119 protein-coding genes, 1 other RNA gene, 2 pseudogenes and 1 other annotated feature (1 of these 123 running past the window's edge) are annotated in these 111551 nt (G+C 54.4%); of the genes and pseudogenes, 50 read left to right on the top strand and 72 right to left on the bottom strand.

All coding sequences use genetic code 11. The features are described 5' to 3' along the window. Positions 1 to 245: 245 nt before the first annotated feature. The 3 genes from clpB to rluD all read right to left on the bottom strand — a co-directional run bounded on the left by clpB (position 246) and on the right by rluD (position 4657). Complete coding sequence (clpB, locus tag ACOTX2_RS12325; RefSeq protein WP_045308384.1) at positions 246 to 2819, bottom strand: ATP-dependent chaperone ClpB; 2574 nt, start codon at positions 2817 to 2819, stop codon at positions 246 to 248. Between the two features lie 129 nt (positions 2820 to 2948). Next, positions 2949 to 3680 (bottom strand): purine nucleoside phosphorylase YfiH, encoded by a 732-nt coding sequence (gene yfiH / locus ACOTX2_RS12330; RefSeq protein ID WP_063147485.1) that lies wholly within the window; start codon positions 3678 to 3680, stop codon positions 2949 to 2951. Continuing rightward, positions 3677 to 4657, bottom strand: coding sequence for a 23S rRNA pseudouridine(1911/1915/1917) synthase RluD (gene rluD, locus ACOTX2_RS12335; protein WP_022649057.1), 981 nt, complete (start codon positions 4655 to 4657; stop codon positions 3677 to 3679). The genes yfiH and rluD overlap by 4 nt, the downstream gene beginning before the upstream one ends. Before the next feature lie 131 nt (positions 4658 to 4788). On the opposite strand from rluD, the gene bamD reads away from it, so the two are divergent. From bamD to pheA, 4 genes are all read left to right on the top strand, one after another. Next, positions 4789 to 5526: an outer membrane protein assembly factor BamD gene (bamD, locus tag ACOTX2_RS12340; RefSeq protein WP_003863164.1), complete on the top strand. Its 738-nt coding sequence runs from the start codon at positions 4789 to 4791 to the stop codon at positions 5524 to 5526. A gap of 267 nt (positions 5527 to 5793) precedes the next feature. Further along, on the top strand, positions 5794 to 6135 hold the full coding sequence (gene raiA, locus ACOTX2_RS12345) for a ribosome-associated translation inhibitor RaiA (protein ID WP_006811628.1): 342 nt from the start codon (positions 5794 to 5796) through the stop codon (positions 6133 to 6135). A gap of 103 nt (positions 6136 to 6238) precedes the next feature. Next, positions 6239 to 6364 (top strand) — a sequence feature (Phe leader region). Next, positions 6240 to 6287 carry a pheA operon leader peptide PheL gene (gene pheL / locus ACOTX2_RS12350; RefSeq protein ID WP_100229775.1) on the top strand — a complete coding sequence of 16 codons (48 nt, stop codon included), beginning with the start codon at positions 6240 to 6242 and terminating at the stop codon, positions 6285 to 6287. Its footprint overlaps the feature before it by 48 nt. A 30-nt stretch (positions 6365 to 6394) precedes the next feature. Then, entirely contained in the window at positions 6395 to 7555 is a 1161-nt protein-coding gene (gene pheA / locus ACOTX2_RS12355; protein ID WP_023306733.1) for a bifunctional chorismate mutase/prephenate dehydratase, read from the top strand. Here pheA and ACOTX2_RS12360 read toward each other — a convergent pair. The 5 genes from ACOTX2_RS12360 to ACOTX2_RS12380 all read right to left on the bottom strand — a co-directional run bounded on the left by ACOTX2_RS12360 (position 7552) and on the right by ACOTX2_RS12380 (position 10383). Then, positions 7552 to 8424 (bottom strand): SMP-30/gluconolactonase/LRE family protein, encoded by an 873-nt coding sequence (locus ACOTX2_RS12360; RefSeq protein WP_058676703.1) that lies wholly within the window; start codon positions 8422 to 8424, stop codon positions 7552 to 7554. The two genes, pheA and ACOTX2_RS12360, sit on opposite strands and share 4 nt — an antisense overlap. Positions 8425 to 8568: 144 nt before the next feature. Further along, positions 8569 to 8772: an ogr/Delta-like zinc finger family protein gene (locus tag ACOTX2_RS12365; protein WP_071788728.1), complete on the bottom strand. Its 204-nt coding sequence runs from the start codon at positions 8770 to 8772 to the stop codon at positions 8569 to 8571. Positions 8773 to 8844: 72 nt separating this feature from the next. Further along, positions 8845 to 9273: a WapI family immunity protein gene (locus ACOTX2_RS12370; RefSeq protein ID WP_023298399.1), complete on the bottom strand. Its 429-nt coding sequence runs from the start codon at positions 9271 to 9273 to the stop codon at positions 8845 to 8847. A 10-nt stretch (positions 9274 to 9283) separates the two neighbouring features. Further along, positions 9284 to 9955: a hypothetical protein gene (locus ACOTX2_RS12375; RefSeq protein ID WP_023298400.1), complete on the bottom strand. Its 672-nt coding sequence runs from the start codon at positions 9953 to 9955 to the stop codon at positions 9284 to 9286. An 89-nt stretch (positions 9956 to 10044) separates the two neighbouring features. Then, complete coding sequence (locus tag ACOTX2_RS12380) at positions 10045 to 10383, bottom strand: DUF7415 domain-containing protein (protein ID WP_237764988.1); 339 nt, start codon at positions 10381 to 10383, stop codon at positions 10045 to 10047. Between the two features lie 73 nt (positions 10384 to 10456). Between ACOTX2_RS12380 and ACOTX2_RS12385 the strand changes: the two are divergent. Continuing rightward, positions 10457 to 11059: pseudogene (locus ACOTX2_RS12385) on the top strand (tyrosine-type recombinase/integrase); the annotation flags it as partial. Positions 11060 to 11244: 185 nt separating this feature from the next. Here ACOTX2_RS12385 and tyrA read toward each other — a convergent pair. Both tyrA and aroF read right to left on the bottom strand, forming a co-directional pair. Continuing rightward, positions 11245 to 12366, bottom strand: coding sequence for a bifunctional chorismate mutase/prephenate dehydrogenase (gene tyrA / locus ACOTX2_RS12390; protein WP_022649060.1), 1122 nt, complete (start codon positions 12364 to 12366; stop codon positions 11245 to 11247). A gap of 10 nt (positions 12367 to 12376) precedes the next feature. Then, positions 12377 to 13447, bottom strand: coding sequence for a 3-deoxy-7-phosphoheptulonate synthase AroF (aroF, locus tag ACOTX2_RS12395; protein ID WP_006811632.1), 1071 nt, complete (start codon positions 13445 to 13447; stop codon positions 12377 to 12379). A gap of 478 nt (positions 13448 to 13925) precedes the next feature. Between aroF and ACOTX2_RS12400 the strand changes: the two genes are divergently transcribed. The 3 genes from ACOTX2_RS12400 to ACOTX2_RS12410 are packed head-to-tail and all read left to right on the top strand — an operon-like array spanning position 13926 to position 16170. Further along, complete coding sequence (locus ACOTX2_RS12400; protein ID WP_063146946.1) at positions 13926 to 14462, top strand: YfiR family protein; 537 nt, start codon at positions 13926 to 13928, stop codon at positions 14460 to 14462. Further along, on the top strand, positions 14455 to 15675 hold the full coding sequence (gene dgcN, locus ACOTX2_RS12405; RefSeq protein ID WP_045308387.1) for a diguanylate cyclase DgcN: 1221 nt from the start codon (positions 14455 to 14457) through the stop codon (positions 15673 to 15675). The genes ACOTX2_RS12400 and dgcN overlap by 8 nt, the downstream gene beginning before the upstream one ends. Before the next feature lie 12 nt (positions 15676 to 15687). Beyond that, positions 15688 to 16170 carry an OmpA family protein gene (locus ACOTX2_RS12410; RefSeq protein ID WP_023298405.1) on the top strand — a complete coding sequence of 161 codons (483 nt, stop codon included), beginning with the start codon at positions 15688 to 15690 and terminating at the stop codon, positions 16168 to 16170. Positions 16171 to 16172: 2 nt separating this feature from the next. Here the strand turns inward: ACOTX2_RS12410 and ACOTX2_RS12415 are convergent, their stop codons facing one another. The 7 genes from ACOTX2_RS12415 to ffh form a co-directional block, all read right to left on the bottom strand. Continuing rightward, entirely contained in the window at positions 16173 to 17543 is a 1371-nt protein-coding gene (locus ACOTX2_RS12415) for a PepSY-associated TM helix domain-containing protein (protein WP_063147484.1), read from the bottom strand. A gap of 38 nt (positions 17544 to 17581) precedes the next feature. Further along, on the bottom strand, positions 17582 to 17986 hold the full coding sequence (locus ACOTX2_RS12420; protein WP_022649065.1) for a DUF2946 domain-containing protein: 405 nt from the start codon (positions 17984 to 17986) through the stop codon (positions 17582 to 17584). 132 nt (positions 17987 to 18118) lie between these two features. Next, the gene (rplS, locus tag ACOTX2_RS12425; RefSeq protein WP_002914145.1) at positions 18119 to 18466 is read right to left on the bottom strand and encodes a 50S ribosomal protein L19; all 348 of its coding nucleotides are present in this window, start codon (positions 18464 to 18466) and stop codon (positions 18119 to 18121) included. A gap of 43 nt (positions 18467 to 18509) precedes the next feature. Next, complete coding sequence (trmD, locus tag ACOTX2_RS12430) at positions 18510 to 19277, bottom strand: tRNA (guanosine(37)-N1)-methyltransferase TrmD (RefSeq protein ID WP_003863138.1); 768 nt, start codon at positions 19275 to 19277, stop codon at positions 18510 to 18512. Positions 19278 to 19308: 31 nt separating this feature from the next. Continuing rightward, a complete protein-coding gene (gene rimM, locus ACOTX2_RS12435) occupies positions 19309 to 19848 on the bottom strand; it encodes a ribosome maturation factor RimM (protein WP_003863136.1) in 540 nt (179 codons plus the stop codon). Between the two features lie 15 nt (positions 19849 to 19863). Continuing rightward, on the bottom strand, positions 19864 to 20112 hold the full coding sequence (rpsP, locus tag ACOTX2_RS12440) for a 30S ribosomal protein S16 (protein WP_022649067.1): 249 nt from the start codon (positions 20110 to 20112) through the stop codon (positions 19864 to 19866). 116 nt (positions 20113 to 20228) lie between these two features. Continuing rightward, positions 20229 to 21590: a signal recognition particle protein gene (gene ffh / locus ACOTX2_RS12445; RefSeq protein ID WP_003863132.1), complete on the bottom strand. Its 1362-nt coding sequence runs from the start codon at positions 21588 to 21590 to the stop codon at positions 20229 to 20231. 166 nt (positions 21591 to 21756) lie between these two features. On the opposite strand from ffh, the gene ACOTX2_RS12450 reads away from it, so the two are divergent. Next, entirely contained in the window at positions 21757 to 22548 is a 792-nt protein-coding gene (locus ACOTX2_RS12450; RefSeq protein WP_014832951.1) for a cytochrome C assembly family protein, read from the top strand. Positions 22549 to 22567: 19 nt separating this feature from the next. Continuing rightward, on the top strand, positions 22568 to 23854 hold the full coding sequence (locus tag ACOTX2_RS12455) for an HlyC/CorC family transporter (protein ID WP_026094274.1): 1287 nt from the start codon (positions 22568 to 22570) through the stop codon (positions 23852 to 23854). A 52-nt stretch (positions 23855 to 23906) separates the two neighbouring features. Here the strand turns inward: ACOTX2_RS12455 and grpE are convergent, their stop codons facing one another. Next, positions 23907 to 24500, bottom strand: a complete 594-nt coding sequence (gene grpE / locus ACOTX2_RS12460) for a nucleotide exchange factor GrpE (RefSeq protein ID WP_003863126.1) — start codon at positions 24498 to 24500, stop codon at positions 23907 to 23909. 122 nt (positions 24501 to 24622) lie between these two features. Between grpE and nadK the strand changes: the two genes are divergently transcribed. From nadK to bamE, 3 genes are all read left to right on the top strand, one after another. Beyond that, complete coding sequence (gene nadK / locus ACOTX2_RS12465) at positions 24623 to 25501, top strand: NAD(+) kinase (RefSeq protein ID WP_022649070.1); 879 nt, start codon at positions 24623 to 24625, stop codon at positions 25499 to 25501. 85 nt (positions 25502 to 25586) lie between these two features. After that, on the top strand, positions 25587 to 27248 hold the full coding sequence (gene recN, locus ACOTX2_RS12470; RefSeq protein WP_022649071.1) for a DNA repair protein RecN: 1662 nt from the start codon (positions 25587 to 25589) through the stop codon (positions 27246 to 27248). 138 nt (positions 27249 to 27386) lie between these two features. Next, positions 27387 to 27725, top strand: a complete 339-nt coding sequence (bamE, locus tag ACOTX2_RS12475; protein ID WP_003863121.1) for an outer membrane protein assembly factor BamE — start codon at positions 27387 to 27389, stop codon at positions 27723 to 27725. Between the two features lie 61 nt (positions 27726 to 27786). Here bamE and ACOTX2_RS12480 read toward each other — a convergent pair whose 3' ends face one another. Together ACOTX2_RS12480 and ACOTX2_RS12485 are read right to left on the bottom strand one after the other, a co-directional pair. After that, entirely contained in the window at positions 27787 to 28074 is a 288-nt protein-coding gene (locus tag ACOTX2_RS12480; protein ID WP_003863119.1) for an RnfH family protein, read from the bottom strand. After that, positions 28064 to 28501 carry a type II toxin-antitoxin system RatA family toxin gene (locus ACOTX2_RS12485; RefSeq protein ID WP_003863117.1) on the bottom strand — a complete coding sequence of 146 codons (438 nt, stop codon included), beginning with the start codon at positions 28499 to 28501 and terminating at the stop codon, positions 28064 to 28066. The genes ACOTX2_RS12480 and ACOTX2_RS12485 overlap by 11 nt, the downstream gene beginning before the upstream one ends. Positions 28502 to 28657: 156 nt before the next feature. Here ACOTX2_RS12485 and smpB point away from each other — a divergent pair, with 156 nt between their 5' ends. The 6 genes from smpB (at position 28658) to ACOTX2_RS12515 (ending at position 32913) form a co-directional block, all read left to right on the top strand. After that, positions 28658 to 29140 (top strand): SsrA-binding protein SmpB, encoded by a 483-nt coding sequence (gene smpB / locus ACOTX2_RS12490; RefSeq protein ID WP_003863115.1) that lies wholly within the window; start codon positions 28658 to 28660, stop codon positions 29138 to 29140. An 89-nt stretch (positions 29141 to 29229) separates the two neighbouring features. Continuing rightward, positions 29230 to 29593: a transfer-messenger RNA gene (gene ssrA, locus ACOTX2_RS12495) on the top strand. 270 nt (positions 29594 to 29863) lie between these two features. After that, entirely contained in the window at positions 29864 to 30103 is a 240-nt protein-coding gene (locus tag ACOTX2_RS12500; protein WP_100148719.1) for a DinI family protein, read from the top strand. A gap of 63 nt (positions 30104 to 30166) precedes the next feature. After that, positions 30167 to 30529, top strand: a complete 363-nt coding sequence (locus ACOTX2_RS12505; RefSeq protein ID WP_023295271.1) for a GtrA family protein — start codon at positions 30167 to 30169, stop codon at positions 30527 to 30529. Continuing rightward, entirely contained in the window at positions 30526 to 31440 is a 915-nt protein-coding gene (locus ACOTX2_RS12510; protein ID WP_023295272.1) for a glycosyltransferase family 2 protein, read from the top strand. The genes ACOTX2_RS12505 and ACOTX2_RS12510 overlap by 4 nt, the downstream gene beginning before the upstream one ends. Beyond that, on the top strand, positions 31441 to 32913 hold the full coding sequence (locus ACOTX2_RS12515; protein WP_100148720.1) for a glucosyltransferase domain-containing protein: 1473 nt from the start codon (positions 31441 to 31443) through the stop codon (positions 32911 to 32913). Between the two features lie 75 nt (positions 32914 to 32988). Here ACOTX2_RS12515 and ACOTX2_RS12520 read toward each other — a convergent pair whose 3' ends face one another. The 33 genes from ACOTX2_RS12520 to ACOTX2_RS12680 all read right to left on the bottom strand — a co-directional run bounded on the left by ACOTX2_RS12520 (position 32989) and on the right by ACOTX2_RS12680 (position 57374). Further along, the gene (locus tag ACOTX2_RS12520; RefSeq protein ID WP_400175305.1) at positions 32989 to 33390 is read right to left on the bottom strand and encodes a tail fiber assembly protein; all 402 of its coding nucleotides are present in this window, start codon (positions 33388 to 33390) and stop codon (positions 32989 to 32991) included. Beyond that, the gene (locus tag ACOTX2_RS12525; protein WP_100148721.1) at positions 33387 to 34343 is read right to left on the bottom strand and encodes a hypothetical protein; all 957 of its coding nucleotides are present in this window, start codon (positions 34341 to 34343) and stop codon (positions 33387 to 33389) included. The genes ACOTX2_RS12520 and ACOTX2_RS12525 overlap by 4 nt, the downstream gene beginning before the upstream one ends. Further along, complete coding sequence (locus ACOTX2_RS12530) at positions 34343 to 35023, bottom strand: DUF2612 domain-containing protein (RefSeq protein WP_100148722.1); 681 nt, start codon at positions 35021 to 35023, stop codon at positions 34343 to 34345. Before ACOTX2_RS12530 ends, ACOTX2_RS12525 begins: the two co-directional genes overlap by 1 nt. After that, on the bottom strand, positions 35020 to 36219 hold the full coding sequence (locus ACOTX2_RS12535) for a baseplate J/gp47 family protein (protein ID WP_100148723.1): 1200 nt from the start codon (positions 36217 to 36219) through the stop codon (positions 35020 to 35022). The genes ACOTX2_RS12530 and ACOTX2_RS12535 overlap by 4 nt, the downstream gene beginning before the upstream one ends. Further along, positions 36220 to 36573: a hypothetical protein gene (locus tag ACOTX2_RS12540; protein ID WP_100148724.1), complete on the bottom strand. Its 354-nt coding sequence runs from the start codon at positions 36571 to 36573 to the stop codon at positions 36220 to 36222. It abuts the gene before it with no gap. Positions 36574 to 36575: 2 nt separating this feature from the next. Then, positions 36576 to 37229, bottom strand: a complete 654-nt coding sequence (locus ACOTX2_RS12545) for a Gp138 family membrane-puncturing spike protein (protein ID WP_100148725.1) — start codon at positions 37227 to 37229, stop codon at positions 36576 to 36578. Between the two features lie 64 nt (positions 37230 to 37293). Next, a complete protein-coding gene (locus tag ACOTX2_RS12550; protein ID WP_001123212.1) occupies positions 37294 to 37689 on the bottom strand; it encodes a hypothetical protein in 396 nt (131 codons plus the stop codon). Continuing rightward, positions 37676 to 38446, bottom strand: coding sequence for a hypothetical protein (locus tag ACOTX2_RS12555; RefSeq protein WP_100148726.1), 771 nt, complete (start codon positions 38444 to 38446; stop codon positions 37676 to 37678). Before ACOTX2_RS12555 ends, ACOTX2_RS12550 begins: the two co-directional genes overlap by 14 nt. A 119-nt stretch (positions 38447 to 38565) precedes the next feature. Then, on the bottom strand, positions 38566 to 38913 hold the full coding sequence (locus ACOTX2_RS12560; protein ID WP_100148727.1) for a hypothetical protein: 348 nt from the start codon (positions 38911 to 38913) through the stop codon (positions 38566 to 38568). 2 nt (positions 38914 to 38915) lie between these two features. After that, entirely contained in the window at positions 38916 to 39980 is a 1065-nt protein-coding gene (locus tag ACOTX2_RS12565; RefSeq protein WP_100148728.1) for a hypothetical protein, read from the bottom strand. A gap of 2 nt (positions 39981 to 39982) precedes the next feature. After that, positions 39983 to 40285 carry a phage baseplate plug family protein gene (locus tag ACOTX2_RS12570; RefSeq protein WP_100148729.1) on the bottom strand — a complete coding sequence of 101 codons (303 nt, stop codon included), beginning with the start codon at positions 40283 to 40285 and terminating at the stop codon, positions 39983 to 39985. After that, on the bottom strand, positions 40285 to 40872 hold the full coding sequence (locus ACOTX2_RS12575) for a phage baseplate protein (RefSeq protein ID WP_016247449.1): 588 nt from the start codon (positions 40870 to 40872) through the stop codon (positions 40285 to 40287). Before ACOTX2_RS12575 ends, ACOTX2_RS12570 begins: the two co-directional genes overlap by 1 nt. Beyond that, positions 40872 to 42881 carry a transglycosylase SLT domain-containing protein gene (locus ACOTX2_RS12580; protein ID WP_100148730.1) on the bottom strand — a complete coding sequence of 670 codons (2010 nt, stop codon included), beginning with the start codon at positions 42879 to 42881 and terminating at the stop codon, positions 40872 to 40874. The genes ACOTX2_RS12575 and ACOTX2_RS12580 overlap by 1 nt, the downstream gene beginning before the upstream one ends. Further along, on the bottom strand, positions 42871 to 43035 hold the full coding sequence (locus ACOTX2_RS12585; RefSeq protein ID WP_023229521.1) for a DUF6889 family protein: 165 nt from the start codon (positions 43033 to 43035) through the stop codon (positions 42871 to 42873). The genes ACOTX2_RS12580 and ACOTX2_RS12585 overlap by 11 nt, the downstream gene beginning before the upstream one ends. A 23-nt stretch (positions 43036 to 43058) precedes the next feature. After that, positions 43059 to 43511 carry a phage tail assembly chaperone gene (locus ACOTX2_RS12590; protein ID WP_045269847.1) on the bottom strand — a complete coding sequence of 151 codons (453 nt, stop codon included), beginning with the start codon at positions 43509 to 43511 and terminating at the stop codon, positions 43059 to 43061. Positions 43512 to 43514: 3 nt separating this feature from the next. After that, positions 43515 to 43955, bottom strand: coding sequence for a DUF3277 family protein (locus ACOTX2_RS12595; RefSeq protein ID WP_000257260.1), 441 nt, complete (start codon positions 43953 to 43955; stop codon positions 43515 to 43517). An 11-nt stretch (positions 43956 to 43966) separates the two neighbouring features. Beyond that, positions 43967 to 45112: a DUF3383 family protein gene (locus ACOTX2_RS12600; RefSeq protein WP_100148731.1), complete on the bottom strand. Its 1146-nt coding sequence runs from the start codon at positions 45110 to 45112 to the stop codon at positions 43967 to 43969. A 3-nt stretch (positions 45113 to 45115) separates the two neighbouring features. Next, positions 45116 to 45661 carry a phage neck terminator protein gene (locus ACOTX2_RS12605; protein WP_032666023.1) on the bottom strand — a complete coding sequence of 182 codons (546 nt, stop codon included), beginning with the start codon at positions 45659 to 45661 and terminating at the stop codon, positions 45116 to 45118. Next, on the bottom strand, positions 45654 to 46058 hold the full coding sequence (locus ACOTX2_RS12610; RefSeq protein WP_100148732.1) for a head-tail adaptor: 405 nt from the start codon (positions 46056 to 46058) through the stop codon (positions 45654 to 45656). Before ACOTX2_RS12610 ends, ACOTX2_RS12605 begins: the two co-directional genes overlap by 8 nt. After that, positions 46058 to 46564 carry a hypothetical protein gene (locus tag ACOTX2_RS12615; RefSeq protein ID WP_100148733.1) on the bottom strand — a complete coding sequence of 169 codons (507 nt, stop codon included), beginning with the start codon at positions 46562 to 46564 and terminating at the stop codon, positions 46058 to 46060. The genes ACOTX2_RS12610 and ACOTX2_RS12615 overlap by 1 nt, the downstream gene beginning before the upstream one ends. Continuing rightward, a complete protein-coding gene (locus tag ACOTX2_RS12620) occupies positions 46564 to 46980 on the bottom strand; it encodes a DUF4054 domain-containing protein (protein WP_063927888.1) in 417 nt (138 codons plus the stop codon). The genes ACOTX2_RS12615 and ACOTX2_RS12620 overlap by 1 nt, the downstream gene beginning before the upstream one ends. Next, positions 46949 to 47230, bottom strand: coding sequence for an STY1053 family phage-associated protein (locus ACOTX2_RS12625; protein WP_100148734.1), 282 nt, complete (start codon positions 47228 to 47230; stop codon positions 46949 to 46951). The genes ACOTX2_RS12620 and ACOTX2_RS12625 overlap by 32 nt, the downstream gene beginning before the upstream one ends. 42 nt (positions 47231 to 47272) lie before the next feature. After that, positions 47273 to 48214 carry a DUF2184 domain-containing protein gene (locus tag ACOTX2_RS12630; RefSeq protein WP_058690847.1) on the bottom strand — a complete coding sequence of 314 codons (942 nt, stop codon included), beginning with the start codon at positions 48212 to 48214 and terminating at the stop codon, positions 47273 to 47275. 13 nt (positions 48215 to 48227) lie between these two features. After that, positions 48228 to 48722 (bottom strand): structural cement protein Gp24, encoded by a 495-nt coding sequence (locus ACOTX2_RS12635; RefSeq protein ID WP_058690846.1) that lies wholly within the window; start codon positions 48720 to 48722, stop codon positions 48228 to 48230. A gap of 3 nt (positions 48723 to 48725) precedes the next feature. Next, entirely contained in the window at positions 48726 to 49928 is a 1203-nt protein-coding gene (locus tag ACOTX2_RS12640) for a DUF2213 domain-containing protein (RefSeq protein WP_100148735.1), read from the bottom strand. A gap of 262 nt (positions 49929 to 50190) precedes the next feature. After that, complete coding sequence (locus ACOTX2_RS12645) at positions 50191 to 50724, bottom strand: phage minor head protein (RefSeq protein WP_032629703.1); 534 nt, start codon at positions 50722 to 50724, stop codon at positions 50191 to 50193. Positions 50725 to 50794: 70 nt separating this feature from the next. Then, positions 50795 to 52246 carry a DUF1073 domain-containing protein gene (locus ACOTX2_RS12650; protein WP_100148736.1) on the bottom strand — a complete coding sequence of 484 codons (1452 nt, stop codon included), beginning with the start codon at positions 52244 to 52246 and terminating at the stop codon, positions 50795 to 50797. A gap of 5 nt (positions 52247 to 52251) precedes the next feature. Then, complete coding sequence (locus tag ACOTX2_RS12655; RefSeq protein WP_100148737.1) at positions 52252 to 53865, bottom strand: TerL protein; 1614 nt, start codon at positions 53863 to 53865, stop codon at positions 52252 to 52254. Positions 53866 to 54063: 198 nt separating this feature from the next. Next, positions 54064 to 54666, bottom strand: a complete 603-nt coding sequence (locus ACOTX2_RS12660; protein WP_100148738.1) for a hypothetical protein — start codon at positions 54664 to 54666, stop codon at positions 54064 to 54066. A gap of 246 nt (positions 54667 to 54912) precedes the next feature. Continuing rightward, positions 54913 to 55920, bottom strand: coding sequence for a tyrosine-type recombinase/integrase (locus tag ACOTX2_RS12665; RefSeq protein WP_100148739.1), 1008 nt, complete (start codon positions 55918 to 55920; stop codon positions 54913 to 54915). Between the two features lie 76 nt (positions 55921 to 55996). Then, positions 55997 to 56542 carry a hypothetical protein gene (locus ACOTX2_RS12670; RefSeq protein ID WP_100148740.1) on the bottom strand — a complete coding sequence of 182 codons (546 nt, stop codon included), beginning with the start codon at positions 56540 to 56542 and terminating at the stop codon, positions 55997 to 55999. Further along, positions 56539 to 57069 (bottom strand): lysozyme, encoded by a 531-nt coding sequence (locus ACOTX2_RS12675; RefSeq protein WP_047345201.1) that lies wholly within the window; start codon positions 57067 to 57069, stop codon positions 56539 to 56541. The genes ACOTX2_RS12670 and ACOTX2_RS12675 overlap by 4 nt, the downstream gene beginning before the upstream one ends. Then, complete coding sequence (locus tag ACOTX2_RS12680; protein ID WP_052954575.1) at positions 57069 to 57374, bottom strand: hypothetical protein; 306 nt, start codon at positions 57372 to 57374, stop codon at positions 57069 to 57071. The genes ACOTX2_RS12675 and ACOTX2_RS12680 overlap by 1 nt, the downstream gene beginning before the upstream one ends. Before the next feature lie 53 nt (positions 57375 to 57427). Here ACOTX2_RS12680 and ACOTX2_RS12685 point away from each other — a divergent pair, with 53 nt between their 5' ends. Genes ACOTX2_RS12685 through ACOTX2_RS12695 form a run of 3 tightly spaced genes read left to right on the top strand, consistent with a single transcriptional unit; the run spans position 57428 to position 58354 of the window. Then, positions 57428 to 57613: a hypothetical protein gene (locus tag ACOTX2_RS12685; protein WP_047345200.1), complete on the top strand. Its 186-nt coding sequence runs from the start codon at positions 57428 to 57430 to the stop codon at positions 57611 to 57613. A 2-nt stretch (positions 57614 to 57615) separates the two neighbouring features. Next, positions 57616 to 58026: a hypothetical protein gene (locus ACOTX2_RS12690; RefSeq protein WP_047345199.1), complete on the top strand. Its 411-nt coding sequence runs from the start codon at positions 57616 to 57618 to the stop codon at positions 58024 to 58026. A 37-nt stretch (positions 58027 to 58063) separates the two neighbouring features. Continuing rightward, complete coding sequence (locus ACOTX2_RS12695) at positions 58064 to 58354, top strand: hypothetical protein (protein ID WP_047345198.1); 291 nt, start codon at positions 58064 to 58066, stop codon at positions 58352 to 58354. Positions 58355 to 58868: 514 nt separating this feature from the next. Here the strand turns inward: ACOTX2_RS12695 and ACOTX2_RS12700 are convergent. The 6 genes from ACOTX2_RS12700 to ACOTX2_RS12725 form a co-directional block, all read right to left on the bottom strand. Further along, positions 58869 to 59672 (bottom strand): antitermination protein, encoded by an 804-nt coding sequence (locus ACOTX2_RS12700; RefSeq protein WP_100148741.1) that lies wholly within the window; start codon positions 59670 to 59672, stop codon positions 58869 to 58871. Continuing rightward, positions 59669 to 60529, bottom strand: coding sequence for a helix-turn-helix domain containing protein (locus ACOTX2_RS12705; RefSeq protein ID WP_100148742.1), 861 nt, complete (start codon positions 60527 to 60529; stop codon positions 59669 to 59671). Before ACOTX2_RS12705 ends, ACOTX2_RS12700 begins: the two co-directional genes overlap by 4 nt. Continuing rightward, positions 60529 to 61503: a toprim domain-containing protein gene (locus tag ACOTX2_RS12710; RefSeq protein ID WP_032666054.1), complete on the bottom strand. Its 975-nt coding sequence runs from the start codon at positions 61501 to 61503 to the stop codon at positions 60529 to 60531. The genes ACOTX2_RS12705 and ACOTX2_RS12710 overlap by 1 nt, the downstream gene beginning before the upstream one ends. Beyond that, the gene (locus tag ACOTX2_RS12715) at positions 61500 to 63116 is read right to left on the bottom strand and encodes a DEAD/DEAH box helicase (RefSeq protein WP_100148743.1); all 1617 of its coding nucleotides are present in this window, start codon (positions 63114 to 63116) and stop codon (positions 61500 to 61502) included. Before ACOTX2_RS12715 ends, ACOTX2_RS12710 begins: the two co-directional genes overlap by 4 nt. A 413-nt stretch (positions 63117 to 63529) precedes the next feature. After that, positions 63530 to 63847, bottom strand: a complete 318-nt coding sequence (locus ACOTX2_RS12720; protein ID WP_100148744.1) for a hypothetical protein — start codon at positions 63845 to 63847, stop codon at positions 63530 to 63532. Then, on the bottom strand, positions 63819 to 64043 hold the full coding sequence (locus ACOTX2_RS12725; protein WP_100148745.1) for a helix-turn-helix transcriptional regulator: 225 nt from the start codon (positions 64041 to 64043) through the stop codon (positions 63819 to 63821). The genes ACOTX2_RS12720 and ACOTX2_RS12725 overlap by 29 nt, the downstream gene beginning before the upstream one ends. Positions 64044 to 64141: 98 nt before the next feature. On the opposite strand from ACOTX2_RS12725, the gene ACOTX2_RS12730 reads away from it, so the two are divergent. From ACOTX2_RS12730 to ACOTX2_RS12780, 11 genes are all read left to right on the top strand, one after another. Next, positions 64142 to 64810 (top strand): LexA family protein, encoded by a 669-nt coding sequence (locus ACOTX2_RS12730; protein ID WP_032625781.1) that lies wholly within the window; start codon positions 64142 to 64144, stop codon positions 64808 to 64810. A 171-nt stretch (positions 64811 to 64981) separates the two neighbouring features. Further along, positions 64982 to 65308, top strand: coding sequence for a hypothetical protein (locus ACOTX2_RS12735; RefSeq protein WP_100148746.1), 327 nt, complete (start codon positions 64982 to 64984; stop codon positions 65306 to 65308). Beyond that, on the top strand, positions 65301 to 65489 hold the full coding sequence (locus ACOTX2_RS12740; RefSeq protein ID WP_100148747.1) for a hypothetical protein: 189 nt from the start codon (positions 65301 to 65303) through the stop codon (positions 65487 to 65489). The genes ACOTX2_RS12735 and ACOTX2_RS12740 overlap by 8 nt, the downstream gene beginning before the upstream one ends. A gap of 161 nt (positions 65490 to 65650) precedes the next feature. After that, positions 65651 to 66016, top strand: coding sequence for a hypothetical protein (locus ACOTX2_RS12745; protein WP_100148748.1), 366 nt, complete (start codon positions 65651 to 65653; stop codon positions 66014 to 66016). After that, positions 66009 to 66209 carry a hypothetical protein gene (locus ACOTX2_RS12750; RefSeq protein ID WP_333021061.1) on the top strand — a complete coding sequence of 67 codons (201 nt, stop codon included), beginning with the start codon at positions 66009 to 66011 and terminating at the stop codon, positions 66207 to 66209. Before ACOTX2_RS12745 ends, ACOTX2_RS12750 begins: the two co-directional genes overlap by 8 nt. Before the next feature lie 13 nt (positions 66210 to 66222). Next, a complete protein-coding gene (locus ACOTX2_RS12755; protein WP_421625927.1) occupies positions 66223 to 66300 on the top strand; it encodes a hypothetical protein in 78 nt (25 codons plus the stop codon). A 99-nt stretch (positions 66301 to 66399) separates the two neighbouring features. Next, positions 66400 to 66738 carry a hypothetical protein gene (locus ACOTX2_RS12760; RefSeq protein WP_127341663.1) on the top strand — a complete coding sequence of 113 codons (339 nt, stop codon included), beginning with the start codon at positions 66400 to 66402 and terminating at the stop codon, positions 66736 to 66738. Positions 66739 to 66742: 4 nt separating this feature from the next. Beyond that, positions 66743 to 67057: a hypothetical protein gene (locus ACOTX2_RS12765; protein ID WP_127341664.1), complete on the top strand. Its 315-nt coding sequence runs from the start codon at positions 66743 to 66745 to the stop codon at positions 67055 to 67057. Then, positions 67047 to 67256 (top strand): excisionase, encoded by a 210-nt coding sequence (locus ACOTX2_RS12770; RefSeq protein WP_100148752.1) that lies wholly within the window; start codon positions 67047 to 67049, stop codon positions 67254 to 67256. Before ACOTX2_RS12765 ends, ACOTX2_RS12770 begins: the two co-directional genes overlap by 11 nt. After that, positions 67211 to 68383: an Arm DNA-binding domain-containing protein gene (locus ACOTX2_RS12775; RefSeq protein WP_100148753.1), complete on the top strand. Its 1173-nt coding sequence runs from the start codon at positions 67211 to 67213 to the stop codon at positions 68381 to 68383. The genes ACOTX2_RS12770 and ACOTX2_RS12775 overlap by 46 nt, the downstream gene beginning before the upstream one ends. A 440-nt stretch (positions 68384 to 68823) precedes the next feature. Then, the gene (locus tag ACOTX2_RS12780; RefSeq protein WP_023298414.1) at positions 68824 to 69117 is read left to right on the top strand and encodes a contact-dependent growth inhibition system immunity protein; all 294 of its coding nucleotides are present in this window, start codon (positions 68824 to 68826) and stop codon (positions 69115 to 69117) included. A 342-nt stretch (positions 69118 to 69459) separates the two neighbouring features. Here the strand turns inward: ACOTX2_RS12780 and ACOTX2_RS12785 are convergent, their stop codons facing one another. The 5 genes from ACOTX2_RS12785 to ACOTX2_RS12805 all read right to left on the bottom strand — a co-directional run bounded on the left by ACOTX2_RS12785 (position 69460) and on the right by ACOTX2_RS12805 (position 75414). Then, positions 69460 to 70776 (bottom strand): amidase, encoded by a 1317-nt coding sequence (locus ACOTX2_RS12785; RefSeq protein WP_045623179.1) that lies wholly within the window; start codon positions 70774 to 70776, stop codon positions 69460 to 69462. 54 nt (positions 70777 to 70830) lie between these two features. Beyond that, positions 70831 to 72126: a histidinol dehydrogenase gene (gene hisD / locus ACOTX2_RS12790; RefSeq protein WP_063147483.1), complete on the bottom strand. Its 1296-nt coding sequence runs from the start codon at positions 72124 to 72126 to the stop codon at positions 70831 to 70833. After that, the gene (locus tag ACOTX2_RS12795; RefSeq protein WP_015571629.1) at positions 72127 to 73269 is read right to left on the bottom strand and encodes an ester cyclase; all 1143 of its coding nucleotides are present in this window, start codon (positions 73267 to 73269) and stop codon (positions 72127 to 72129) included. Positions 73270 to 73375: 106 nt separating this feature from the next. After that, the gene (locus ACOTX2_RS12800) at positions 73376 to 74347 is read right to left on the bottom strand and encodes a nuclear transport factor 2 family protein (protein WP_063147482.1); all 972 of its coding nucleotides are present in this window, start codon (positions 74345 to 74347) and stop codon (positions 73376 to 73378) included. Further along, entirely contained in the window at positions 74344 to 75414 is a 1071-nt protein-coding gene (locus tag ACOTX2_RS12805; RefSeq protein WP_023298419.1) for a LacI family DNA-binding transcriptional regulator, read from the bottom strand. Before ACOTX2_RS12805 ends, ACOTX2_RS12800 begins: the two co-directional genes overlap by 4 nt. A 308-nt stretch (positions 75415 to 75722) precedes the next feature. On the opposite strand from ACOTX2_RS12805, the gene ACOTX2_RS12810 reads away from it, so the two are divergent. The 6 genes from ACOTX2_RS12810 (at position 75723) to ACOTX2_RS12835 (ending at position 81842) form a co-directional block, all read left to right on the top strand. Continuing rightward, positions 75723 to 76961 (top strand): MFS transporter, encoded by a 1239-nt coding sequence (locus ACOTX2_RS12810; RefSeq protein WP_022649095.1) that lies wholly within the window; start codon positions 75723 to 75725, stop codon positions 76959 to 76961. A gap of 75 nt (positions 76962 to 77036) precedes the next feature. Continuing rightward, complete coding sequence (gene hisD, locus ACOTX2_RS12815) at positions 77037 to 78359, top strand: histidinol dehydrogenase (protein ID WP_063147481.1); 1323 nt, start codon at positions 77037 to 77039, stop codon at positions 78357 to 78359. A gap of 3 nt (positions 78360 to 78362) precedes the next feature. Next, positions 78363 to 79127 (top strand): SDR family NAD(P)-dependent oxidoreductase, encoded by a 765-nt coding sequence (locus tag ACOTX2_RS12820; RefSeq protein ID WP_032625875.1) that lies wholly within the window; start codon positions 78363 to 78365, stop codon positions 79125 to 79127. 8 nt (positions 79128 to 79135) lie between these two features. Further along, entirely contained in the window at positions 79136 to 79879 is a 744-nt protein-coding gene (locus tag ACOTX2_RS12825) for an alpha/beta fold hydrolase (RefSeq protein WP_023298422.1), read from the top strand. Beyond that, positions 79861 to 80652, top strand: a complete 792-nt coding sequence (locus ACOTX2_RS12830) for an HpcH/HpaI aldolase family protein (RefSeq protein WP_063147480.1) — start codon at positions 79861 to 79863, stop codon at positions 80650 to 80652. The genes ACOTX2_RS12825 and ACOTX2_RS12830 overlap by 19 nt, the downstream gene beginning before the upstream one ends. An 11-nt stretch (positions 80653 to 80663) precedes the next feature. Next, positions 80664 to 81842, top strand: coding sequence for a cupin (locus tag ACOTX2_RS12835; RefSeq protein ID WP_100148754.1), 1179 nt, complete (start codon positions 80664 to 80666; stop codon positions 81840 to 81842). Positions 81843 to 81856: 14 nt separating this feature from the next. On the opposite strand, the gene ACOTX2_RS12840 is transcribed toward ACOTX2_RS12835, so the two are convergent. Then, positions 81857 to 82786, bottom strand: a complete 930-nt coding sequence (locus tag ACOTX2_RS12840; RefSeq protein WP_063147479.1) for a LysR family transcriptional regulator — start codon at positions 82784 to 82786, stop codon at positions 81857 to 81859. Positions 82787 to 82894: 108 nt separating this feature from the next. Between ACOTX2_RS12840 and ACOTX2_RS12845 the strand changes: the two genes are divergently transcribed. From ACOTX2_RS12845 to ACOTX2_RS12855, 3 genes are all read left to right on the top strand, one after another. Further along, positions 82895 to 83500: an NADPH-dependent F420 reductase gene (locus ACOTX2_RS12845; RefSeq protein ID WP_063147478.1), complete on the top strand. Its 606-nt coding sequence runs from the start codon at positions 82895 to 82897 to the stop codon at positions 83498 to 83500. Positions 83501 to 83518: 18 nt separating this feature from the next. Then, complete coding sequence (locus ACOTX2_RS12850; protein WP_063147477.1) at positions 83519 to 84400, top strand: helix-turn-helix domain-containing protein; 882 nt, start codon at positions 83519 to 83521, stop codon at positions 84398 to 84400. Between the two features lie 101 nt (positions 84401 to 84501). Next, a complete protein-coding gene (locus ACOTX2_RS12855; RefSeq protein ID WP_022649104.1) occupies positions 84502 to 85248 on the top strand; it encodes an SDR family oxidoreductase in 747 nt (248 codons plus the stop codon). A 39-nt stretch (positions 85249 to 85287) separates the two neighbouring features. Here ACOTX2_RS12855 and ACOTX2_RS12860 read toward each other — a convergent pair whose 3' ends face one another. Continuing rightward, positions 85288 to 86010, bottom strand: a complete 723-nt coding sequence (locus tag ACOTX2_RS12860; RefSeq protein ID WP_063147476.1) for an SDR family oxidoreductase — start codon at positions 86008 to 86010, stop codon at positions 85288 to 85290. Between the two features lie 98 nt (positions 86011 to 86108). Between ACOTX2_RS12860 and ACOTX2_RS12865 the strand changes: the two genes are divergently transcribed. The 6 genes and pseudogenes from ACOTX2_RS12865 to nudI all read left to right on the top strand — a co-directional run bounded on the left by ACOTX2_RS12865 (position 86109) and on the right by nudI (position 104758). Further along, a complete protein-coding gene (locus tag ACOTX2_RS12865) occupies positions 86109 to 87026 on the top strand; it encodes a LysR family transcriptional regulator (RefSeq protein WP_048965951.1) in 918 nt (305 codons plus the stop codon). Positions 87027 to 87920: 894 nt separating this feature from the next. After that, positions 87921 to 99344, top strand: a pseudogene (locus ACOTX2_RS12870) (BapA/Bap/LapF family large adhesin). Between the two features lie 82 nt (positions 99345 to 99426). Further along, positions 99427 to 100830: a TolC family outer membrane protein gene (locus ACOTX2_RS12875; protein ID WP_022649108.1), complete on the top strand. Its 1404-nt coding sequence runs from the start codon at positions 99427 to 99429 to the stop codon at positions 100828 to 100830. Beyond that, positions 100827 to 103019 (top strand): type I secretion system permease/ATPase, encoded by a 2193-nt coding sequence (locus ACOTX2_RS12880; protein ID WP_023306789.1) that lies wholly within the window; start codon positions 100827 to 100829, stop codon positions 103017 to 103019. The genes ACOTX2_RS12875 and ACOTX2_RS12880 overlap by 4 nt, the downstream gene beginning before the upstream one ends. Continuing rightward, a complete protein-coding gene (locus ACOTX2_RS12885; RefSeq protein WP_022649110.1) occupies positions 103000 to 104199 on the top strand; it encodes an HlyD family efflux transporter periplasmic adaptor subunit in 1200 nt (399 codons plus the stop codon). Before ACOTX2_RS12880 ends, ACOTX2_RS12885 begins: the two co-directional genes overlap by 20 nt. Before the next feature lie 133 nt (positions 104200 to 104332). Beyond that, positions 104333 to 104758, top strand: coding sequence for a nucleoside triphosphatase NudI (gene nudI, locus ACOTX2_RS12890; RefSeq protein WP_022649111.1), 426 nt, complete (start codon positions 104333 to 104335; stop codon positions 104756 to 104758). On the opposite strand, the gene ACOTX2_RS12895 is transcribed toward nudI, so the two are convergent. Continuing rightward, on the bottom strand, positions 104730 to 105461 hold the full coding sequence (locus ACOTX2_RS12895; protein WP_063147475.1) for a helix-turn-helix domain-containing protein: 732 nt from the start codon (positions 105459 to 105461) through the stop codon (positions 104730 to 104732). The genes nudI and ACOTX2_RS12895 overlap by 29 nt on opposite strands. A 95-nt stretch (positions 105462 to 105556) precedes the next feature. On the opposite strand from ACOTX2_RS12895, the gene ACOTX2_RS12900 reads away from it, so the two are divergent. Beyond that, a complete protein-coding gene (locus ACOTX2_RS12900) occupies positions 105557 to 105976 on the top strand; it encodes a nuclear transport factor 2 family protein (RefSeq protein WP_022649113.1) in 420 nt (139 codons plus the stop codon). Between the two features lie 54 nt (positions 105977 to 106030). Here ACOTX2_RS12900 and ACOTX2_RS12905 read toward each other — a convergent pair whose 3' ends face one another. Together ACOTX2_RS12905 and ACOTX2_RS12910 are read right to left on the bottom strand one after the other, a co-directional pair. Next, positions 106031 to 107212, bottom strand: a complete 1182-nt coding sequence (locus ACOTX2_RS12905) for a PLP-dependent aminotransferase family protein (RefSeq protein WP_022649114.1) — start codon at positions 107210 to 107212, stop codon at positions 106031 to 106033. A 20-nt stretch (positions 107213 to 107232) separates the two neighbouring features. Continuing rightward, complete coding sequence (locus ACOTX2_RS12910) at positions 107233 to 108120, bottom strand: LysR substrate-binding domain-containing protein (RefSeq protein WP_100148755.1); 888 nt, start codon at positions 108118 to 108120, stop codon at positions 107233 to 107235. Positions 108121 to 108217: 97 nt separating this feature from the next. On the opposite strand from ACOTX2_RS12910, the gene ACOTX2_RS12915 reads away from it, so the two are divergent. Further along, the gene (locus ACOTX2_RS12915) at positions 108218 to 108820 is read left to right on the top strand and encodes a short chain dehydrogenase (protein ID WP_063147474.1); all 603 of its coding nucleotides are present in this window, start codon (positions 108218 to 108220) and stop codon (positions 108818 to 108820) included. On the opposite strand, the gene ACOTX2_RS12920 is transcribed toward ACOTX2_RS12915, so the two are convergent. The 3 genes from ACOTX2_RS12920 to ACOTX2_RS12930 all read right to left on the bottom strand — a co-directional run. After that, positions 108817 to 109548 carry a class I SAM-dependent methyltransferase gene (locus ACOTX2_RS12920; RefSeq protein ID WP_063147487.1) on the bottom strand — a complete coding sequence of 244 codons (732 nt, stop codon included), beginning with the start codon at positions 109546 to 109548 and terminating at the stop codon, positions 108817 to 108819. The two genes, ACOTX2_RS12915 and ACOTX2_RS12920, sit on opposite strands and share 4 nt — an antisense overlap. 125 nt (positions 109549 to 109673) lie before the next feature. Next, entirely contained in the window at positions 109674 to 111053 is a 1380-nt protein-coding gene (locus ACOTX2_RS12925) for an amidohydrolase family protein (protein WP_063147473.1), read from the bottom strand. Between the two features lies 1 nt (position 111054). Next, positions 111055 to 111551: the 3' portion of a carbamate kinase family protein gene (locus ACOTX2_RS12930; RefSeq protein WP_058646221.1), read on the bottom strand. Its footprint extends 460 nt past the window's final position; only the last 497 of its 957 coding nucleotides appear in the window; its start codon lies beyond the right edge, outside the window; its stop codon occupies positions 111055 to 111057.

Raw genomic sequence — 111551 nt, forward strand, 5'->3', positions numbered from 1 at the left:
ATTACGCTTTCCCGCTTCAGAGTCAAGCGTTTATTTTGCTTTTCTCTGCTGACCCGGCGGCTTGCGTGCCGTTGTTCCGTGTCAGTGGAGGCGCATTATAGGGAGTTATTCTGAGGCTGCAAGTGCAAAGTGAAAATTATTTACTGACTGCTCACTTTCCAGGCAAAACACATCTCAGACCTTAATTCTTGCCTGGTTTTTAAACAAAAACGAGCCGCAAGCGGCCCGTTTTTGCGTTTTGTGACTTACTGCACTGCCACAATTCGGTCTTCGTTGGCTTCCAGACGGATAACTTTGCCCGGAACCAGTTCCCCGGAAAGGATTTGCTGCGCCAGCGGGTTTTCGATCTGCTGCTGGATTGCACGTTTTAACGGACGCGCGCCATAAACAGGATCGTAACCATTCTCGCTCAGCAGTTTCAGCGCATCATCCGAGATGTGGATTTCATACCCACGCTCTTCCAGACGCTTGTACAGACGCTGCAACTGGATCTGCGCAATCGACGCAATGTGTTTCTCACCCAGCGGATGGAACACGACTACTTCATCAATACGGTTGATGAACTCCGGACGGAAGTTTTGGCTGACCACACCCAGCACCAGATCTTTCATATGGCTGTAATCCAGCTCACCGAAGCGTTCCTGAATCAAATCGGAACCCAGGTTCGAGGTCATGATCACCACCGTGTTACGGAAATCGACCGTTCTTCCCTGCCCGTCCGTCAGGCGTCCATCATCCAGCACCTGCAACAGAATGTTAAACACGTCAGGATGAGCCTTTTCCACTTCATCCAGCAGGATGACGGAATAAGGACGACGACGAACCGCTTCCGTCAGGTAACCGCCCTCTTCATAACCGACATATCCCGGAGGCGCACCGACCAGACGCGAGACAGAGTGTTTCTCCATAAACTCGGACATATCGATACGCACCATCGCGTCATCGCTGTCGAACATAAAGTTAGCCAGCGCTTTACACAGCTCGGTTTTACCGACACCGGTTGGCCCCAGGAACAGGAACGAGCCGATGGGACGATTCGGATCGGACAGCCCCGCACGGCTACGACGAATGGCGTTAGATACCGCTTCGACCGCTTCGTTCTGGCCAATGACGCGCTGATGCAGATCCTGCTCCATACGCAGCAGTTTTTCGCGTTCACTTTCCATCATGCGAGCTACAGGAATCCCCGTCCAGCGCGCCAGCACTTCGGCAATCTCGGCGTCCGTCACTTTATTACGCAACAGACGCATGGTTTTGCCTTCCGACTGCGTGGCGATCTCAAGCTGTTTTTCCAGCTCAGGGATCTTGCCGTACTGTAGCTCGGACATCCGCGCCAGGTCCCCTACGCGACGCGCCTGCTCAATGGCAATTTTCGCCTGCTCCAGCTCCGCCTTGATTGTCTGGGTGCCAGAGAGGGAGGCTTTCTCTGCTTTCCACTCTTCTTCCAGCTCAGAATACTGACGCTCTTTCTCATCCAGCTCTTCGTTGAGCATATCGAGGCGTTTCTTACTCGCTTCATCAGACTCTTTGTTCAATGCCTGCTGTTCCAGCTTGAGCTGAATAATGCGGCGATCGAGTCGGTCCAGCTCTTCCGGTTTCGAGTCAATCTGCATACGGATGCTGGACGCCGCTTCATCGATAAGGTCGATGGCTTTATCCGGCAACTGACGGTCGGCAATGTAACGATGCGAAAGCGTCGCCGCCGCAACGATGGCCGGGTCAGTGATCTGCACATGATGGTGCAGCTCATAACGCTCTTTCAGACCACGCAAAATCGCGATGGTATCTTCAACGCTTGGTTCTGCGACAAACACCTTCTGGAAGCGTCGCTCCAGCGCGGCATCTTTTTCAATGTACTGACGATACTCGTCCAGCGTAGTGGCACCGACGCAGTGAAGTTCACCACGTGCCAGCGCAGGTTTCAGCATGTTCCCTGCATCCATTGCGCCGTCAGCTTTACCTGCCCCCACCATAGTGTGCAGTTCGTCAATAAACAGGATGACGTTGCCTTCCTGTTTCGCCAGATCGTTCAGCACGCCTTTCAGACGCTCTTCAAATTCACCGCGGTATTTCGCCCCGGCCACCAGCGCGCCCATATCCAGCGCCAGTACGCGACGGCCTTTCAGCCCTTCGGGCACTTCGCCATTAACGATACGCTGCGCCAGCCCTTCAACGATGGCGGTTTTACCGACGCCAGGCTCACCAATCAGCACCGGGTTGTTTTTGGTACGGCGTTGCAGTACCTGAATAGTCCGGCGAATTTCTTCGTCGCGACCGATTACCGGGTCAAGTTTGCCCTGCTCGGCACGTTCGGTCAGATCGACCGTAAATTTTTTCAAAGCCTGACGTTGGTCTTCGGCTCCCTGGTCGTTCACGCTTTCACCTCCGCGCATTTTCTCAATCGCCTGGGTCACATTAGCGGTGGTTGCACCGGCGGATTTCAGCAGGTCGGTTAAAGTACCGCGTGATTCAAGCGCCGCCAGAACAAACAGCTCTGACGAAATAAAGTTGTCCCCACGTTTTTGCGCCAGCTTGTCGCAAAGGTTCAGTACACGCACCAGATCCTGTGACGGCTGTACGTCGCCACCGGTACCTTCTACCTGCGGTAAACGACTCAGCGCCTGATCGATGGCGGTGCGTAACTGGCCGGCATTAATGCCAGCGGACGTTAACAAAGGACGTACCGATCCCCCTTCCTGATTCAGCAAGGCGCTCATTAAATGAAGAGGTTCGATAAATTGGTTGTCGTGCCCCAGTGCGAGGGACTGGGCATCGGCGAGAGCAAGCTGGAATTTATTAGTAAGACGATCCAGACGCATAACTCCTCCCATAACAGGTCAAATTTGCTACTGGAGATTAAATGAGGTCATCCCTCAATTATTCAAGGTTAATAACCTGAATTATGTGAAAAGAAAACGGCGCGTACCGGATCGTCTTGATTCTTTAGGTTATATCAGCCAAATGAAACTTGCCATACGGCCTGTCGTCTTGTCACGGCGATAGGAGAAAAAATCACCCTTTTCGGTGAATGTACAGCGATCTCCACCAAAGATCTGGGTCACGCCGACATTATTAAGGCGCTGGCGGGCAAGCTGATAAATATCGGCCAGATATTTATCGCCGGACGCCACAAACGCATTAACCGCCTGAGGATCTTTTTCCATAAAAGCTTGCCGAACCTCAGGCCCCACTTCAAATGCCTGCGGGCCAATCGCCGGGCCAAGCCAGGCGATGAGATTTGCAGAATCGTCCTGGAAGCAGGCAACGGTCTCTTCCAGCACGCCTTCACACAGGCCACGCCAGCCCGCATGCGCTGCTGCAATCTCCGTACCGGCACGGTTACAAAACAACACCGGCAGGCAATCAGCGGTCATCACCGCGCAAACCGTTCCCGGCGTATTGCTGTACGAAGCATCGGCGCGTTTAGACGCATAGGGCTCACCCGTAAGCTTCAGCACCGCTTTACCGTGCACCTGCTCAAGCCAGACCGGTTTTGAAGGAAGGTTTCCCGCAGCAAAGAGGCGTTTACGGTTCTCTTTGACGTGCTCCAGGTTATCGCCACAGTGCGCACCGAGGTTCAAAGACGCCCACGCACCCTGGCTCACGCCACCGATACGGGTCGAGCTAAAGGCGGCCACGCCTTCAGGCAGCGGCCACTCCGGGACAATCAGTTTGGTCATAACCAGTCCACGTGATCCTTATGTTCTTCGAAATCTGCGCGCATCGCGTCGATAAGTTCCACCATATCCTGTGGGATAGGCGCATGCCATTCCATCTGAATTCCGGTGATTGGGTGGTAAAGACGTAGCATCGTCGCATGCAGCGCCTGGCGATCGAATTTACGCAGCACGGAGATGAATTCATCCGATGCGCCCTTTGGTGGACGCGGACGACCGCCGTAAACAGGGTCACCCACCAGCGGATGGGTAATATGCGCCATGTGCACGCGGATCTGGTGAGTACGCCCGGTTTCCAGACGCAGACGCAGGCGCGTATGAATACGGAAATGTTCCATGATGCGGTAATGGGTTACCGCCGGTTTACCCATCGGGTGTACGGACATATGCGTACGCTTGGTTGGATGACGACTAATCGGCTCTTCCACCGTGCCGCCAGAGGTCATATGACCAATCGCCACCGCTTCATACTCACGGGTGATTTCGCGCAGCTGCAAAGATTCCACCAGTCGAGTCTGGGCGGGGATCGTCTTCGCCACCACCATCAGACCCGTGGTGTCTTTATCCAGACGGTGAACGATACCGGCACGCGGTACGTCAGCTATCGGCGGGTAATAATGAAGGAGTGCGTTAAGTACCGTACCGTCAGGATTACCCGCGCCCGGATGGACGACAAAGTCACGCGGTTTGTTGATGACCAGAATATCGTCATCTTCGTAGACGATATCCAGCGGGATATCCTGCGGCTCGAAGCGGACTTCCTCTTCGATTTCAGCATTGATGGCGACAGCTTCCCCACCAAACACTTTCTCTTTTGGTTTGTCCCAGATCTTGCCGTTTACCAGCACGCGCTGGTCAAGGATCCATTCTTTTATACGTGAACGCGAATAATCAGGGAACAATTCGGCCAAAGCCTGATCTAAGCGTTGACCGAGCTGATTTTCGGAGACTGTTGCGGTGAGTTCTACTCGTTGTGCCATAAACTGCTTCTTCGTTTAACGTTGGGTTTTACGGCTTTGCCGTTTAATATAGTGTGCTATTGTAGCTGGTCTTAATCGGGAGCAGGAACTGAGTTTCTCCCGGACAAACATTTGAGGAAAGTCAAAACGTCATGACGCGCATGAAATATCTGGTGGCAGCGGCCACGTTGAGCCTGGCTTTGGTGGGCTGCTCCGGTTCGAATGAACAGGTCCCTGACAATCCGCCGAATGAAATCTATGCGACTGCACAACAAAAGTTGCAGGACGGTAACTGGAAACAGGCGATAACGCAACTGGAAGCGTTGGATAATCGCTATCCGTTTGGTCCGTATTCACAGCAGGTACAGTTAGATCTGATCTACGCCTACTATAAAAATGCCGATCTGCCGCTGGCTCAGGCAACGATCGATCGTTTCATGCGTCTGAACCCTACCCATCCTAACATCGATTACGTGATGTACATGCGCGGCCTGACTAACATGGCGCTGGATGACAGTGCATTGCAGGGCTTCTTCGGGGTGGATCGTTCTGACCGTGACCCGCAACATGCGCGTGATGCTTTCAATGACTTCTCCAAACTGGTGCGTAGCTACCCGAACAGCCAGTACATTACCGATGCCACTAAGCGTCTGGTGTTCCTGAAAGATCGTCTGGCGAAATACGAGTACTCCGTCGCGGAATACTACACTCGCCGTGGCGCATGGGTTGCCGTGGTTAACCGTGTAGAAGGCATGCTGCGTGATTATCCGGATACCCAGGCCACGCGTGATGGCCTGAAGCTGATGGAGAATGCGTATCGCCAGATGCAGATGACGGCTCAGGCTGACAAAGTGGCGAAAATCATTGCCGCGAACAGCAGCAATACCTGATACCGCTACAACGCATAACGGCAGCCCGCAGGCTGCCGTTTTTTTATTCTTTCAGACTTACGCTGAAGCGGTTTAGCTTCAACACATCCAGTCAACTATGACCGCAATTGCTGGCTTCGACAAGGTAAATCTCACCTCTTCCTGCCCTGCCTCACAAAAAAGATTCCCTGACAAAAACCGACAAAATAACGTGATCTAAATCACACATTTTGACATTAGGTCGGGTATGCTGGAATCACCAAGACGGAAAGACAAGAGGTAAAATTTATGACAATGAACATTACCAGTAAACAAATGGAAATTACTCCGGCAATCCGCCAGCACGTCGCAGACCGTCTCGCCAAACTGGATAAATGGCAAACACATTTGATTAATCCACATATCATCCTGTCCAAGGAGCCGCAGGGTTTCGTCGCTGATGCAACTATCAATACTCCAAACGGCCATCTGGTCGCCAGCGCTAAACACGAGGATATGTACACCGCAATTAATGATTTGATCAACAAGCTGGAACGGCAGCTCAATAAAGTGCAACACAAAGGTGAAGCCCGTCGCGCCACAACATCGGTGAAAGACGCCAGCTTCGCGGAAGAAGTTGAAGAAGAGTAATCCTTTAAATTGAGTGTACCGACAACGCGCCTTCGGGCGCGTTTTTTATTGACAGGATCAAAACAGTACAGGTACTTTAACCTTATCAATTTCAGGATGACCTAATGAAACAGACGCCGTTTTTCTTCGCATTCTTTTTTACCTTCCCCTGACCGGGAGGCGTTTCGTCGTGTGATAAAGAATGCGAAGACGAACAACAAGGCCTCCCACACCGGGAGGCCTTTTTTATTGATAACGATAAAATGAGACAGACAACACTATGACACCGGAAAACCCGCTCCTGGATTTACGCGTAAAAATCAGTGCACTCGACGAAAAGTTACTGGCCCTGCTGGCAGAGCGCCGCGCGCTCGCCATTGAAGTGGGCAAAGCCAAGCTGGATTCTCATCGGCCGGTGCGCGATATCGATCGCGAGCGTGATTTACTGGAACGGTTGATACAGCTCGGCAAAGCGCATCATCTTGATGCCCACTACATCACCCGCCTGTTCCAGCTCATCATTGAAGATTCCGTTCTGACGCAACAGGCCCTGCTCCAGCAGCATCTGAACAAAACCAACCCGCACTCTGCTCGGATCGCTTTCCTCGGCCCGAAAGGTTCTTATTCTCACCTGGCGGCTCGCCAGTACGCAGCCCGTCATTTCGAAGAGTTCATTGAGAGCGGTTGTGCAAAATTTGCAGACATCTTCAACCAGGTCGAAACCGGCCAGGCAGATTACGCCGTGGTGCCTATTGAGAACACCAGTTCCGGCGCCATCAACGATGTTTACGATCTGCTCCAGCACACCAGCCTGTCGCTGGTCGGTGAGCTGACTATTCCTATCGATCACTGCGTGCTGGTCTCTGGCTCAACCGATCTGAGTCAGATTGAAACGGTGTACAGCCACCCGCAGCCGTTCCAGCAGTGCAGCCAGTTCCTGAACCGTTATCCGCACTGGAAAATTGAGTACACCGAAAGCACCTCGGCGGCGATGGAAAAAGTGGCGCAGGCAAACTCTCCTGCCGTCGCGGCACTCGGTAGCGAAGCGGGCGGCGCGCTGTATGGCTTACAGGTGCTGGAACGCAATCTGGCCAACCAGACGCAAAATATCACCCGTTTCGTGGTTCTTGCCCGCAAGGCCATCAACGTGTCCGACCAGGTCCCGGCGAAAACCACCCTGCTGATGGCGACCGGCCAGCAGGCGGGTGCGCTGGTTGAAGCGCTGCTGGTGCTGCGTAATCACAACCTGATCATGACGAAGCTGGAATCCCGCCCAATACATGGCAACCCGTGGGAAGAGATGTTCTATCTCGACGTTCAGGCCAACCTGGAGTCTGCATCCATGCAGAAAGCCCTGCGCGAACTGGGCGAGATCACACGCTCCATGAAAGTACTTGGCTGCTATCCGAGCGAAAACGTGGTCCCGGTCGATCCGGCTTAATGTTCGATAAAGCGGCTTTTCTTCATCCCTGCCACATTTACAGGCAGGGTGAAGATGGCACCGGAAAGCGGGTATTTCGCCAGCTCCTCCGCCTCCATATTTTCCCGCGTGGTGGTGATAAACAGCGTTTTCATATCGTCGCCGCCAAAGCAGACCATTGTCGGGCAGCGTACCGGCAGCCGGTATTCTTCCAGCTGTTCGCCTTGCGGTGAAAACCGTGCGATACGCCAGCCGTCAAACAGTGCGCTCCAGTAGCAGCCTTCCTCATCCATTGCCGCTCCGTCGGGTATACCCTCTCCCTCGCTAAAACGGCGAAACTCTTCGCGCTTACCGGGTTCCCCCTGCTCATCAAACGGCGTACGGTAAATCACACCGTTCGGCGTATCAGAAGTAAACATCCACCGTTTGTCAGGACTAAACGCTAAACCGTTATGCCCCTGAATATCGCACTGGATCACTTTCGGTGTCAGGTCGTTGTCGATACGCATCAACATGGCGCCGTTATAATCTCCCGGCCCCCAGAACGTGCCCGCATAAAACCGTCCCTGATGGTCGGTGCCTCCATCGTTAAAGCGTGCAAGCTGCGGGTTGGACGGGTTATCGCAAACCTTACGCTGGAGCAGGCCGTGTTTATCGGTCAGCCAGATGGCGTTTCGCATCGCGACGATAAATCCGCCGCGTTCACGCAGGGCAAAACACCCAACTTCTTCATGGAATGAGAGCACCGAGTGTTCCGCGGTGGGCAGATGGTACCGATGAATCTCCCCTTCCAGAATATCCGCCCAGTAGAGCGCCTTTTCTTCAGCACTCCACGTCGGGCATTCGGGCAGATGCCCGGTATAGTTCAACAGCAGCTGCGGTTCAGCCATGACAATTCCCCAAAATGAAAAAAGCCAGCATTGCTGTTTTAATTTTAGACGCAAAAGGCTGAAACAAAAGGATTTGTTTCTGACGATGTCCACACGTCGTCCACGCATCGAAAAAGCCCTGCCATGTGCAGGGCTTTCTTTTGGTCACATCCAGTGGATTTGTTGCTGGCCTGATTGCGTCGGGTGCGGCGGCGCTGGTACTACTTCACCCGGCGAAACGATAAAGCTCTCGACCGTCTCAGTGGTGATGAACGTGCAACTGCAAATGATGTTTGTGCACTGATGATACAGCTCCTTGCCTGTGCGGCGCGCATGGCCTGCGCCTTTGAGCCGCACCAGCGCTGTCACTGGCTGGCAAAAACTGGAATAAAAATTGAATGCAAACTCATCCACTGATGCATGCACATCTAAAATTGTGAATCAACTCGTCCAATTAATGATTTCGTCCAGCCCGGAAAGTATTGCAGGAAAATAACTTTCATCCATTCCAAGACTATCACTGACTACGACGCTTTCAGCAGGATTTTCCGGCCTTAGCGTTAATGTTAAAAGCACCCCACGCCCTGTTGATGATGGTGAAAACACAAGATTTAACTGATTTTCTGTGCTATCAAAAATCACCTCACGAGCCTTCGTGCCATCAACTAAACTTCTATGTAACTCCCTGAGTTTAGCTTTAAGAGCATTAAGCTCTCCGACATTAAAGGATGCCTGATATTGTGTTTTAAGCTCGGGTAGTTCGTACTCCACATAGGTATGTATCCAGTCATACTCTGGTATGTCAGGGGTATTATCACGCCCAAAGGGGGAAATCCGTAAAATTTTCCTGTCGCTAATTATCTCAATCATATTCCCCCCATCACTTGTATAAAAAATGAGTTATTGTCCAGTCTTTCTCACGCACCAATACTTCTATCATATATTTTTTATAATAATAGGTTCCTTTTTTCGCCCGATTCTCAACAAGTTTATATATCTCAGATTCGTAACGAAAAAGACCTTGAGCCTTTTGAGGATCTGGCGTTCTTTTGCCGTAGCGAATAACTTTTTCCTGAAGTTGCAAGGGCACATATCGCGCGGGATTAAGCATATGTTTAGCAGGAGTTGCGGTCATTTTAAGGGTTCGTGCAGATAACCCCATTTTCAGCCGACCACGTAAGAGACTGATAGTAGCCTCACTGAGCCTCACAGTTACAGCGGTTTTAACTCCACTCTCCAGTAACGCTTTACCAGCCCGAAAAAGACGAAATGCACCCAAGGCAATTAATACGATGTCTGTTGGGTCAATCAGGGGGGCTTCTAGTGGCGCTTCTTCCAGCCTGACAAACATGCCGTCGGTATCATAAATCTGCCATAAACCGGGAGCCTGAGAGACTGAATAGCCAATACACATCCCGGTTTCGTCATCAACAATGGGTTTTGAATTCAGTGGAGGATTGCGGGGGCGAAATTCGAAGTATTCACCGGCTGGTAATGTTGACTGGAAGGTGTAGAAACGTCCTGGCTCGTCCGTAATTAATCCAACGCTCATTGTCCTAATTTCCTTTTGGGCTAACCTTTGGGGTCATCATAATGGACGTTTTTACTTCAATCTACTTTCCTGACTCTGATTTTATCGACTTAGAGGCTAACGCCTCGCCGCGCTCGTTGTTCAACACCACCGGCACTGAAAGCAAATTTCAGCACCGGCGGTGCTGGCATTATTCGCGTATGGCTCATTTTAACCACCCATTTTTTTAGCATCATCAACAAGCTCGTCTGAATATTGCCAGACTCCGTTATAAGCCACGAAGCCCCAGCCGAAACACCGTTAGTCATTTCATATCCAACAGCCAGCCCTGGCGGGTGTAAAATTTCGTGATTAATTCTGAAAACCAGCCCCTTCTCGCTTAGTTCTTTCCAGTTCATGATTGTCATACCGCAGTCGGCGTCATCCAGCATCAACTGGAAACTCAACATTACATAATTTGCCACCCACTCAGTTAAATCGATAACATTCGTTACCCTCACTGACACGCGTTTTCGGTATACCCTCTTTCTTGTATCAGGCATGTTCACGAAGCTGATTCAACTTTAAGAGTTTGCTGGGGTGCACCCCGTTCATGGTTTGCCACCATTGGCAGAGGCTAACCCTGAAATGGCTTTCCTTAACAAAGCAGAAAGTGCGCTGCTGCTCAAGTCATTTACAGGTGAGGATCTGCTGGTTGCCCTGCTGGGGATTAGTACCGGCGGGCGGTGGTCAGAGCTGGCAACACTCAAACCGGCACAAATAGTAAACGGGCGCGTGACATTCCTGAAAATCAAAAACGCAAAAAAGCGCACTGTACCGATTTCTTCTGAGCTTGAATCGCTGATAAAGAAGAATACCAGCGGGAATCTGTTCAACGTCGATTACGTGAGTTTTTGCAAAGTGCTGAAGATGGTTAAACCTGATATTCCTGCAAATCAGGCAACGCATATTTTGCGTCATACCTTCGCAAGTCATTTCATGGTGAACGGGGGTAACATCATTTCATTACAGCAAATACAGGGTCATGCAAACATCCAGTAGACGATGACTTATGCGCATTTGTCACCGGAGTACCTGCAAAATGCCGTGGCATTGAATCCGCTTTCAGGAGGGATATCGCTGTAGGTTCTGCTCCCCCCGGAGTGTCCACATTGCGTCCACACTTCGGGGTATTAGAAACGGTTCCAGATGGTTACAGCTTTTTTAAATTACTGTTTTTATTAGTGATAATTTAAATGGTTGATAAACCACATCCACCCATTATATGAAAAAAGCCAGCATTGCTGGCTTTTAGTATATACATCATCAGATTACTGGCGACTGTCATTTGCCTGGCGCAACAGCGTGCGGCTTTCACTCTGGAATCGCGTGGCGTAATCACCGAACCAGTGCTCCACTTTACGGAAACTGTCGATAAACGCTTGTTTATCGCCGTGTTCCAGCAAGGTGATCGCTTCGCCAAAACGCTGATAGTAGCGCTTGATCAGCGCCAGGTTATTTTCAGACGACATGATGATGTCGGCGTAAAGCTGTGGATCCTGGGCAAACAGTCGCCCGACCATCGCCAGCTCCAGACGATAGATTGGCGAGGAAAGCGCCAGCAATTGTTCAAGCTGAACGTTCTCTTCCGCCAGGTGCAGACCATAGGCGAAGGTTGCAAAGTGGCGCAGCGCCTGAATAAACGCCATGTTCTGATCGTGCTCAACCGCACTGATACGGTGCAAACGTGCCCCCCAGACCTGAATCTGTTCCAGGAACCACTGATACGCTTCCGGCTGACGACCGTCGCAGTAAACCACTACCTGCTTCGCCAGGCTGCCGCTGTCCGGGCCAAACATCGGGTGTAACCCAAGCACGGGCCCGGTGTGCGCCGCCAGCATTGCCTGTAGAGGGCCATTTTTAACGGACGCCAGATCCACCAGAATGCAATCTTCCGGCAGCGGAGGAAGTTTCGCGATAATCTGCTCCGTCACATGAATCGGTACGCTGACGATAACCATTCCGGCATCCTTCATGAGTTCCGGCGCATGCGGCCAGTCCTCTTTTTCCAGGATGCGCACCTGATAGCCAGAAAGCGTCAGCATTTTTTCAAACAGACGCCCCATCTGGCCGCCGCCACCGACAATCACCACCGGACGCAGCGACGGACAGAGAGTTTTGAAGCCCTTGTCGTTTTCGCTGGAATAGGATTCCCGCATCACACGACGCAGGACATCTTCAATTAAGTCCGGTGAAACGCCCAGCGCCTGTGCCTCTTTACGGCGGGAGGCGAGCATAGAGGCCTCACGCTCCGGAACGTAAATTGGCAGGCCGTATTTGCTTTTAACTTCGCCGACCTCAGCAACCAGTGCCATGCGGCGCGCCAGCAGGTCCAGCAACGCCTTATCCACTTCATCAATTTGATCGCGTAATGCGGTCAATTCAGCAACCATAACTATCCTCTTATGCCAGACGCGTCGCCAGCTGGCCGTTCAAATCTTTGTGGATCTCACGCAGTAGCGCATCAGTGGTTTCCCAGCTGATGCAAGCATCCGTGACCGAGACGCCGGGCTTCATCGCGCTACGCGGCTGTTCCGATGACTGATTGCCTTCATGAATATTACTTTCAATCATCAGGCCGATAATTGAACGGTTACCATCTTTAATCTGTGCAATCACAGATTCTGCAACCGCAGGCTGGCGACGGTAATCTTTATTCGAATTACCATGACTGCAATCTACCATCAGCGCCGGACGCAGTCCCGCCTGTTCCATCTCTTTTTCACACTGCGCGACATCCGCCGGGCTGTAGTTTGGCGCTTTACCACCGCGCAGGATCACATGCCCGTCCGGATTGCCCTGCGTTTGCAGCAGGCATACCTGGCCCGCCTGGTTGATCCCGACAAAACGATGGGGCATAGCGGCGGCGCGCATGGCGTTAATCGCCGTGGCCAAGCTGCCGTCGGTACCGTTTTTAAAACCAACCGGCATAGACAGGCCAGACGCCATCTCGCGGTGGGTTTGTGACTCGGTGGTGCGCGCCCCAATCGCAGACCAGCTAAACAGATCGCCGAGGTACTGCGGGCTGTTCGGATCCAGCGCTTCGGTTGCCAGCGGCAGCCCCATGCTGACCAGCTCCACCAGCAGGCGACGCGCAATCTTCAGGCCCGCTTCCACATCAAACGAGCCATCCATGTGCGGATCGTTAATCAACCCTTTCCAGCCAACCGTTGTACGTGGCTTTTCAAAATAGACGCGCATCACCAGATAGAGGCTATCGCTGACCTCCTCCGCTAATGCTTTAAATCGACGAGCGTACTCAATGGCGGTTTCAGGATCGTGAATGGAGCAAGGACCACATACCACCAGCAGGCGCGGATCGCGGCCTGCGATAATGTCAGAAATGGTCTGGCGAGAGTGCTCAATCTGAGCTTCCTGCGCGACGCTCAGCGGGAATTCCGCCTTCAGTTGATCCGGGGTGATTAACACCTGTTCGTCAGTGATATGTACGTTGTTCAGCGCGTCTTTTTGCATGATTGCGATCCTGTAAAACTCGTTTGCGATAGTGGTTTTCCTCGAAGAGGTGACACAACGATAACATATCAAGTAAAGATTTCAATCCAAAATACGTACAGATTATTTTACAGTAGCCATTTAAATGCCAAATCACAGGTTAAAATCGTAAACATAAAATTACACATACGCTTTTAACGCCAGTCTACGCTCACACCAGGCACGCTATCCCGGCGCTGGCCGTTAGCTTAATTATCCTCGGGTGAATTGAGGGAAAGTTGCGTGGCTACATAAATCCTGGCAACAAAAAATGAATAAAAGTATGAATTCCAGCAGACTTAATTGAGCCTGCCTAAATTACTTTGAATATCGTGCTCTGTAAGATTTAGCTTAGGTCAAGACAGGGATATTTCTGACATAATGACGGCTTTGAGAAAGAATGGTATTCTGCCGGAAATTCATAAGGGCATCTATTTCCGGGGCGGTTTGGCGGATTCTGATGAGAAATACATTCTTGATCGCTTTGCTTCACCTCCCCCTGGCGCTAATGCTGTTCATTTTGGTGAGCCCTGCAAGGGCAGGCTCGCTCACGGAAACGGATAAATCGGTACGTTCGATTGTTTCTGGTATTGTGAGCTACACCCGATGGCCAGCACTTTTCGGCCAGCCTAAGCTCTGTATTTATGCCTCTTCCCGTTACAGACAGGCGCTCAGCAGTGAAGATGTAAATAACCCGTTGCCCTATAGTCCTGTCATTGTGCATAGCGATCGGGAAGCACTCACAGCAAGGTGCGATGCCCTCTATTTCGGGAGCGAATCACCGGCAAAACAACAGGAAATAATAAATCAATATCAGGGCCAGGCGTTGCTATTAATGTCAGAGCAAAATCCTGAATGCGTTATTGGCAGCGCATTTTGTCTGATAATAGAGCACAACAAGGTCAGGTTTTCCGTAAATCTGGATGCGCTGACGCGCAGTGGCGTAAGAGTCAATCCGGATGTATTAATGCTCGCACGGAATAAGAAGCATGAATAAGGAAGTCACACCAACACCGCGTCCGACGTTTAAAAGAACGTTGCGGCGAATCAGCATGATAAGCGTCATTATAACGATGACGTTTATATGGTTGCTGCTGTGTTTCGCTTCCGTGGTGACATTAAAGCAATACGCGCAAAAAAACCTCGAACTCACCGGCGCCACCATGAGCCACAGCCTTGAGGCCTCTCTGGTGTTCAACGATGCCGTGGCGGCAAATGAAACGCTGGCGACCCTCGGCAAGCAGGGGCAATTTGCCGTGGCGGAAGTGCTTAATGCACATCATAAACGGTTTGCCTGGTGGTCGTGGAACCCGGCGGATAATACCGACACGCTGGGCGCGCTGGTCAACCGGTGGTTGTTCCCTGTTCCTGTCGCACAGCCCATCATACATAACGGTAATGTGATTGGCGAAATTCGTCTGACCGCACGAGACAGCCTGATTAGCCACTTTATCTGGCTCTCATTTGCGGTCCTCACCGGCTGCATTCTTTTTGCCTCTGCCGTCGCATTGACCATCACCCGCTCGCTACATCATGGCATGGTTGTTGAAATGCAAAACATCACTGACGTTGTGCATGACGTCCGTACCAACCGCAACTTCTCTCGCCGGGTAACGGAAGGCCGCATTGAAGAGTTCCACCAGTTTGGTGAAGACTTCAACAGCCTGTTGGATGAAATGGAAGAGTGGCAGCTCAAGCTACAGGCGAAAAACGCTCAACTGTTGCGTACCGCCATGCACGATCCGCTCACGGGGCTTGCAAACCGCGCCGCGTTTCGCAACAACATTGCGGCCTTAATGAATGACGCTTCGGCAAAGACCAATTCTGCCCTGCTCTTCCTGGACGGTGATAACTTCAAGTTTATTAACGACACCTGGGGCCATGCCGCGGGCGACTGCGTACTGATCGAAGCCGCAAAAAGGATGGTCGAATTTGGCGAAAAACGTCATCAGTCTTACCGTCTTGGCGGCGACGAGTTTGCCATGATCCTTTATGGCGTCCACACCGCGCGTGAGGTCGAATATATTTGCGCTGCGCTGTCGCAGCAATTTATCCGTCCGTTTGATCTGCATAACGGACACACAGCATCAATGTCACTCAGCATTGGCTTTGCTCTGGCGTGGGAAAATGCCTCCGTCGAGGCATTGCTTGAGCAAGCCGATCGCAATATGTACCTGGTCAAAAACCAGCGTTCGAAAACAATACCCTGAAAGGAAGACGATATGTTGAAGCGATACTTCGCGCCGTTGTTACTGGCATCTCTGGTAATGTCCGGGTGCCAGACGCCGGAGGGTAAATTCACACCAGAGCAAATCGCGGCCATGAAGTCCTACGGCTTTAACGAACTGAATGGCGACTGGTCCCTGGGCCTGTCGGATAAGATCCTGTTTGATAAAAATGACGCCAGACTGCGTCCGGAAAGTGAAACGCAGATCCAGACTATGGCCTCACGTCTGGCGGCAACCGGTCTGAATCACGCCCGGATGGACGGCCATACGGATAACTATGGCGAAGAGAGCTACAACGAAGCGCTTTCGTTAAAACGTGCCAATGTTGTAGCGGATGCCTGGGCGAAGGGCGCGAACATCCCGCGCAGCAACCTCACTACGCGGGGTTTAGGCAAAAAATACCCTCTCAGCAGCAACCGTACTGCGCAAGGGCGCGCTGAAAACCGCCGTGTTGCGGTAGTTATCAGCACGCCTTAAGGCTATTTAGCGGATGTGCCGGCGAGCGACACGCCTGAAGCCGCTCGCCAGCGCAGCCAGTCAATCACGATAAATACCGCCAGACTGACGCCCATTACCGGCAACGCCAGCCCCAGCAGGAGGCTTATCATGAACGTCACTCCCCTTCCCCTCAGCGGCAATGCCAGCCAGCTTTGACAGAGCGTCTGTACCGGGTTCGCGGCTGACATCGCAGGACGACGCATCCACCACATCCGGTATCCCCAGATAATCAGCACGCACAGCGCAACGCCAAACGCGATGAGCAGCAGCTGATTTGCCAGACCAAACAGGATCCCCATATGGAAATCCACGCCCCAGCGGGTGAGTTTAGCCATCAGCGGGAAATCCCCAAAGCGAGTCCTGTCCAGCACCTTCAGAGAGTGGGGGTCCACGGCAACGGCATCAACCTGCGTCGGCCAGCGGCGATCGATTTCCGTCACCGTCCAGGCCTGGTCGACCCTGCTTGCCGGACGGATCTCAACGTTGTTAGCATCAATTCCTGACTGGCGGGCGGCCTGCAATACGCTGTCAAAAAGCGACAGTTCAACAGGCATTTCAGGCATCGACATTCCGCCGTGATGACCACGATGTTCGGCGTGTTCATCCATCATTTCCGGCGCACCGGAAAGGGTGGTGTTTACCTGCGGCGTCAGCCAGTTCATCTCTGCACGCAGCTTATCGATGTTGCCACCGGCCCATTGTGACCAGGTTAACCCGGTGACTGAGAACAGCAGCATTCCCGCCAGTAACGTCCAGCCTAAGATCACATGCAGGCGACGACGATTCTGGAAACGATTGTTGATACGGCGCTTCGGTCGGGTATAGAACCACAGCGCGATCCCGCCCAGGGCAGCAACCCACATCCACGAGGCGGCTAACTCGCTATAGAGGCGCCCGAGGTTGCCCAGCATCAGCGAGGTATGCAGATAATCGATAGTCTGACGCAGCGGTAAAATCCCGCTGGTGCCGTATACGGTCATATCCCCTCGAACCTCAAGGCGGGCGGGATCAATAAAAATAGCCCGATGCTCGGAGGGACCCAGCGCCGGGTCGGCAAACATCACGCGGGTCGTTTCGCCCTCTTCCAGCCCCGGACGAACGGCATGCAGACGCAGATCTGATTCTACGGCCTTTTCGGCCGCGGCAATTTGTGCAGCAAGAGGCTGCGCCTCACCCACGGCATCCGTGTGGAGTGCATGATGGTACAGCGCATTTTCAAGCTGCGGCGTGGCGACATACAGCGTTCCGGTCAACGCTGCGAAGAAAATAAACGGACCAACAAACAGCCCGATATAGAAATGGAGACGACGCAGCAGGTTTCCCCATGCCGCGCGCGGAGTGCAGGTAGTCATACTTTTCCTTTTTAAGGCAAAAAGTGAGTGATTTTGTTTTAAAGGGAGAAAGCAGACCGACGCGGCGGCGCGCGGGTATCGGGGTAAAGCCAGGGGAAAAAGTGCCAGTGGCTGACCGCCTGACGAGGCGGCTTCATGCGCAGCCGCTGCAACACCACGCTGAGCAGAACGATAAGCGCCAGCATCACGCCCGGCACATGCGCTAACAGCACGCAGTAGCCGCAGGCTTCCGCATGGTCAACTGGCATGGAATGCGGCATATCCCCATGATGCTCGTCCATCGACATCATGCTCATGTCATGGTGCATGCCCGGCATGGCGCTCATGGGATCTTTTTGCAGCGAGACGGAGATCAGCGGCGCCACGACGATCAGCAGGATCGCAAACAGCGCGGTCAATGCCGCTGCGCGTTTCCAGCTATGCTGATGCAGTACGTTATCCACTTACCCTCCCCCCAAGAGGCGAACATTGTAAATGATTTATGACGGAAGGGTTAACGCGAGAGGTGCGATGGGATAAAAAAAGGGCCAGCCTTTCGGCCAGCCCTTTCTGACAGGATGTCGCTTAAGCGAATCTTAGTTCAGACGCTCTTTAATACGAGCAGACTTACCAGTACGCTCACGCAGGTAGTACAGTTTAGCTTTACGTACAGCACCACGACGTTTAACAGCAATGCTGTCAACTACCGGAGAGTGAGTCTGGAAGACACGCTCAACGCCTTCGCCGTTGGAAATTTTACGAACAGTGAATGCAGAGTGCAGACCGCGGTTACGAATAGCGATAACCACGCCCTCGAATGCCTGCAGACGTTTTTTGGAACCTTCAACAACCCATACTTTCACTTCCACGGTGTCACCTGGACGGAAGGAAGGTACGTCCTGCTTCATCTGCTCTTGTTCAAGTTGCTTAATAATGTTGCTCATAATTTAATCTCTTATCCTGGGTAAACTGATATTCGGGAGCGTATTACGCTTTCCCATCATGTTCATGCTGCTGATGCGCGTGTTCAGTTTTGAACTCGGCCAGCAACTTTGCTTGCTCTTCAGTCAGAGCCAGGTTTTCCAGAAGTTCAGGTCTTCTAAGCCAGGTCCGGCCCAGCGACTGCTTCAAACGCCAGCGACGTATCTCGGCATGGTTTCCAGACAGTAACACTGCCGGGACTTCCATCCCTTCTAACACTTCAGGACGAGTATAGTGTGGACAGTCCAGCAATCCATCGGCAAAGGAATCTTCCGTTGCCGAAGCTTCATGGCCCAGAACCCCCGGAATAAACCGGGCGACGGAGTCAATCAGCGTCATTGCTGGTAGCTCACCACCGCTGAGAACGTAATCGCCGATAGACCATTCTTCGTCAATCTCGGTTTGAATTACGCGCTCATCTATCCCTTCGTAGCGACCACAGACCAGAATCAGCTTTTGATTCGTCGCCAGTTCGCTCACGCCCGCTTGATCAAGCTTGCGTCCCTGAGGTGACAGATAAATCACCTTCGCGCCTTCACCTGCCGCGGCTTTTGCTGTGTGAATGGCGTCCCGTAAGGGTTGCACCATCATCAACATCCCCGGTCCGCCGCCGTAAGGACGATCGTCCACGGTACGGTGCCGGTCATGCGTGAAGTCACGAGGACTCCAGCTCTGGATGCTCAGCAGGCCATTCTTTACTGCCCGGCCAGTTACCCCGTAATCGGTAATCGCGCGGAACATTTCAGGAAACAGGCTAATTATGCCAATCCACATAGCGCCGTCTTTTACCGTTTATCCGGAGAATTTAAAAACCAGGATCCCAATCTACTTCAATGGTTTGAGTAGTGAGATCGACTTTCTTGATAACCTGTCCATCGAGGAACGGGACCAACCGCTCCTTGATGCCAAATGCATCTTTCAGGTTTGCCTTAATGACGAGAACGTCATTTGACCCGGTTTCCATCATGTCGATGACTTTCCCCAGGCTGTAGCCTTCAGTGGTCACTACCTGGCAACCCATAAGGTCTTTCCAGTAGTAGTCACCCTCTTCCAGTTGCGGCAACTGCGACGAATCCACGACAATTTCACAATTAGTCAGCGCATTCGCGGCATCTCGATCGTCAATGCCTTTCAGCTTGATGATGATGTCCTGATTGTGGTGACGCCAGCTTTCCAGCTCGACCTCTTCCCACTTACCGGCTTTCTGGATAAACCAGGGCTGGTAATCAAAAATGCTATCAGCGTCTTCAGTGGAGGAAAACACTCTGAGCCAACCACGGATACCGTAGCAAGAACCCATTTTTCCCAATACGATCGGTTCAACAGGTGCTTTATTGCTCATCATGACCACCGTGACAGATTAAGCTGCTTTGTTTGCTGCTTTGATCAGCGTAGCAACGCGATCGGAAACAGTAGCGCCCTGGCCAACCCAGTGAGCGATACGATCCAGATCCAGACGAGTTTCTTCTTCTGCGCCAGAGGCCAGTGGGTTGAAGAAACCAACGCGCTCAATGAAGCGACCGTTGCGTGCATTACGGCTGTCAGTCACAACAACCTGGTAGAACGGACGCTTTTTAGCGCCGTGACGTGCTAAACGAATAGTTACCATAACATCCTCTTGTGTGAATAAAACAACCGGGCCCCATCGAGGAACGGAGCCCGGGTGTCATATTAAAAGCCCGAAAATTTTACTCATTTTCGGGCAAAAAGCAATCTCAAAAGCGATTATCGCCCAGGAAAACCGGGCGGCATCATGCCTTTCATGCCGCGCATCATCTTCGCCATGCCGCCTTTCTTCATTTTCTTCATCATGCGCTGCATGTCGTCGAACTGTTTCAGAAGGCGGTTAACGTCCTGGACCTGCATGCCGCAACCGGCTGCGATACGGCGCTTGCGGGAACCTTTGATGATTTCTGGCTTCGCGCGCTCTTTCAGCGTCATCGAGTTGATGATTGCCTCCATACGCACCAGCACTTTGTCATCCATCTGGGATTTGACGTTGTCCGGGATCTGCCCCATACCCGGCAGTTTCCCCATCAGGCTTGCCATACCCCCCATGTTTTTCATCTGACGCAGTTGCTCAAGGAAGTCGGTCAGATCGAAACCGTCACCTTTTTTCAGCTTGCTGGCGAGTTTTTCAGCCTGCGCGCGGTCAACCTTGCTTTCGATATCTTCGATCAGCGACAGCACGTCGCCCATGCCGAGGATACGGGAGGCAATACGATCCGGGTGGAACGGCTCCAGCGCTTCGGTTTTCTCGCCCACGCCGAGGAACTTAATTGGCTTACCAGTAATATGACGAATAGACAGCGCCGCACCGCCGCGAGCGTCACCGTCGACTTTGGTCAGCACCACGCCGGTTAACGGCAGGGCTTCGTTAAACGCTTTCGCGGTGTTCGCCGCATCCTGACCGGTCATGGCGTCGACAACAAACAGGGTCTCTACCGGATTGATAGAAGCATGAACCTGCTTGATTTCGTCCATCATCGCTTCGTCAACGTGCAGTCGCCCGGCGGTATCCACCAGCAGCACGTCGTAGAATTTCAGCTTCGCCTCTTTCAGCGCCGCGTTAACGATGTCAACAGGCTTCTGCGCCACGTCGGACGGGAAGAAGTCTACGCCAACCTGCTCGGCCAGCGTTTCCAGCTGTTTGATCGCCGCCGGGCGATACACGTCCGCCGAAACCACCAGCACTTTTTTCTTGTGCTTTTCGCGCAGGAATTTCCCCAGCTTACCGACGCTGGTGGTTTTACCCGCACCTTGCAGACCCGCCATCAGCACGACGGCCGGTGGCTGAGCCGCCAGGTTAAGCACCTGGTTCTCTTCGCCCATCGCCGAAACCAGCTCGTTACGGACGATTTTGACGAACTCCTGACCCGGAGTCAGGCTCTTGTTAACTTCATGACCAACCGCTTTCTCTTTCACGCGGTTGATAAAATCACGCACGACCGGCAACGCAACGTCTGCTTCCAGCAGCGCCATGCGCACTTCGCGCAGCGTTTCCTTGATGTTCTCTTCGGTGAGGCGTCCACGGCCGCTGATGTTGCGCAGCGTGCGCGACAAACGATCGGTTAAATTATCAAACATTGTCTCTCGCCTGGGGTAGAAACGTTAGGTCGCCTGGGCGACACATACACAGAATTTTGCCGGAGTATAACATGAAGGCGCCTTTGTTGTTATGCAACGGTTGGAGCAGGCGTCACGTAACGTTATACTGCTTCTCTTTCTTATTAAGACAACTGTCGACGCCTATATGCCTGTTTTCGCACTGATCGCCCTTGTTGCCTACTCTGTCAGCCTCGCGCTGATCATTCCTGGCCTGCTGCAAAAAAACAGCGGCTGGCGGCGCATGGCTATTCTTTCGGCAGTGATCGCACTGATTAGCCATGCGTTTGCGCTGGAATCACGCATCATTCCCGGCGACGGCAGCGTGCAAAATCTGAGCGTACTGAACGTCGGCTCGCTGGTCAGCCTGATGATCTGTACGGTCATGACCATTGTCGCGTCTAAAAATCGTGGCTGGCTGCTGCTGCCGATAGTCTACGCCTTTGCGCTGATCAACCTGGCGTTAGCCACGTTCATGCCCAATGAGTTTATTACCCATCTGGAAGCCACGCCGGGGATGCTGGTGCATATCGGCCTGTCTCTATTCTCCTACGCGACGCTGATCATCGCCGCCCTTTACGCCATGCAGCTCGCCTGGATCGACTACCAGCTGAAAAATAAAAAGCTGGCGTTTAACCATGAAATGCCGCCGCTGATGGTGATTGAGCGTAAGATGTTCCATATCACCCAGGTCGGCGTGGTTTTGCTGACGCTGACGCTGTGCACGGGCTTGTTTTATATGAAGAACCTGTTCAGCGTGGAGAATATCGATAAAGCGGTCCTCTCCATCATCGCGTGGTTTGTCTATATTGTCCTGTTATGGGGCCATTATCATGAAGGCTGGCGCGGACGTCGCGTGGTCTGGTTCAACGTTGCGGGTGCGGGCATTCTCACGCTTGCCTATTTTGGTAGCCGCTTCATACAGCAATTTGCTGGCTAAGTAACAAAAGGAGTTCCCCCTGGAACACATCTCTACCACCACGCTGATCGTCATTCTGGTCATCATGGTGGTCATCTCCGCTTATTTCTCTGGCTCTGAAACCGGCATGATGACGCTGAACCGCTACCGGTTACGTCATCGCGCCAAGCAGGGTAACCGTGCCGCGCGTCGTGTCGAAAAGCTTCTGCGTAAGCCGGACCGGCTGATTAGCCTGGTGCTTATCGGTAACAACCTGGTCAATATTCTCGCCTCTGCACTGGGCACCATCGTCGGGATGCGTCTGTACGGCAACGCAGGCGTGGCGATTGCCACAGGTGTGCTCACGTTTGTGGTGCTGGTGTTTGCGGAAGTGCTGCCCAAAACCATCGCGGCGCTTTACCCGGAAAAAGTCGCCTACCCGAGCAGTTTCCTGTTAGCACCGCTGCTTATTCTGATGATGCCGCTGGTCTGGCTGCTGAATATGGTGACACGGGTGCTGATGCGCATGGTTGGTATAAAGGCAGACGTCACCATCAGTAGCGCGCTCAGCAAAGACGAACTGCGTACCATCGTGAACGAATCCCGCTCGCAGATCTCCCGTCGCAATCAGGACATGCTCCTGTCGGTGCTGGATCTGGAAAAGGTCAGCGTTGACGACATCATGGTGCCGCGCAATGAAATCGTCGGGATTGATATTAACGACGACTGGAAGGCCATTGTCCGCCAGCTGACGCACTCCCCGCACGGGCGTATCGTCCTCTATCGCGATTCTCTCGACGATGCCATCAGCATGCTGCGTGTGCGCGAGGCCTATCGTCTGATGACTGAGAAAAACGAGTTCACCAAAGAAGTGATGCTGCGCGCCGCCGACGAAATTTACTACGTGCCGGAAGGCACCCCACTCAGCACGCAGCTGGTGAAGTTCCAGCGAAACAAGAAGAAAGTCGGTCTGGTGGTGGATGAATACGGCGACATACAGGGGCTGGTGACGGTCGAAGATATTCTGGAAGAGATTGTCGGGGACTTTACCACGTCAATGTCGCCTTCCCTTGCAGAAGAAGTCACCCCGCAAAACGACGGGTCAGTGCTTATCGACGGCAGCGCCAACATTCGTGAAATCAATAAAGCGTTTAACTGGCATTTGCCGGAAGACGAAGCGCGGACGATGAACGGAATGATCCTGGAAGCGCTGGAAGAGATCCCGGCGGCAGGCACGCGCGTGCGCATTGAGCAGTATGATATTGATATTCTGGACGTTCAGGACAATATGATTAAGCAGGTGAAGGTCCTGCCCGTTAAACCTTTACGCGAAAGTATCGCCGAGTAATGTTGTAGGCCGGGTAAGGCGAAACCGCCACCCGGCACTACGGGTCGGCAAATTACGCTTTCGCTTTCGCCACGGTCACCATCGCAGCGCGAATAGTACGACCGTTCAGGGTATACCCTTTCTGCATCACGCCCAGCACGTTACCCGCGGCAACGTCTTCGGATTCCACCATCGCAATGGCCTGGTGAACGTTTGGATCCAGCGGTACATCCGTATCGGCAATCACTTCAACACCGAACTTACGCACCACATCCAGCATGGATTTCAGCGTCAGCTCGATGCCTTCAATCATCGCCGCGTTATCCGGATTAGCTTTATCCGCCACTTCCAGCGCGCGATCCAGGCTGTCGATCACCGGAAGCAGTTCGTTGACGAATTTCTCCAGCGCAAATTTGTGCGCCTTTTCAACATCCAGCTCGGTACGACGGCGCAGGTTTTCCATTTCCGCTTTGATACGCAGTACGCCATCGCGTTCGCGATTCTGCGCTTCTACCAACTGAGCTTCCAGATTGGCAATTTTTTCATCGCGCGGGTCCACCTGCTCAGCAGACGTGTCTGGCTCTACTGCCTCAACTTCATCGTGCTGTTCCGTGATAATTTCTTCAGGGGCTTGCCCCTCAGGCGTTTTCTGTTCTTTACTACTCATGAATTTCTCCGCGTTTTTCTGCATTCATCTCGCTAACTTCGCTTATTATGGGGATCAGTTTCCTGGATTCAAGGGAACAAGGCAGATTGTCATCATTCATCAGGCACAAGGACCTCCAGAAAATGAATAATCATTTCAGGTGTATTGGGATCGTCGGCCATCCGCGTCACCCTACCGCATTGACGACACATGAAATGTTGTATCGCTGGCTGTGTGGTAAAGGCTATGAAGTGATGGTCGAGCAGCAGATCGCCCAGGAGTTGCAGCTTAAAAGCGTCAGAACCGGCACGCTGGCGGAAATTGGCCAGCAGGCGGATCTCGCCGTGGTGGTCGGCGGCGACGGCAATATGCTGGGCGCGGCGCGAACGCTGGCTCGCTATGATATTAAGGTTATTGGTATTAACCGTGGCAATCTTGGTTTCCTGACCGACCTCGACCCGGACAATGCGCAACAGCAGCTGGCGGACGTGCTGGAAGGTCACTATATCAGTGAAAAACGGTTTTTACTTGAAGCCCAGGTCTGCCAGCAGGATTGCCAGAAGCGCATCAGCACCGCTATTAACGAGGTGGTTCTCCACCCTGGTAAAGTGGCGCACATGATCGAGTTCGAAGTCTATATCGACGAAATCTTCGCTTTCTCGCAGCGCTCTGACGGGCTGATTATTTCAACCCCGACGGGGTCAACTGCCTACTCGCTTTCAGCCGGAGGCCCAATCCTGACGCCATCGCTGGATGCGATCACCCTGGTGCCGATGTTCCCGCATACGCTCTCGGCGCGTCCGCTGGTGATCAACGGCGACAGCACCATCCGCCTGCGTTTTTCACATCGCCGCAGCGACCTGGAGATCAGCTGCGACAGCCAGATCGCGCTTCCCATTCAGGAAGGAGAAGATGTCCTCATTCGCCGCTGCGATTATCACCTGAACCTTATCCATCCAAAAGATTACAGTTATTTCAATACATTAAGCTCAAAACTCGGCTGGTCAAAAAAATTGTTCTGATTTTACATCCAGCGCTTTACTGTATATAAAACCAGTTTATACTGTATACAAACACAGTTATGGTTTTTCATACAGGAAAACAATTATGCTGGCACAACTGACCATCAGCAACTTTGCCATTGTTCGTGAGCTTGAGATCGACTTCCATAGTGGAATGACGGCGATTACCGGTGAAACCGGTGCAGGTAAATCCATTGCCATTGATGCCCTCGGCTTGTGCCTCGGCGGTCGTGCAGAGGGTGATATGGTGCGCACAGGTGCGGCCCGTGCCGATCTCTGCGCCCGCTTCTCGTTAAAAGACACGCCTGCCGCCCTGCGCTGGCTGGAAGCGAACCAGCTGGAAGATGGACGTGAGTGTTTACTTCGTCGCGTCATCAGCAGTGACGGCCGCTCCCGCGGTTTTATCAATGGTACAGCGGTTCCCCTTTCCCAGCTTCGCGAGCTGGGCCAGCTGCTCATCCAGATCCATGGTCAGCACGCGCACCAGCAGCTAATCAAACCCGAACAGCAGAAAGCCCTGCTCGATGGCTACGCGGGTGAGTACGCGCTTACTCAACTCATGGCGGAGCACTATCGTCAGTGGCATCAAAGCTGCCGCGAACTTGCGCAGCATCAACAGCAAAGCCAGGAGCGTACCGCGCGCGCCGAGCTGCTGGAATATCAGTTGAAAGAGCTGAACGAATTTAACCCTCAGGCGGGTGAATTTGAGCAAATCGACGAGGAGTACAAGCGTCTGGCCAACAGCGGTCAGCTGCTTTCCATCAGCCAGAATGCCCTGAACATGCTGGCGGATGGCGAAGACGTGAATTTGCAGAGCCAGCTGTATACCGTGCGTCAGCTTGTGACCGAACTGACCGGCATGGACAATAAGCTTTCTGGCGTACTGGAAATGCTGGAAGAGGCCGCGATTCAGATTTCAGAAGCCGGGGATGAGCTGCGCCACTACTGTGAACGTCTGGATCTCGACCCGAACCGTCTGTTCGAGCTTGAGCAACGCATCTCCCGTCAGATTTCACTGGCGCGTAAGCATCACGTTACCCCGGAAGAGCTGCCGAATTACTATCAGTCTCTGCTGGAGGAACAGCAGCAGCTGGACGATCAGGCCGATTCCCTCGAAACCTTGTCTCTGGCGGTTAATCTGCATCATCAGCAGGCGCTGGAAACGGCGAAACGGCTGCACGACGTGCGACAGCACTATGCTCTGGAGCTTAGCCAGCATATTACCGACAGCATGCATACGCTGGCGATGCCGCATGGGGTGTTCACTATTGATGTTCGCTTTGAAGAGCATCACCTGACGGCGGAAGGAGCAGACCGCGTAGAATTCCGCGTCACCACCAACCCAGGCCAGCCTTTACAGGCGATTTCGAAAGTGGCTTCTGGCGGTGAACTGTCGCGTATCGCCCTGGCCATTCAGGTGATTACCGCCCGTAAAATGGAAACCCCGGCGTTGATTTTCGATGAAGTGGATGTGGGTATCAGCGGCCCGACCGCGGCCGTTGTCGGCAAACTGCTGCGTCAGTTGGGTGAATCGACGCAGGTTATGTGTGTGACTCACCTGCCGCAGGTCGCCGGCTGTGGTCATCACCACTTTATCGTTAGCAAGGAAACCGATGGCGAAATGACGGAAACGCACATGAAACCGCTGGATAAACGCTCACGCTTGCAGGAGCTGGCACGCCTGCTGGGGGGCAGTGAAGTCACCCGTAATACGCTCGCGAATGCGAAAGAACTGCTGGCGGCATAAACTTTTCCGGGATCTCAGGGTCATACAGAACAACAAAAACGCCGCCAGACCAGTTTCAAAGTGGGGCAAGGTCTATTATCATCGGCATATTACATATGAGCCGCGTACTGCTCGGGCCCGAAAAGGAATCAAATCACTATGCGCTGTAAAACGCTGACCGCTGCCGCAGCGGTTCTTCTGATGTTGACCGCAGGCTGTTCCACTCTGGAGAAAGTGGTTTACCGTCCTGATATCAACCAGGGGAACTACCTTACTCCTAACGATGTGTCCAAAATCCGCGTAGGTATGACACAACAGCAGGTCGCTTATGCCCTGGGAACCCCGATGATGTCCGATCCGTTCGGCACAAACACCTGGTTCTATGTATTCCGCCAGCAGCCTGGTCATGAAGATGTGACCCAGCAAACCCTGACGCTGACCTTCAGCAGTGCTGGCGTGCTGACCAACATCGACAACAAGCCTGCCCTGACCAAATAATCAGGTGCCAGCAACGCAAAAAGGTGCTCAATGAGCACCTTTTTTGTGTATGTTTATTTGGCTACTTACCGGATTTCTCTGCTCGCTGACGGCGCAACTCTTTCGGGTCGGCAATCAGCGGACGATAGATTTCAACCCTGTCGCCCTCTTTCAGCACATCACCGAGCTTAACCGGACGGCTATAAATGCCGACTTTATTCTTCGCCAGGTCAATATCACGGCGAAGTTCAAGGATGCCGGAGGCCCGGATAGCCGCCTCAACGGTGGCGCCCTCTTCAAGCGTCACGCGCTGCAAATACTGCTTCTCCGGCAGCGCATACACCACCTCAACAGCAATCTTATGCGACACTGTAAACCTCTTTGGCGCGCGTGGTGAACGCCTGAACCATATTCGAGGCCAGCTCTTTAAAGATTCGGCCAAACGCCAGTTCGATCAGCTTATTGGTAAATTCAAAATCCAGATGAAACTCAATGCGGCAGGCGTCAGCGCTCAGTGGCGTAAACTTCCACCCTCCCATCAGTTTTTTAAACGGACCATCCACCAGATGCATCAAAATACTCTGATTGCTCGTCAGGGTATTGCGCGTGGTGAACGTTTTGCTGATCCCCGCTTTGGAGACATCCACGGCCGCAGTCATCTGAGTCGGGCCGGATTCCAGCACCCGGCTACCGGTGCATCCTGGAATAAATTCCGGATAGGACTGAACGTCGTTCACTAACTGATACATTTGTTCCGCGCTGTAGGGAACAAGCGCAGTACGGCTAATCTGAGGCATAGCATTTTCCATGGTCACACAACAGACAAATAATAACATTTATCACCTGTTAAAAAAACGCTAAGCCTTATCTCGTGCTAAGATAGCGCGTTAGACCTCACAGGACGCAATGAGGTGACTTTTTAAAATCAGATTACCGACGGCTTTACGACACTTATGACGAAGAAAAAAGCACATAAACCTGGTTCGGCGACCATTGCGCTCAACAAGCGTGCTCGCCACGAGTATTTCATCGAAGAAGAATTCGAGGCCGGCCTTGCGTTGCAGGGCTGGGAAGTAAAATCGCTGCGTGCCGGGAAAGCCAACATCGGCGACAGCTACGTGATCCTGAAAGACGGTGAGGCCTTCCTGTTCGGCGCGAACTTTACGCCGCTGACCGTCGCCTCTTCACATTACGTCTGCGATCCAACCCGCACCCGTAAGCTGCTGCTGAACAAGCGCGAGCTGGAATCCCTCTACGGACGCATCAACCGCGAAGGCTTCACCGTAGTTGCGCTCTCTTTGTACTGGAAAAACGCCTGGTGCAAAGTGAAAATCGGCGTGGCAAAAGGTAAGAAACAGCACGACAAGCGTACTGACCTGAAAGCACGCGAGTGGCAGCTCGACAAAGCACGTATCATGAAAAACGCAGGACGTTGATTCTGCGCGCTTATTGTACTATTCAATAAGTTAGCGTTTCGGGCTGGTATCGAGGAAGTGAAATCTGGTATACTGAGTTCAACACTATTGGGGCTGATTCTGGATTCGACGGGATTTGCGAAACCCAAGGTGCATGCCGAGGGGCGGTTTGCCTCGTTAAAAGCCGCAAAAAAATAGTCGCAAACGACGAAAACTACGCTTTAGCAGCTTAATAACCTGCTAAGAGCCCTCTCTCCCTAGCTTCCGCTCTTAAGACGGGGATCAAAGAGAGGTCAAACCCAAAAGAGATCGCGTGGAAACCCTGCCTGGGGTTGAAGCGTTAAAACTAATCAGGCTAGTTCGTTAGTGGCGTGTTTGTCCGCAGCTGGCGTGCGAATGTAAAGACAAACTAAGCATGTAGTACCGAGGATGTAGAAATTTCGGACGCGGGTTCAACTCCCGCCAGCTCCACCACTTTTGATAGGACTGCAACCGGACAGCGGCAATTAAAACAACCACTTACGGACACTGACCAGACAGTGCGCAGACCGAGAAAAGACAAAAATATGCACGTGAAATGCACGTGCACTTTAAAAGAACCCCAGATCTCACGGTCTGGGGTTTTTCTATTTGTAACTAAGGGTAACAAAAAATCTCCCCCTTTCGCGCTCCGCTCGCCTTGACACTGTTTATTTTTACAGCAAAAATACTGTATACAATCACAGTGGTTTTCCGGAGGTTTTTATGTTTGTTGAACTGGTTTATGACAAGCGTAATGTTGATGGTTTGGCAGGCGCCAGAGAAATTATCCTGGCCGAGTTGACGAAACGGGTACACCAGATTTTCCCTGATGCCGAAGTGAGGGTGAAGCCAATGCAGGCGAACGGCTTGAATAGCGATGCCAGCAAAAGTGATCGGGAAAAACTGAACCGTATGCTGGAGGAAATGTTTGAAGAGGCCGATATGTGGCTTGTACAGGATTAAATCTAGAACACTCTCATACGCAATGCTAAACTTGTCATCTTTCAGAATTGACTGATTTTTCAGATGTTAAAGTTATTTAGTCGCTACATTTCAGTAGGCGTAATTAACACTGCTATGCACTGGGTATGCTTCGGCGCGCTTCTTCATTTCTTCGAAGCTACTCAGGCTGTTGCAAACGTCTCCGCATTCTTCATTGCGGTTACGTTTAGTTTCTTCGCTAACGCAAGATGGACGTTCAAATCACAGGCAACGTCAGGGCGTTATATCGCGTTCGTCGCATTCATGGGCATCATGGCTGGAATGACAGGGTACATCGCAGATGCGATTGGTGCGTCGCCTATTTTAACCCTCTTAGCGTTCTCAGGATTCAGTCTTGTTGCCGGGTTCATATACTCAAAATTCATTGTCTTTAGGGATGCGAAATGAAAATTTCTTTGGTCGTGCCGGTGTTCAATGAAGAGGAAGCCATTCCAATCTTCTATAAAACTGTACGGGAATTTGAAGGTCTGCAGCAGCATGATGTTGAAATCATCTTCATCAATGACGGCAGTAAAGACGCCACAGAATCAATCATAAACGCGCTTGCTGTAGCTGACCCTCTTGTAGTTCCGCTGTCATTCACTCGCAACTTCGGTAAAGAGCCAGCGCTGTTCGCCGGGCTTGACAATGCAACCGGTGACGCGATTATCCCGATTGATGTAGACCTGCAGGACCCAATTGAGGTCATTCCACACCTGATTGAGAAGTGGCAGGCTGGGGCAGATATGGTGCTGGCTAAACGCTCTGACCGATCCACCGATGGGCGACTCAAGCGTAAGACCGCAGAGTGGTTCTATAAGCTGCACAACAAAATCAGCAATCCGCAGATCGAGGAAAACGTTGGCGACTTCCGCCTGATGTCTCGAAATGTGGTTGAAAACATCAAGCTGATGCCAGAGCGCAACCTTTTCATGAAAGGAGTTTTGAGTTGGGTTGGCGGCCGCACTGATGTTGTTGAATATGCCCGCGCAGAACGTGTGGCCGGGGATTCTAAGTTCAATGGCTGGAAGCTGTGGAACCTTGCATTAGAGGGCATTACAAGTTTCTCAACTTTCCCACTGCGCATGTGGACGTATATCGGTTTGTTCGTTGCCGGCATGGCCTTTATGTACGGAGCGTGGATGATTATTGACACCATAGCATTCGGAAATCCAGTAAGAGGCTATCCTTCTATATTGGTATCAATTTTGTTCCTCGGCGGTGTGCAATTAATCGGTATTGGAGTTCTCGGCGAGTACATCGGCAGGATTTATATTGAGGTTAAAAACAGACCTCGTTATATTTTGAAGGGAAATTAAATGGTTAGCTTTCACAAAAAAGAATTTTCATTGTTCAGTGCGTGGATATTCTCGCTCATAATAATATCGATCGGATACTACCCACTGATCAATGACAGGCTCTATCTGGTTGATGATATCACTAGGTCAATTAAAGGATACTTTGGGTGGATTGAATTAGGCAGACCACTAACTGAATGGCTTGCTATGTTCTTGAGCACCAGTTCTGACCGCCTTGCCGACATTACACCTTTGCCTCAGTTATCGAGTATTATTGCGTTATCTTATTTAACAATTCTTTTACTTAAAAATACATTTCATAAAATCACCATTGGGAATGTTCTAACATGTATAACTGTAGCAGTAAATCCACTGTTACTTGGTAATATGTTGTTCAGGTTTGATTCATTATCAATGATATTGTCCATGTTGTTACCTGTTCTAGCGTGGGATTTGCTAAACAAAAACAGGACTATATATGCGCTAGCATCACTTATTGCATGTCTTTCTTTTTACCAACCAGCCATTGCAATATTCCCGATATTGGTAATAACTACATTTATTCAATCCCAAAAACACAACAACAAAAACATAGAGTACATAATAAAATCTGCTGGGCTAACCGTAGTGTCTTGCGTTTTATACTATTTCGTTGTTGTACTTAATACCATTAAATCCACTGAAAAGAGGGCAGACTTAACTACTGGATTAGCAAGTAACATTTACATAGGAATTAAGACCTCTATTTCAACAGCATTGCAATCTTATGGTCACGTCGCTGCTATATTAATAGCAGTAGCAACGTTAGCTTTTATCATTGTATACGCAAAACATATTATTGCAGTAGTTAAAGAGGGCGCGGGGAATTCAAGGTTTTTAAACCTTTCACTAATGGTATTTGCTCCAGTTGTAATATTAATTTGTTCTGCTGGAGTCAACCTGATTCTTAGTAATGGGTACTATCCAACGCGAGTTTTATTTCCAATAGCGTTTATAGTTTTCCTAGCCCTTGCCATCCCCGCCACATTCAATGATTTCTTTAATCGTATCGCAGCGTATTTATCTATCGCACTGATATTCTCATCAACATCAGTGATTTATGCCACTGCATCTTCACTTTATCATCAGCAACGCTACGATTCATATGTATTATTTTCCTTAAGCGAAAAGCTTTCACTTTTAAAATCAAACAAAAATACATACATATTCGGCGCAACAGACTATTCAGAGGCGTCAAAAACTTCAAATAGAGTATTCCCAATACTAGATTACATAAAGAACAACTACTATGACATGACATTGAGTCAGTCATTAGTTAACAATGGGATTAGGAACATAAAGTTCTCTGGCAAGGACAGGCAGATTTCCTATGAATTAGAGAAATTGGCTTGCAATGGTGAGATGAATCTTATTTACACCATGCCTCAATACTCCATTTTCGAGAATGATAAAAATTTACTAATTTATCTCGGCGGGAGCATCTGTAATAAATGAAGATCTTAGGATAGTTTAAACTATTAACAAACGCATGAAGACATCAAGGGCGTAAATTACCCTTGATGTCTTACTTTATATTGTAGGCCAGACTATTTCTTGTGCTTTTGATGGGTCTACCGATTCGAGCGCATCAAGATAATCAAGCCACTTATTAAATGAGGCCTTTTCATCATCTTTCAGGCGGCCGAGTGCCAGTTTCGACGGCCATTGCTTACTATCAATGTATTCATTCGCCTGGCTAATCAGGGTTTGCTTCTGAAGTTCGGCTTGCTGAACCAGTTCATCATGAGTCGGTTCTGGTTGTGGTGGTTCAACAGGGGCAGTAAATATTTTGCCGTCATATGTCCAGCCGATACCTACGCCAAGACCGTCAATTTTGAAAGTCTCATAGCCCTCGAAAATATCACCCTCGCCATCCCAAACGACAGTATTTACGACCTGCCCGTCCTTAATTAGTGCATAAGTAGACATCATGCATACTCCTCAATAATAACAATGCCTGAAGAACCCGCTCCACCGGCTACTGCCGAAGTGCCATTCACGTATGTGGTCGCCGCACCTGCTCCTCCGGCACCATACCCTGTTCCGGCACCCGGTACGGAATTAATTATGAGAGCATGCCCACCTCCACCGAGCACAGAATTCCCCCCGCGACCACCTTTTGCGGAGGAGGATGTTGTCGTTCCACCCGCCGTACCTGTAGCAAAGGACATTTGCCCCCAGCCTCCCTCGCCCGGAACATTCAACAGGACGCTGGAACCAGTACAGTCGCCTGTTTGATTTAGATCGGGTACCAGACTGAAAGTAGCTGTACCAGACGCGCCATATTTTCCACCATCACCACCAGGCGCGGAAATAAATGAACCGAATGATGATGCACCACCGGATGTACCGTTCCCGCCTACTGAGCTGGCTCCAGCTGATCCAACAGTAACCGCCACTGAAGATAAAGAACTGGCATCGATCAGGCCCGTTTCACCATAAGTTCCCGCTGAGCCGCCATGCCCCGCGGCTAATGTTCCGGATGAGGTAGAGGCGGCAGCACCACCACCCGCCCCTCCCCCACCTACGATGCGGACCCTTATTTTCTTGGTTCCGGTTGTTGGCGTATACGTTCCGCTCGCAGTGAAAGTTCGCACATTTAGCAGGCGCCCGTTTGTATTGGCTTTCAGGGCATTGATAAAATTAGTCAGAAGCACTGACGTGTTTCCGTTATCAAGAACGTCCTGGCCGGTACTGTCTGCGATGAACTGTCCGATAACGCTTGCCATCACTGTTCCCTGACGAAGGGCTTTATTCACCTGCGCACTCGCAGCTTTACCGGACTGAAATCCTGTAAGCAGTGCAGTTAAGGCTTCCCAGTCTGCTTGCGACATGACGTTAGCGCCCGCACCCGTAGCGAAAGGTTTAAAGTTATTTGTAGCCATTAAAGTAATTTCCCCCATGCTCCAACATCGAACCCGCCGATGTATTCGTTTTCCAAATCAAACCCAAAGAATTTTGAGCCCTCGGACGGTGTTTCAATCGAAGGCGTTTCAACATCCCCGGCCCAAACGCCGGCTGCTTTTACTGTCAAATAGCCCTGTTTAATCGCGGCGATCAGCTCGAGGGACACATCAGCAATATCTGTCTCGGGAAATACCCAAACCGAAATCGTCATGTCCTGGTTGTCGACGATCTGCATTTTCAGGCCAGAGTCTGCTGTCGCAGCGTCAAGAATGGGTGGCAGCGAGTCGTTGCGGCCGTCCCAGTTGTTGATAGCGATTTTTGCTTTCAGAATGATGCGGTAGGTGTCATCGCTCAGCGACGTATAGCCTGAATCCGGATCATACGGCCCTTGCCAGACGCCCTGGTCATATCCGAGCCCGTCGGTATCCCAGCTGAAATAGACACCCGTAATAGGCTGGCTGACTATACGGCTACGTCCGATCCAGAGTCCGAGGGTATCAAGCTGGACGCCTACCGCAGTATCAATGTCAAACGCGCTAACCAGCTCCCGTGAGGCTGATGTGATATCAATCAGCGGCCGGGTGCTCAGGTCGATGTGATCAAAGTATTTCGGTCTGGTGGCGTGGCAGTTGGTGATTAAGTCTGTGTACTTACTCATGACGTCACCGTTAGAACAATATTTTCCGGTTTACAGGACGCTGATTCGTTGTATGCGATATTGATATTCCCCGCCGCTACCGTTCCGGCAGATTTTCCAATCAGTAGCTCCTGAATGTCGTAATAGCGTGCACTACCACCACTCACCACGCCGAGGTTCGCTGGGGAGTAAATGCGGCTCAGCAGAACAGAATCACCGATCGCCAGCCCGTTGATGTAATCCGCGACGGCCTGCTGAATCTGCAAGCCAATTTGCGACGTGTAGCCCGTAAAGGCTTTCAGTGTGATATGCCCGTAAATCGGAACATCAGTCGAACGCGAAAAACTGATCACGTGTGGATTGCCGTAAGCGTCCGGTACCGTGACAGAGGTCGTACCGTAGGTCGCTGTTCCCTGCCCTTTATTACCCCGGATAGTCTGGGCAATGTCTGTCACGTCCCCGCCGTCCACGATGGCTGAGATAGAATGTGGCGGCAGCCCATTACTGTCGGTCGCGCCAGTATCATTTTCGTAGAGCTTGTGACGTGTCACGCCAGCAATGTTAGCAATCGCACCGTCAACGCCCTCAAACGGCGTGATAGAGGGTAGCGCGACGCTCTGCCCCTGCCTGATGCGCAGCTCTGCGTCGGTTTCTGCCGGCGCGCCTACGGTGGCCGCCGCCGGGTTGGTTACCGATGTCCAGCCTCGGGTCGGTGTGTTTATGGTCGTAATTGTCCCCGCCAGCGCGGCGACCGCGCCGCTGTTTGAGCAGGTGGCAGTGGCCGTCACCGTACCGTCAACGCCAATCACTACCGAGGCAGGAAGACGCCAGATCACGTTATTAGTGTCTTTAACGGTACCGTTCGTGATAGTTGTCCCTGCGGTGCCGGTGAGCAGCAGATCCACGGTGGAGTTCGTCGCCCCTTTGCGCGCGATACCGTTAATTTTTACGTTACTGGTCAGCGCTGCGCCGTAACCTGTAGCAGGTGAGAAGCAGTTATAAACGGAGATGGCCGTGTTGTTGGCATCGTGAATAGCCAGCGCCACCAGCGCCACCATCTGGCCGTCTTTGCTGTCTGGCTCCAGATAAGCGTCACTGCCATAAATCTGCTGGAAATAGCTCGTCAGGGTATCGAGTATCGTCTGGTAATCAGGCGCACTGATCCCCTCAGCGGTTACCGTTGCCGATAAGCCGAGTGTGTCCAAATTGAGGGCCATTTATGCCTCGCTGGTTACTGTCGTTGTTCCGTAGATGGTGTCGATTTCAGCGAAGAACTGGACGCGGCGCGTCGAAGTATTCACTGTCGTATTGAAAGAGAGGATGGATTTAACGCCCCGCGTTTCGAGGATGCGCTTACGGATCGCCAAGTTGTAGGATTCTGGCTTCTGCTTACCGAGTACGGACTGAATCCACGGTGTCCCCTCGGTGGTGTCGAGAAACCATTGCCCATACCACAATTCGAAGCGCGTTTTCACAGCCTGCGCCACGGCCTCCGGTGAGTTAATCAGCCAGGTATCATCGCCGCTGCCAAAGGTGTAATCACCGTCGGCGTCTTCACGTCTGTATCTCATAATTACCCTCCCAGAGGTTTTGTATTGCTGCCCCCGCTTTCAACGCCGCCATGCGTATGCTTATCAACGATTGATCCATCCACCAGCTGCAGGCGGCCGTCAGGCAGAATTTTCAGGCCGTTGAGGTTGAAACCTCCCGGCGCGGTACCGGCTATCGCCCCACTTGAAGGATTAAGGCTCAGTTTGGTTCCGCCATCGTCGCTACGTAACTCAACCGCGCTGGTGCTGATGCCGCTGATTTTCTGCGCCTGCGACTGCGGCCCGACGATACAGAACGCATCCGATAAATCATGCACCCGGTCGTCGACAGGTTCCTGTACCCCGCCGCTCTGCCACCAGAAATCTATGCAGCGATCGGCAAAAATCACCAGGCATTCATCGCCGGCTTTCACCGGGAAAGTTAACGTGCAGCCGCCGCCGCGCGGAAAAATCACCGGCACATCCACCAGCAGCGGGTAATTTTTGGTAATGCGGTTGCCGTCGTTATCGGTTTCAACTGAACGGATAGCTGGCTGCACAACCGCCGTAACAGAACCGGGATCGAATGACTGAACGATGCCAGGCAAAGCGACACGGATCTGGTTTTTAATCGTGTCCCGCTCAGATTTGAATGTTTCGGCAAGGTCGCCACTGCGGGTCTGGTCAGATACTGCCATTTGGTAGGCTCCAGAAAGCAAAAAACCCGCCGGATGGCGGGTTTTGTTAATACACTGAATCAGTTTAAACAGCTTCGTCAGTCTTCATTTTTTCCCACTGAGAAAAAATAGTCTTAACCTCTAAGAGAGATTGCTGTGCCATTGCTTTATCTATTGCACAGCTTGTGAGGTCATAATCAGCTTCATTTCGAGCCAATCTCTGTTGCTCAAGTTTGTAAGCCATGGATTTAAGACTTAATGGATCATATGGCTCCAGTTTGTTTTCACTCTTATTTTTAAGATAAGAGATAAGACTGGAATGGTGATCCTTCGTATAAGCAGGAAGGCTAGTCAGATTCTCTTTTATTTCATGATAAAGAGCATAATATGCCCGCGAAATAGTATTACGATAACCAACCTCAGAATCTTCCGCAAAGCAACGCTCCGCAGAAGATAAAAACTCAGAGCTAGTTATAGGCATATTTACACCCTTTCAGGCTATTTCTTTCAACGGAAAAACGTGCAATAAGATTGCAATCATCCAGTAAATCGATTGAACAAATCTCATCTGCAAGACGCATATTCATCGCAACAACCTGTTCAGGGGACGCATTGACTACCTCAACCAGATAAGACCCACCAGATGCACCGTTGATGTCAGCACGATATTCAGTTGGCGGGAATTCAGCCATAACTCTATGAACAGCAAGAGCAACTTGCATGTATTGTTCTGAAGAGCATCCTGACTTTTTGTATGCTTCATCCATATCGTGAATTACCTCCTGCAAGAAGGCTTCTGCGTCATCCCTATGTTCTTCTTGGGATAACATTCTGCAATGACGTCCAAAGTATTCTACGCATTTTGATAACTTCCCTACCAAATATGCAACGCCACCAGCTCTGTAAGTAAACCACTTGGTTGGATACTTATCAGCTAAAGAATAGATATAGTAGTCCGATTTTTCGAGTAAAGAAAAACGCTCAAGCAGTTTACAAAAAATCCGCGCAAAGTTTACGTCAGCATGTGGGAGGATTGTTTCAAGCATTTCAATTCCTACACTCACCTCACCTTTAGCAATGTGAGCCAAAGCTACAAGCGTGTCAGCAGACGGAGTACGCTTAGAGCCATACTCCGAGACCACCTCTCGAAAGGTCCAAATATCAAGAGGTTGATTACTATTGATTATCTTAACCAACTGGTCAAAACGCTCTTCCGCTTTCAGTTTTGGTCTTGCCACAGTACGCTCGCTACTTATCTTTTGGTTGAATTTTATGTTCGCGTATACAGTTTAGTCAATCCAAAGCTCGTGTTGCTGAGCCGTTTCGCACAAAATCATCATGCAAAATCAATAGGACATCACCCAGCGACTTTCTTACACGGGAAAGAACCGATGATTCTCGGCGCATCCATGCTGTTCTGCAGCAGTTGGACATTCAGGAAACGCGTTTCGGTACCAGGGCGATGGATATACTCAAACCCATAGTTGTTGCCATCTTTAGCAGGCATTAGACCCATTTTGATCTGCATGCCTGTACCGTCTTTGCCCAACATTTTAACCTTTTGGGATGTTACGGTTTCGCCATTGATTTTAAACAATGAGTCAGGGATCGCGTCCATACGAAAGTTACCACATTGCATCGTTATAGTGTTTGCACTTGCGCCAACAGACGCTAACGCCAGCAATGAAAAAATCCATCGTTTCATTTCTATAACCCCCTCTGCAATGCAGTGCTCGATGGCATATCCTGCGCGCCACGCGCTTCGCACATCATATCCATATACCACGCCTGGCCCCTTGTGTCGCCAGTGTACATAATCCCGCGCACAATATAAACGCCATCCGTTGCGATGCTGGCAGGCTGCGCCGTGGTACCGCTGAGCGTGATATTGCCGTCTGTATTCTGGTCGGTAATGCGGCCACCAGCCATCGTGATATCGTTGTTCGACAGTGCGGTGCGGAATACCGAAGCCTGACCCAGCTGAATGAGTCCGTTAACCCGGATGTTCGGATTTATCAGCGCGCGTACGTTAACGCCGTTGCCGATGGTCTGTTGCGGCATGCCGATAAGCCCGGTGGCGCTGTTAAGCACAATCGCGTCGTGAACATACTCGTTATTCGCCACCATCTGGCGCTGACCGTCCACGAACTGCCATGTTGCGCCACATTGTCCGGCCACGTTATCCATAAGATGCCGTGTCATGCCGAACAGCACCCGGCCCCGGGGGAAGACGGTAGCAGGCATTTCAGGCGTCAGACCTTCGGTCGCGCCTTTGGCCTCGAAGTCTTTCATCAGCGCGCGGTTCACGTCTGCGACCGTATAACCGGCTGCGAGGGTCTGCGAGGTTATGCTGGTGGCAAAAGCCAGATCCGTATCGGCTGCCTGAATCAGGACGTAGGAATCAATGGGGCTGTCTTTTCCTGTGACCGAGTAGCGAATTTCGCCGCTGAAAATCAGTCCATAGTTGCGGCCATCACTCTGGCCCACGTCCGCCGCGTCGACTTCCCGCACGGTCCCGACATCGCTGGCCGATACCTCCGGCGCGATACCGTCGTAACCGGCAATCAGCCGCACTTTCGAAAACTCCTGCCCGGTGATGCGGTTCACCGTATCCGCCGAGAGGTTGTAGATTTTGAACGTACCCACCCGCGACGCGCTGCTGATGTTGAACCAGTCAATCGTAAAGGTCACTTTAAAATCGCTGAGCTCAATACCCTGCCCGTTCTCGTCCACGAGCTGCAGCTCGAAATGTCTCATCCAGTTCTGTGACATGCTTACTCCGTTGATACCAGTAAATGACTGCGGCCGCCCAGATCGGTTTTCGTCGGATAATCCTGTGTGCTGTCGTCACAGACCACCACCAGCTTAAAGCCGAGCCCCATATAGCCGTACTGCGCCAGCAGGTCAGCCCCCGTTACGAGAGGAATACCGGAGATTACCGGCTCCCCTCTGTCGTTCTGCAGGTCCAAAATCCAGTACAGATCGCGCCAGGTGATGCTAACCCGCCAGGTGGTCCCCGCAAGGATGATGCTGAATTGCTGGTTATCCGCTGTCAGCGGGATTTCATGAATTGCCATTAGCCGAGCCCCAGTAATGACGCCGCGTTACCCGTGATGCTTTTCAGCAGCGAGGTATTTGGCGGCTTTGTGGTTTTGTTGCCGGTGTTCAGTACCGCCGACGTGCTGGCCCCGTCCTTCATGTTGGTTTTATCCGCAACGGTGATCTGCTGCGTCTGCGAGATAAGAACCTCTCTCAGAGTGAGGACGGCAGACAGAACGTTTTCGGTTGTCTTGTCTGTCGTCACTTCCAGCGCGCGGATCAGCATGTTGCTGTACAGCCGTTTGCCGGTCACCACATCGAAAGGAATACGGCTCGCCTGCAGGTCGAGTATCTCCTGATACGTCTGCTGGGGACTCAGCCCGAGCAGGCTGGTAGCCGTCAGGTTACTGGCAAAATCCAGCAACGATCCGCCACCTGCGAAACCGACCTCCATCACCACTTCAGACGGTTTTTTGTAGGCATGGTCGGCGATGGCGGCCCCGACCTCGACAGGGTGCTCTGTTATCTCCAGCGTGTCGGTATGCTTCTCAGAAACAACCACGCTGGGGACAATCATCCCTATTTTTCGGCTCTGCTGCTGAAAGAGCGTAGAGAGAATATCCATTAACCCACCTTCGTTTGATTACCGCGCATGACCTGGGCGTTTGCCGACTGCTGCCGACGCTCGACCTCGGTACCGACAGAACGCGGATCACCACCACCGTAGATGTGATAGGTGTTCTGTTGCTGTACCTGAGCACCGGGCGCGGGCATGTTGCTTAACACCTTCGGAATGTAGTTGCGGGTTTCCTGAGGCATAAGGGCCATCCCGTGCTTCTGCACGTTCCCGATCCCCCAGTTATAAGAGGCCAGCGCCTTGCTCAGGTCACCGCCGTTCGCCTGCAGCAGCTGTGAGAGATACTTTGCGGCTGCCTGCGCGGCCTTCTCCGGGTCGAAAACATCATTCCCGCGCAGCCCCATGTCGCGCGCCGTGCCGTCCATAAACTGAAACAGACCTTTAGCGCCAGCGCCTGAAACGGCGAACTGATTACCGCCCGATTCCGTGATGGCCACGCTGCGCAGCAAACCTTCCGGAAGCCGGTAGAGCTGTTCCAGGTTGGTAAGCATCGGCTGCATCCATCCCAGCAGTTCAGAGCCTGCTTTGGTTGGCTGTGGCCGCTTGACTGACTGGCCGAGCTGTTCAGGGCCATCATCACCAAACCAGCCGCGCACCGTTCGGCCCACGCTGCGAGGATCGAATCCCCAGTGCTCTTTAATCCAGTCGGCGGTACCGTTGGCGCTGTCAGTAACCATCGGCATCGCTGACGGATTTTCGCTGCCCTGATTAAGCATCTGTTTGCCGATGCTGGCGGCATCAGCCCAGCGGCCATCTTTAATGGCGTTGAGCAGGTCGGCGATCATATTCAGCATTTTGCTGAACTCGCCCATCTGGTCGATGAAGTTGCTGAAATCCCACTTCAGGGACCATGATTTGGGGTCAATATTGAGCAGCTTCGCCAGCGCTTTCGCCAGGTCGTTAACGGTCGTTTTAAGGTCACGAACCATCTTCAGAGCGGCGTCGACTTCCGGTTTCCACTTGCCCCAGTCGATAAGGCTGTCGCCGCCCTCCTTCCAGGTCTGATAGTCCTCCCACAGGAGGGCAATCCCCGCCGCCAGCGCGGTAATGAGGCCAATCGGCGACATCCAGAACGTACTGTTCAGAATGCGCAGCGCAATCGTCAGCGCACCAAACAGCGAGATGAGCTCCCGCGTTTGCTTATCCAGCGATTGCCACCAGGTGATAAGGCTGGATGTCCCCTCAATAAGTCTGAAGAACAGCCGCCCGATAATGTCCCCGAGCGCCAGAATGCCTTTAATGGCTTTCGTCAGGGTTTGCTCGATGCGCAGGAAGTTATCCAGGATGTGGCGGCGCAGCGTGTCCAGCGAACCCGCCAGGCCACCAGCAAGATTAGAGCCGATTTTGTCACGGGCCATGCCTGCCATCGCGCCGAACTCGCGCAGGGAGATCATGAATTTGTTGGAGCTTCTGGCCGCCTCGTCAGCATTAAAGCCGATAGCTTTCGCCATTGTGCTGTACTGCCCGGAGAAACCACCGACACCCCGGCGCATCGCCATGAGGGTATTTTCATCAATGCCCAGCATCTGCGCATACTGGTTGGCCCGGTAGTACGGCATGCTGCTGAGCTTCTGGCCGACACCCGTAAAGATAGCGGCCATGTCGCGCATGTTACCGCTGGCGTCACGGGTCTGTACGCCCAGGCGATTCAGGAATCCTTCCGCGCCGGGATTGTTACGCACAAATCGGGAGAGGCTTTCCAGAGAGGAGCGCGCCGCGTCTACGCTGCCGCCCACCTGCGAAACCGCATAGCCAATAGACTGAATCCCCTGTACCGTCGCGCCGGTACGCTGTGACGCCCAGTAGAGATTATCCAGACCGGAGGCGATCTTAGCCGTGAAGGCCACCACGGTAAGCGCGGCACCTTCGACGGCCAGCCCCATTTTGATAGCGTTTGCGGTCGTGCCGGCGAGGACTGAATCGAACTTTTCCGCGCCTGCTTCGTCGATATCAAAACCGAGCGAGACGAGGAAATCTTTAATAGTCTCAGCGTTCATTATCCTCTCTCCATTTCTCTATACGGCGCTGGTTGTCAGCCTTAACGGCCAGGTGGTCATTCATCAGCGCGATATCGCACAGATCGACAGATCCATCCTTCAGCGCGTAATAAGGGATTAACCCGGCGTCAACCGGGTCAAGGAGATAAGACAGCCCGTCAGGCAGGCTGTTGAGGGTTAGCCCTGAGGCTGGTCCGCCGTCGCGCTGGTAGGGCTCACGGGCAAAAAATTTCCCAGCGAATCGGCGACCACCCGCGCCACCAGCTGCAGCATGGTAAGCAGGTCGATATCATCGAACATCAGCTGACCGCTGTTAAATACCGGCGTCCATCCGTCCATGTGCTTACGTGATACTACGGCCAGGCAAGGATGAATAATCGCGTTGGTGTCTTCTTCGGTCAGGGAAGACAGTTCCTCAGCGATACGCGGAAGCAGGGTTTCAAATACCGGTTTCAGCTGATCGAATTTCACGGTGTCGATTTTGCCATCAGCAGGCAGAAGGGAGCGAATGCTCCCGAAATCTGACATCATGCCCGCCAGCACCGGCAGCAGTTTGCGGGTCACTTTCAGCTGGTCAAAAACGCTGAGTTTTGCCACGCGGTAATCGTGGCCTTTGATTGAGCATTCCATCTGTTAAAACTCCCCGAGAACCTGGTCGATTTTGCCGCAGTCAAACACCCAGGGCATCGTATTACCGGCTTTAGCGTTGGCGTTATCCGGCTGTTTCTGGAACGCCACGCTGCGCGCCGTGATGATGTCTCCGCTCACCTTGTTGCGGATCACAATGACGTTGTTTCCCCAGGTGCCTGAGGACTGACTCTGCGCGTTGTACGCCAGCGACAGCTTTTTGTTTGTCGGCGAGGTTTTCAGCAGGTTGACGGTTACCGTGCCGCTTTTATCCGCGTGCAGGCTGTGCATCACTTCGCCGTCAGCACCGATGGTCATGGTGTTTTTGGGGCCGCCCATTGCAACGGTGATCCCCTCCTCTGAACTGGCGGAACCGTAGCCCAGATCAATCTCGCCGGTCGGGCCGGAGAGGGACGCCGTAACGTCCATAAAAGAATAAGTAGCCATTCATGTTCTCCTTAGCGAACGACGTTGATCTGAACATCAGCGAAATGAACCGCACCCGCCAGCTTACAGGCCACCTGAATAACCGGTGCCTTACGGGCTTCGCGGTCTGCCTGCGCCTGCTCGGAAATCGGCTGTGCGTAGACGTAATAGCCTTTTGTCAGCGTATCGCCGGAATCCAGCTGCCCGATCGGGCCGCCGTTCCATACACCGGCAGCCACCAGCCCGTTTGTGACAGACTGATCCATTGACTGTTCGACATTGGAAAGGAGGCGCGTAACGCCAGCATCGGTCTGTGGGACTTTGGTTGTGCTGGTGTAGAGCAGGTTATACAGGTTGGTCTGAACGTAGTTCTGCAGCCAGTCGAGCCCGTGGCGTTCATCGAAGAAATCACCGCTGGACATGACGCCCTGCTGCAGGATTGCCGTATCGTTCTGGTAGTACACAAACACGTTGCAGTTCTTGGCATCCAGCGCCGCCGCCTGATTGGTGGTCAGGGTTTCATGCGTGATCCCCGGCTCCTGTTTGAACTTCAGGGTAATGGTGGTGTTGCTGCCGTTGAAATTCACGGTAAACGCGCGGCCAAACGCCGACAGCGCGGCGTACTTGCTGCTGGTGGAATACTGCACAAACGTGCGAGCGTATTTTGCAGCCTTCAGCTTGTAAGCCAGATCGGTTGTCGATGTCGCATCAACTGAGGCCGGGTCTGCAGTGGTAATCGCCAGAATGCGGCTGAGACTGGAAGCCTCGATCGCTGCGGCCACACTCAGCCAGTCGGCATCGTCGATATCTTCATCGTCTGCCACGGCCAGGCCATACCAGTTCGTGTAATTCAGTACGGCGTTCACGGCCTGCAGCAGCGTTTCCGTCGAACCGCTTTCAGCCGATGCCAGCGTTTTCGCCCAGCGGCCGACATAGACCTGCTGAGGCTTCGGTGATTGCGAGAAATACACCGTAGCGGCTTCATATTCCGGGCTATCAACACCGAAATCTGTGCCGATATCTTCGGGGGATGAGTAAAGGCGAATACGCTCAGTAACCGGGATAACCGTAGAGCTCCCGAGAATGAGCAGCGAACCAAAGTTTCGACCAGTAGCCGCACGCGGCCCAATGATCACGTCGACATTGACGACGTTTGATACAGGTAATCCCTGCGGCATAATTTAGTCTCCGAAAAATGAGACGGGCGCATCTTGCAGCGTCCGGACGTTATAGGTACGAATGTTTTTGCGAGAAAGCGTAATCGTGAGGTCGTATCGCCTCACCCACTGGTTGTTAATGAGCTCTGGCAGGTTGTAGATAGTCCCGGCATCCACCAGCGAAAGCCCCGAGCGGTTCAGCTCGGCGTTGTTCTGCTCGACGAATATCCCCGCGCGGAAAGTTGATGCAATGTTGGCCCCCAGAGGGCCGTAAAAGCAGCAAATCACCGTGACCTGCTCCCATGTCCATTGCTCGGACTGTTCTTCCGAAACCTGAACATCGGACTGACTTAACGGCTGGGGAACGGTAGTGATACCGAAGGCGCACCACGTCACCCCGTTGTTGGGGATCTGCGGCTGCGGGTCAGTCCATCGGGGGAAAACAAGCGCAGCCGGCAGGCCAGAAACACCACGAATCCACCGGCTGATTTCACGCTCAAGCGCCTCGTCGTATTGGGGGAGATCCCCGACAGGCGTCAGATAACCGCGCGCGGTGCTGTCGTTACTCAATTGGCGTCCCTCCGTTAAAGTCCACCAGCTCACAATGTGCCTGGACGAATCCGGCACCGTAACGGGTGTACGGGTCGACGAACGTCACGCGATAGTCGCGTCCGCTATAGGTCACGATATCTGCATCAAGTCGCGGGGAGCTGTCTGTACCGGGCTGGCCCTGGGTTAATCTGAACTGCGTCACGATGAGGATCGCGCCGCTAATATTCTGGCCTGCTGCCATTCGCCTAGCTTCCAGAGAACGGTCAACCGTCACCACGCCAGAGAACGGGATATCCTGAGCTGTGTTTTTCGTGAAATTGTCCTCATCCACCGTCTGAACCTGCCGGTGACATACCAGACTGGTGTCCATGAAGTCGGGATCGAGAAGAACATCGCTCACATCGAGAAGAGGCATTATTTTTTCCTCACGACGTAGTTAATTGAGCGCAGCAGGTAACCGTGGGCATACAGCGGCTTGTCGCCGGGAATGCCTTCGGCGCGTCTGCGTTCGAGGGTTTTCTCAGAAAGCGGGTGCAGTCGGTCGCCAGCACCGATAACAGCTTTTGCAGCATCACGGGCAATCTGTCCGGCGCTCTCCAGCTCACGCACTGCTGCTTCAGTCTGCCCCTCCAGCGCGGCGGTTGCCGCTGCCTTGAGGTGTGCAGTGGTTCGGGGTTTTGAATCCTCGATCCCCATATCCAGAAAAGGACGCGGGGGGAGCGTGACCGTTGTACCGTCGATTTCCACCGTTGCGCCTGTCGAGTGGAGGTAGCCCAGTTCCGCGTTATTAATCGGAGAGCCATCCTCACGCCCTGCCTTGTCCTCAGGTATTCCCACCAGCACATCCATTCCGGATAGCTGCCAGAGGGATTCCAGAACAGCCACGGCGTTGTCAGCGCGAACCGTTAACCCGCTTTTCATTATGGTGTCCCCAGTTGTATCGCTCCTGCACCGAATATCATGAGGTATTCCCAGAATTCGGAACCGTAGCGAGTGTTATTCCAGAACCCGGCATCAGGATTAAGCGTCACACTGGCGTCATAGCTGACAGAAACCTTATCCACCGACTTTGATGTCTGAACACCACTGTTAGCACCACCAGCGCCCCCTACGGACGAAGAGCGCATGTCAGCGGCATAAAGTGTCATGTAATGCGCCACGAACAATTCAACGACATAGGGAAAAATATCCTCCCCAAACCGTGACTCGCTCATCAAAACATCTGCCAGAGCGAGGCGGGCCTGTATCATCGTGGTGGGAAATTTGGTTTCATCAGCGAATTGCGGGAAATCAGTGCGGAATTTCTCAGGCGTCGGCAGGCTTTTGTTTTTTGCCATTGGCTTTAGCCTCTGCAAGTTGCTCCTCAAGCTCAGCAATGCGGGTTGTCTGCTCTGCCACCAGCGCTTCCAGCTCAGCAATACGCGGATCATCTGCCAGCGCAGGGGCTTCGCCATCGGGCGAACAATGTGCTTTCACAAACCAGTGATCAGCAACGTCATTTTCAACGTCATGAAACCCGGGGGTAAAAGCCTTGATGCTGGCTCCATCGTTAAAGTTAAACGCCGACAGCACATAGATTTTTTTCATAGCAGTTCCTCAGGAAAGCCCCCGTTTCCGGGGGCTACTGGCTTAAATGCCGTCCATGTAGTTAAGGGTTTCCGGATAGACCGGTTCAACAGCACCCAGCTTTCCGTAGTAGGTTACGAGCTGGTAGATACCGCGATACTGGATGGGCACGCTCTGCAGGGGAACCATAGGGAAGCGCACAAACTTTTTGTCGTTCGTGTATGCGACCATACGATCTTTGTTTGCAACGCCACGGCCGATGGCCCATTTCACAGGGCGGATATTCAGCGGCTTGCCGTTCTGGTGGAAAGCAATTGTGTTGGTTTCCAGATAGGTCAGCAGTGACTGATTACCTGCAGATGAAACGATAGTGCTTGCCAGGAAAGAATATTGGTCTGGCGGGATCAGCAAGTCTTCCGGGACTTTTGAATATGCGGAACGGGTCCACGCATTGCTCAGTACCTGGTTAATGCTGGCGCGGATTTCGTCAGGGGTAGAAGTCGCCCAAGTTTTCGCCGCGTTCGTTGGGGTTACCTGAGACAGGTTCAAAAGCCCCTTTGCACCTTTTGCAGCGTCTCCGATATACACCTGCTCATCCGTGTCCATGTTCCATTTGAGCTGCATGCCGTCGTACTTCTGGGTGTCAATCGGACGGCCAACCTGAGCGGCGGCGGCGAGTTCAACCACGGTCCAGCCCAGCTCCATCCCCCACAGTTCCAGAGGAAAGCCTGTTTTTGTGATATCGACATTCAGCCCGGAGATGGCAGTAGCTAACTGGTTGATCCAGTTCTTGCCGTTTGCGTTCGGAGAGCCAGCGGCCGCAAACGTGGTGTTGGTGAAAGAGCTCATCTCGTCCGCGATAGAAACATCTTCACGTAGTTCGATATCGCGGCTCCACGTCTGGGAGGTCAGCGGCAGGTTCAGCGTCTGGTCGAGTCGCTCCAGCTCGTGAACCAGAAAAGCACCAGTGCTGTCGACTGTTGCCTGATCAAAGGTCATTGGCATTTGTCATGCTCCCTTAAATGTTATATGCCAGTTCAATGTTGCCGTCGGCGTCGCCGGGACCATTGAAATAGGCGTTGGTGATCTGAACAGTGTTTGTATCGTCCGCAGCAGCGAGGAAAGCGCCCAGCGGGCTTGCTGCGGTCGGAGTGCCGACGCGCATAAATACCGGGGCATAGAGAGCAACAGCAGAGGCGTCACCGCCGATATTGACCGTGACATAACCGCGTTTCAGGTTATCGCCGGCAAAGTTGTAGCCGGTGCCAACCTGGCGAATCTTGTCGGGCTGCGAAGCCGTCGGATAAGGGCGAACAAAAATCCCCGCCAATACTGTCACCGGGTCAGCTGCCTCGATGGGAACAAACTTACCCCCGACAATCTTCCCGCCCAGCCCATACGCAGGGAATGGTTTAGTCGCATCAAGAATATGCGGCTCTACGGTTAAATCCTGTGGGCGTGAAATACCCCCGGCAATGCCCGCAGACATCCGGTAAAGAATGGTGTTAGCCATGTTTTAGCCTCGTTTAGCCCAGAGTTCTTTCGCGGCTTTATTGATTTCCGCGATAGATTTTGTGGTGTTGGTGGTCATCGTGCGGAAACTGTCTACAGTCTGCGCGGCGGTATTGCGGTTTTTAGCCAGCTCAGAAACGGCATTGAATGCCATATCAACAGTGGCTTTTTTCAACTTTTTAACATCAGCATCGCCCACGATGGAACGAACCAGCATCTGATCGGCAGAAGCCAGAACCTGACGTTTAAACGCAGTTGGTTTCGCCTTCGCCGGGAGTTGGATGCCTGGCTGAATCAGATCAGCGCGATAAGCAGCATCGCCAGTAACCGCCCCCTCCTCCTCACCTTTTTCGTCTTCATCTTCATCAACCGTCGCTGGATTGGATGGGGTGAGTTTTGCCACGGCCTCAATGAGCGCTTTACCCCACGCAGGGATATCTTCTTGCGCATCAGTCGTGACAGGCAGCGTTGGCGCAGGCATCGGGTTTTGAGGTGAGAGGTTGATAACCACCCCTCCAGGGGTCATGGATGACGTCACATCGTCGTTATCACCAGTCATATTTTCTGGTGGGTTATCGATCAAGTTCGCCATTTCGGCGGCGTCGTTGGTTTTACGGGCCTTTAAAAGCCGGGTAAACCAGTTTTTAGTAGTGCTCGGCATAGCGTCTCCCAGTGCACAACGTGAACCAGCCCGCCCGTTAGGGACTAAGGCCAGGTGATTACCGGTGATCGCATATTGCTCTGCGACACCCGGCGAGATTTGACGGTAGTCGGCGTCATAGCCACAACTAACCTCATCGTCTCCGTCTTCAACCGCCTGAATAGCTTCCGGCGTCTTGACGATGACATCAGCCAGCAGCAGATCAGAGTTTGCCCCCTCTCCGCGTCTGACATTCTGAATGTGACCGTTTGCCAGCCTGCGCCAGTTTTCCGGCGTGACAAAAATGATGTTGCCGCCGAAGTCTTTCGGGTGGCCTATAGTGACGTTCATCCCCTCGAACGACGCGATAGTGCGTTCACTAAATACCTCTTCAGGCGTTCGGCGGACAATAATCAGCCCGTCGCTGTCAGGGGTTAATTCAGGCAGCTCTTGCGCGCCATAAACCTGTTCTCCGGTTCGACCGATAGGTACGTCTTTGAAAAGAATCGAACCATCGGCCAATTGAAAACGGGTGTTCCCAAGACGGGTTTTAAAGAAATATTTCATTGGTTACCTGCTTGATTACGGGCAACAAAAAGGCCGCCCAGTGGCGACCTTGTGAGATTGGGAAAAATGATCGAAATAACGGTCTATTTAACATAAGGGTTCTTACCCGCACCGACGAAAATGGACTCGATTAAAATGTCCCCTTAAAGCCGTAAAAGTAGCGATTAACTGGGCTAAAAATCGGCCTTTTCGAATGCAACATTTTCATAACATTTCTCGGGTATTGCAGTTCGCATGAAATGAATGCTCAAAGCCGTATTTTTCATTTTCTCGGTGCAGGAATCTGTACTTCAGGCCAGCATTTGCAGTTCGGCAAACATCCGGCGTGTCCGGTCATACCGTCCAGCGTCGGCGGGTTATCCCAGCGCACAAATTTATCTTTCATCTTGCGGTGAGAATCGCGCGTTCCGGCCCCCTCGATACGCCACCAGTAGCCCTCTGATCCAACCGAAAGGGCTCTGGCCTGCGTCAGCGCGCCGGTAGCTCGTCCAATCTCTGTACGGGCAATCAGCTGCGCCCTGCTGGCGGCCACGTCACCAGAGGCCATGATCATCTCGTAGAGCTCGTCCGGACGTTCACCAGTGATAACCGCCTGCATTGCGCGCTGTTGTATGTCCATCACGCGATCGGCTGCTTCCAGCGGCAGGGACTTCATCAGCTGAATCTGGCGGTACACAATATCCTGGGCCACCTGCCCGACGGGGGTATTACCCACCACATCGCGCAGGCCAGCGCCAATTTCCTCTGACACCGATTTCCACTGATTCCATTCCTCCTGCTCGACCTGGGCAAACATCCTTCGCCCGACATGCTCTGCCCAGTCGCTGATTACCTCGGAATAGTCCACCAGCGTTTTCGAAATGCTGTCAGCGCTGGCCTGTGAACCATCGTAGGTACCATCGACGATCTGCCCTATCTGGTTTGCTATCGCCAACAGGCTTTTGCGGTACTGGATTTCCGATCGTCGGCGGAGGGATGGTTTCAGATTCATCCTCCTCCCACTGGGACTTCGCATTGTTAATGTCCTCGTCAGTGATTGATGCACCAATACCCGTCACGCGCGCCGTTTCCCTGAGGTCGGTAAGTGCGGCTGCAGGAGGCATTCCAAGTTCACGCACAGCAGTAGCCAGCGCGTTAGTGGTGTTGGTTGCAACGGTTGAACGATCAACATCTGACATCTGCCAGAGGGGATTAAATTCGAATGCAAAATCGGCTGGCAATGGTTCGCCAAATTCAGAACGATGGAGGACATCATAAAGGAGCCTGACAGGCGCTCTTAAGACGTTTTCCTGAAGAGCACCGATATCGTCGTAGTAATTCGCCAGATCAGCATCACCCGTTGAAAAACCTTTCGGCGATTGGCGAAATAACCGAACAAGGGGGATGCCTACGGCACCGGCAATATCTTCCTTAAATTCACTCAGAAGGTCTGATAATCCAGCAAAAGTATAGGAATGTGTCTCAAAAGTATCTTCTGAATCAAAAAGAGACATTCCCTCATTTGTCTGGAACTCACGAACCATATCCATCTGTTTTATTAGTGCTTCTAATGGCTTCCCGCCCATCGCGATGATTTCGCGAAGCTTCTTGATTTTTGCTGTTCGCAAATGTGCTTTGTAAGCCAGCTGCGCAGCACCAACGCTCGTGCTGTCATACGATGTCAGGCGGTCAAAGACTCTCTCAACAACAGACATCCCCCACTCATTTTCCGTGAGCGCCTGCTGATACGGGAGGGTAATTCCATCCATTCGAATCAACCGGCTGTAGTTCACTGTCCAGGGGGGAATACCCTGCGCAGAAGTAACGATTTCGTAAGTTTCGGGTTTACCAAGCTCAGGCCCGAGTTTTTTGATGCGTCGTCCGAGATTAGGGTTAATCATCCAACGATCGAGAACAGCGAGGCCTTTAAAGCTGCCTTTTCCCACTTTATCCAGTACCAGCGGCGTCAGGGGTGCCTGTCCCTCAATGAGGATTAGCCCAACGGCACCACCATACAGCCTGGACCATTTCAGGATCAGGTTCAGCCGCTCCCAGAGTTTTAGCTCTTCAAATCGGGCCTCCAGAATCCCCCGCCGCTTTGGGTCAATTTCGCTGGTTATTCTGGCCCCTTTTTTTGTCATATCGTCGGGCTTTGCATCAACAGCTGCGCCGATGATCCATGAGGAACGATACGCCCATTCCAACAGCAGACGATTGCGGCTGGTGTAATTGGCTCGATAAGTTGACGCTGCATGCTGATTTGGCTGCTGCATGCCAACTCGCGCGACAAAGTTATCGTAAGAGTCGGCTGTGGCAACTCTTCCTGTTTTTTTCGCCATAGCTTTTATGCTCCGAGCTTAGTCCAGATATCGAGAGAGGAATCCATCGGCGCGTAGTTAATCATCACGGCGTCGGCGAGGTTTGGCGATTTTGTACCTTCCGGCTGTTTATCCACGAGGATTTTACCGACGGCGTTTTTCGACCACGTAGGCTGTGAAAGCTCCATCAGCAGGCGGTCAATATTTTCTATCTCGCTGCTTAAAGAAATGATTTCGTCGGGGTTGTAGTCCATCCCGTTCAGCGCGCGGAAGGTGTTCCGAAACAGCTTGCGAAGATGCCACCAGCTCTGTGCTTTCGCGTTCGCGAAGAAGTCTTTATTCAGGCGTGCCGCTTTACCGTTATCACCAGGAACGGCTTCATCTTCCGGATCGAATACGCTACCGCTACCACGGAAAGGCGTAGCTGTGACTGTTCCCCGGCCTTCAGCCTGCCTGAGCTCGTTTATCACGCGAGCATCGCCACGCGCACCAGCACCCAGACCGTCCTCATCGAAACGGAACTCATCAAGACCGTAATCGTCACAGTACCCAAACGATTTAACGACAGAGGCGTAGATGTCGCTGCCAATGCCAGACCATTCGTGAACGTTCTGCAAAAGGAAGCCATAGCGGCAAGAAAAGCCGTTTTTGTCTTTCCCTTCGTCTGCGATATCCATTGCGCCGAGGCGCTGGCCGCTGGGCTGAATACCCAGTTTGATATGCGCGTCGACGGCAGCCTGTACCCATTCAGAAGGAATGAGAATCCCCTCTGTGGATGCGCTGTAGTTCAGGTCCAGTTCCTGAGCAACGATAATCGGATCATCAATTTTCAGACATTCGTTGCGGTACCACTCATCATCCTTGCGCGGGTCGCTGCGCCAGTGGAACGTAAACACCGGGATATTTCCGCTGTGGCGCTTACGGGCAAACGGGTTATTCATGCCGTTGACGGATGAGAGGTCAATCCGGCAGCGGGTCGTCTGTGAGAGCGCGGCATCAATAAGTAACGGGCGTTGGAGAAACGCCGATTCATCCACGAAATAAAGCGTGGTGCGGTCACCACGCCCTATGTTATTGCCAGCCTCTCCCTTAATGACCGCGCCTGTGTCCGGGAACTCCACACGCATGTAAGGAGCATGTTTTTTGTCACTCCATGAACCGCGAAATTCTACCGGCAGCAGCTCGACAAACTTACGCGCTTTCCAGAACAGTGCTTTCGGGTCGCCGGTACTGTCGACATATTCCTCTTTACGGGAACCGAACCCGATCACCATTTCTTTGTTGAACAGGCAAAGTGAACAGGCCAGGCCGATAGATGTCCAGCTCAGCCCCATTTCGCGGCTTTTTTCTGTCAGTCCATGCTCAAGACTGGCGCGCCTGTCCATGATCCAGTTAATCCATTCCTCCTGGCGGGGGAACAGCAAAAACGGGATGGTGGCAGGTAGGCCATAATCGAGGTTACGCGGGTCCGTCGTCATGCCCCAGTCGATGATGAACTGGGCTGGGTTAGTGCGGTAAAACTCACGGAGTGCCGGAAGCATTTCAGGCGCTTTCCTGATCCGCTCCAGCCTCTCCATTCTCCACTCAAACACGGCTGTATAGTCCGGTTTGCGGAAGTCAAAGGGGAACGGGATCGGCACAGAAAAATTCCTCAAAAACGCCCCGATTTAACATAATGGTCGTTACCCGCACTGGCGCAACAGCACCCATCACGCAAACGGCGTGAAGCCTCTGTTTTGAACAGAAAAGTGGTCAAATCGAGATGAATAAAATGTGCATAAAACGGGTCAAAAAGTGCATAGCGTTTTTACGGTTCGAAACGCCTGTTTTTGCAATTTTCAGCCCAGGTATTTTTTGTAGATATCTGCTGCTTCCTGCGGGGTCAGGTTCGCCGCGTCGGCTTTGGCTGCCTCGTCCATATTGTTGAACGATTCGAAAATCTTCGGTGCTTCCAGCTCCATAAGCAGGGTTGCCGGAACTTTTATCCCCTCAGCCTCAAGCAGCTGCGCCGCCTCCAGCGCGGAGTATTTCCCGGCCACCTTGTGTTTCATCACCTCGCGAAGCACATCACGCTGACGATCCTCTTCCCCATAAACACTGCGGCCGAGTCCAAGTGCTTTGGCAAACACCGCAACATCATTGTGCGTTGGCAAAACATCCTCGACGGTTGTTTTCAGTCCATCAGAGGATTTGGTGACAATCTTTCGCTTCCGAATGTCCAGGCTTTTACCTGCAACGTTGTTAATTTTTTCCATCAGAACTTCGCGAGCCTCGGTAAAGGCACGATTAAAGTCGGCATGTTCCTTGCGCCAGTTACGGATAGTCGCCTCGTCAATTTCCAGTCGCTGGGCAACCATACGGTTTGAGATCTTGTTACGGGCCAGAGCCATATCAATAACGATACCGACGTAGGCCTTCTTAAAGCTATTTTTACGGGCCATACGCTTACCTGAAATCGAGTGCTGTTTATATTTTGTTCAAAATTATTTTTACGCATTTTGCGTGCGGAATAATTCTGAGAAAAAATCTGCTCCGGGGCCGCAAGCCTGCTGGGTTTAAGTGCGGAATTAAAAACGTCAAAAAATGCGGAGTTATCGATTTTCCGTAAAAACTGCGATTTAATGCCCGGAGGCCGCGCAGAATGGGGAGATAGTGGATCGCCCTAATATTTCCACTATGTGGATAACTCAGTCGTCCAAATCCATCTCCACCACTTCACCGAACAGATGACCGTAAACGTCCATTGTGGTTTTGATGTTCGAATGCCCAATAAGTCGGGAAACCTTCAGAATATCGACGCCTTTGTTTGCCAGGCGAGATACAGCAAAGTGGCGAAGATGATGGAATCGTTTAATGCCATAGTCGTTCAGGGTTCTGACGAGAACGCCCTGAGTGCCGTAGCTGGTAGCGAGGCATGCGCCGGTAAACTGGTTGCAGATAAGAGGCTCAGAGGTACCGAGTTTACTTTTATCCAGCAACGCGAAAAGCTCACGCGGCATCCTTACCCGGCGCTCCACGCCTCTTTTCAGCCCCTCATGTATAACGCCGTCAACAACATGCCCCCGGATATCGATCCAGTCAGCTGACACGTCGTTATAAGTAACCGCCAGAGCCTCACCGATGCGCAGGCCACAAATCCCGAGCCAGCACGCGATACGCTCACGAACTGGCGCGTTATTCAGTAGCTCCCTGACCGATGATGATGGCGGTATGGTGATGGGTCGACGCTTCCGGCGCGCGGGACGGTCAACAGGGTTAAAAGTGATGAGCCGCTTTTCCACCAGCAGGAAGAAAGCCGAACGAATCCAGCGATGGCAGCCGGTGCGAACCGAATCAACGATATCGCGATGGCTGATATGGAGAATATTTTTTTCCAGTATCGGCCCGTCTACAGCAAGTAGATCGTGACGGCATTTCGCATATGACGACAACCGAATGATATTTTTTTCCAGCTTACCGGCCTGATACCCCAGATAAAACAGAATTAACTTTCGGAAAGTCCAGGAATGGTCTATTCCGGTCCAGCTGGCAGTTCGACAATCCAGCTCGATATTCTGTTTTTGCCAGAAAAGATGAGCGGCATCATCAATATTCTTAAAAATGCGGCGGCGTCCATGACCGGATTTTTCATCCTTCCAGTGGACGTAATATTTCGATTGTCCAATGGCATCATTGGATTCTTTTATCGAAGCCATGCTGAACAATCCTCACTCAAAAAACATTATCAAAGCCACTCAGTGAATGGCTTTTGTAATGTCATGCTGGCAATAATCATTGCCTGTCCTTCTCGATCTGGCGTATTCCAGCCAGCTGAATATTCGCTTTTTCGATAGCGGCCAGCAGCGGCTTGATCCAGAGAACAGCCTGGCAATAGGTCAGCGCGCTGGCGGTAGTGGTGCTATCACCGGCTGCGTCAGCGTTCCCGGAATCGGTGAGCATTGCGCTGGCACGTAAACTGTTCGCGTAGCTGAGCAGCCCACCAGCGACATCAGCAGGAACAGGCAGATTACAGGTTTTTTCACGATGGAGAATCTCCCTATATTCGATAACCGTGCTATCGGAGCTGACATCAATAAGTGAGTTAAGTCGGCTGGCGTTTTCGGCCACCTGGTTAAACCGGTTGAAGTTGAAAGCTTGAGCAGCGATAACCGTCCCCTGCAGGTTATTGTCACTGCGCAGAACGTCATTATCACTCTTCAGCGTAGCAACGTCAGAGCGGCTGTTTGCCAGCAGGATGCACAATACAGCAGTAACAATCACCACGGCCACCAGCACTATCCAACGCCATACGGATTTAATATCGGCAAAGGTGATCATTGCAGACCATCCATACAGAGCTGCTTCTCTGCCTCACGACGAGTTACCAGCCCTGGCAAGATTGTTTTCCCAGCGTATACCCATCGGGGGAACTGGTTACATGCTGAGGGCCAGGCTTTTGGACCTTCACGCAGGAATGCATAAAGTGTCGATTTACGCATTGTCCCGCAGCCGATGTTGAACGTAATCGACGTCACCGCCGAAAACGTGTCATCACTGAGATTTCCCCCGTTACCGTATGAGTTAACACAGCGTTCAGCGTCGAGAATATTTCGTTCCCAGTCAGCAGCAATCTGCGCATCTGTCTTTCGCACGCCAGTTTTTACACCGTGAGTATTGCCAACCCCATCAGTGAGTTTTGCAGCCGGACAAAGATATGGATCACGGCGACAACCTTCCGCATTACCGATTAACTCCAGACCACGCTCATTCGTTCGGACGTTACCATTGCCCAGCACTATGGCGATAATCGCTGCAACAGAACAAATAGCGCCAACTGCGCCGCCCTTTTTAGCCAGTTGGGCCATTATTCACCTGCCTTTGTCAGTGCATCCGCGACAACGCTGACCGCAGCCGGACGCTCGGATTTTGGTTTATCACTAACTCCATCGAGATAATCGCGAATCATCTTCGTTCGCTTTTCATCCTCTTTTCTGCGCCGGCGCGCATCAAGACGCCCATTGACGTAAGACACCAGCGAGATAATCAGGCCAACCGCCCCGAAGAACATGTAAACCATGTCCTGAGTTGTGAAGCCCAGTGCAGCGGCAAGTGTTCCCAACCACGCAAAGAACTGCGTGAATATGTTCCCTGAGTGATCGTTCATTTTCATGTTCTCTCACCTCGCAGTGTGCGGGTGCTGTGTGTAGGGGTCAGGCTCTCGGTATGAATTTAACGATGAAGCTCATCGGTGAGGGTTACCGGAGCCTGAAAAAGAAAAAGGCCGCCAATCGGCAGCCTAAAGAAATTTTAATGCCGGGGTTTTTATCCACGCCCGGCGCGTGGTTTCCCAGCTTTCCACAGGCAAAGGAAATTGCTAAATTGTTTATTCCACAGACAATTAGGGAATAACCATGGATGTAGGATTACTTATCGCGTCCCTTAAAAACGGGATCGGCGCGCTTTCTGCTGTGCAGAGTAACGAGGTCCTGCGCGAGCGCATCGCTTTCATTGGAGAGCAGATCGACGTACTTCAAAAAGCCCATGCTGCCACCATAGAAGAACTTGCCGAGGCGAAGGCCAAGTGCGTAGAACTTACGAAGGAAGTAGCGGCTTACCGGGCAAAGGATGAGTTTGTCGAGCACATGGGCGCGGCCTTTAGAAAAAATCCCGCGGGTGGGTATATCAGCGCGGTTTATTGTCCCAACTGTCTTAAACAGGTCGGTAGCGGGTTCGATGACTTTCCTTACCATTGCGGCTCCTGCGGCTGGACTTCACGATTTGAAGGAAGGGAAATTGATAACGTGATGAAAACTCTTCCGTAGTACCAATGATAACTATCACAACTCTGGAGAATTATTTATGAGCAGCATGCTTGACCCACAGAATTACAATAAAGAAATGCGTGAGAAAAAGATTGACTTGATGCTCTCAGCCATGGGGCCAATGAATGAGAAGTCGGCATTTCTTTTGGCTTTAATGATCAAACACTCAGATGACCCAGCCGCAACAATTAGAGAGATCGGAGACTGTATCGAGGCGGTCTACGGCGCGGGTGAAAATACTGACACATCTCAGGGGTCAAATTTTAGCGAGATGAGGCTGATGTACCACAGTGCCATAAGCATCTATCATAAAATTAAAGACATTTAGCAAAGCAAACCCCGTGATGATGCGGGGTTTTTTTTTGGGGCAAACAACGCAAAAGCCCCACGGGTTAACCGCAGGGCTTGATGATCATTTCTTAAAAATGTCTTCAGTGTCAAAGGTTTCTATATGAATTGGCTCACCAATATCCACTATTACCCTGTAGATGGAAAAATAGTCGTGGTAGCAAGTGTTACGGGGTAGGCCAACAATCTCTCTTGCTCTTTGCTTCGCATTTTCTACGGAAGAAAACACCCCCAATAGATGCGACGGAGAATCCCTATAGCCACCCTCTAAGATTATTACAACGCTCATGCCTAATCACCATTCAAGTCTTTGCTTCTATGCCTTTAGTAAGGCTCACACATTAACAATACGTGGACTATGGTGTTTATTGGTTAATTAAAATCAACAAAAAACCCGCTCAGAGGCGGGTTTGATTTCATGCAGGCGCAATAACCTACGTTCTGAAGCATACGCGACAAGTTCGGACAAAATCAAGCTTAATGTGGCTAATATGCTAAATTTTGTTCACATCATCACGATAGCTCGTTGCGTCCTGAAATGCCGAGTCTGCTTTTTGTTCTTCTCTGTAGCAGACGTCGACAAGCCCCTCCAGAAACGGTTTCCAGTTACGGGTCCACGTTCTGATGTGCAGATCCGGGACTCGCTTCAGTATCGCTTTATAAGCTGCAGTAGACGGCACCCCAGAAAATCCATTTCCGCTGCAGCGCTCGCAGGTTTTGAACACCGGCGCGCCACGCTCACTTGTGGCTTTGCGGTCGAGCACCTCACCTTTTCCGCCGCAACGGCATCGGGCCAACAGCTTACCTTTACCGTTACATGCCGCGCATTTACGCTTGACCAGTTCGTGCTTGATTTTCGGCGGGACGATTTCCATTCCGTCAGAGTTGAAGACTCCAGGATATTTGATCACATCTTCATACTGAGAGGTTAATCCGCTGCCGCCGCAGCTGTGACACGTCACGCTGGTTTCCGCTGAACGGGAGTATTCGGCAAAGGCGAATTGTGCGAGCACCAGCATGCACCAGCCAAACTCGCCTGCTGCTGCTTTACGTACATTCCTGGGCGCTGATTCCATTGCATGACGCGCCAGAGCCTGTACAACCAACTGCTCATCGCTTTTGCTGATCCCGGTCTTACCAAAGAAGGCAGCCAGACCAAACCGCGCTCGGCTGCTGGTGGTACCAATGGCCGCCATAACATCGGTGCCAGTGATACGATCCGGAGAGGTTCCTTTCACGTCGTCGCTGATGTGCATTCCCTGAGGGCTAAAGTGTTTTAGTGATGCCTCCAGTTTCATTCTTCACACTCCCCTACCAGGTTAAGAATCACCGCCGCGCCGTGGTCTTCCATGAATTCGTCCTTTCCACTGTCAAGAAACCAGTGACATACCTCCACGGCTTCGACGCGCGTTACGGGTTTGATGGCAGCAAGCAATTTTTCAAGGTAGCGCTCGCGGTCATATACCGATTCGTGATGCTCGGAGTAACCAAACTCATAGCCCTGCTCTTTAGTTGCAGTGTGGCGAACGCTGTAGAGCCAGTCCCAGTAAACAAACTCACGAACAACGTCAGAAAGCGTATTGGGCTCTGGCAGTACATCACGATAGCCTTCAACAAATGCCCGGCGCTGTTCATCAATTTCGTTCATACGGCTGCCGTTAATGCTGCCAGCTTTCTTCTCGGCCGGAGTCCATCCCCAAAGGTGATCGTCGATAAATTTCGGGGAAGACTTGATTACTCGCTCGGCTTCCACATCTTCGAGAGCTGCCTCATAGCTGCCGAACGTGGCCCTGACTGATGCTGCTTTTTTGATGTCCTCTCGGGCGTTCCTGATTGCCTGTGCCGGGTTATCTATGCCGATGGTACCGAAAGCAACCTGGAAAGGATCGCCACCATTCGCCAGCAAATAACGCGCGTAACGTTCCTCGGCCTCTTTAGGGGAGATTTCAATTTTCTCCAGCGCGGCTTCGGCTGCGTCCAGATGTGCGGGTTCGTTCAGACGGATCACCTCCAGCACCCAAAGATAAGCGTCAGTTTGCTTATGCCCGGTGATTCTCCGTTGCTCGGGCAGAGGCTTGATGTTTGCGAGGGCGGAGCTGTGCGCTGCCGTCGGGATGGTGAATAGTGCTTTATGTTCGTTGTTATCAGTACGCATTACGCAGCCGCCTTTTTCTTGAAGAAAACCACCTCACGAACCTGATCGCCGTTCATGAGCATGTCGTTAAAATCCCCGTTATCCGGGTAGTAGATGCTGATTTTTTCCAGGTCATTTTTTGCCAGTAAGTTGGCATGGGCGCATTCCGTGGCCGCAGCCAATCCGGTGGCGCTGTTTACGTCTCGATCTGCGAAAATAATCAAATTTTTCACACCTGCAGGAACACGGAATTTCTTCATGAATCCGCTGGTCATGGTGGCCCAGGTGTTAACGTTGTACAGCTGCTTGCAGGAAAGAGCCGTTTCGATACCCTCGGCAATTCCGAGGGTCGTCGCTACCGGGAACATGCGAATAGCGACGGAACGGGCATGATCCAGATAGCTTTCGTCCTGAAGAGATTTCTGGCGCTTCGCTCCGGCAGAATCCCTTAGTTGGGCTTTCTGATTGCCGTCCAGTAAGGTTCTGTGCAGATAGCAAAGCTCGCCTTTGTCGTCAGTTGCGAGTGAATACAGACACTGGTAAACCTTACCGCCGTAGCGTTGTTTATCATTGAACTTCACCGCCTCTTGTGGGAGCTGATAAATTCCCCTGGCCTGCAGATAATCCGCCCCGGTAGTTCCTTTCAGGTTTACCAGTTTCGAAAATTTGGACAGAACCCGATCACGGGCGCTTACTGCATCTGAAGTGCGCGGGAACGCTTCACGGGTAAAGTTATTACCAATCAGCTGGTCTATTTCCCTGCAAATTTCATTGAATGGCTTCCCTTGTGTAAGAGTGACAAGCTTCATTCCGTCACCGCTGCCGCAGGTACAGATCCATGTTCCCCGGCCGTCCCGGTCATCAATACGCAGCTTTCCCCGCGCACCACATACCGGACATTCGCCTTTAAAGTGATTTCTGGCATTAATGGGAGGTAACCCGAAGTGCTCAAAAATCATTGCCCATTGACCTTTTGCCGCTTCTGCCGTCTTCATGCTCGTTTTCCTAACTGCTGTTTGATATCGCTAATCGCTTTCTGTGCTTGCTGTACTGAGGATGGGGCTGCCGTGCCTGATGCCTCCTGCAGGCGCTTGGCCTTCTCCTGCCCTTTCGCATACGCAATCAATTTGTGCCGGATGAAATTAGAGACAGTCGGGGTGATCTCCATCGGGAAATCGCTTAACCCGTTAGGCCACTCGTCAAACCGTTCACGAAAGGTATTTGCGCACCAGCCATCGCTGACGGGCTTTTTCCCCTGCGATACGCGCTGGCGCTGATAGAATTTGATCTGACTCCACCAGGCCTGTTTCTCTGCCTTCGTGGGCTGATGCTGGTTATTACCCAGCTTTTTGAGTTTGCGGCCGGTGTCGGTATCGACGTCCTCACCGCCCAGCGGCTTATGCCCACATTTCGGGCATACATAGACGCCAGCTGGCTTCATGTAATGGCATTGAGAGCATTCGTGTGGCAGTTTTTCGGCCCGTTCCTCAGCTGCGCGGCGCGCGCTTTCCTCCATGCCGTCAGACTTACCGGGAAGATCGTCGTACTCGATTGAATCCGGATAACCCAAACGGTGCACGGTGCCGCTGTGATCGAAGATGAGGCAGGACTCTTTACCCGGTGCGGTGCGCAGGCCACGTCCGAGCGCCTGCAGCCAGCGAATTTCGCTTTTTGTTGGCCTGGCGTAGATGATGCAACGAACGTCACTATCGAAGCCGGCCACCAGAACGCCCACACTAACGATGATTTTCGTTGCACCGGTTTCAAAGCGGTGAATGATGGTCTGGCGTTCATCCACTGGAGTGTCGGCGGTCATAACCTCAGCGTTTACACCCGCCAGGTTAAACTGGATTGTCAGGTAATTGGCGTGGGATACGTTGACACAGAAAGCGATGGTAGGCAGATCCCGGCCATTCTCCAGCCAGTTCTGTACGATGTCGCCCACCAGCGTAGAGCCGCACATGATTTCAGACAGCTGCGTTTCGTTGTAATCGCTCCCGTACTCAAGCGATGCTTTGGTTTTAACTCCTTTCAGATCCGGCTTAGTTGGCGCGTAAAATTCGTATTTACTCAGATCGCCACGCTGGATTAACTCGCCGATGGTGGTCGGTTTAATCAGTCGGTCATAGTATTTGCCCAGGAACGGGGAAAACGGAGTACCCGACAGGCCAATCACCTTTACGCCTTTGCCGCGCAGGCGTTCGATATCCTTCAGGATGCGCTTTTTACGCAGGTGTGCTTCGTCGATAATCAGCAGATCAATATTTTCAGGAAAAACACGACGAATAAGCGTGTCGGCGCTGGCAATCTGAATTTTCCGGTCCGGATCGTAGTTCGGGTGATCCGCCCAGATATAACCGATTTCATCCCCCGGTAATCCATACTCCACGAACCGATTAGCCGTCTGACCGATCAGGATGGTGTACGGTGCACAGAACAGGACGCGCATACCACGGCTGACAAACCCGGCAACGATGAAGGCGGCCAAACCCGTTTTACCGCTACCGGTTGGCGAATACACCATGAAGGTGTCGTTTGCCTTCCAATCACGGCGCAACATGTTTAGCGCTCGTTCCTGTGCAAAATTCGGCGTGATCGTCAGCTCCATTGTGCAGCTCCCGTGCTGATGAGATAATAAATTTGTGATGTGGTTTTCATGGATTCCCCCTCACATGGCTGGTGGCCTCCCCAAAGGCTGCCAGCCTCCCTTCTGATTCAGCTCCTCTGAAAAATCACTCTTCCAGGAAGAACCCTTTTCGTTTCTCAACTCATGGGCGCTTTGTACTACCTTGCTGATACGAGCGTTTTTTTAAATTGCGCCCTAAAGACAGTGATCTACTTAACCAATGGATCTCTCCTGTTGGAAAAGACCCTATTCCTGCCCCTACACCCAATCCCCCCTTACCCCCCTTTCCCTCTTCCCCATAAAAACGTACTACTTACCTAGTACATATGAGGAATTGGGTCAGTTGGTTGCCAACCTGAACAGGCACCTTTAAGCCTGCTTCTGTTCGGATACCTTTAAACCCGAAACAATGAGGAGCGCGATTGCGATCCAGCCAAGGGAGGTTCGGCGGTATACCCCTGTAAAGCTCTGCCCTGATTTCTTACAAACAGGCGAAGCCTTGTGTTTGCTTCATGCCTTGCCCGGTTCTCCTTGCGGAATGAAACGGGTTCGGCCTCGAACGCCCCCTGATACACAGCTGCATAACGCTGGATAGCTTTTTGTCGTGCAGTTGGTGTCAGGCTAAGTAACTGCTGCTTAATCCACTCGGCATCCGCTTGTGAGTGGGTATCCGGCAGCATTGCGTTATCGAAGTTGCTCTCCGGTATGTTCATCGAAAAAAACCTCATCCAGACTGGTTTCATATCCGAGCTGCTTAAAGGCGCTCACAATGCGTTTCCCAACTTCAATATCTGGGATTCGACGACCAGTTTCGTAGTGGCTAACGGCCCCTTGAGAGCTAGCGATCAGCGCTGCCAGCTCCCCCTGGGTCACTTTTGCTTTCAGCCTTAGGCTCTTAATACCGCTCATTCGGATAGTTCCTATCTAAATAATACATAACGTACTATACACACATAAAACAATAATACAAAATGGAAGTTGCTCAAAAAATACGGATTGTAATAATCATGTCTATGAAACAGAGATGGCAGGACCTGGCCAAATCCAGGATGAAAGAAGTCGGAATGACTCAAGAACAGCTAGCTGAAGCACTCGGTATGACACAGGGTGGGCTAGGCCATTGGCTGAACGGAAGACGTGAACCTAACCTGGAGGTCATAGCAAAAATTTTTAAAATTCTACAAATGCCAGGTTTTGTGGTTGACGCTGACGGCGCAGTGAGCGACGCAAGAGCTGATCACAATGTGTCATTTCACGCGATGAATGAATCGAAAGGAAGCTACCCCGTAATCAGTTGGGTCAGCGCAGGGGATTGGATGGAAGCAGTGGAGCCATATCATAGGCGCGCGATCGACCGCTGGTATGATACAACCGTGGAATGTTCAGAAGATTCATTTTGGTTAGATGTCAGAGGGGATTCGATGACATCGCCAGCTGGGCTTAGCATTCCAGAAGGCATGGTTATATTGGTCGATCCTCAGGTTGAACCCATCAACGGAAAGTTAGTTGTCGCTAAGCTCGATGGGGATAACGAGGCCACTTTCAAAAAGCTGGTTATCGATGCTGGTCAACGATTTCTCAAGCCGTTAAACCCTCAATATCCCATCATTCCCATAAACGGTAATTGCCGTATTATCGGCGTCGTGGTTGACGCAAAGATAACCAATCTGCCATAGAGTACAAGCCGCGTAAGCGGCTTTTTTAATGCCACGCCCCCCCAAATAAGAAAAAAACACCTTTATAAACAGCAGGATAAAAATTAATACATCGGATTAATCCGTTTTGTATTGACGCTATTTAATACGTTATGTATTATTATTTCATCGGCAACAATTGGAGCCCATGAAATGAAAGCTAACCCGACAACTAAAAAATTTTTCCAGCTTGTAGATATTCCTGATTACCGCTTCGCAGCTGACAAGGAAAAATGCAGTCATATTGATTTTGACCAAATCGCAACAGATTGCGATACAAAAACCATTTCTTTGCTAGAAGCTATCAGTCACTTAGGGATCAGCATAATGAACGAGGCAGAGGAAAAGAACATCGATAAAAATAAACTCATGATGCTATCTGGCACAATTGCTGATTTAGCAGAATTAGCAATTGCCACAAACAAGATCGCTATTTCATCTACTTATTCCTCCGGTTATAAGGATGCTGAAAATGCCTGATTTAACCTTGCAAAAAGCGGCTGCCAAAGCCTATCAAGCTGAAGTTGTCGCGCGAATGCTTGAGAACTATCCCCACAAGCTGACAGATTCTGATGTGGAAGCTGTGGCATCACTTTTGGCAAATCTTATTGGTCCGGTGGCTGCTTACCTTATTGAGGAAGAGTCAAAAAACCCAGTTTAAGAAATAATGAATATTTTTATTACAGGAATAATCTTGGGGATTCCCACAGTCAAATTAAGGTGAATCATGATTAATCGGCAGGCATTTGAAACAGCCCAATTATTTAGTTCAATAGGTTATTGGTCTATAGGCATGCTTTATTTAAAAAAGGCATATGGCAAATGAATAATTTCATTACCACTTATCGCCGACGAATTTTAAAGGCTGCTTTATTACGCCACCAACGTAAAACCGGAAGCACCTGCATCATTATTAATATGCCTAAGGGGGGAATAAACACCATCGAATTAACAGAAATACTGCTTGATGGTCTGTTTAAACGATTCGAAAAGTTGGCTCTCAGTGAATACGGGAATATTGACGGCGTAAAAGCCATCAGAGGAATTTACAGCAACGCCGTAGATGTAAATGGCAGCGGTGAGTTCCTGACAGAAAGCGGAAAGGCATTAATCGACGATCTCATTGCTGAGCTGGTCGAGTTCGCCAAGAAACAAAAATCAGTCACAGCGGAGACAAGCCATGAGTGATCAGACACCAATTATCACGCACGAACCAGTAAATATCGTGCTGACAATCGAGAACGGGAAAGTTATCCACGCGCGCCCGGTTCAGAACGGCGAGGTTACAGCATCGCTGGAGACTTTTTTATGGATGGCTGAACGCGCCGGTTACACGATCATCCCACCTGCATGGCTCCGGAAACCTGAGCCTGAGGGTTAATCGCCGCTGGCGGCTGCTGTCCCGAGATGGCGGCCAGAACTGGGAAGTAATGAGCCATGAACGATACAGCAAACTGAAGGACAGAAAATGAAAGCGCTTTTCCTTTCCCTGCTGTTTGGCCTGTTGTTGGTGGCCGTCGTGTTCGGCGCGCTGATTGAGTACAAATTTTCATGAATTATTGAGGTCAGTTATGGGCGAAGTTAGCAATGGTCCGGTATCAAGCTTGCCAGGGCATATTTCGAGGGTTCCAGAAGGAGTTAAATGCGATGCTCACCCCGATCGTGATGCAGTACGCCGTGTTCAGGGGGAAACAGATTCCTTTGGCTGCGAATATCACGACATGTGCCAGGAATGCCACGATGAATATGTGCTGGAATCTCAAACGGCCGATTATTCCGGTAAATGCAACTGGTGCGGCAAACACGCCGAGATTTTAATCCCTCACAGGGATCGCATCTATGAGGTGTGCAAGCCCTGTATTGATGCCGAGCGCCAGCGCTGGGAAGAAGAATATGAAGAACGGTGGTGAAGCCATGAACACAATTACCAATGAACAGTTAATAGCGCACATCACCGCAAAGATGGCGCGTATAAAGCCAGATTCGCAGGTTAACGACAACCTCCGCAATGAAGCGCTGATGAATAAGCGCACGTTGGAAATCGCACTGGCCATGCTAACCGCCGAACCTGCGGCCGGTGGTTACCAACCAGCGATCGACATTTTACGCGACAGAGCTGCTCGCGAACTCGATGGTGGTTTTCGCGCACATCACAACGCCCTGATTTATGCAGCTAATGAACTGGAAAATGCCCAGGCTTTCGGGCGGGAGGTCAACCATGAGTCTTGACTGTGTACCCCTTTCTACGTACTGCAGGGACGCGGGGGAAACGGTAGAAGCCGTTAACAAACGGATACAAAGGGGGTTATGGAAGGAGGGAGTACATGTATTAAAAGTCGATGGCGTTAAAGAACGCTGGATTGACTTAACGGAGGTTTCGAAGTGGGCAAGAAAGAACAAGGATCATTATATCTCCCAAGAGGAGTAACCATTCGCCAGCATAAAACTGGCGACACTCTGGTTATCACGTTCACATACAAAGGGGTTCTGTGCCGGGAGCCCCTCTCCAAAATGGAAGCAAACGCGCGCGGTGTGAAGTACGCCGAGCGCCTGCTCGGGGAGATACAAAACCAGATCGTCAGTGGCACCTTTGAATATGCAAAATATTTCCCCAACTCCAAAAAGCTGGAGCTGTTCGGGGTGGTGAAGAAAACTAAAAACATAAAGTCTTACCTGGACGAGTACCTGAAAATCTGCCAGAACCGCAACTTGTCCCCGTCGACTATCAACGGTTATGAAAAATGCCTGTCGGCGCTGTCAGCCCTGCATAAACTCCACGTGTCAGAACTGACGCCAGCGGTCCTTAAAAACTGGATAGCCAGCCGGAAAACAAAGCTGAAAACGACCAGGAACAACCTTTCGTTTCTGCGCAGCGCCATCGATGAAGCTGTTACGGATGGCCTGCTGACCATTAACCCGGTAACCCTCGTCAGTGCCAGCCGGTACCACGTGATCGACAACAGCCCGAGCGCCGACGATTACGAGGTTGACCCGTTCACGCCAGCGGAAACCCTCGCCATTTACCAGAGCTGCAGGTATCCGGAATGGGAAAACCTGTTCCGATTTGCTTTCAATACCGGTCTGCGGAGCTCCGAACTGTGCGCGCTACGCTGGCCTGATCTCGACACCATAGCGAACACAGCTCACGTTCAGGCAGCCAGTGTCGTAGGGGTACTCAAAGGCACCAAGACAAAAGCCGGTACCCGTAAGGTTGAGCTGAACAGTGAGGCGCTGGCAGCCCTGCAGGCGCAGAAGCAATACACCTTTATGAAAAGTGAGTTCATATTCAGCGATCCGAAAACGGGAGAACCCTGGGCGAACGCCGACGCGATCCGTAAAAAAGCATGGGTGCCGACCCTGAAAAAAGCTGGTGTGCGCTACCGTAACCCTTACCAGACGCGGCACACATTCGCCACCAAGCATATTAGCCAGGGCGTTAACCTCTTCTGGCTTGCCGGACAGATGGGCCACAAAGGGCCGGAAATGATATTCCGCAACTATGGTAAATACCTGGCTGAATATGACGGTAAAACCGCGATTTCAGCCGCGCTGTAGAGGGGGAGTATTTCAAAATGTTGGACAGAATCAGGACGTTAGACAGACATCAATATGCACGTAAAATGCACTTGAGGCCTGTCACTGTGACAGAATTGTTTATTTTCAATGAGTTACATACCTTTCGGACGCGAGTTCAACTCCCGCCAGCTCCACCAAATAAAACAAGGGGTTACGTGAAAACGTAACCCCTTTTTTTGCCCATGTCCACATTACGTCCACTCGGCAAAACTTTGGCCAGCGCTAACTTCAGTAACCCCAGTTTTACATTTTTGCATCCAGTGCCCATATGCCGCTTGCCACGCCTCTTGTTCATCGGCAAAAGATGTTCTGCAATAGGCAACTACTCAATGCCTTTTGAACCAAACTCCGAGTACAAGGATGACCAGCTCTGTCGCTATATCCTTACAGCATTCCCGACCCCATAGGACAAATGGATTATGCAAAATTTCTATCATATTGATCAGCTGATTCAGGGTTATTTCAATCAGGATCATGACCTCATAAATGAGGGAGAGGATACTATTGAGGGCACTATTGAACGCTATAAAAAAACAGCCCCAGATTGGATGTTAAAAGAGTTAGCCGAAGAGGTCGATTGTTTTCTTAAGCTTTACGAAGACAGGCTGGATGAGCAATTCAAAAGCCGGTATGGATTTGATTTCTCACCTGAGTTGTGGGATTCAACCCCATTCGATTTCCTGATGACTGTGCGCAGACTTGCCCTTTCTTAGAAGTAGCTACAGGAAGACAAACCCGTAACGGCTTAACCGACCTCAGACCGGCAACAGCCGGTCTTTTTCTTTCTAAATATAAGTTAAGGGTGAACAGTTAAATCCAAAAAAGCTTTTTCTTGATGTGATCCATTCAAAAAACAGGTTTGCTTAACCACAGGAAACACTGCAACAAATCGCCATTGGCATACCCGTGAAAGTTGAATTTATAAATTATCAACAAAAAACAGCCTATTAATGAATTTATTCAGACTCCACCAGTCCAAAAATCCTCCATCGGTGATTACCAGAATCACCCGATGAAGTGCTGAAAGCCCGCACGGCGCAAGCTCTGCGGGCTTTTTATATCTGTCCCTTCCCGTCCAGCGCCCCCTCACACGCCAGCGCCAGCACCATCAGCGCCGTCTCATTCTCCTGCACCGATAACATCTCCATCCCCACCGGCAGACCGATACGGCTTACGCCGCACGGCAACGTTATAGCTGGCAGGCCGCTGATGGCGGCCAGTTCCGGCGCGCAGCCTGGCGGCATCTTCGCCATACTTTCTGGTAACCGTTGTACGGTGGGATACACAAATCCGTCGATGCGCTGCGCCTCCGCCACCTGGCAAAGGTTCTGCCGCAACAGGCGCTGAAAGCGACGCCCCGCCAGCCAGAGCGGAGTTTTCAGCGTGCTACTCGCCAGCATCTGACGTAGAAACGGCGCAAACTCTGGCAGGTAAGCGCCGGAGTCCACAATGCTTGTCAGTCCGGAGGGAGCGCCAGGCTGTTTGCCAAGCCAGTCGTCAATCGCCACGCGAAATTCATACAGGCTCAGGCATGTCGCCTGACTTACGTCGTCCAGCAAAGGTAATGATACCTCCACCAGCGTTGCTCCGGCACGACGCAACGTGTGCAGCGCCGACTGCCAGACCTCCAGCTGTACCTCATCCTCTCCCTGTAACGCGGTTACCACACCAAAGCGAACGCCTTTCAGCGAACGCACAGGAAGCGCAACCGGTGGCAAACCATGGATCACCGCATGCAGCAAGGCGGCATCTTCAACGCTATGTACCATTGGCCCAACGGTATCTTTGCTGGGCGAGAGCGGCGCCACGCCATCCAGCTGTGAACGGCGAAAAGCAGGCCGTAGCCCCACCAGCCCGGTATAGCTACAGGGAATGCGGATAGAGCCGCCGGTATCGGTACCCAATGCGCCATCCGCCATCCCCGCCGCCACCGCCGCGGCGCATCCTCCGCTGGAACCTCCGGCGGTGAGTGACGGGCGAAGCGGGTTTGCCACATCGCCCCCCAGCGAGCTTCGCGAGCGCACGTCAAAAGCAAACTCGGACATATTCGCTCTGGCGAGGATAATCGCTCCTGCCCTGCGCAACCGCTGTATAACAAGCGCATCCGACGTCGCGTTAAGTGAGGCCAGCGCCCGGCAGCCAAGAGTAATGGGCATCGGTGCGCAGGCAATATTATCTTTGACGATCAACGGCACGCCGTGCAGGGGGCCGATCGGCTCCCCGCGTCGACGCTGCTGCTGATGCTGTTCCGCCTGAGACATGGCGTCAGGGTTAACCCCGAGGATCGCGTTGAGCGCCCGGTGCTGCTGAATGACGTCGAGACGGCGGGCAATTTCCTCCGGGCAGTCGTCTGGCGGTATCAGGCGCTTCATAGTCTCAGGCTCCCTCGTGATGAAAACCGGGCAGAAGGCTGCCCGGGATACGTTTTAGTCCCGCATGCCGGTAGTAATGGCATCAATGTCCTGCGGACGCAGACGAATTTCCGCCGCCCGTCGGTGCCCCTGCATCCCCTCGGTACGGCTCTGGCGGATCGCCGGTTCTGCGATTGCCGGGATACCCTGCTCGTCAATCCACTGATGGGTACAGATTTTGACGTACGCCCCAACCCACAGACCACCGGTATAGCGTGCCGCAGCCATCGTCGGTAACGTGTGGTTGGTGCCGCAGCATTTATCAGAGAACACCACGCTGGCGTTCTGACCAATAAACAGCGAGCCATAGTTGCGGATCTTCGCCGCCGTCGCGTGCGGATCGCGGGTATGCACCTGCAAATGCTCCGTCGCCATATGGTCAGCAAACGCAATCAGCTGCGCTTCATCTTCGCAAAGCGCAATCTCACCCTGCCGGCGCCACGCCTCCCCCGCCGTGGCGGCCGTTGGCAGGCTGGCAAGCTGACGCTCAACCTCCGCCAGGGTACGCTCAGCGATATCCCGGCTGGTTGTCGCCAGCCCGACGCGGGTATGAATATCGTGCTCTGCCTGCGCCAGCATATCGGCGGCCAGAATGCGCGGATCGGCGCTGTCGTCAGCGATAGTGAAAATCTCGCTCGGCCCGGCGAGGGCATCAATGCCGACTCGACCAAACACCTGGCGTTTCGCTTCGTTAACGAAGGCGTTGCCTGGCCCAACGATTTTGTCCACCGATGGAATGCTCTCCGTTCCCCAGGCCATGGCCGCAATGGCCTGCGCGCCACCTACCCTGAAAATGCGGTGCGCGCCCGCCAGATGGCAAACCGCGATCATCGTCGGATGCGCTCCCGGCGGCAGACAGGCGATGATCTGTTCGCAGCCCGCCACCGTCGCAGGGACAATCGACATCACCGGCGCAGAGAGGATCGGGTAACGCCCACCCGGCACGTAGCAGCCCACCGTCTGCACCGGGATGATCCGGTGACCGAGATGCACGCCAGGCAGCGTCTCAACTTCCAGCGGCTGCATGGTCGCCAGCTGCGCCTGCGCAAAACGACGCACCTGATTAATAGCAAACTCGCTGTCGCGGCGCGTCTGGGCATCCATCCCCTGCAGTGCTTCGGCGATCTCCTGCTCGCTCACCTCAAAGTGCGTCGGCACGACGTTATCAAACTGCTGCGAAAAGGCTCTTAGCGCCGTATCGCCTTCGGTTTTCACGCGCTCGATAATGGCGCTGACCTTCTCCGTCAGGGAACGATCGGCCTGCGCATCCTGCCCCTGCGGGCGCTTAATCCAGCTCACCTGATTTAACATTTACGCGTCCTCCATCTGGCCGAGTTTGATTTGCGCCAGCAGCGCCAGGTGGTCATACACGACCCATTCATCAACAATTTTGCCGTTGACGATGTGGTAGTGCGACATGCCCATCACGAACAGTCGTTCTCCGGTCGGCTTGCCCAGTTCGCCGTAACCCAGGTGATGCCCTTCGATGATCCAGCGAACCGCCACTTTGACGCCGCCTTCATCGCACGGGTTGGAACAGATATGCTGCGGCAGCCACGCGCCGTCAGGGATCATCCCCACCAGCGCCAGCGTCTGATGGGTTACCGCCGCGGTGCCGTACAGCTCTTTCATCAGCGGGCCATGCCACTGCACGTTAGGGGCGTAAACCTCTTTGATTTTGCCGAACATCCGACGATTGTAGATCTCGTGCAGCCAGCGCAGACACTGCTCTTCCGTATCGGTGTGTGCAATGGATACATCGCACTCCATCTCCGGCGGATATTGTCCCAGCATGCGGCCATTTTCGCCGATGTCCATCACGCGGAAGCCTTTATCAAACTGCTCCTTTGCCATATTAAATGCGATTTGATCGGTATTCAGGCCAAGCTGTTTCATTAACGACATGTTGTCGCTGACCACCCACTCCCGGTAAATTTTATTCTCGTGGATCATGCAATCTGCCACGGTACGGGTAACGAAGGTGCGGTTGGTCGGCTTGCCTAAATGGCTGTGCTGGGTATGCCGCCCGCTTCCCGTCACCAGGTGAGAGGTATAAAAACCGTCAACATCATTTCCGTTCCAGATAACCTGGGTTGCCATGCCGCGCCGCTCCGGGAAGGCAATTAAGCGTTGCAGCGTATCCTGTACCACCTGCTCACGGTTATAGAGTGTCCCCAGCGCGTTATACAGCACGCAGTTATGGGTATAGTGAGAATAAATTAAGCCGACATCGCGCTCGTCCCATATTTTATGGGTGCAGCGAACTATATAATCGACAATATCGGTATAGCAGTCATCAAAGCCGCGTAATGATTGCACGCGCGGTCTTTTTTCCGGTACCAGATCGACAAAATCACGACGTTCCACCTGTAATACAGGTTCCTCTTTCAGCGATTTCACGCTGCTTTTTTCGGGTACGGCTGGTGCTTTATTTGTTGCTTCGGTGGAAGACATATAAACTCCTGCTCTGTTTTCAGACAATAAGAACCCGCACCCGTAAGTGAGGGTGAATTAAACTCGATTATTTTCGGCAGCCAGAATAAGGGGGCTGCCGCCCCTGTTAATTCACTATTTGCGACCAGATCGCTAATTCATCGATCCCCAAATATTCACGGAAAATTAAACCATCACGTAATTCAAGCTGGCTGATACCGGTAATTGATATGGGTTTACGGGTTGGCGCACCAAATTTGCCGTAACCGTCATGCCAGGTTAATAACGACCAGCGCAGGGAAAGCCGAATCGGCTCGTTAGGATCTTTACGCACAATCAGATGATGGAGCTGCGTTTCGCTGTCGGCAAATGAAGCGCGGTAGCCAGAAAGCTGTGCGCCAATTTCCTGCTCACCGGTGCAGAGGCAATGACCCGGCGCGTAAAGCGTCGCCGCCGGGTGATAGAGACCGGGCACCACGCCACTGTTACCGCCCGCCCACATGGTTAAGTAGCGCTCAACGACGCCTGCCAGCGCCCCTTCTACGTCGTCGCCCTCGGGCCCGCCCGCCCAGCGGGCATCCAGCGTCTCGGCAGAGACCGCCTCCACGCCAAGCTGCTGGCGCATGGTCGCCAGGTTAAAGGCAAATTCGCGGATATCCAGCCCCAGTTGCGCCACAATCGCAGCACGATCCTGAAGCAGCCACTCCTGGCGTACGGCCCCATCAACACAGATGCGATCGGCCCAGGTGCGGACCCAGACATTTTTCCCGGTCGGCGGGCCAAAAAATCCCTCCCCCTGATGCTGAATGCGGGCTACGGTACGCTGAGCCGCATAGTACTCGTCCCCCGGGTTCAGGCTGCACAGAATATCCTCCGTCAGCACCGCTCGCTGCGGGAAGCTGTGCATCGCCTCAAGCGTCAGGCGCATAAACTGGGAAAGCTCATGCAGCTGTTTTTCGGGGGTAGTGAAAACCACCGGCGTGGCGTAAAAATCCGCCAGCTGGCCGATATCTTTCTGCTCCCACACCACGTGCGTCAGCGTCAAAATGAACTGCTGGATAGAGTCGAATTGAGGGCTGAAGCCCCGCAATCTGGTCATGTGCGCTCCTTAGACTGGAATAGCGTTAAACCATTGGTTTCGATAACGCCGCTGCGTGGGCGACGCGCCGAGTGGCGTATCACCAGCGTACCGGGCACCGTAATCTGTTCAGGCTCTATGGTTCCGCTGTCAATTTGCTTCATTAACAGTTCCACCGTGGCATCTACCATCGCGCCGACCGGCTGCGACGCCGAGGTCAACGCATAAGAGGGCCAGCCGGAAGGGCCGATGTCGTCATACCCGACAATGGAGACCTCCTCCGGAATGCGCAAACCAAACTCATAGCGCGCCACATCCATTACCGTGACGGCCATATGATCGTTGGCGACAAAGACCGCATCCGGCGCTGGCGACGCCGAAAACAGGGTATAAGCCGCCCGGGTGGTTTGCTGAGCGTCGTAATTCCCGTGCACCACCCGCACATCGGTGATGCCATGTTCTTCCAGCGTGGAGATGAACCCGCGCTGGCGGGCGATATTGACCGGGGAATCCGCCACGCCGCCCACGTAGGCAAAACGCTTGTGCTCCCCCGCCAGCAGAAACTCGGCAATCTGCCGCGCGGCCGCTTCGTTATTACTGTTGACGCTGGAGGCCATGCCACTCTCTTCGCTGCGGTTAAACAGCACTACCGGGATCCCGGCGGCAAGACATTCCTCGGACAACTCCAGCGACAGCGTCACCGAGGCCAGCACAATGCCATCCACCCGGTACTGCATAATCTGGTCAAAAATACGGTCAACGTTACCGTCCCGGTCGCCAACGAACAGCAGCAGGTGATAGTTCAGCGTATCCAGCTTTTGTGCCAGCGCCTCCAGCACCTGCGAGTAAAAGGGGTTATCAAAGTAAGAAATGACGACACCGATAATGCGCGAACGCGCCGTGTTGAGCGAACGGGCTATCGCATTCGGGCGATAGCCCAACTCGCGCGCCGCCTTCAGCACTTTTTCACGCGTTGCCGGTGAAATGCTGGCCCCCGGCGTGAACGTTCGCGACACCGCAGATTGCGATACCCCCGCCAGCTGAGCGACCTGTTGGGATGTGACTGCTGCAAAAGTCTTACGTTTCATTACCCCTGATTCCTTATCAACGTCCTGCCCATTTGCGCGTGCTTCAAACGCCTCAGCAAGTGGGTGTTTTTTATACTTACACCACCTTTGCATGCGTATGCAACACAAAAAATTAAAATTCTCACAACAAGATCGAGATCACTTTACAAACATGAAACCTTTTCGTAACTTCAAATCTTGAATACGTATGCAAAGAGTTTTCATACCGTCAATGGTACCGGAGAGAACAGGAGTCGCCCAAAGGATTGAACCGGTAAACGTCGTCCCTGACTGGTTATAACCCATTAATTCTTAAGAGGTTCAAAACCATGTTTCAAGCACTGTTACGCCGTCGGGAAGCCCGGCTCTTTTTCATCATCAGCATCCTGTTCTTTATCTGCATCCATAGCATTGATGCATTCCTGGCCCCCATGATGATCAACCAGGGCATTGAGCCACAGATCATGGGCATCATCATGGGCGCATCCGGGCTGGCAACCCTTCTGATACGCTTCCCGTTAGGCATTATTTCCGACGTGGTTAAAAGCCGCAGGATCTTCATCCAGATTGGCCTGCTGCTGCCAATTATCGCCTGGCCAATTGCCTGGCTTGAACCCAATGCCATTACGCTGTATCTGGCGAAAGCGGCAGACGGCGTCACGGCGGCGACATGGGTGCTGTACAACATCCTGTTCATGCGTTACTTCGGTCGCAACGAAGCCCCTGCCGCCGTCGCGCTGCTGGCGCTGGCAGGGCCCATCGGCGTGTTTCTCGGCAACTGTATTGGCGCGGTGCTGATTCACTATTTTGCCAATAACATCGCCTTTTTTGTCTCCTGCATCTCCGCCCTGGTGGCGTTGATCCTGACGACCCGCATTCAGGACGTGCACGACCCGGTGCAGGCCCCCACGCTTAAAGCCTGCATCACCGGCGCGCGCCAGCAGCTGGCCGACCGTTCCGTCTGGCTGATTGGCATCCTGGCGACCGTCGTCATTCTGGTGCCCTTCGCCACCCGGGACACCCTGACGCCGGTCTACGCCGAACAGCTCGGCGCCCGGGCGGGGATCCTCGCGGTACTCGGAAACATCCACCTTCTGTTTTACGGGCTGGCCATCGCCCTGTGCAGCTCGGTGTTTTATCAGCGCCTTGGGCTGGTAAAAACCGCCGTGCTCGGCATCGTTTTACAGGTGATCTCCACCTTCGGCATTCCCTTTACCAGCAATATGTACGTCATTTACCTGTGGCAGGCGCTGGCAGGTTTTTCGTTCGGTATGGCCTTTGCCGCATTCATGTCGCTCAGCGTAGTGAATACCTCGTCTGATGAACAATCCACGCGAATGGGACTATTCCAGACCATTTATTCCTGCGGCATGTTTGTCGGGCCGGTAATGATGGGCGTAATGATGCAACATATTAACCTGTCGTCCGGTTATATATTGATTGCCGCCCTTTCCGTTGTGGCCGCTATTGCCACGCCGCTGTCCGCTCGATGGGTATATGCCCGTAAAACGCAAACCTCAGCCCAATTATTAAAAAACGGTGCGTACGCCGCCGCGCCCGATCAATAACCCACTCTGAAGTAAACACCCTTTCCCGGTCTGCCGGGAGGACAACTGACATCTAAAAAAGGTAAGGAGAAGCGTGTGTCCTGGAAATTAAAAACCGGTAAATCTACCGAAGAGCGCCAGCAAGCCAACCAGCAAATAAGAGAAACGGTTGAGCAAATACTTGCGGTTATTGAAAAGCGTGGAAATAAAGCCATTCGCGAATTATCCATTAAATTCGATCGTTATGACCGTCAGGATTATCGTCTGACCCCCGCGGAGATCGACCGCTGCATAAAACAGTTAAGCCGCCAGGATATTCAGGATATTGAATTCGCCCAACAGCAGGTGGCGAATTTTGCCCGCGCGCAGAAAGAATGCCTGCGGGATCTGGAAATTGAAACGCGTCCCGGCGTTATTCTCGGGCATAAAAATATTCCGATTAACGCCGTGGGATGTTACGTGCCTGGCGGAAAATATCCCCTGCTCGCCTCCGCGCACATGTCGATTATCACCGCCAGCGTGGCGGGGTGCTCAAGAATTATCAGCTGTGCCCCGCCGTTTAACGGTCAGCCCGCACCGGCGATTGTCGCGGCGCAAAAAATGGCTGGCGCAACGGAAATCTATGCCCTTGGCGGCATTCAGGCGATAGGCGCCATGGCGCTGGGCACGGACTCGCTGGCACCGGTCGACATGCTGGTCGGCCCCGGTAACGCCTTCGTCGCGGAGGCCAAACGCCAGCTGTTCGGCCGGGTAGGTATCGATCTGTTTGCCGGTCCGACGGAAACGCTGGTGATTGCCGATGACACCGTTGACGCGGAAATGTGCGCCACGGATCTGCTGGGCCAGGCCGAACACGGCGTCACCACCCCTGCCATCCTGCTGACGAACTCGCTCCAGCTTGCCAAAGAGACGCTCAGCGAAGTGGAACGGCTGCTGAAAAAGCTCCCTACCGCCGACATTGCCCGCCAGTCCTGGCAGGACTACGGGGAAATCATCGTCTGCGACAGCTACGAAGAGATGCTGCTGGAGGCAGATCGTATCGCTTCCGAACATGTTCAGGTGATGACCGACCGGGACGACTGGTTCCTGGCTAACCTGACCAATTACGGCGCGCTGTTCCTTGGGCCGCGTACTAACGTGGCCTACGGCGATAAGGTGATCGGAACCAACCACACCCTGCCGACGCAAAAAGCCGCACGCTATACCGGCGGCCTGTGGGTGGGCAAGTTCATGAAAACCTGCACCTTCCAGAAAGTCCTCAGCGACGAAGCCACCGCCGAAATCGGCAGCTATTGTTCGCGTCTGTCGTTGCTGGAGGGTTTCGCCGGACATGCCGAGCAGGCCAATATTCGCGTGCGCCGTTATGGCCAGACGGAGGTTCCCTACGCCACACCGGCCCCGGTCAGGGAAAAGGTGTAAGCCATGACGCTTTTGCAAACGCCCTCTTTCACCCTGCACGGCAAACGCGCGCTGGTGACCGGCGGGTCAAGAGGGATTGGCTTCGCTGCCGCCGTCGCCCTCGCACAGGCGGGCGCAGAGGTATGGATCGCCGCCCGGGGCCGCGAGGCGCTGGCGCATGCCGCAAGTCTGGCAGCGGAACACAGGCTCGCATTTCACCCGCTGGAGCTGGATATTACCGACGCTCAGGAGGTGGAGCGTGTGCTGGCGACATTGCCCACGCCCGACATTCTGGTGAACAGTGCCGGGCTGGCCCGCCACCAGCCGTTTCTTGAGGTGAACGAGGACAATTTCGATGCGGTGATGGCGCTTAACCTGCGCGCCACCTTTTTTGTCAGCCAGCGCGTGGCGCGCAGAATGCGGGCGGGCGGTAAGGGAGGGTCGATTATTCACATCTCATCGCAAATGGGACACGTTGGTGGCCCCGAGCGTAGCGTGTACTGTGCCTCCAAATTCGCGCTTGAAGGGTTAACCCGAACGATGGCGCTGGAGCTGGGCGATGCGGGGATCCGCGTTAATACGCTGTGCCCGACCTTCATTGAAACCGACCTGACGCGCCCGGCGCTTGCCGATCCGGCGTTCCGCCACTACGTGCTGGACAACATCAAGCTGCGCCGGTTAGGCAGGCTGGAGGACATTATGGGCCCGGTAGTGTTTCTCGCCTCAGATGCCGCCGGGCTGATCACCGGCAGTGCCCTGATGGTTGACGGCGGCTGGACCGCTACGTGAGGGATGCAATGGAATATCCGCTTCTGGACAATACCGATCTGCCACTGGTGCTGCTTGGTGGCACGCTTTGTAACGCCCGGCTCTGGCAGCCCGTCATTGAACGGCTGAATGTCGCAGCGGTGTCGTGTATTACGCTGACGGGTGCGGAGTCCGCGCCGCAGGCGTCACGGCGGTTATTAGAGGTTCTGCCGCCGCGCTTTCTGCTGGCAGGATTTTCTCTCGGTGCCATAGTCGCGCTGCAAATGGCCGCCGACGCGCCAGAAAGAGTGAACGGGCTGACGCTGATTTCCGTTAATCCGTTGCCCGTTGCGCCAGACACCCTCGCTTCACGCCGGGAAGCGGTACGCACCGCACAGGCGCGGGGCCTGGCCGACTGGCTGGTCTCCTCGCTGTGGCAGAGCTATGTCGCCCCGTCACGTCTGTCCGATCGGATCCTGCAAGAGACTATTTGCCGAATGGCGCAAGAGTGCGGCATTGAGACCTTTGCCGGGCAAACGGAAATGGCCATTCACCGGCAGGACAACCGGACTGCGTTTAACGCCCTCTCCTGCCCCACATTACTTCTAAACGGCGCGCAGGACGTTATCTGCACGCCCCATCATCATCAGCTACTGGCCGCAGGCAATGCGAACGTGACCAGACATACGGTGGAGGCTGGCGGGCATTTTATTCCGCTGGAAACCCCGGATGAGATCGCGCCGCTGCTGCGTCAGTGGATAACGGAGTGCATACAGTGCGCAAAAACAGTTTAAAGACCGCATTTCTGGAAAATACTCCCATCATAAACGGCTGGCTGGCGATCCCGTCAGGTTATAGCGCGGAAATTATGGGCCATCAGGGTTACGACGCCGTCACCGTCGATTTGCAGCACGGCATGATTGATTTTGCCAGCGCGCTGTCAATGCTACAGGCGCTATCGGCCACGCCTGCCGTGCCGCTGGTGCGGGTGGCAGATAACGATCCGGCGCAAATCATGCGCGTATTAGACGCAGGAGCCTACGGCGTAATCTGCCCGATGATCTCCAGCGCGGAACAGGCTCGCCGTTTTGTCGCGGCCTGTCGCTATCCACCGCTGGGTGTTCGCTCCTTTGGTCCGGCCAGAGGTCTACTCTACGGCGGCAGTGATTATCCACAGCACGCTAACAACGAGATCCTGACACTGGCGATGATCGAAACCCGCGAAGGGCTGGCTGATCTTGACGCCATCCTTGATACCGAAGGGCTGGACGGTGTGTTTATTGGCCCCAACGATCTCTCACTGACGCTGACCGGCAGCGCCAGCGCCGAATCCCAATATCCCGAAATGCTTGCTGCTATTGAGCGGGTGATTCAGTGCTGCCGCCAGCAGCAGAAGATTGCCGGAATTTTCTGCACTTCCGGCGCGGCCGCCGCAGCGCGCATTGATCAGGGTTTTCAGTTTGTTACCCCTGCAAACGACGTTATGCAACTGGGTCGCGCCTCGCGTGAAGCCATTGCTCTCGCCCGCGGCAACGCTATCCCTACCACCGGTGCATCCGGTTATTAAAAGGAGAAATAATGAAAACCATCCATCTTACCCAGAGTCAGGCACGAACACGGTTAATCGCCCCCGAGGACATGGTTTCCTGTAATCTTGCTTTTATTGATTGCAAGCTACCCGGCTCGCATCTCAAACAAAACTATTCCTTCATCGGCCCGGGTGTAACCCAGTCCAGCGAGCTGGTCGTCAATATTCCCGAGCCGCACGGCTTTAACATTGGCGCGGCGGCTATGCCGAAAGGGGTGACGAATAATCTGCATCTGCATTTCACCGCCGAGGTGTTCCTGATCCATGAAGGAACATGGCGTTTTCGCTGGGGTGCCAACGGCGAGCATGAAGCTGAATTTAGCGCACCCACTATCCTTTCAATACCGACCTGGATCTTCCGCGGTTTCACCAACGTCAGTAAAGAAGAGACCAGCGGTATGGTGTTTACGGTGCTCGGCGGGGACAACACGGGCGGCATCATCTGGCATCCTTCCGTGCTGGCGGCAGCCAGTGAATACGGAATGTATTTGAGTAAAGACAACATGCTCATCACACAGGAAACCGGCGACCCGCGGCCTGACCCCGCCGCGCTGCTGACGCCGCTGTCAGAGGAATATATTGCCGGGCTGCGTGACTACAGCGTTGAGGAGATGCGCCAACGTGCGGTAACCGGCGATGACCGCTGCTGGTCAGCCCAGGGACTGCTGGATTCGGTGCTGCCAGGACACGGCGGCGAAATTGCGCCGGTTATCGGTTTCGGCATTTCACAGGATCGGGATTCCGCTCCCGCTATCGTGAGCCCGCACGGTTTTTCCGTCGAATGGCTGCGTCTCGCCGAGGATCACGTTGTGGGCCGCCATCTCTGCCCGGATATTCAGGTCATTATGGTCTTTAAAGGCCAGCTGGAGGTTACCTGGAACGAGGCGGGCGAAGAAGTGAGCGTTATCGCTCCGGAACGTTCAGTGATCTCTGTTCCGGCAAACAGCTGGCGTCGCTACCGCGCGGTTGACGGCAAAACGGAGTTTATTCTGACGACCCGCGGCGATCAGCGTAAGCGCCTCTACTGGGATGAAGCGATCCTGCAACAGGCGAGAGAACACAATCGCTGTCTCGATCCCGATGGCTACGTGGCCGATGCCGACATCCTGCCTGCCACGGCCCGTCGGGCCGGTGCGATACTGGAGACATGCAACAGCAACAAAACCTGAATTATCCGTTGAGCTCACTTGCCGGATCCGCTGCGTTCGTTGAGAGGCATGCCAGCCTGCATTTTCAGCCTGTTAACGAACCAGCGTCCGGCCGGGCCGGGCGGATGTTCCTCCAGGTGCACCGCCTGCATGGAAAAACCGGGCCCGACGTCGGGCTGCATCGGCACGTTCAGCGTAACCAGTTTTCCCGCTGCGAGATCTTCCTCGACCATTGGCAGCGGCATATAACCCCACCCCAGTCCGGCACGCAGGAAGGCGTGCTTCGCGCCCATATCCGCTAAATGCCATGTCTTTGACGACATGACGCCAAAGCTTCGGCCCACGGTGAGAGAGGAGCGATCGGTCAGCACCAGCTGGACGTGTTCCTGTAAAAGTGAACGAAGGATCGGACCGGACGCGGTCGCCAGCGGATGCTCAGGGGAGACAACGGCCATCGCAGGCACGCTGAGAAGGAATTCTGAGATGCATCCCGCCGGAAGATGCGGCAGCGATCCGGTTATCGCCACCCGGCAATGACCGTCCAGTAAAGGCTGGAACACCGCCCCCAACGCTTCCACATACAAACGCAGCGGGGTGTCAGGAAATGCCTGCTGAAACGCCTGCACCGCAGCGGTGAGCTGCGCTACGGGAAACATCACGTCGACGGACACCGCCAGTTCAGGCTCAAGACCTTCGGCTAAGGTGCGCGCCTTAGCCTTAAAGGCGTCCATCCCGGCAGTGGCAAGACGCGCCGCTTCCAGCATGGCGACGCCCGCCTCCGTCAGCTTCGGATAACGCCCGGTACGATCGAATAATGGAAACCCGACCTGTGCCTCAAGGTTTGCCAGCGTCGCGCTGACAACCGACTGCGCGCGCCGCAGCCTGCGACCGGCGGCGGAAAAACTCCCTTCATCAACGGCAGCAATAAAGGTGCGGAGTTGATCAACAGACATACCGTCCAGCATGTATCGCTCCAGCAGATGGATCCCATCTAATTATATAGGCTATTCAGATAGGTCAAAGATTACTACTCTCAGTGCATGTTCACTACTCTTCAATGAAGGAAATACAATATGAAAACGACTACTGTAGGTATCATCGGCGCTGGCGCTATCGGGCAAGCCTTTGCAGAACAACTGGTTAAAGCGGGCATGAACGCTATTCTGAGTAACAGCCGCGGGCCGGAAAGCCTGACTGCGGTGGTTGAGAAACTGGGCCACGGGGCTCACGCTGGCACCGTAGAACAGGCCGCCCAGGCCGACATCGTTTTTGTCAGCACAAACTGGGACAAAACCGAGGCCGCGTTACGCGGCATCAACTGGGAGGGGCGTATCCTGATCGACGCGACCAACCCGGTCATACTGCCGGGCTTCACGCTGGCTGAACTGGGCGGAAAAAACTCAAGCCAGGTGGTGACACAGTGGGCTCCGGGTGCACGCGTCGTTAAAGCCTTCAATACTCTCCTTGCAGGGGTGCTGGCTCAGGATCCGGCGCAGGCGGGTGGCCGTCGTGTCGTCTTTATCTCCGGAGACCATCCTGACGCAAAGGCGGAAATAACAGCCTTAGCCGGGCAACTGGGCTTCGCAAGTATTGATTTAGGCAGCCTGGAGGTTGGCGGTACGCTACAACAATTCCCCGGAGGTCCTCTTCCGGCGGTGAACCTGGTGCAACTGGCATAGCTAAAGGCAACGATAAATATGACGCAGCGTACTTCCGCAGAGACCTTTGAAGAATACCTTCCCGGCAAGCTGATCAGGGAACATCGGGCGCAATCTTCCCGGGATGTATTCGTGCAAATTCTGGCGCGCAGACACGTGCAGGAAAACGTCATTATTCCGGCAGTGCCGGAGCCTTTTATCGTCTGGATCCTCTCAGGTAATGCCGTCGTTGAGGAGCGTTCCCCCGGTGAGCCGTGGTTAGCAAACCGCGTTACCGCAGGCGATTTCTTTCTCACAACGGCGGCTTCTCCTACTGAAATGCGCTGGCACGCCGGGCCAGATAAGCCTTTCGTCGTTATGCATGTTTATATGGGAGTGGCTATGATGCAGGAGTATGAACTGCGGGAAGTCTCCGGCGCGCGCGACGACACGCTATCCGCCCTGCTGGAGCAGATACGTCAGGAGCTGTATCTGCAAAATCCACCCAGCGGCCCGTTTATCCAGGGCATTGCGCAGGCGCTGGCAGTACATCTGATTCGCACCTATGGCACACCTGCGAAACGACACCGCGGGGGCTTGCAGGCATTTAAGCTGCACCGGGTCTTCACGGCAATGCGTGAAGGGTTAGCCCAGCCGTTTGACCTGGCACGCCTGGCTGAACTGACCGATCTTAGCGAATACCATTTTAGCCGCGCCTTTAAACAGTCAACCGGACTTTCCCCTTCTCACTACTTTATCCGGCTACGCATGGAGGAGGCGCGTCGCATGCTATCGGAAAGCAATGATTCCATTATCAATATTGCACTGAACGTCGGATACACCAGCCCCAGCCACTTTGCTGCCGTATTCCTCAGGCATAACGGCGTGACGCCCTCCCACTATCGCAGCGATGCCGTTCGCAGCAAAAGCCCGACAGTTTGAGCAAAAGCCCGCGCGAAGCGATTGCCAGAAAGATCCATTATTGACCCGTACTTCAGACATTCTTTCTGAAGCGTTGAAATCAACTCTCAAGAGGATCAACTATGGAACTCAACGGTAAAGTCGCGCTCATCACCGGTGCTTCAAGCGGAATTGGTGCCTCCACGGCCAAAAAGTTAGCGGAACAGGGCGTCAGGGTGGGTCTCGCTGCCCGCCGTCTGGATCGTCTTCAGGCGCTGGTGTCTGAAATTGAGGCTGCTGGCGGGGAAGCCATGGCGCTGGCCATGGATGTCACTGACCCGGCCTCAGTTAATAAAGGGGTGGAGGCACTGCACAAACGCTATGGCCATATTGATATCGCCTTTAATAACGCCGGGCTGATGCCGATTTCGGATATCGCCAGCCTACGGGTTGACGAGTGGCATCGAATGGTAGATGTAAACGTAAAGGGCCTGTTTAACACGGTCGCGGCCGTACTGCCGATTATGCAGTCACAGCGCTCGGGTCATATTATCAATACCTCGTCGATCGCCGGGCGTAAAACCTTTCCCGGACTGGGCGTATACTGCGCGACGAAGCACGCGGTTGCCGCCTTCTCGGATATTTTGCGTATGGAGCTGGCCCCTCAGTTCAACATTCGCGTCACCTCGCTTCAGCCGGGTGCCGTTGAAAGTGAATTATTCGAGCATATCAGTGACGAAAATTATCGTGCACAGATGGAACAGCTGAAGGAGAAGATGACGTTCCTGAAAGCCGATGATATCGCCGACTCGATTCTTTACGTATTGCAGGCACCGGAACATGTGGACGTGGCAGAGCTGTTTATTATGCCGACCGAACAGCCGTGGTAAGAGGGTGAAGCGGGTCAGGCTGGTGCCTGACCCGCAACGTTAGTTTGCAGAGGCCGTAGGTCTGATGGTGATTTCGGTGGTATCGACACTCTCAGGCGCCTCGATGATGTGGCGCACGGCGCGAGCGATATCAGCCGGTTTGAGAGCAACAGCCCGGTACGCATCCATCACCGCCATGGTTTCTTCGTGCGTAATGGTCGAGGCCAGTTCGCTTTCCACTACCCCAGGGTTGACGCAGGTCACACGGATGTTCGAACTTTCCTGACGTAAACCATCGGAAATGGCCCGTACCGCAAATTTGGTCGCGCAATAGACGGCGGCCGTGGGCACGACGGACAAGGCACCAATCGAGCCTATATTGAGGATCTGCCCCGAGCCCTGGGCTTCCATAATCGGCAAAACAGCACCAATACCCCACAGTACGCCCTTGATATTTACGTCAATGGTGCGCTCCCATTCATCCTGCTTGCCAGCCGAAAGCGGAGAGAGAGGCATAATGCCCGCGTTGTTAATAAGTACGTCAATGCGGCCCCACTTATCCCGTGCTGCCTGAACGAAGGCGGCCATCGACTGGCGGCTGGTAACGTCTAATACCTGAGCCTCTGCCTCCCCTCCTGCGCTGCGGATTTCATCAGCCAGAGCGTGGATACGATCCAGCCTGCGTGCACCCAGGAACACTTTTGCGCCTGCCTTGCCGAGCTCTCTGGCGATACCTTCTCCGATACCGCTGGAGGCGCCGGTAATTAAGATGACTTTGTTCATGTTTTACTCCTTCAGTTGAGTTCACTGCAATCATAGATACAGACCATTGTTTCTTGTATCCTGCCTTTACTGGACTCACTGGTTAGCAATGTTAAACAATGAAAATCGATCTTAATTTGTTACCGCTTTTTCTGGCGGTCGCCGAAGAACGCAGCTTCAGCGCTGCCGCCGGGCGCCTGGGCATAACCCGTTCCGCTGTCAGCCAGGGAATAAGACGTCTCGAAGATGGGTTTCAGACCCTGCTGGTGATGCGCACCACGCGCTCGGTAAGGCTCACCGAAGCGGGTGAACGGTTGCATAAATCGTTGCTGGGGCCCATCGCCAACATTGAGGCGGCCTTTGACGACGTCATCTCGGACAGCATACCGCGCGGACAGCTCAGGATCGCTGTCACCTCAATTGCGGAAGCGTTTCTTTCGGGCCCACTGCTCGCCTCGTTTACGGCCGCGCATCCTGCGGTATCGCTTGATGTTTTCGTGTCAGATGAGGAATTCGATATCGTGGCAGCGGGCTATGACGCCGGGGTGAGGCTGGGCGAAGTTATCGAAAAAGACATGATCGCTATTCCCCTTACGGGCCAGCAGCGTGAACGGGTGGTGGCTTCACCTTCCTATCTGGCGACACACAGCGCACCGACGCACCCCCGTGAGCTGGTCGCTCATCGGTGTATCGGCTGGCGCCCTTCCCCGGACGTTGCCCCCTATCGCTGGGAGTTTGAGGAAGCAGGCGTCCCTTTCGATGTGGCAATTGAACCACAAATCACCACTAACGATCTGCGTCTTATGCTCAGCCTCGCGCTGGCCGGCGGTGGCATAACCTTTGCCACGGAGGACACCTTCACACCGTACATTGAATCAGGACAGCTGGTTTCCTTACTGGATGCGTTTCTTCCATCTTTTCCTGGTTTTTATCTCTATTTTCCCCAGCGCCACAATATGGCCCCCAAGCTCAGAGCCCTGATCGAGCACATCCGCCAGTGGCGACAGCTCCCCGCCACGCAGCCTACACTGCGTTAAATGGTTCCAACCCTGAATGCAGATTTTCCTCAATCTACTGCATCCCTTTGATGAGCATCAACGACAGCACGTCATTACCATGGAAAATGACAACGGACACGATGGGCAGGACTTCACACAAGGATGGAACCTTAAAAATGTACAGACCAATAGTTGTTATCCTCTTTATTCTTTTGACATTAGCCGCCCTCGTGGAAATCGGCATAATTTCTTTAGGCTAATACCGATAGCCTCTGAAAGGCCACGCTTGCGGCCTTTTATTTATTAAACATGAGAAGAAAATACGTAATTTTTTTGAGTAGCAGAAATTAACCCGCCCGTAAAAATATATTTTATAAATGAGAGAGTTTTAAATATATCATACACCAGATATTTTACCCTAACTTAAACCACAATTAAGCAGCAATTAAACCTAACCAAAATTAGATATTTATCGCATATTATAATTATTAATATCGCCCCACCAGCACCGTTTTAAGGGTTGCACCTTTTACGCCGAAACCCTTTATCCACGCGCCCTCATAGCTAACGAAATATATTCACGCTATCAATTAATCTCCCCTGCAATAGCCGCGTTGGGTTTACGAACACTTAATTTGCGTATTCAGACATTTATAGCTATATCATTTTTATAACGAAATAATTTAATACCTGCACAAATAATAAGGCTTATAAATCGCAAACATATAAATAAACAACTATTTCCTGTGTAAATAATTAGCTTTGCCCTGAGGTTGCCACTTTTAATCCTGGCGGGTATCGGTCGCGCTAAAGAAAGTAACGGTAAATCCTGTTTATTAAACAGTATTTTCGCCGGGAGCGCGTTCATCCCTTCAGAAACGATGGCTTTGTTCGACACGCCGTAACCAATCACTCTGCTGGAGTAATAACTGTATGAGCCAAATATCTGTTATATCTAAATTAACTGGCGTGGAAACGACCACGGAAGGGACACAGATAACACTCGATCACTCCTCAATCGTTAAGCTTAACGTGGATCGAGCCAACATCGCAGATTACTCCCGCAGCGGAAACGATCTGGTGATTACCCTCAATTCGGGCGAAGTGATTACCCTCAAGAATTTCTACGTCACTGATGCGCAGGGCGTAAGCCAGCTGGTGCTTGAAGAGAGTGACGGAGCGCTGTGGTGGATTGAAGATCCAACCGGTGCCGCGACCTATGAATCCATCGCCTCCACCGATGCATTACTGGCGGCGTCAGGGAGTGATGCTGGTGGCGCCGCTGCGTGGCCCTGGGTGCTGGGTGGCCTGGCCGCCGCAGGTGGGATTGCTATTGCGGCGGGAACCGGCGGTGGAGGTGGCGGAGATGACGATAACAACAACCCGAATCCCGGTAATCCGGGAAATCCTTCCGAACCTGATACTACGCCTCCGAATGCTCCCACTAATCTTCAGGTCTCACCTGACGGCAAAACCGTAACAGGTACGGCTGAACCGGGCAGCACGATTACCCTTAAAGATGCCGATGGCAACACCATTGGAACGGGCAAGGTCGGCAGCGACGGCAAATTTACTATCGATCTCGGTACGCCGCTCACCAACGGGGAGCAGATCACCGCCACGGCCACCGACCCGTCCGGCAATACCAGCCAGGGTGGTCAGGTCACAGCACCGGATCTCACCGCGCCGGATGCACCTGCCAATTTGGAGGTTTCGCCTGACGGCAAAACCGTCTCCGGTACGGCTGAGCCGGGCAGCACCGTGACACTGAAAGATGCCGATGGCAACACCATCGGAACGGGCAAGGCTGGCAGCGACGGGAAATTTACTATCGATCTCGGCACGCCGCTCACCAACGGGGAGCAGATCACCGCCACCGCCACCGATCCGTCCGGCAATACCAGCCCGGGCGTTCAGGTCACGGCACCGGATTCAACCGCGCCGGCTGCCCCCGAGATTGTCACCGTCAATGATAACGTGGGCACCGAAGCGGGCCCGCTGAGCAACGGACAACGCACGGACGATGCACGCCCGACGTTCAGCGGCATCAGTGAAGCTGGCACCGTTATTACCTTCTATGACAACGGCAGGCCGATCGGCACCGCCACGGTCGATGCTACCGGGAAATGGAGCTTTACCCCGTCGACCAACCTGTCTGAAGGAAACCACGCCATTACCACCACCGCGACCGATGCGGCAGGCAATACCAGCCCGGCGTCCACGGCGGTGACCTTCGTGGTGGATACTGTCGCACCAGGTGCCCCGGCCATCACCGGTATGACCGATGACGTTGCGCCCAATACCGGCGTGCTCGGAAGCGGAAGCACCACTAACGATCCGCGCCCGCAGCTCACCGGCACGGCGGAAGCGGGCTCTACGGTCACCATCTATGATAACGGCATTGCCATTGGCACAGCGGTTGTAGGCAGCAACGGAAGCTGGAGCTTTACGCCGTCGGTTAACCTGAGCGAAGGCAGCCACCAGCTTACCGTACGCGCCACCGACATCGCCGGTAACACCGGTCCGGCCTCGCCGGCCTTTACCGTAACGGTGGATGTCACCACCCCGCCGGTGCCGACAGGATTTATCGTTAACGATGACACCGGAGGGCTGAAAGGCACGATTACCGCCGGGCAGTTTACCGACGAGTCGCAGCCCCGCCTGACGGGCCGAGGAGAACCAGGCAGCACGATTACGGTTTACGATAACGGCGTTGTGATTGGCAGCACAACGGTTCTGCCGAACGGTACCTGGAGCATCACGCCGACAACGCCGCTGGCAGAGGGTGCACATTCGATTACCCTGCGCGAAACCGATGCGGCAGGCAACCAGAGCGGCCTGTCTCAGCCGATCAACTTTACCGTCGATCTTACGCCGCCAGACATGCCGGAGGCGACGCTCAATTCGACAGGCACGCAAATCACCGGTACTGCCGAGCCGGGCAGTAAAATTGTCATCACCAACAACGCCGGGGTGCAAATCGGGACCGCCACTGCCGACAGCAACGGCAACTACGTCGCCAACCTGAACCCTGCACAAGTGAACGGCGAGATCATCTCCGTGGTCGCCTCCGATGCTGCAGGCAACCAGAGTTCACCGGCGCTGGTTAACGCAGCGGACATCACCGCGCCTGCCGCACCGGGTAACCTGGTGGTGGCGGAAGACGGGGCAAGCGTCAGCGGAACCGCCGAGCCAAACAGCACGATTATTATTAAAGCGCCGGACGGTACGATTATCGGCCAGGCCACCGCCGGTCCGGACGGCACCTTTACCATCCCGATTTCGCCAGCCCAGACCAACGGCGAAGCCCTTGAAGTGACGGCCACCGACGGCAGCGGCAACACCAGTCCGTCCGGCTTTGCCGACGCGCCAGACAGCACGCCACCGCTGGCACCGGAAAACGTGGTGATCTCTGCCGACGGCACCACGGTAACCGGTACAGCCGAGCCGGGCAGCACCGTCACCATTCGTGAAAATGGCGTTTAGGTCGGGGAAGCGGTCGCCGACGATCAGGGTAATTTCAGCGTTGATCTGATCCCGCCGAAAGCTAACGGCGAAGCCCTGACCGCAGATGCCACCGATACCGCCGGAAACACCGGCCCGACCGCGCCGTTTGACGCGCCGGACATCACCGCGGCACAAACCCCGGTCATCACAGGCGTGGAGGATGATGCGCTCGACGTCACCGGTCCTGTCAGCCAGAACGGTCTCACCAACGACAAAACCCCGACCATCAACGGAACGGGCGAGCCCGGCACGACGATCACCCTCTACAGCGGCACCACTGAAATCGGCACTGCGGTGGTTGGGCCTGACGGCCAGTGGTCCATCACGCTGGAAACGGATCTTCCCGACGGCGGGCACGTGCTGACGGCGACGGCGGTTGACGCCAACAATAACCTCAGCGGGACATCGAACACCTGGAGCATCACGGTGGATACCGCCGCGCCGGGCGCTCCAGCCATTACGCAGGTCATTGATGACGTACCGGGCCGCACGGGGCCGCTCGACAACAACCAAATCACCAACGACACGCTCCCGACGCTGAACGGTACCAGCGAGCCGGGCTCCACCGTGACGATCCGCCTGGACGGACAGGATATTGGTACTGCCATTGTGAACAACGGTGGCGCATGGACCTTCACGCCCACTACCGCATTAGGGAACGGGCAGCATACGTTCACCGTCGTCGCGAGCGATGCGGCCGGCAACACCAGCGCATCATCACCCGGCTTTACCTTTACCGTCGATACCACTCCGCCACCGGCAGCCACCCTTGACACCGTCTCCGATAACATCGGCACTGTGCAGGTTCCGCTTAACAGCGGGGATACTACCGATGACACGCTGCCGCAGCTGCAGGGAACCGCACCGGAAGGCACCACCATCACTATCTATGACGGGACCACCCTGCTCGGCACGGCCGTGCTTGACGGCAGCGGCGGCTGGAGCTTTACGCCAACCACGCCGCTGACGGACGGCCCGCATTCGCTGACGGTCCACGCGACGGATGAGGCGGGTAATACCACCATCTCGCCACCGTTTGAGCTGGCGATCGACACGACCGCGCCTGCAACGCCGGATATTCCTGAGATCACCGTGAACCCGGACGGCGCCACACCGGGGACGGCTCTGAATCCTGGGGAGACCACCCGCGATACCACACCAACCCTGAGCGGCTCGGGCACGCCGGGAGATACCGTAAGCATTTACGATGGCGCAACCAAAATAGGTGAAGCCGAGATCGATGGCGACGGTAACTGGAGCTGGACACCGGAAGATCCGCTCCCTGACGGCACCTACGATCTCTCCCTGACGGTGACCAATCAGGACAGCGCCGGGAACGAAAGCGCACCGTCCACGCCAGTGACCATTAGCATTGATACCGACGCGCCGGGCCAGCCGGGGATCCCGACGGTGACAGACAGCGTAAGCCAGATCACCGGGCCAGTGGACAACGGCTGAACCACCAACGATCCGCGCCCGGTACTGAGCGGCACCGGTACGCCGAATGACGTCATTACCATCTATGACCAGGTGGGTACAGGCGAGCCGCAGGCCGTGGGCAGCGTCACGGTGGACGGTAGCGGTAACTGGAGCTGGCGTCCTGAGAGCAACATTGGCGAAGGGACGCACCAATACACGGCGACCGCCACCGATGAAGCCGGCAATGAATCTCTGCCATCAACCGGTATCACGATAACGGTCGACACCCTCGCCCCGGATACCCCGCTCATCGGTTCCATTGGCGGCGCTCAGAATGGAGGCTCAACCAACGATAACACACCTGTCATTGGCGGAGGCGGCACGACCGGCGAAACGGTGATTATCTACAACAACGGCGTGGAAGTGGATCGCGTTGAGATCGCCAATGGCGAGTGGTCATACACCCTGCCGACACAAACCGATGGTCCGCTGAATATCACCGTCGCCGCGGTGGACGACGCGGGTAACCTGAGCCCGGTCAGCCCGGTCTTTAGCGTGACGGTCGATACGCAGGCACCGACCGTGCCGCAAATTGACGCCGTCTCTGACAGCCAACTGACTAACAGCGTGCTTTACACCCGCGACGGTACCCCAACCCTCACCGGGATTGGCGAGCCGGGTTCGAGCGTAACCGTTTCTGTTGATGGCACGCCGTCTCCGGTGGTCGTGGTGGTTCAGCCGAACGGGACATGGTCCTGGACAGCCGACCCCGCGCTTGCGGAAGGGCCGCACACCTTCTCGGTTGCCGCAAGTGACGCGGCGGGGAATACCTCCGCCAGCTCCGGCGATCTCAGCGTGACGGTGGATACGCTGCTTCCTGCAACGCCAACCAATATCACCATTGCCGCAGAGGGCACGCCGCTGACCGGTACGGCAGATGACGGAACCACGGTGACGGTGCGTGACGCCGGCGGCAATATCATCGGGACCGGGGTCGCGACGGGAGGCATCTTCTCCATCGCCCTCTCCCCGGCCCAACTGGATCCCGCGACGCTGACGCTGTCCGCCACGGACGCCGCAGGTAATGCAAGCCCGACAACCACCTTTGACGTACCGGACTCCCCGCTTATTCTGCCAGCGGTGCCGGTGATTACGGCAATCAACGATGACGCCGATCCCGTCACTGGCGATGTGAAAGATAAAACCACCAATGACACCACGCCTACCCTTACCGGCACCGCCGATCCGGGTAGCGTCATCACCATTTATCTGGATGGGGCGCTGGTTCCGCTGACCGAAATTGTTGCGGATACAGACGGCAACTGGAGCTACACGCCGCTACTGCCGCTCGCGGAAGGGCCGCACACCTTCGCCGTCACCGCCACAAACACCACCACCGGCGCGACCAGCGGGCAGTCGCCGATCGCGACTGTCACCGTCGACCTCACCGATCCGACCGCACCAGCCATCGGTGCGGTGACCGATGACGTAGGCCCGGTCATCGGCCCAATCGCTGACGGGCAGAGCACCAACGACAACCGTCCTACCCTGACCGGAACAGGCACGGCCGGGGACACCATTACGGTGTACGATGACGGCGACCCGCTGGGCACCGTTGTTGTCGGTCCGACCGGCACCTGGAGCTACACGCCGCCTGCGCTGGACGATGGCAGCCACACCCTGACCGTGACCGCCACCGACCCGGCAGGCAATGAGAGCGCCCCGTCGGCCGGGATCACCATCGTTGTCGACACCGTCTCTACCACGCCGGTGATTACCAGCGTGACGGATAACGCAGGCAATGCGGCAACGCCTGTCCCAAGCGGCGATCCAACCAACGACACTACGCCAACCCTGACCGGTAGCGCCGAGCCGAACAGCGTCGTCGCCATTTTTGATGGCGCTACGCAAATTGGTACGGTGGCAGCAGACGGCACCGGTGCCTGGACATTTACCCCTGAAACCGCCCTCGGCGAAGGGACGCATGACTTTACCGTCAGAGCGACGGATCCGCAGGGCAACGTCAGCCAGCCGTCCAACGCCTGGAGCGTCGAAATCGATCTGACTGCGCCACAGGTGCCGACGATCGTTACGGTCAGCGACAACGCCCCGGGAGGCGCAACCGGCCCGCTTACCGCCGGGCAGGTGACCAATGACACCACGCCAACCCTCAGCGGCACCGGCCAGGCGGGTACCATCATTCACGTGCTGAATAACGGCGTGGAGATTGGCACCACCACGGTCGACGGCAGCGGCAACTGGACCTTTACGCCGGATCCGGTACTGACTGACGGGACGTATAACCTGCGCGTTAACGCCAGCGATGATGTCGGAAACGTCTCCGCCAACTCGCCAGTGTTCGCCTTTACGGTGGATACCGCCGGGCCTGCGGCCCCGGTGGTTACCACGGTAATAGACGATGTCAGCCCGGGAACGGGAACCCTCGCCAGCGACGGCTCCACGAACGACACCCGTCCAACCTTCAACGGTACGGGGGAAGTGGGCGCAACGGTACACGTTATTGTCGATGATGTGGAAATTGGCACGGCGGTCGTCAACGCCCAGGGTAACTGGACCTTCACGCCGACCACTGAACTGGGCGAAGGGCCGCACGTTATTACCTTCAACGCCACCGATGCCGCAGGCAATACCGGGGTCACCTCACCACCGTTCAACCTGACGGTGGATACCTCGGTGCCCGAAGCACCGGTCTTTACCCCGGCCACTGACGATGCTGGTACCGTGCTGGGCCCGGTCGCCTCGGGACAAAGCACAGACGACACCACGCCAACGCTGAACGGCACCGCGGCGGCCAACGCGACCATCACCATTTATGAAAGTGGCCGTGAAGTGGGTACCGCCGTGGCGGACGCAAACGGCGTATGGAGCTTTACCACCGGTACGCTGGCAAACGGCAGCCACACCTGGACCGCCACGGTAACCGATGCCGCGGGCAACGTCAGCCCTGCCTCACCAGGCTTTACGCTGGTGGTAGATACGGCTGCGCCTGTCGCGCCGGTTATCACCCAGGCGATTGACGACGTTGGCACCATCACCGGGGCAATAGGTTCCGGCCAGACCACCAACGATCCTCTCCCGCGTCTGGTGGGGACCAGCGAGCCGCTGGCCACCGTGAATATTTATGAGGGCACCACGCTGGTGGGCACCGGTACTGCCGATGCCGATGGCAACTGGACCGTCGATATCACCGTGCCGCTGGACAGTGGGTCACACACCTTTACCGCAGAAGCAACGGATCAGGCGGGTAACACCAGCACGTCGTCCGCCGACTTCAGCCTGACCATTGACACCACACCGCCAGCGCTGCCGGTGCTGACCAGCATCACCGACGATGTCGGTAACGCCGCTGCGCCTGTCGCCAACGGCGGGTTAACCAACGACGCGCGGCCAACGCTCACCGGTACGGCAGAAGCCGGCGCGACGGTCACCATCTTTGATAATGGGGTACAGATTGGCACCGCAGTCGCCACCGGCGGCGCGTGGAGCTTTACGCCTTCCACCCCGCTGGCTGACGGGCCGCATAATCTGACCTTCTCCGCCACCGACGCGGTGGGCAACGCCAGCGCGCAGACCGGCGGTTACACCATTAATGTGGATGCCACCGCCCCTGTCGCACCGGCAATCACCTCGATTGAGGATGATGTGGGGACCGTCACCGGACCTGTTACTGGCACCAACCCAACCAACGACACCCGTCCGACCTTAAACGGTACGGCAGAAGCCAATGCCACCGTACGTATTTACGACGGCACGACGCTGGTGGGGACCGTCACTGCCGATGCCAACGGCAACTGGACGCTGCCGCAAACTAGCACCACGCTGACGGAAGGCGCGCATAACTTCACCGCAACCGCCACCGATGCCGCGGGCAATACCAGCGTGGCTTCACCGATTATCACGATTAACGTTGACCTGACGCCGCCACCAGCCCCAACCGGGCTGGCGGTGATCACCAACGGGACGCAGGTCACCGGTACAGCGGAAGCGGGAAGCACCGTCACCATCACCAGCAGCACCGGAACCGTGCTTGGAACGGCCGTCGCGGACGGTAGCGGAAGCTTCAGCGCCACCATCACCCCTGCACAGACCGCCGGTGAATCCCTGATCGTCTTTGCTACCGATAAGGCCGGTAACGCGGGTATCACTACCTCCGTGATTGCCCCGATCACCACAATCCCGAACGCGCCTGTTATCGCCAATATTGACGATAACGTTGGCACGGTGACGGGCAACCTGACCAACGGGAATACCACCGATGACACCACGCCAACCCTGAGCGGCACGGCGCAGCCGAACACGACCATCACCCTCTATAACAACGGGGTGCTGATGGGCACGGTCACCGCGAATGCCAGCGGCAACTGGAGCTTCACCACGCCGGTGCTGAGCGAAGGCCCGCATGCCTTCACCGCCACGGCGAGCAACGGCTCGGGCACCAGCCCGATTTCCACGTCAACCACCATCATTGTCGATCTCACTGCGCCAACGGCTCCAACCGGGACCTTCAACGCAGACGGCAGCGTACTGACCGGTAGCGCTGAAGCGGGCAGCACCGTCACCATCCGCCTGGCGGATAATTCAACGGTCACCGCCACGGCGGACAGCAACGGTTCCTGGAGCTACACCTTCCTCAATAAACAGACGGAAGGTCAGACGCTGCAAATCACCGCCACCGATGCGGCAGGCAACGTTTCGCTGCCCGGCTCAGCCCTTGCGCCGGTGGTGCCGCTCTCTGCCAGCACCAACGCTGAAGAACTGGCGCTCACGACCACCGCCACGGTGACCAACTCGCAGTACAGCGACTATGGTTTCCTGCTGGTAGGCGCCTTAGGTAACGTGCTGACGCTGCTCGGCAACGACACCGCGCAGGTAGGTTTCACCGTCGGCAACGGCGGCAGTGCGGATATTGCCGTGAACGCCAACGCCACGGGTGCCGTTCTTTCCCTGCTCAATACCCTTGAGCTGGTAGTACAGCGCTTCGACGCCGCCAACAACACCTGGACCACCGTGGTCGATACCGGGCAGCCGCAGTTCGCTGACCTGTTGACCCTCGGCGCGACGGGGGTGTCGCTGAACCTGACCGGGCTGGCGAATGGTCAGTATCGCGTCCTGAGCTACAACACTAACCTGCTGGCAACCGGCTCTTACACCAGCCTCGATGTGGCGGTGAAAGAGACCAGCGCAGGCACCGTGTCCGGCGAGACCAGCGTTGTCGGGAACGTCATCACTGACGTGGATCCAACCGCAGGCAGCGACAACGCCCCGGCGGGCACCACCGTCACTACGGTCACCAACGCCCAGGGCACCACCACCAGCGTTACGGCTGACGGCACGGTGATTCAGGGGCAATACGGCACGCTGACCATCAACCTGGACGGCAGCTATACCTATAACCTGACCAACACCAGCGCCGCCGTCATTGGCCGCACGGAGAACTTTACCTACACCATCACCCATAACGGCACCAGCGCCTCGGCAAATCTGGTTCTGTCGCTGGGCGAAGGCACTACCAGCAGCGGGATCGTGGCCGTGGACGATACCGCCTCGCTGACCTTCGACACCACCGTGGAGGCGATCAACAACGGCACCTCGTCGCAGGGCGGCTTTACCCTGGTGGGGATCAACCTTGGCAATACCCTGGGGCTGAACCTGCTGGACGATCTGGCCAACCCGATCATTTATAACGTGGAAGAAGGCACCACCCGCACCATGACCGTTCAGGCCTCCGTGGGCGGCGTCGCGCTGGCCTCGGTGTTCGACCTCTACATCTATAAGTTCAACAATGCGACGCAGACCTTCGAGCAGATGCGCGTTGAACCCGGCTGGCTGCGCGCGCCGCTGCTGGGCGGCACCTCCCCGCAGCTGACGTTGAACCTGCCCGCTGGCGAGTACCTGTTCCTGCTCAATACGGCGGCGGGGATCACCGCGCTGACGGCCTACACGCTGAACGTCTTGCAGGATCATGTCTACAGCGTGGCAAGCGTGAGCGAGAGCACGACCGGGGATGTGCTGGCGGATGATATTGCGCCAGCAGGTACCGTGGTCTCCGACGTTAACGGCGTAGCAGTGAACAGCAGCGGCCTGACGGAGATCACCGGCGAGTACGGTACGCTGCGGATCAACGCAGCCGGGGAGTACACTTACACCCTGGACAGCGGGGTCGGCGCTGACAGCATCAGCACGCCGGATACCTTCGTCTACACCATCACCGCGCCGAACGGCTCGAAAGACACGGCATCGCTGAACATCACCCCGACCGCGCAGCCAATGGACGCGGTGAACGATGTCAGCACGGCGATGGACGTGAACTCGGTGCACCGCACCGCCGCATACTCGGATACCACCGTCGGGTCGGCGAGCTGGAACGCCGCGCTGCTTGCCTCAACCCAGGGCAGCGGGAGCGGGACCTTCGTGGTGGATCCTAATACTGCACTGCATAACGTGGTTCTGTCGTTTAACGTCGCCTCGCTGCTGACCCTTACCGGGTTAACGGTCGACTGGACGCTGACCAACGGCACCACCACCCTCAGATCCGGCTCATTTAACGGCGGGCTGCTGCTGGGCGGCAGGGCGACGATCAACCTGACGGGCCTCGATCTGGAAGCGGGAACCTATACGCTGAACTATACCGGCAGAATGGGACCGCTGGGGGTGGGAAATATCACCGTTACCCCAAGCGTCACCGGGACCAGCTACTCCCTGTCGCAGTTTGACGCCACGGGCACCCACACCGTTGACGGCAATATCTTCGACGGCACCGGCTCCGCGGGCGCGATGGACCAGCTGCATTCGGTGGATACCCGTCTCAGCATTACCGGCTACGACGGCGTAACCACCACGCTGGATCCTTACACCGGCAGCACGCAGGTAAACATCACGGGTCACTACGGCACGCTGGCGATTGCCGCAGACGGCAGTTACACCTACACACTCAACCCGGGGATATCGTTCTCTACCATCACCAGCAAGGAGGTCTTTAACTACACCCTGACCGACGCCAACGGCACCCGGGATACCGCCTCGCTGACCATCAATATGGCACCGAAATTTGTCAGTTCGGAACATAACGATGTGATTAGCGGCACGGCCTACGGCGACACGCTGATTTATCAGGTGTTGAACACTACGGCGGGTAACGCCACCGCAGGTAACAGCACGGGTGACCACTGGACGAACTTCTCCTTGTCGCAGGGAGACAAGATCGACATTGGCGATCTGCTGGTGGGCTGGAACGGTAGCGCGTCGACGCTGGGGAACTATGTCTCTGTTTCACAAAGCGGTACCAATACTGTGATCTCCATCGACCGTGACGGCACGGGAGCCGCCTACACTAAATCTACGCTCGTTACGCTGGACAACGTTCAGACCACCTACGACGAGCTTGTAAACCAGCAACACATCATTACCTGATAGCACCTGCAAGAAATGACCCGGGCGCGCACAGCGCCCGGGCATAAACAAAAAAGCAGTACTTTTTTATTAGGGACAAGACATGGGAAAGAAGATGCCTTACTGGTGGCTCTCGTGCTGCCTGATATCTGTGCCCGCTATCGCGGCAAACCCTGCGGCGATGATTAATACCGGACAATTAAGCGAAACGCAGGAACTCCCCTCTTTAAATGGCCGCGTGGCGCCCGTAGCCAGCAAAGCCGCCCCCGGCACGCTACAGCTGGATGAAGCCGTAAACCGCGCCGTGACCTGGCATCCGGCCATCAGTGAAGCCGTCGGCAAACTCTATCAGCAGAGCGAAAATGTGGACGTCGCCAAATCGAAATATTATCCGCAAATTAACGCCGGCATGGATAACGGCTATAGCCACGACGGCGACGATAATGGCTTTACCCCCTCGCTGGTGCTTTCTCTTTCGCAAATGCTTTACGACTTCGGCAAAGTCGCAAGCCAGGTGCGCGCCGAAAACGCGGGCGTCGCCCAGCAGCAGGCCAACGTGCTGGTGAGCATCGACACTATCGCCCACGATACCGCCATCGCTATGGTGCAGGTGCAGACCTGGCAGCAGATGGTCGAGACCGCTAAAGAACAGCTGGACGCCCTGACCTCCATCGGCACACTGACGAAGCTGCGTAATGACGAAGGCGCCACGTCGCTCTCTGACGTGGTGCAGACCGATGCCCGTATCGAAGGCGCGCGAGCGCAGCTGATGCAGTATCAGGCCAGCCTCGACAGCTCACGCGCCACGCTGATGAGCATGCTGGGCTGGGACGGCCTGAACGCGGTCAGCAATGAATTTCCGCAAAGTCTGGCCCGCAGCTGCGATATTGCCGAGCCGGACGATCGTCTGGTGCCCTCGGTATTAGCGGCCTGGGCGCAGGCCAACGTCGCGCAGGCCAATCTCGACTATGCCAACGCGCAGATGACCCCTACCGTCTCGCTGGAGCCGGAAGTCCGCCACTATCTTAACGACCGCTACTCAGGCAACGAAACGCGGGACCGCACCCAGTACTCCGCGTGGGTAAAAGTGCAGATGCCGCTCTATCAGGGCGGCGGCCTCACCGCCCGGCGTAACGCCGCCGGACACGCGGTGGAATCGGCCCAGTCCACCATTCAGCGCACCCGTCTTGAGGTGCGGCAAAAACTGCTGGAAGCGCGCAGCCAGGTGATGAGCCTGATGAGCACGCTTCAGATCCAGGGCCGCCAGGAAGCGCTCAGCGCCCGTACCCGCGAGCTGTATCAGCAGCAGTATCTCGATCTTGGTTCCCGCCCGCTGCTCGACGTGCTCAACGCCGAGCAGGAGGTGTATCAGGCGCGCTTTACCCAGCAGCAAACCGCCGGACAGCTCCGCCAGCTTCAGCTGAACTGTCTCTACCAAACCGGGCGCATACGTCAGGCGTTCGATCTTGAAAACCGCACCATCCAGACCGTGGAGATCCAGCCATGAAGCAACGCGATATTCCGCAGGGTGAAAACATGACGGATGAGGCGCTGGAGCAGTGGGCGCAGGCGTTTGGCTATGTGGCGACGCGCTATCGCGTTGCCTGCTCGCCAGGCTCGCTGATCGCGGGCGCGCCGTGGCTGAAAGGCAAACCGATGGTGCCCGCGCTGACGCAGCTCGCCCGTGAAGCCGGGCTGACGTTCCAGCTGCTGACGGCCGATCAGCACGCCATCAACAGCTGGCGTCTGCCGGTGGTGGTAGAGCTAAACGACGGTAAAATCGGCGTGATCGACAATTTCGACGGCGAGGATACGCTTGAGGTCAGCTTTTTCGACGACAACACGCATACCAACCGCCTGTCGATGAGCGCGATGCTGCCCGCCATCCGCCACGTCATCGCCCTGCGTCCGCTGGCGGCGCTGAAGGACAGCCGCGTGGACGCCTATATCTCAAAATACCGCCCGGACTGGCTCTACCGGCTGGTGATGCGCGACCTTCGCCCTTACAGCTGGGTGATGCTGGCGGCGCTGTTTATCAACGTGCTCTCCCTCTCCGGCATTGTCTTTTCCATGCAGGTGTATGACCGGGTGATCCCCGCCCAGTCCTACCCGACACTCTACGTACTGACTATTGGGGTACTGATCGCCACGCTGTTTGGTTTTGTGCTGCGCGTGGCGCGCGGGCACATTATGGATCTGCTGGGCAAACGCTCGGATATGCGCGTCTCGGATCGGGTCTTCGGCCACGCGCTGCGGCTACGCCACAGCGCCATTCCGCGCTCCACCGGCAGCTTTATCTCCCAGCTGCGCGAGCTGGAGCAGATCCGCGAGATGGTCACCTCCTCCACCATTTCCACCATCGTCGATCTGCCGTTCTTTATCCTGTTTGTGATTGTGCTGGCGATCATCGCCCCGCAGCTGGCGTGGATCGCCCCGGTGGCGGCGGTGATCATGGTCCTGCCTGGCCTGCTGCTGCAAAAGAAGCTGGCGGAGCTGGCGAAGCAGTCGGCGCATGAATCTACCCTGCGCAACGCGGTGCTGGTGGAGAGCGTGCAGGGGCTGGAGGACATCAAGCTGATGCAGGCGGAGAACCGCTTTTTGCAGCAGTGGAACAGCTATATCCAGATCACCGCCGAATCCGGCCTGCGCACCCGCGAACTGACGCAGAACCTGATCAGCTGGGGGATGACCATTCAGAGCCTGGTCTATGCCGGGGTGATCGTGGTGGGCGCGCCGATGGTGATCGACGGCACCTTAACCACCGGTTCGGTGGTGGCCGCCTCGATGCTCGCCTCACGGATGATCGCCCCGATGGCGACGCTGTGCGGCGTGCTGGCCCGCTGGCAGCAGGTGAAGGCGGCCAAAGAGGGACTGGACAGCATTATGCAACTGCCGACCGAGAACCAGCGCGAAGAGACGCCGATCCGCCAGGACGTGCTGCGCGGCCACTATCTTTTCGAGCAGGCGCAGTTCCGCTATCACCCGGAAGATCCGCGCATGGCGCTGCGCATTAACCGCCTGGAGATCAAAGCGGGCGAAAAAGTGGCGATCCTCGGGCGCAACGGCGCGGGCAAATCAACCCTGTTGCAGGCGATGGCGGGCGGGATGGATCTGGCGGGCGGTGAACTGCGGCTCGACAACCTCAGCCTGCCGCATCTGGACGTGGCTGACGTGCGGAGAAACGTCGGCTTTATGACCCAAAACGCCCGGCTGTTTTACGGCACCCTGCGCGAGAACATCACGCTCGGCATGCCGCGCGCCACCGATGAAGAGATCTTCGAGGTGCTGGAGATGTGCGGCGCGGCCAGCTTTGTGCAGAAGCTGCCAAAGGGGCTGGATTACCCGATTATGGAGAACGGCGTCGGGCTGTCCGGCGGGCAGCGGCAGTCTATTCTGCTGGCGCGGATGCTGCTGCGCGACCCGAATATCGTGCTGATGGATGAACCGACCGCCTCCCTTGATGAACATACCGAGCGGGAATTTATTCAACGTCTCGGGGCGTGGCTCGGCAACCGCACGCTGGTTGTCGCGACCCACCGCGTGCCGGTACTGGAGCTGGTGGAGCGCGTGGTAGTACTCAAAGATGGCATGCTGGTGATGGACGCGCCAAAAGCGCAGGCGCTGAACAACAGCCGTATGCAGCAACAGCAGCAGGCAACCGGACGGGAGTGGAACAATGAAAATCAATCAGCGTGACGTTGCCGCAGTAGAAGATCTGGATAACGCGCTCGACTCCGAAAGCGGTTATACCGGTGCCCGGCGCATCGTTTTCTTCTCCCTGCTGATGTTTGTGGTGCTCGGCGTCTGGGCGTGGTTCGGGGTGCTGGATGAAGTCTCAACCGGCACCGGAAAAGTGATCCCCAGTTCACGCGAGCAGGTATTGCAGTCGCTGGATGGGGGGATCCTCACCGAGCTGAACGTACACGAAGGGGATCAGGTGCAGGCCGGACAGGTGCTGGCGCGGCTGGATCCTACCCGCTCGGAATCTAACGTCGGCGAAAGCGCGGCGCGTTACCGCGCGTCGCTGGCCTCCAGCGTGCGCCTGTACGCCGAGGTGAACGATCTCCCGCTGAAATTCCCGCCTTCCCTGGCGAAATGGACCGACCTGACCGCCGCAGAAACGCGGCTTTACAACTCTCGCCGCGCCCAGCTGGAGGATACGCAGCGTGAACTTCGCTCCGCGTTAGCGCTCGCCAATAAAGAACTGGCGATCACTCAACGGCTGGTGAAAACCGGTGCCGCCAGCCACGTGGAAGTGCTGCGCCTGCAACGGCAGAAAAGCGACCTGGAGCTGAAGCTCACCGACGTGCGTTCCCAGTATTACGTGCAGGCCCGTGAAGCGCTGTCGAAGGCCAACGCCGAGGTGGATATGGTGTCAGCGATCCTGAAAGGCCGCGAGGATTCCGTTACCCGCCTGACGGTGAAGTCGCCGGTGCGCGGGATCGTGAAAAACATCAAGGTGACCACCATCGGCGGCGTCATACCGCCCAACGGCGAGTTAATGGAGATTGTGCCGGTGGACGATCACCTGCTGATTGAAACCCGTCTCTCGCCCCGGGATATCGCCTTTATCCATCCTAATCAGGAGGCGCTGGTGAAAATCACCGCCTACGATTACGCGATTTACGGCGGGCTGCACGGAGTGGTGGAGACCATTTCGCCGGACACCATTCAGGACGAAGCGAAGCCGGAGGTGTTCTACTACCGTGTATTCATTCGCACCAGCCAGGATTATCTGGTGAACAAGGCGGGCAGGCACTTTTCGATTGTGCCGGGGATGATTGCGACGGTGGATATTAAGACCGGGGAGAAAACGGTGCTGGATTATCTGATTAAGCCGTTTAACCGGGCGAAGGAGGCGCTGAGGGAGCGGTAGTCAAACGCCGGGTGGCGGCTTCGCCTTACCCGGCCTACACCGCCGTTCCGAGTGATGAGGATCCAACACACCTAACATGATCTCCATCACCAATCTGCTATAGTAGCCCAAATTCATTTTTCAGGAAGAAATCATGCGCCAACGAACCATTGTCTGCCCCATCATCCAGAATGACGGAGCCTACCTGCTATGTAAAATGGCCGACGATCGCGGTGTATTCCCCGGTCAGTGGGCACTCTGCGGTGGTGGAATGGAACCAGGCGAAACCATGGAACAGGCGCTGCGCCGTGAAGTCCGTGAGGAGCTGGGCGACGCGCTGGACATTATCGACGTCAAGCCCTGGGCTTTTCGCGATGACATCAGGGTCAAAACTTACGCCGATGGTACCACCGAGGAAATTTATATGATTTATCTGATCTTCGACTGCATCAGCGCCAATCGGGATGTTACGTTTAACGACGAGTTTCAGGAGATCGCCTGGGTTTATCCGGAATCGTTAAGAGAGCTGGATCTCAACGAGGCCACGCGCATTACCTTTGCGCAAAAGGGCCTTCTTTAATCGCCCACTGCCCCGGCGTTTTACCGGTCCACGTTCTGAAAACTTCAATAAATGCGCTGACGCTGCTGTATCCGCACGAGAGCGCAATCCACCCCACCGGCTTCCCCGCCGCCAGCCACTCCATCGCCTGCATGACGCGCGCCAGCTGGCGCCAGTTGACGAAGTTCATCCCCGTCTCCGCGCTAAACCGCCGGTTGAATGTACGTACGCTCATCCCGGCACGGCTGGCATGGCTTTCCACCGTCTGATTATCATCGACGGATTGCAGCAGTTTCCTGACCACATTTTTCAGCCGGGGATCGGTCGGTACGGGCAGATAAAAGCGGACCTGAGACGCCAGAGCCAACTCCTCCAGCAGCAGGATGAGCTTTCGGGGATCGTATTCACTCCCGGCAACGCTTAAACGGGAAAACAGTGCATCGGTAAAATCGTCCGACTCGAAAAGCGTGGCCTTTTCCGGAAGCCCTTCACAATGGGCAGGGTCAAGATAGACAGCGCAACCTTCAATCGCGCTTTCCGAAAAGGCAGCGTGCTGCTGACCAGGCGGGATCCAGCCGATATGTTTTGCGGGTACCACCGAACGCCCCAGCGGCGTCTCAATCACCAGCAGCCCCGCAGCAATGCGCCAGAGCTGGCCGGCATGATGGCTGTGCCACGGGGTGTGATAGCCGCCGGGATGAACAAGCCTCTCAGTTGTCAGCATGAATTTGACCGAAAATCGTTATTCTTCGACTTATTACAGAAACTACGCCTTATGCTGTCAAGGATAATAGCGGCTCAACATCACGAGGAGCTAACATGACCATCATTACATCCCTGATAAACCAGCCCGACAACACCGCGCAGCGCGAGCAAATGGCCTGTCTGTTAACCCGCTTATTCAATGGCAATGTAGATCCGGCAGAGGTGTTTACGCCCGATTACCAGCAGGTTACGGACGGTCACATGCTTGATTATCAGGGATTTATGAAACACCTGAACCATGTGCGTGCGCAGATCCGCGAGATTACGTTTACCGTGGAAGCGTTATGTTGCCATAACGAATGTGTGGCAGACCGGCACAGAGTGGCTGTGACATATCCGGATGGTCGCCAGGCAGAATTAGAGGTGTATATGTTTGCCACGCTGCGCGAGGGGAAAATTTGTCGGATCCATGAAGTCACACAGGCGCCAGACGGCGATGCATTTGACCGCACCCTCGCCCACGCCATGCAATAACCTTACCCTACACGGGAACAGCGCATAACGGCATCTGCCATTATGCGCATCCGCTTACAGGGAAATTTTCAGACGTCGAACCGCTTCTTTAAGCTGCTCATCCGTTGGGGTAACGAAAGACATGCGCAGCGTGGTGTGGTCCGGCTCGTTGCAGTAGAAGAACTCACCCGGCACAAACACGACGCCGTTGCTCAACGTTTTTTCCAGCCATTTCGTCGTATTGATGCCGTTATTCATTTTCGCCCACAGGAACATGCCGCCCTTTGGCTTGTGGAACGACATCACATCGCCTAGCTCCGCTTCCAGTTCACTGGCAAAGGTCTGGTATTTCTGGCGATAGGCTTCGCGGATCATTTTAATCTGATTCGCCAGACGACCGGTTTTCAGATATTCGTACGTCATCAGCTGCGACAGCGTGCTGGTGTGCAGATCGGTGGTTTGCTTGAGGTTCACCACCGCACGCTTCAGCCACTCCGGCACCAGCACCCAGCCCACGCGGGTGCCCGGCGCGAGGATTTTAGAGAAGGTGGAGGTGTACACCACGTTATCCTCATTGCCGATATCTTTGGCATGAGCAATCAGCGGGCGGAACGCTTCCTCGGTATAGTTGATTTCGCTGTACGGATCGTCTTCGATAATCACGAAGTCATAGCGCTTCGATAATTCCACCAGCTGTTTACGACGCGCCTCGGAGAGCGTCACGCCGCCCGGGTTACCAAAGGTTGGCACGATATAAACCGCTTTGATGGTTTTGGTTGCCACCAGCGCTTCAAGTTCATCTACTTTCATGCCGTCGCCGTCGGTGCCGACGGATTCAAAATTCGCCTGTGCCAGGCCAAAGACCTGCAACGCAGCGAGGTAGGTCGGACGCTCAACGACGACCGTATCGCCCGGGTTAATTAACGCACGCGCCAGCACGTCAAGCGACTGTTGAGAGCCGGATGTAATGACCACGTCATCGGCTTTACAGGCGATGCCGCGACCTTCACAGATGCGTTGGATCTCTTCGCGCAGCCCCGGGACGCCTTCCGTCAGGCCGTACTGGAACGCTTCGCCAAAATGCTGAGACAGCACGGCATCAGCGGCAATTTTTAAACCTTCATGATCGAACAGATCCGGGTTTGGAATACCGCCCCCCAGCGAAATCACGCCTGCCATTTTGCTATGTTTTAATAATTCACGGATGGCAGAGGATTGCAGGCCCTGCGCGCTGCTGGCGAGTTTGTTTGCAGACATTCTTTACTTACCTTCTTTTTTTATATTGTGCCCAATCTTAGCAGAATATGGGCAATAAATTCCGTTAGCTTAGGCAGCGGACGCAAATCCTGGCGCCACAATAAATGCACCGGCCTCGGCGCGGGCGTAAACGCTTCCAGAACCCGAACCAGCCTGCCGTTTGCCAGCTCTTCAGCCACCAGCACTTCCGGTTGCAGCAATAGTCCTGCCCCGGCTCGCGCCGCCATGCGTAAGCCGTAGCCGTCATTGCATCGTAAGACGGCATCACGCTTCCAGCGCACCTCGCCTTCCACACCGGGCAGCCGCCACTCGTTACGCGCCGTCCATACCGTGTGCGACAGACACAGGTGATCCACCAGATCGGCTGGCGTTTGCGGCGTACCGTGACGCGCCAGATATTCCGGCGCGGCGCAGATCGTCATGTTGTAGGGACAGAGATATTTCGCCACCAGATCCTCATTTCGGATCTCCCCGATGCGAATGGCCAGATCGACCCCTTCCTCCACCAGATCCACCATTCGGTTGGTGAGATCCAGTTCGATGCGCACTTGCGGGTAGCGCTGAAAAAACGTGGCCGTCAGAGGCGCGATAACGCAGCCGCCAAACGAGGTGGGTGCCGTCACGCGCAGGGTGCCGGCGGGCGTGGCTCGCAGACGTTCAACTGCGTTTTCAGCAATGGAGACCTGCTCCAGCACGCGCCTGGCCTCTTCGAAATAAACGCGTCCGGCGTCGGTCAGGCTCTGGCGTCGGGTGTTGCGTTCCAGTAGCCGCGTGCCGAGCTGCGATTCCAGCAGCGCAATATACTTCCCGACCATCACCGCCGACATCTCCAGCCGGGCCGCCGCGCCGGTGAAGCTGCCGCTTTCCACCACCGCGATGAACGTCTCCATCCCGCGAAGCTTATCCATATTCCAAACCTCTGGTTAGTAATCTTCTAACGTTAGCCCAGTTTATCTGAGTTTTTATTTATTAAAGAATGAAGACTCACAACATAAGGAGTCTGCTATGAAAATCGTCATTATTGGTGCCAGCGGTACGGTCGGTCGTGCAGTCACAGAAGAGTTAAGCCAACGCCACGAGACGATCCGCGTGGGTCGCACGCAGGGCGAGCATCAGGTGGATATCACCTCGCAGGCGAGCGTACAGGCGCTGTTCGAAAAGATCGGCCCGGTGGATGCGATTGTCTCCGCCAGCGGTGGGGTACACTTCGGCCCGCTCGCAACCATGACCGACGGCGAGTTCAACCGGGGCTTGCAGGATAAGCTACTGGGGCAGGTTCGTCTGGCGCTGACCGGCCAGCACTTCCTGAACGAAGGCGGCTCGATCACGCTGATAAGCGGGATTGTGGCGCACGAACCGATTGCTCAGGGCGTCAATGCCACCACCGTAAACGCGGCGCTGGAAGTGTTTGTGCGCGCCGCGGCCTGTGAACTGCCGCGCGGGATCCGCATTAACCTGATCAGCCCGACGGTGCTGACGGAATCCGTCGAAGCATATGATGGCTTCTTCCCGGGCTTTGAAAGCGTTCCCGCTGCGACCGTTGCGCAGGCCTACCGCCGCAGCGTGGAAGGGGTACAGAGCGGGCGGGTATATAAAGTCGGCTATTAAGCCTTACGGGCGGCGATCAGCACCAGCATCGGGCGTTCCGCCTCTTCGGCCAGCGCGGGCCAGGCGTCAACCTGCGTCTGCGTTGGTCCCCACTCATTGACTTCGCTTATCGTCAATCCGGCCTTGATCAACGCGTTAAGCGTGGTACCCAGCGTGCGGTGGTATTTGATTACCCCCTCTGCCAGCCAGTTGCTGACGCGCTTGCCTTCGTCCTGATAATGGTTCACGCCCCAGAACCGCTCACCGTTGTCGTCGGTGAGCCAGCCCTGACGGGTGGCGCAGGTATAAATCGGGTGCTCCATCGAGAAGACCAGGCTGCCGCCGGGTCTAAGCGCACGCTGCACCCTGGCGAATAACGCGTCCAGTTCCGGCAGATAGTGCAGCGCCAGCGAGCTGTAGACCAGATCGAGGCTATTCGCTTTCAGCGCCAGAGATTCCAGATCGCTACGCTGATAGTGAATCCGATTGTCATCAGTCAGTTCAGCCGCGCGGGCGAGCATTTTTTCTGAAATATCAACACCCGTGACGTCAGACGCGCCCAGCTCGCGCGCTGCGCGACAGAACCATCCGTAGCCGCAGCCGAGATCGACAACCGCTTTACCGGTTAAATCTGGCAGCATTGCCTTGAGCGCGGGCCACTCCGGCGCGCCGTTCAGGCCCTGAACCGAGCGCGGAAGCTGGGCATAGCCTTCGAAAAACGCCGGATTGTCGTAGATGTTTTGTGCCATGGCAGATCCCTCTTTAAGAATGTGCATAGCAGTATACTGCATTGTCGGGTGGCGGCTTCGCCTTACCCGACCTACAAAATCTCCGAACCGTAGGCCGGGTAAGCGCAGCGCCACCCGGCACCACATTAGCCCACAGAGCCCCAGACCAGGTTCCCCTTGTGGAACGTCGCGGTACGCGGAGAGATACGCGCCACGGCCTCGGCGGAACAGGAGGCATCCACCAGCACGAAGCTGGCGTCGTCCTGCGCTTTAGGCCACACGCGTTCACCTTTGTCGTTCAGCGGCAGCACGTCGCCGGTGGCGATGCCCAGCGCCCGCGAAAGCGTCTGTTCGTTCGGGCGAATATAGAGCTGGGCGTAGAGGTTGGCTTTCTCCAGCATGTCCCCCAGACCGTACGGGGACCAGTGGTCAATCACGCTGTCGGTACCGGTCATGACAAACACGCCTTTTTCACGCAGCTGCTTCAGCGGCATGTGCAGGGTGCCAATTGGCACGGTGGAGGCGATGGTCACCTGCTGCGCCGCCATGCGGGTGGCGATCTCATCCACCTGCTGTTCGTTAAGCGTCGCCAGCGCGAAGGCGTGGCTGATGGTCAGCTTCCCCTTCAGCTCCGGCGTTTTCTCCACGGTTTCCACCATGTAGTTCACCGCCGCCACGCCCGCCGGGCTGGTTTCGTGCAGGTGAATATCCACCCCTTTGTCATAATCCAGCGCAATCTGGAACATGGTGTCGAGGGATTTCTCCATCGCGCCGTCGACGCTGGTTGGGTCCAGCCCGCCCACGTAGTGCGCCCCCGCCTGCATCGCCTCGCGCATCAGCTTTTCAGAATTCGACAGCAGCAGACCGTGCTGCGGGAAGGCAACGATTTCACAGTCAAAACCTGGGCTTCGGCGCGCCAGTACCGCCTGCAAATTTTCCAGGTTTTTCAGGCCGGAAACCGGCTCTATGTTGCAGTGGCTGCGGGCGATGGTGGACCCTTTGGACTGGATCAGGTCGATCAGCTTTTCGGCGCGTTCTTGCGTGTAAGGCTGTAATTCCGGCAGCAGCTTCTGCTCCAGGCGGATCATGTCCTGAATGGTGGTACCCGCCGGACGGTTCAGGGAGCGCCACGGGCCGCCATAGAAGGTTTTGTCCAGATGTATGTGCATGTCGCGCATCGCCGGGAGCATCAGCTTTTTGCCCGCGTCGAAGTGCGGCAGGGCCGCGTCGGCGTGGCTGTTGTTATCGCGCAGGGCGACGATTTTCCCGTCTTTGATCTCAAGCGTTTTCAGCTCGGTGCGGGTACTTGTCGCCACGCTGCCGTCGAAGTTAAACCCGGCTTCCAGCAGCACGTTGTCGAGATAGTAATGTTTTGCGGTGATGTTCATCGGTTTACCCGTCACGCAGGTTGCCTTAGCAGAATCGGCAGCATACGCGACGGAACCCGTGGCGCCAAACAGCGCGCAGGCGGTAACCATTTTACCGCTCTGGCTAATAAACTCGCGGCGGCTTTTATTCTCACTCATCTTATCTTCCTTCGTTAACAATGTGGGTACCCGTTTCACCGCGCAGCGCTGCGGGCAGGCAGTCCGGCGAGGTGATGATCACGCGCCTGCCGCCATGGCGTAAAAATTCCAGCGAAGCGACGATTTTCGGCAGCATGCTGCCCGCCGGGAAGTGGCCTTCATCCCTGTAGCGCGTCATCTGCGCCACGTTGACGGTATCCAGCGCCTGCTGGTTCGGCTTGCCGAAGTTCACGCACACTTTCTCCACGCCGGTGGTGATCACCAGCACGTCGGCGCCGATCTCGCGCGCCAGCAGCGCGGTGGAGAGATCTTTATCTATCACCGCGTCCACGCTCTGATAATCGCCCTGGTCACTGCGCACCACAGGAATGCCTCCGCCGCCCGCGCCGATCACCACAAATCCTTTCTGCGTCAGCGCCTTGATGGCATCCGCCTCGACGATGCGCCGCGGCTGCGGTGAAGCTACCACGCGGCGATAGCCCCGGCCTGAATCCTCGA

This window comes from Enterobacter cloacae complex sp. IR5412, assembly GCF_049237385.1.
Classification (GTDB): domain Bacteria; phylum Pseudomonadota; class Gammaproteobacteria; order Enterobacterales; family Enterobacteriaceae; genus Enterobacter; species Enterobacter intestinihominis.

What these genes read in the sequence shown, in the direction of transcription:
- clpB (WP_045308384.1), bottom strand. Translation starts at nt 2,819, where the DNA reads ATGCGTCTGGATCGTCTTACTAATAAATTCCAGCTTGCTCTCGCCGAT.
- yfiH (WP_063147485.1), bottom strand. Translation starts at nt 3,680, where the DNA reads ATGACCAAACTGATTGTCCCGGAGTGGCCGCTGCCTGAAGGCGTGGCC.
- rluD (WP_022649057.1), bottom strand. Translation starts at nt 4,657, where the DNA reads ATGGCACAACGAGTAGAACTCACCGCAACAGTCTCCGAAAATCAGCTC.
- bamD (WP_003863164.1), top strand. Translation starts at nt 4,789, where the DNA reads ATGACGCGCATGAAATATCTGGTGGCAGCGGCCACGTTGAGCCTGGCT.
- raiA (WP_006811628.1), top strand. Translation starts at nt 5,794, where the DNA reads ATGACAATGAACATTACCAGTAAACAAATGGAAATTACTCCGGCAATC.
- pheA (WP_023306733.1), top strand. Translation starts at nt 6,395, where the DNA reads ATGACACCGGAAAACCCGCTCCTGGATTTACGCGTAAAAATCAGTGCA.
- ACOTX2_RS12360 (WP_058676703.1), bottom strand. Translation starts at nt 8,424, where the DNA reads ATGGCTGAACCGCAGCTGCTGTTGAACTATACCGGGCATCTGCCCGAA.
- ACOTX2_RS12370 (WP_023298399.1), bottom strand. Translation starts at nt 9,273, where the DNA reads ATGATTGAGATAATTAGCGACAGGAAAATTTTACGGATTTCCCCCTTT.
- ACOTX2_RS12375 (WP_023298400.1), bottom strand. Translation starts at nt 9,955, where the DNA reads ATGAGCGTTGGATTAATTACGGACGAGCCAGGACGTTTCTACACCTTC.
- ACOTX2_RS12380 (WP_237764988.1), bottom strand. Translation starts at nt 10,383, where the DNA reads ATGTTGAGTTTCCAGTTGATGCTGGATGACGCCGACTGCGGTATGACA.
- tyrA (WP_022649060.1), bottom strand. Translation starts at nt 12,366, where the DNA reads ATGGTTGCTGAATTGACCGCATTACGCGATCAAATTGATGAAGTGGAT.
- aroF (WP_006811632.1), bottom strand. Translation starts at nt 13,447, where the DNA reads ATGCAAAAAGACGCGCTGAACAACGTACATATCACTGACGAACAGGTG.
- ACOTX2_RS12400 (WP_063146946.1), top strand. Translation starts at nt 13,926, where the DNA reads ATGAGAAATACATTCTTGATCGCTTTGCTTCACCTCCCCCTGGCGCTA.
- dgcN (WP_045308387.1), top strand. Translation starts at nt 14,455, where the DNA reads ATGAATAAGGAAGTCACACCAACACCGCGTCCGACGTTTAAAAGAACG.
- ACOTX2_RS12410 (WP_023298405.1), top strand. Translation starts at nt 15,688, where the DNA reads ATGTTGAAGCGATACTTCGCGCCGTTGTTACTGGCATCTCTGGTAATG.
- ACOTX2_RS12415 (WP_063147484.1), bottom strand. Translation starts at nt 17,543, where the DNA reads ATGACTACCTGCACTCCGCGCGCGGCATGGGGAAACCTGCTGCGTCGT.
- rplS (WP_002914145.1), bottom strand. Translation starts at nt 18,466, where the DNA reads ATGAGCAACATTATTAAGCAACTTGAACAAGAGCAGATGAAGCAGGAC.
- trmD (WP_003863138.1), bottom strand. Translation starts at nt 19,277, where the DNA reads ATGTGGATTGGCATAATTAGCCTGTTTCCTGAAATGTTCCGCGCGATT.
- rimM (WP_003863136.1), bottom strand. Translation starts at nt 19,848, where the DNA reads ATGATGAGCAATAAAGCACCTGTTGAACCGATCGTATTGGGAAAAATG.
- rpsP (WP_022649067.1), bottom strand. Translation starts at nt 20,112, where the DNA reads ATGGTAACTATTCGTTTAGCACGTCACGGCGCTAAAAAGCGTCCGTTC.
- ffh (WP_003863132.1), bottom strand. Translation starts at nt 21,590, where the DNA reads ATGTTTGATAATTTAACCGATCGTTTGTCGCGCACGCTGCGCAACATC.
- ACOTX2_RS12450 (WP_014832951.1), top strand. Translation starts at nt 21,757, where the DNA reads ATGCCTGTTTTCGCACTGATCGCCCTTGTTGCCTACTCTGTCAGCCTC.
- grpE (WP_003863126.1), bottom strand. Translation starts at nt 24,500, where the DNA reads ATGAGTAGTAAAGAACAGAAAACGCCTGAGGGGCAAGCCCCTGAAGAA.
- nadK (WP_022649070.1), top strand. Translation starts at nt 24,623, where the DNA reads ATGAATAATCATTTCAGGTGTATTGGGATCGTCGGCCATCCGCGTCAC.
- recN (WP_022649071.1), top strand. Translation starts at nt 25,587, where the DNA reads ATGCTGGCACAACTGACCATCAGCAACTTTGCCATTGTTCGTGAGCTT.
- bamE (WP_003863121.1), top strand. Translation starts at nt 27,387, where the DNA reads ATGCGCTGTAAAACGCTGACCGCTGCCGCAGCGGTTCTTCTGATGTTG.
- ACOTX2_RS12485 (WP_003863117.1), bottom strand. Translation starts at nt 28,501, where the DNA reads ATGCCTCAGATTAGCCGTACTGCGCTTGTTCCCTACAGCGCGGAACAA.
- smpB (WP_003863115.1), top strand. Translation starts at nt 28,658, where the DNA reads ATGACGAAGAAAAAAGCACATAAACCTGGTTCGGCGACCATTGCGCTC.
- ACOTX2_RS12500 (WP_100148719.1), top strand. Translation starts at nt 29,864, where the DNA reads ATGTTTGTTGAACTGGTTTATGACAAGCGTAATGTTGATGGTTTGGCA.
- ACOTX2_RS12505 (WP_023295271.1), top strand. Translation starts at nt 30,167, where the DNA reads ATGTTAAAGTTATTTAGTCGCTACATTTCAGTAGGCGTAATTAACACT.
- ACOTX2_RS12510 (WP_023295272.1), top strand. Translation starts at nt 30,526, where the DNA reads ATGAAAATTTCTTTGGTCGTGCCGGTGTTCAATGAAGAGGAAGCCATT.
- ACOTX2_RS12515 (WP_100148720.1), top strand. Translation starts at nt 31,441, where the DNA reads ATGGTTAGCTTTCACAAAAAAGAATTTTCATTGTTCAGTGCGTGGATA.
- ACOTX2_RS12520 (WP_400175305.1), bottom strand. Translation starts at nt 33,390, where the DNA reads ATGATGTCTACTTATGCACTAATTAAGGACGGGCAGGTCGTAAATACT.
- ACOTX2_RS12525 (WP_100148721.1), bottom strand. Translation starts at nt 34,343, where the DNA reads ATGGCTACAAATAACTTTAAACCTTTCGCTACGGGTGCGGGCGCTAAC.
- ACOTX2_RS12530 (WP_100148722.1), bottom strand. Translation starts at nt 35,023, where the DNA reads ATGAGTAAGTACACAGACTTAATCACCAACTGCCACGCCACCAGACCG.
- ACOTX2_RS12535 (WP_100148723.1), bottom strand. Translation starts at nt 36,219, where the DNA reads ATGGCCCTCAATTTGGACACACTCGGCTTATCGGCAACGGTAACCGCT.
- ACOTX2_RS12540 (WP_100148724.1), bottom strand. Translation starts at nt 36,573, where the DNA reads ATGAGATACAGACGTGAAGACGCCGACGGTGATTACACCTTTGGCAGC.
- ACOTX2_RS12545 (WP_100148725.1), bottom strand. Translation starts at nt 37,229, where the DNA reads ATGGCAGTATCTGACCAGACCCGCAGTGGCGACCTTGCCGAAACATTC.
- ACOTX2_RS12550 (WP_001123212.1), bottom strand. Translation starts at nt 37,689, where the DNA reads ATGCCTATAACTAGCTCTGAGTTTTTATCTTCTGCGGAGCGTTGCTTT.
- ACOTX2_RS12560 (WP_100148727.1), bottom strand. Translation starts at nt 38,913, where the DNA reads ATGAAACGATGGATTTTTTCATTGCTGGCGTTAGCGTCTGTTGGCGCA.
- ACOTX2_RS12565 (WP_100148728.1), bottom strand. Translation starts at nt 39,980, where the DNA reads ATGTCACAGAACTGGATGAGACATTTCGAGCTGCAGCTCGTGGACGAG.
- ACOTX2_RS12570 (WP_100148729.1), bottom strand. Translation starts at nt 40,285, where the DNA reads ATGGCAATTCATGAAATCCCGCTGACAGCGGATAACCAGCAATTCAGC.
- ACOTX2_RS12575 (WP_016247449.1), bottom strand. Translation starts at nt 40,872, where the DNA reads ATGGATATTCTCTCTACGCTCTTTCAGCAGCAGAGCCGAAAAATAGGG.
- ACOTX2_RS12580 (WP_100148730.1), bottom strand. Translation starts at nt 42,881, where the DNA reads ATGAACGCTGAGACTATTAAAGATTTCCTCGTCTCGCTCGGTTTTGAT.
- ACOTX2_RS12590 (WP_045269847.1), bottom strand. Translation starts at nt 43,511, where the DNA reads ATGGAATGCTCAATCAAAGGCCACGATTACCGCGTGGCAAAACTCAGC.
- ACOTX2_RS12595 (WP_000257260.1), bottom strand. Translation starts at nt 43,955, where the DNA reads ATGGCTACTTATTCTTTTATGGACGTTACGGCGTCCCTCTCCGGCCCG.
- ACOTX2_RS12600 (WP_100148731.1), bottom strand. Translation starts at nt 45,112, where the DNA reads ATGCCGCAGGGATTACCTGTATCAAACGTCGTCAATGTCGACGTGATC.
- ACOTX2_RS12610 (WP_100148732.1), bottom strand. Translation starts at nt 46,058, where the DNA reads ATGCCTCTTCTCGATGTGAGCGATGTTCTTCTCGATCCCGACTTCATG.
- ACOTX2_RS12615 (WP_100148733.1), bottom strand. Translation starts at nt 46,564, where the DNA reads ATGAAAAGCGGGTTAACGGTTCGCGCTGACAACGCCGTGGCTGTTCTG.
- ACOTX2_RS12620 (WP_063927888.1), bottom strand. Translation starts at nt 46,980, where the DNA reads ATGGCAAAAAACAAAAGCCTGCCGACGCCTGAGAAATTCCGCACTGAT.
- ACOTX2_RS12625 (WP_100148734.1), bottom strand. Translation starts at nt 47,230, where the DNA reads ATGAAAAAAATCTATGTGCTGTCGGCGTTTAACTTTAACGATGGAGCC.
- ACOTX2_RS12630 (WP_058690847.1), bottom strand. Translation starts at nt 48,214, where the DNA reads ATGCCAATGACCTTTGATCAGGCAACAGTCGACAGCACTGGTGCTTTT.
- ACOTX2_RS12635 (WP_058690846.1), bottom strand. Translation starts at nt 48,722, where the DNA reads ATGGCTAACACCATTCTTTACCGGATGTCTGCGGGCATTGCCGGGGGT.
- ACOTX2_RS12640 (WP_100148735.1), bottom strand. Translation starts at nt 49,928, where the DNA reads ATGAAATATTTCTTTAAAACCCGTCTTGGGAACACCCGTTTTCAATTG.
- ACOTX2_RS12645 (WP_032629703.1), bottom strand. Translation starts at nt 50,724, where the DNA reads ATGTTTGCCCAGGTCGAGCAGGAGGAATGGAATCAGTGGAAATCGGTG.
- ACOTX2_RS12650 (WP_100148736.1), bottom strand. Translation starts at nt 52,246, where the DNA reads ATGGCGAAAAAAACAGGAAGAGTTGCCACAGCCGACTCTTACGATAAC.
- ACOTX2_RS12660 (WP_100148738.1), bottom strand. Translation starts at nt 54,666, where the DNA reads ATGGCCCGTAAAAATAGCTTTAAGAAGGCCTACGTCGGTATCGTTATT.
- ACOTX2_RS12665 (WP_100148739.1), bottom strand. Translation starts at nt 55,920, where the DNA reads ATGGCTTCGATAAAAGAATCCAATGATGCCATTGGACAATCGAAATAT.
- ACOTX2_RS12670 (WP_100148740.1), bottom strand. Translation starts at nt 56,542, where the DNA reads ATGATCACCTTTGCCGATATTAAATCCGTATGGCGTTGGATAGTGCTG.
- ACOTX2_RS12675 (WP_047345201.1), bottom strand. Translation starts at nt 57,069, where the DNA reads ATGGCCCAACTGGCTAAAAAGGGCGGCGCAGTTGGCGCTATTTGTTCT.
- ACOTX2_RS12680 (WP_052954575.1), bottom strand. Translation starts at nt 57,374, where the DNA reads ATGAAAATGAACGATCACTCAGGGAACATATTCACGCAGTTCTTTGCG.
- ACOTX2_RS12685 (WP_047345200.1), top strand. Translation starts at nt 57,428, where the DNA reads ATGAATTTAACGATGAAGCTCATCGGTGAGGGTTACCGGAGCCTGAAA.
- ACOTX2_RS12690 (WP_047345199.1), top strand. Translation starts at nt 57,616, where the DNA reads ATGGATGTAGGATTACTTATCGCGTCCCTTAAAAACGGGATCGGCGCG.
- ACOTX2_RS12695 (WP_047345198.1), top strand. Translation starts at nt 58,064, where the DNA reads ATGAGCAGCATGCTTGACCCACAGAATTACAATAAAGAAATGCGTGAG.
- ACOTX2_RS12700 (WP_100148741.1), bottom strand. Translation starts at nt 59,672, where the DNA reads ATGAAACTGGAGGCATCACTAAAACACTTTAGCCCTCAGGGAATGCAC.
- ACOTX2_RS12705 (WP_100148742.1), bottom strand. Translation starts at nt 60,529, where the DNA reads ATGCGTACTGATAACAACGAACATAAAGCACTATTCACCATCCCGACG.
- ACOTX2_RS12710 (WP_032666054.1), bottom strand. Translation starts at nt 61,503, where the DNA reads ATGAAGACGGCAGAAGCGGCAAAAGGTCAATGGGCAATGATTTTTGAG.
- ACOTX2_RS12715 (WP_100148743.1), bottom strand. Translation starts at nt 63,116, where the DNA reads ATGGAGCTGACGATCACGCCGAATTTTGCACAGGAACGAGCGCTAAAC.
- ACOTX2_RS12720 (WP_100148744.1), bottom strand. Translation starts at nt 63,847, where the DNA reads ATGAACATACCGGAGAGCAACTTCGATAACGCAATGCTGCCGGATACC.
- ACOTX2_RS12725 (WP_100148745.1), bottom strand. Translation starts at nt 64,043, where the DNA reads ATGAGCGGTATTAAGAGCCTAAGGCTGAAAGCAAAAGTGACCCAGGGG.
- ACOTX2_RS12730 (WP_032625781.1), top strand. Translation starts at nt 64,142, where the DNA reads ATGTCTATGAAACAGAGATGGCAGGACCTGGCCAAATCCAGGATGAAA.
- ACOTX2_RS12735 (WP_100148746.1), top strand. Translation starts at nt 64,982, where the DNA reads ATGAAAGCTAACCCGACAACTAAAAAATTTTTCCAGCTTGTAGATATT.
- ACOTX2_RS12740 (WP_100148747.1), top strand. Translation starts at nt 65,301, where the DNA reads ATGCCTGATTTAACCTTGCAAAAAGCGGCTGCCAAAGCCTATCAAGCT.
- ACOTX2_RS12745 (WP_100148748.1), top strand. Translation starts at nt 65,651, where the DNA reads ATGAATAATTTCATTACCACTTATCGCCGACGAATTTTAAAGGCTGCT.
- ACOTX2_RS12750 (WP_333021061.1), top strand. Translation starts at nt 66,009, where the DNA reads ATGAGTGATCAGACACCAATTATCACGCACGAACCAGTAAATATCGTG.
- ACOTX2_RS12760 (WP_127341663.1), top strand. Translation starts at nt 66,400, where the DNA reads ATGGGCGAAGTTAGCAATGGTCCGGTATCAAGCTTGCCAGGGCATATT.
- ACOTX2_RS12765 (WP_127341664.1), top strand. Translation starts at nt 66,743, where the DNA reads ATGAACACAATTACCAATGAACAGTTAATAGCGCACATCACCGCAAAG.
- ACOTX2_RS12770 (WP_100148752.1), top strand. Translation starts at nt 67,047, where the DNA reads ATGAGTCTTGACTGTGTACCCCTTTCTACGTACTGCAGGGACGCGGGG.
- ACOTX2_RS12780 (WP_023298414.1), top strand. Translation starts at nt 68,824, where the DNA reads ATGCAAAATTTCTATCATATTGATCAGCTGATTCAGGGTTATTTCAAT.
- ACOTX2_RS12785 (WP_045623179.1), bottom strand. Translation starts at nt 70,776, where the DNA reads ATGAAGCGCCTGATACCGCCAGACGACTGCCCGGAGGAAATTGCCCGC.
- hisD (WP_063147483.1), bottom strand. Translation starts at nt 72,126, where the DNA reads ATGTTAAATCAGGTGAGCTGGATTAAGCGCCCGCAGGGGCAGGATGCG.
- ACOTX2_RS12795 (WP_015571629.1), bottom strand. Translation starts at nt 73,269, where the DNA reads ATGTCTTCCACCGAAGCAACAAATAAAGCACCAGCCGTACCCGAAAAA.
- ACOTX2_RS12800 (WP_063147482.1), bottom strand. Translation starts at nt 74,347, where the DNA reads ATGACCAGATTGCGGGGCTTCAGCCCTCAATTCGACTCTATCCAGCAG.
- ACOTX2_RS12805 (WP_023298419.1), bottom strand. Translation starts at nt 75,414, where the DNA reads ATGAAACGTAAGACTTTTGCAGCAGTCACATCCCAACAGGTCGCTCAG.
- ACOTX2_RS12810 (WP_022649095.1), top strand. Translation starts at nt 75,723, where the DNA reads ATGTTTCAAGCACTGTTACGCCGTCGGGAAGCCCGGCTCTTTTTCATC.
- ACOTX2_RS12820 (WP_032625875.1), top strand. Translation starts at nt 78,363, where the DNA reads ATGACGCTTTTGCAAACGCCCTCTTTCACCCTGCACGGCAAACGCGCG.
- ACOTX2_RS12825 (WP_023298422.1), top strand. Translation starts at nt 79,136, where the DNA reads ATGGAATATCCGCTTCTGGACAATACCGATCTGCCACTGGTGCTGCTT.
- ACOTX2_RS12835 (WP_100148754.1), top strand. Translation starts at nt 80,664, where the DNA reads ATGAAAACCATCCATCTTACCCAGAGTCAGGCACGAACACGGTTAATC.
- ACOTX2_RS12840 (WP_063147479.1), bottom strand. Translation starts at nt 82,786, where the DNA reads ATGCTGGACGGTATGTCTGTTGATCAACTCCGCACCTTTATTGCTGCC.
- ACOTX2_RS12845 (WP_063147478.1), top strand. Translation starts at nt 82,895, where the DNA reads ATGAAAACGACTACTGTAGGTATCATCGGCGCTGGCGCTATCGGGCAA.
- ACOTX2_RS12850 (WP_063147477.1), top strand. Translation starts at nt 83,519, where the DNA reads ATGACGCAGCGTACTTCCGCAGAGACCTTTGAAGAATACCTTCCCGGC.
- ACOTX2_RS12855 (WP_022649104.1), top strand. Translation starts at nt 84,502, where the DNA reads ATGGAACTCAACGGTAAAGTCGCGCTCATCACCGGTGCTTCAAGCGGA.
- ACOTX2_RS12860 (WP_063147476.1), bottom strand. Translation starts at nt 86,010, where the DNA reads ATGAACAAAGTCATCTTAATTACCGGCGCCTCCAGCGGTATCGGAGAA.
- ACOTX2_RS12865 (WP_048965951.1), top strand. Translation starts at nt 86,109, where the DNA reads ATGAAAATCGATCTTAATTTGTTACCGCTTTTTCTGGCGGTCGCCGAA.
- ACOTX2_RS12875 (WP_022649108.1), top strand. Translation starts at nt 99,427, where the DNA reads ATGGGAAAGAAGATGCCTTACTGGTGGCTCTCGTGCTGCCTGATATCT.
- ACOTX2_RS12880 (WP_023306789.1), top strand. Translation starts at nt 100,827, where the DNA reads ATGAAGCAACGCGATATTCCGCAGGGTGAAAACATGACGGATGAGGCG.
- ACOTX2_RS12885 (WP_022649110.1), top strand. Translation starts at nt 103,000, where the DNA reads ATGAAAATCAATCAGCGTGACGTTGCCGCAGTAGAAGATCTGGATAAC.
- nudI (WP_022649111.1), top strand. Translation starts at nt 104,333, where the DNA reads ATGCGCCAACGAACCATTGTCTGCCCCATCATCCAGAATGACGGAGCC.
- ACOTX2_RS12895 (WP_063147475.1), bottom strand. Translation starts at nt 105,461, where the DNA reads ATGCTGACAACTGAGAGGCTTGTTCATCCCGGCGGCTATCACACCCCG.
- ACOTX2_RS12900 (WP_022649113.1), top strand. Translation starts at nt 105,557, where the DNA reads ATGACCATCATTACATCCCTGATAAACCAGCCCGACAACACCGCGCAG.
- ACOTX2_RS12905 (WP_022649114.1), bottom strand. Translation starts at nt 107,212, where the DNA reads ATGTCTGCAAACAAACTCGCCAGCAGCGCGCAGGGCCTGCAATCCTCT.
- ACOTX2_RS12910 (WP_100148755.1), bottom strand. Translation starts at nt 108,120, where the DNA reads ATGGATAAGCTTCGCGGGATGGAGACGTTCATCGCGGTGGTGGAAAGC.
- ACOTX2_RS12915 (WP_063147474.1), top strand. Translation starts at nt 108,218, where the DNA reads ATGAAAATCGTCATTATTGGTGCCAGCGGTACGGTCGGTCGTGCAGTC.
- ACOTX2_RS12920 (WP_063147487.1), bottom strand. Translation starts at nt 109,548, where the DNA reads ATGGCACAAAACATCTACGACAATCCGGCGTTTTTCGAAGGCTATGCC.
- ACOTX2_RS12925 (WP_063147473.1), bottom strand. Translation starts at nt 111,053, where the DNA reads ATGAGTGAGAATAAAAGCCGCCGCGAGTTTATTAGCCAGAGCGGTAAA.